This window comes from Celeribacter sp. (assembly GCF_048266405.1).
Taxonomy (GTDB): Bacteria; Pseudomonadota; Alphaproteobacteria; order Rhodobacterales; family Rhodobacteraceae; genus Celeribacter.
In genome coordinates this window covers 1-108,923 of record NZ_JBLWZO010000001.1, presented here as the reverse complement: position 1 = coordinate 108,923, position 108,923 = coordinate 1, and the positions used below count along the sequence as shown (strand labels likewise).

Annotated in this window: 126 protein-coding genes, 2 tRNA genes and 1 other RNA gene (1 of these 129 running past the window's edge); 75 read left to right on the top strand and 54 right to left on the bottom strand. The window is 57.1% G+C overall.

Annotated elements, in window-relative coordinates:
- A protein-coding gene (locus tag ACN0TS_RS00645; protein WP_417257390.1) for an ATP-binding protein crosses the window boundary here: on the top strand, window positions 1-104 show its 3' portion. 1,237 nt of this gene lie to the left of the window's left edge; the window shows 104 of its 1,341 coding nt (coding positions 1,238-1,341); the start codon falls outside the window, past its left edge; the stop codon is at window positions 102-104.
- A 23-nt stretch (window positions 105-127) separates the two neighbouring features.
- On the opposite strand, the gene ACN0TS_RS00640 is transcribed toward ACN0TS_RS00645, so the two are convergent.
- The 15 genes from ACN0TS_RS00640 to ACN0TS_RS00570 all read right to left on the bottom strand — a co-directional run bounded on the left by ACN0TS_RS00640 (window position 128) and on the right by ACN0TS_RS00570 (window position 8,579).
- A complete protein-coding gene (locus ACN0TS_RS00640; RefSeq protein ID WP_417257389.1) occupies window positions 128-1,138 on the bottom strand; it encodes a GDP-mannose 4,6-dehydratase in 1,011 nt (336 codons plus the stop codon).
- A 29-nt stretch (window positions 1,139-1,167) separates the two neighbouring features.
- The gene (locus ACN0TS_RS00635) at window positions 1,168-2,334 is read right to left on the bottom strand and encodes a nucleotide sugar dehydrogenase (RefSeq protein WP_417257388.1); all 1,167 of its coding nucleotides are present in this window, start codon (window positions 2,332-2,334) and stop codon (window positions 1,168-1,170) included.
- Between the two features lie 340 nt (window positions 2,335-2,674).
- Window positions 2,675-3,730, bottom strand: coding sequence for a tyrosine-type recombinase/integrase (locus ACN0TS_RS00630; RefSeq protein WP_417257387.1), 1,056 nt, complete (start codon window positions 3,728-3,730; stop codon window positions 2,675-2,677).
- A 502-nt stretch (window positions 3,731-4,232) separates the two neighbouring features.
- The gene (locus ACN0TS_RS00625; protein WP_417257386.1) at window positions 4,233-4,469 is read right to left on the bottom strand and encodes a hypothetical protein; all 237 of its coding nucleotides are present in this window, start codon (window positions 4,467-4,469) and stop codon (window positions 4,233-4,235) included.
- Window positions 4,470-4,485: 16 nt separating this feature from the next.
- Entirely contained in the window at window positions 4,486-4,809 is a 324-nt protein-coding gene (locus tag ACN0TS_RS00620) for a hypothetical protein (RefSeq protein WP_417257385.1), read from the bottom strand.
- Between the two features lie 48 nt (window positions 4,810-4,857).
- Window positions 4,858-5,094 carry a hypothetical protein gene (locus ACN0TS_RS00615; protein ID WP_417257384.1) on the bottom strand — a complete coding sequence of 79 codons (237 nt, stop codon included), beginning with the start codon at window positions 5,092-5,094 and terminating at the stop codon, window positions 4,858-4,860.
- A gap of 27 nt (window positions 5,095-5,121) precedes the next feature.
- Window positions 5,122-6,078, bottom strand: a complete 957-nt coding sequence (locus ACN0TS_RS00610) for a DUF2303 family protein (RefSeq protein ID WP_417257383.1) — start codon at window positions 6,076-6,078, stop codon at window positions 5,122-5,124.
- A gap of 27 nt (window positions 6,079-6,105) precedes the next feature.
- Window positions 6,106-6,468 (bottom strand): hypothetical protein, encoded by a 363-nt coding sequence (locus tag ACN0TS_RS00605; protein WP_417257382.1) that lies wholly within the window; start codon window positions 6,466-6,468, stop codon window positions 6,106-6,108.
- 10 nt (window positions 6,469-6,478) lie between these two features.
- Window positions 6,479-6,745, bottom strand: a complete 267-nt coding sequence (locus ACN0TS_RS00600) for a hypothetical protein (protein WP_417257381.1) — start codon at window positions 6,743-6,745, stop codon at window positions 6,479-6,481.
- On the bottom strand, window positions 6,742-7,044 hold the full coding sequence (locus ACN0TS_RS00595; RefSeq protein ID WP_417257380.1) for a hypothetical protein: 303 nt from the start codon (window positions 7,042-7,044) through the stop codon (window positions 6,742-6,744). Before ACN0TS_RS00595 ends, ACN0TS_RS00600 begins: the two co-directional genes overlap by 4 nt.
- A 3-nt stretch (window positions 7,045-7,047) precedes the next feature.
- Window positions 7,048-7,191: a hypothetical protein gene (locus ACN0TS_RS00590; RefSeq protein WP_417257379.1), complete on the bottom strand. Its 144-nt coding sequence runs from the start codon at window positions 7,189-7,191 to the stop codon at window positions 7,048-7,050.
- A gap of 145 nt (window positions 7,192-7,336) precedes the next feature.
- The gene (locus tag ACN0TS_RS00585) at window positions 7,337-7,603 is read right to left on the bottom strand and encodes a hypothetical protein (protein ID WP_417257378.1); all 267 of its coding nucleotides are present in this window, start codon (window positions 7,601-7,603) and stop codon (window positions 7,337-7,339) included.
- 28 nt (window positions 7,604-7,631) lie between these two features.
- Complete coding sequence (locus ACN0TS_RS00580; RefSeq protein ID WP_417257377.1) at window positions 7,632-7,808, bottom strand: hypothetical protein; 177 nt, start codon at window positions 7,806-7,808, stop codon at window positions 7,632-7,634.
- Window positions 7,805-8,038: a hypothetical protein gene (locus tag ACN0TS_RS00575; RefSeq protein WP_417257376.1), complete on the bottom strand. Its 234-nt coding sequence runs from the start codon at window positions 8,036-8,038 to the stop codon at window positions 7,805-7,807. The genes ACN0TS_RS00580 and ACN0TS_RS00575 overlap by 4 nt, the downstream gene beginning before the upstream one ends.
- 244 nt (window positions 8,039-8,282) lie before the next feature.
- Complete coding sequence (locus tag ACN0TS_RS00570; RefSeq protein ID WP_417257375.1) at window positions 8,283-8,579, bottom strand: helix-turn-helix domain-containing protein; 297 nt, start codon at window positions 8,577-8,579, stop codon at window positions 8,283-8,285.
- A 96-nt stretch (window positions 8,580-8,675) separates the two neighbouring features.
- On the opposite strand from ACN0TS_RS00570, the gene ACN0TS_RS00565 reads away from it, so the two are divergent.
- The 24 genes from ACN0TS_RS00565 to ACN0TS_RS00450 all read left to right on the top strand — a co-directional run bounded on the left by ACN0TS_RS00565 (window position 8,676) and on the right by ACN0TS_RS00450 (window position 23,598).
- Window positions 8,676-8,918: a helix-turn-helix transcriptional regulator gene (locus ACN0TS_RS00565; protein WP_417257374.1), complete on the top strand. Its 243-nt coding sequence runs from the start codon at window positions 8,676-8,678 to the stop codon at window positions 8,916-8,918.
- 105 nt (window positions 8,919-9,023) lie between these two features.
- Window positions 9,024-9,491, top strand: a complete 468-nt coding sequence (locus tag ACN0TS_RS00560; RefSeq protein ID WP_417257373.1) for a hypothetical protein — start codon at window positions 9,024-9,026, stop codon at window positions 9,489-9,491.
- A 382-nt stretch (window positions 9,492-9,873) separates the two neighbouring features.
- On the top strand, window positions 9,874-10,140 hold the full coding sequence (locus ACN0TS_RS00555; RefSeq protein ID WP_417257372.1) for a hypothetical protein: 267 nt from the start codon (window positions 9,874-9,876) through the stop codon (window positions 10,138-10,140).
- Window positions 10,140-10,343, top strand: a complete 204-nt coding sequence (locus ACN0TS_RS00550; RefSeq protein WP_417257371.1) for a hypothetical protein — start codon at window positions 10,140-10,142, stop codon at window positions 10,341-10,343. Before ACN0TS_RS00555 ends, ACN0TS_RS00550 begins: the two co-directional genes overlap by 1 nt.
- 5 nt (window positions 10,344-10,348) lie before the next feature.
- The gene (locus tag ACN0TS_RS00545) at window positions 10,349-10,861 is read left to right on the top strand and encodes a DUF1937 family protein (RefSeq protein WP_417258154.1); all 513 of its coding nucleotides are present in this window, start codon (window positions 10,349-10,351) and stop codon (window positions 10,859-10,861) included.
- Window positions 10,854-11,501 (top strand): NUMOD1 domain-containing DNA-binding protein, encoded by a 648-nt coding sequence (locus ACN0TS_RS00540; RefSeq protein WP_417257370.1) that lies wholly within the window; start codon window positions 10,854-10,856, stop codon window positions 11,499-11,501. The genes ACN0TS_RS00545 and ACN0TS_RS00540 overlap by 8 nt, the downstream gene beginning before the upstream one ends.
- Window positions 11,494-11,817 (top strand): hypothetical protein, encoded by a 324-nt coding sequence (locus ACN0TS_RS00535; RefSeq protein WP_417257369.1) that lies wholly within the window; start codon window positions 11,494-11,496, stop codon window positions 11,815-11,817. The genes ACN0TS_RS00540 and ACN0TS_RS00535 overlap by 8 nt, the downstream gene beginning before the upstream one ends.
- A complete protein-coding gene (locus ACN0TS_RS00530; protein WP_417257368.1) occupies window positions 11,817-12,452 on the top strand; it encodes a hypothetical protein in 636 nt (211 codons plus the stop codon). Before ACN0TS_RS00535 ends, ACN0TS_RS00530 begins: the two co-directional genes overlap by 1 nt.
- Before the next feature lie 174 nt (window positions 12,453-12,626).
- Window positions 12,627-13,205 (top strand): hypothetical protein, encoded by a 579-nt coding sequence (locus tag ACN0TS_RS00525; RefSeq protein ID WP_417257367.1) that lies wholly within the window; start codon window positions 12,627-12,629, stop codon window positions 13,203-13,205.
- The gene (locus tag ACN0TS_RS00520) at window positions 13,202-13,900 is read left to right on the top strand and encodes a hypothetical protein (RefSeq protein ID WP_417257366.1); all 699 of its coding nucleotides are present in this window, start codon (window positions 13,202-13,204) and stop codon (window positions 13,898-13,900) included. The genes ACN0TS_RS00525 and ACN0TS_RS00520 overlap by 4 nt, the downstream gene beginning before the upstream one ends.
- Before the next feature lie 140 nt (window positions 13,901-14,040).
- Entirely contained in the window at window positions 14,041-14,427 is a 387-nt protein-coding gene (locus ACN0TS_RS00515; protein WP_417257365.1) for an HNH endonuclease signature motif containing protein, read from the top strand.
- A gap of 124 nt (window positions 14,428-14,551) precedes the next feature.
- Window positions 14,552-14,992 (top strand): P27 family phage terminase small subunit, encoded by a 441-nt coding sequence (locus tag ACN0TS_RS00510; protein WP_417257364.1) that lies wholly within the window; start codon window positions 14,552-14,554, stop codon window positions 14,990-14,992.
- Complete coding sequence (locus ACN0TS_RS00505) at window positions 14,979-16,646, top strand: terminase large subunit (RefSeq protein ID WP_417257363.1); 1,668 nt, start codon at window positions 14,979-14,981, stop codon at window positions 16,644-16,646. The genes ACN0TS_RS00510 and ACN0TS_RS00505 overlap by 14 nt, the downstream gene beginning before the upstream one ends.
- A complete protein-coding gene (locus ACN0TS_RS00500; protein ID WP_417257362.1) occupies window positions 16,643-17,935 on the top strand; it encodes a phage portal protein in 1,293 nt (430 codons plus the stop codon). The genes ACN0TS_RS00505 and ACN0TS_RS00500 overlap by 4 nt, the downstream gene beginning before the upstream one ends.
- The gene (locus tag ACN0TS_RS00495; RefSeq protein WP_417257361.1) at window positions 17,932-18,843 is read left to right on the top strand and encodes a S49 family peptidase; all 912 of its coding nucleotides are present in this window, start codon (window positions 17,932-17,934) and stop codon (window positions 18,841-18,843) included. The genes ACN0TS_RS00500 and ACN0TS_RS00495 overlap by 4 nt, the downstream gene beginning before the upstream one ends.
- Before the next feature lie 96 nt (window positions 18,844-18,939).
- Window positions 18,940-20,253 (top strand): phage major capsid protein, encoded by a 1,314-nt coding sequence (locus ACN0TS_RS00490; protein ID WP_417257360.1) that lies wholly within the window; start codon window positions 18,940-18,942, stop codon window positions 20,251-20,253.
- A 74-nt stretch (window positions 20,254-20,327) separates the two neighbouring features.
- The gene (locus ACN0TS_RS00485; protein ID WP_417257359.1) at window positions 20,328-20,759 is read left to right on the top strand and encodes a hypothetical protein; all 432 of its coding nucleotides are present in this window, start codon (window positions 20,328-20,330) and stop codon (window positions 20,757-20,759) included.
- 12 nt (window positions 20,760-20,771) lie between these two features.
- Complete coding sequence (locus ACN0TS_RS00480; protein ID WP_417257358.1) at window positions 20,772-21,353, top strand: hypothetical protein; 582 nt, start codon at window positions 20,772-20,774, stop codon at window positions 21,351-21,353.
- A 1-nt stretch (window position 21,354) separates the two neighbouring features.
- Window positions 21,355-21,687, top strand: coding sequence for a phage head closure protein (locus ACN0TS_RS00475; protein ID WP_417257357.1), 333 nt, complete (start codon window positions 21,355-21,357; stop codon window positions 21,685-21,687).
- On the top strand, window positions 21,684-22,154 hold the full coding sequence (locus tag ACN0TS_RS00470; RefSeq protein WP_417257356.1) for an HK97 gp10 family phage protein: 471 nt from the start codon (window positions 21,684-21,686) through the stop codon (window positions 22,152-22,154). The genes ACN0TS_RS00475 and ACN0TS_RS00470 overlap by 4 nt, the downstream gene beginning before the upstream one ends.
- Window positions 22,144-22,533: a tail completion protein gp17 gene (gene gp17 / locus ACN0TS_RS00465; RefSeq protein WP_417257355.1), complete on the top strand. Its 390-nt coding sequence runs from the start codon at window positions 22,144-22,146 to the stop codon at window positions 22,531-22,533. Before ACN0TS_RS00470 ends, gp17 begins: the two co-directional genes overlap by 11 nt.
- Window positions 22,526-22,987, top strand: coding sequence for a hypothetical protein (locus ACN0TS_RS00460; RefSeq protein WP_417257354.1), 462 nt, complete (start codon window positions 22,526-22,528; stop codon window positions 22,985-22,987). Before gp17 ends, ACN0TS_RS00460 begins: the two co-directional genes overlap by 8 nt.
- 3 nt (window positions 22,988-22,990) lie before the next feature.
- Window positions 22,991-23,320, top strand: a complete 330-nt coding sequence (locus ACN0TS_RS00455) for a GTA-gp10 family protein (RefSeq protein WP_417257353.1) — start codon at window positions 22,991-22,993, stop codon at window positions 23,318-23,320.
- A 146-nt stretch (window positions 23,321-23,466) separates the two neighbouring features.
- Window positions 23,467-23,598, top strand: a complete 132-nt coding sequence (locus ACN0TS_RS00450) for a hypothetical protein (RefSeq protein ID WP_417257352.1) — start codon at window positions 23,467-23,469, stop codon at window positions 23,596-23,598.
- Here the strand turns inward: ACN0TS_RS00450 and ACN0TS_RS00445 are convergent.
- On the bottom strand, window positions 23,595-23,987 hold the full coding sequence (locus ACN0TS_RS00445; protein WP_417257351.1) for a hypothetical protein: 393 nt from the start codon (window positions 23,985-23,987) through the stop codon (window positions 23,595-23,597). The genes ACN0TS_RS00450 and ACN0TS_RS00445 overlap by 4 nt on opposite strands.
- A gap of 129 nt (window positions 23,988-24,116) precedes the next feature.
- Between ACN0TS_RS00445 and ACN0TS_RS00440 the strand changes: the two genes are divergently transcribed.
- The 12 genes from ACN0TS_RS00440 to ACN0TS_RS00385 all read left to right on the top strand — a co-directional run bounded on the left by ACN0TS_RS00440 (window position 24,117) and on the right by ACN0TS_RS00385 (window position 36,421).
- Complete coding sequence (locus ACN0TS_RS00440; RefSeq protein WP_417257350.1) at window positions 24,117-26,486, top strand: hypothetical protein; 2,370 nt, start codon at window positions 24,117-24,119, stop codon at window positions 26,484-26,486.
- A complete protein-coding gene (locus ACN0TS_RS00435; protein ID WP_417257349.1) occupies window positions 26,483-27,121 on the top strand; it encodes a hypothetical protein in 639 nt (212 codons plus the stop codon). Before ACN0TS_RS00440 ends, ACN0TS_RS00435 begins: the two co-directional genes overlap by 4 nt.
- Entirely contained in the window at window positions 27,121-27,738 is a 618-nt protein-coding gene (locus ACN0TS_RS00430) for a hypothetical protein (RefSeq protein WP_417257348.1), read from the top strand. The genes ACN0TS_RS00435 and ACN0TS_RS00430 overlap by 1 nt, the downstream gene beginning before the upstream one ends.
- On the top strand, window positions 27,723-28,154 hold the full coding sequence (locus ACN0TS_RS00425) for a DUF6950 family protein (protein ID WP_417257347.1): 432 nt from the start codon (window positions 27,723-27,725) through the stop codon (window positions 28,152-28,154). The genes ACN0TS_RS00430 and ACN0TS_RS00425 overlap by 16 nt, the downstream gene beginning before the upstream one ends.
- Before the next feature lie 5 nt (window positions 28,155-28,159).
- Window positions 28,160-30,937 carry a hypothetical protein gene (locus tag ACN0TS_RS00420; protein ID WP_417257346.1) on the top strand — a complete coding sequence of 926 codons (2,778 nt, stop codon included), beginning with the start codon at window positions 28,160-28,162 and terminating at the stop codon, window positions 30,935-30,937.
- On the top strand, window positions 30,934-31,365 hold the full coding sequence (locus ACN0TS_RS00415; protein WP_417257345.1) for a hypothetical protein: 432 nt from the start codon (window positions 30,934-30,936) through the stop codon (window positions 31,363-31,365). The genes ACN0TS_RS00420 and ACN0TS_RS00415 overlap by 4 nt, the downstream gene beginning before the upstream one ends.
- Window positions 31,366-31,377: 12 nt before the next feature.
- Window positions 31,378-32,286 (top strand): hypothetical protein, encoded by a 909-nt coding sequence (locus ACN0TS_RS00410; protein ID WP_417257344.1) that lies wholly within the window; start codon window positions 31,378-31,380, stop codon window positions 32,284-32,286.
- 80 nt (window positions 32,287-32,366) lie between these two features.
- A complete protein-coding gene (locus ACN0TS_RS00405) occupies window positions 32,367-34,571 on the top strand; it encodes a LamG-like jellyroll fold domain-containing protein (protein WP_417257343.1) in 2,205 nt (734 codons plus the stop codon).
- Entirely contained in the window at window positions 34,568-34,861 is a 294-nt protein-coding gene (locus ACN0TS_RS00400) for a hypothetical protein (RefSeq protein ID WP_417257342.1), read from the top strand. The genes ACN0TS_RS00405 and ACN0TS_RS00400 overlap by 4 nt, the downstream gene beginning before the upstream one ends.
- Complete coding sequence (locus tag ACN0TS_RS00395) at window positions 34,861-35,364, top strand: hypothetical protein (protein ID WP_417257341.1); 504 nt, start codon at window positions 34,861-34,863, stop codon at window positions 35,362-35,364. Before ACN0TS_RS00400 ends, ACN0TS_RS00395 begins: the two co-directional genes overlap by 1 nt.
- 83 nt (window positions 35,365-35,447) lie before the next feature.
- Window positions 35,448-36,155 (top strand): lysozyme, encoded by a 708-nt coding sequence (locus tag ACN0TS_RS00390; protein WP_417257340.1) that lies wholly within the window; start codon window positions 35,448-35,450, stop codon window positions 36,153-36,155.
- Window positions 36,155-36,421: a hypothetical protein gene (locus ACN0TS_RS00385; RefSeq protein WP_417257339.1), complete on the top strand. Its 267-nt coding sequence runs from the start codon at window positions 36,155-36,157 to the stop codon at window positions 36,419-36,421. Before ACN0TS_RS00390 ends, ACN0TS_RS00385 begins: the two co-directional genes overlap by 1 nt.
- A gap of 454 nt (window positions 36,422-36,875) precedes the next feature.
- Here ACN0TS_RS00385 and ACN0TS_RS00380 read toward each other — a convergent pair.
- Window positions 36,876-36,952: transfer RNA gene (locus tag ACN0TS_RS00380), tRNA-Ile, on the bottom strand.
- Between the two features lie 233 nt (window positions 36,953-37,185).
- Between ACN0TS_RS00380 and ACN0TS_RS00375 the strand changes: the two genes are divergently transcribed.
- The gene (locus ACN0TS_RS00375; protein ID WP_417257338.1) at window positions 37,186-37,431 is read left to right on the top strand and encodes a hypothetical protein; all 246 of its coding nucleotides are present in this window, start codon (window positions 37,186-37,188) and stop codon (window positions 37,429-37,431) included.
- Window positions 37,432-37,531: 100 nt separating this feature from the next.
- Here ACN0TS_RS00375 and ACN0TS_RS00370 read toward each other — a convergent pair whose 3' ends face one another.
- Entirely contained in the window at window positions 37,532-38,452 is a 921-nt protein-coding gene (locus ACN0TS_RS00370) for a sterol desaturase family protein (RefSeq protein ID WP_417257337.1), read from the bottom strand.
- A gap of 99 nt (window positions 38,453-38,551) precedes the next feature.
- On the opposite strand from ACN0TS_RS00370, the gene purM reads away from it, so the two are divergent.
- The 3 genes from purM to rnd all read left to right on the top strand — a co-directional run bounded on the left by purM (window position 38,552) and on the right by rnd (window position 41,450).
- Window positions 38,552-39,595 carry a phosphoribosylformylglycinamidine cyclo-ligase gene (purM, locus tag ACN0TS_RS00365; protein WP_417257336.1) on the top strand — a complete coding sequence of 348 codons (1,044 nt, stop codon included), beginning with the start codon at window positions 38,552-38,554 and terminating at the stop codon, window positions 39,593-39,595.
- Window positions 39,592-40,182: a phosphoribosylglycinamide formyltransferase gene (purN, locus tag ACN0TS_RS00360; protein ID WP_417257335.1), complete on the top strand. Its 591-nt coding sequence runs from the start codon at window positions 39,592-39,594 to the stop codon at window positions 40,180-40,182. The genes purM and purN overlap by 4 nt, the downstream gene beginning before the upstream one ends.
- Window positions 40,183-40,292: 110 nt before the next feature.
- Entirely contained in the window at window positions 40,293-41,450 is a 1,158-nt protein-coding gene (rnd, locus tag ACN0TS_RS00355; protein ID WP_417257334.1) for a ribonuclease D, read from the top strand.
- An 83-nt stretch (window positions 41,451-41,533) separates the two neighbouring features.
- On the opposite strand, the gene ACN0TS_RS00350 is transcribed toward rnd, so the two are convergent.
- The 3 genes from ACN0TS_RS00350 to mazG form a co-directional block, all read right to left on the bottom strand.
- A complete protein-coding gene (locus ACN0TS_RS00350; protein ID WP_417257333.1) occupies window positions 41,534-42,031 on the bottom strand; it encodes a GNAT family N-acetyltransferase in 498 nt (165 codons plus the stop codon).
- Between the two features lie 345 nt (window positions 42,032-42,376).
- The gene (locus ACN0TS_RS00345; protein ID WP_417257332.1) at window positions 42,377-43,393 is read right to left on the bottom strand and encodes a Fe(3+) ABC transporter substrate-binding protein; all 1,017 of its coding nucleotides are present in this window, start codon (window positions 43,391-43,393) and stop codon (window positions 42,377-42,379) included.
- A gap of 97 nt (window positions 43,394-43,490) precedes the next feature.
- The gene (mazG, locus tag ACN0TS_RS00340; protein ID WP_417257331.1) at window positions 43,491-44,336 is read right to left on the bottom strand and encodes a nucleoside triphosphate pyrophosphohydrolase; all 846 of its coding nucleotides are present in this window, start codon (window positions 44,334-44,336) and stop codon (window positions 43,491-43,493) included.
- Between the two features lie 199 nt (window positions 44,337-44,535).
- On the opposite strand from mazG, the gene cysS reads away from it, so the two are divergent.
- The 3 genes from cysS to ACN0TS_RS00325 are packed head-to-tail and all read left to right on the top strand — an operon-like array spanning window position 44,536 to window position 48,388.
- On the top strand, window positions 44,536-45,975 hold the full coding sequence (cysS, locus tag ACN0TS_RS00335) for a cysteine--tRNA ligase (RefSeq protein WP_417257330.1): 1,440 nt from the start codon (window positions 44,536-44,538) through the stop codon (window positions 45,973-45,975).
- 2 nt (window positions 45,976-45,977) lie between these two features.
- A complete protein-coding gene (cimA, locus tag ACN0TS_RS00330) occupies window positions 45,978-47,612 on the top strand; it encodes a citramalate synthase (protein WP_417257329.1) in 1,635 nt (544 codons plus the stop codon).
- Window positions 47,609-48,388 (top strand): squalene/phytoene synthase family protein, encoded by a 780-nt coding sequence (locus ACN0TS_RS00325; RefSeq protein WP_417257328.1) that lies wholly within the window; start codon window positions 47,609-47,611, stop codon window positions 48,386-48,388. Before cimA ends, ACN0TS_RS00325 begins: the two co-directional genes overlap by 4 nt.
- Here the strand turns inward: ACN0TS_RS00325 and ACN0TS_RS00320 are convergent.
- The 7 genes from ACN0TS_RS00320 to ACN0TS_RS00290 all read right to left on the bottom strand — a co-directional run bounded on the left by ACN0TS_RS00320 (window position 48,361) and on the right by ACN0TS_RS00290 (window position 52,828).
- Window positions 48,361-48,594: a ribbon-helix-helix domain-containing protein gene (locus ACN0TS_RS00320; protein ID WP_417257327.1), complete on the bottom strand. Its 234-nt coding sequence runs from the start codon at window positions 48,592-48,594 to the stop codon at window positions 48,361-48,363. The genes ACN0TS_RS00325 and ACN0TS_RS00320 overlap by 28 nt on opposite strands.
- A complete protein-coding gene (locus ACN0TS_RS00315; RefSeq protein ID WP_417257326.1) occupies window positions 48,575-48,868 on the bottom strand; it encodes a DUF4169 family protein in 294 nt (97 codons plus the stop codon). The genes ACN0TS_RS00320 and ACN0TS_RS00315 overlap by 20 nt, the downstream gene beginning before the upstream one ends.
- A 105-nt stretch (window positions 48,869-48,973) precedes the next feature.
- Window positions 48,974-50,368 (bottom strand): class II fumarate hydratase, encoded by a 1,395-nt coding sequence (gene fumC, locus ACN0TS_RS00310; RefSeq protein ID WP_417257325.1) that lies wholly within the window; start codon window positions 50,366-50,368, stop codon window positions 48,974-48,976.
- Window positions 50,369-50,558: 190 nt separating this feature from the next.
- On the bottom strand, window positions 50,559-51,068 hold the full coding sequence (locus ACN0TS_RS00305; protein ID WP_417257324.1) for an SspB family protein: 510 nt from the start codon (window positions 51,066-51,068) through the stop codon (window positions 50,559-50,561).
- Between the two features lie 121 nt (window positions 51,069-51,189).
- Window positions 51,190-51,618: a hypothetical protein gene (locus ACN0TS_RS00300; RefSeq protein ID WP_417257323.1), complete on the bottom strand. Its 429-nt coding sequence runs from the start codon at window positions 51,616-51,618 to the stop codon at window positions 51,190-51,192.
- A gap of 102 nt (window positions 51,619-51,720) precedes the next feature.
- Window positions 51,721-52,093: a transfer-messenger RNA gene (ssrA, locus tag ACN0TS_RS00295) on the bottom strand.
- Window positions 52,064-52,828, bottom strand: coding sequence for a FadR/GntR family transcriptional regulator (locus ACN0TS_RS00290; protein WP_417257322.1), 765 nt, complete (start codon window positions 52,826-52,828; stop codon window positions 52,064-52,066). The genes ssrA and ACN0TS_RS00290 overlap by 30 nt, the downstream gene beginning before the upstream one ends.
- A 128-nt stretch (window positions 52,829-52,956) precedes the next feature.
- Here ACN0TS_RS00290 and ACN0TS_RS00285 point away from each other — a divergent pair, with 128 nt between their 5' ends.
- Window positions 52,957-53,946 (top strand): MDR family oxidoreductase, encoded by a 990-nt coding sequence (locus ACN0TS_RS00285; RefSeq protein ID WP_417257321.1) that lies wholly within the window; start codon window positions 52,957-52,959, stop codon window positions 53,944-53,946.
- 21 nt (window positions 53,947-53,967) lie between these two features.
- Here the strand turns inward: ACN0TS_RS00285 and ACN0TS_RS00280 are convergent, their stop codons facing one another.
- A complete protein-coding gene (locus tag ACN0TS_RS00280; RefSeq protein WP_417257320.1) occupies window positions 53,968-55,164 on the bottom strand; it encodes a multidrug effflux MFS transporter in 1,197 nt (398 codons plus the stop codon).
- Window positions 55,165-55,310: 146 nt separating this feature from the next.
- On the opposite strand from ACN0TS_RS00280, the gene ACN0TS_RS00275 reads away from it, so the two are divergent.
- Window positions 55,311-56,132, top strand: coding sequence for a sulfite exporter TauE/SafE family protein (locus tag ACN0TS_RS00275; RefSeq protein ID WP_417257319.1), 822 nt, complete (start codon window positions 55,311-55,313; stop codon window positions 56,130-56,132).
- A 3-nt stretch (window positions 56,133-56,135) separates the two neighbouring features.
- On the opposite strand, the gene ACN0TS_RS00270 is transcribed toward ACN0TS_RS00275, so the two are convergent.
- From ACN0TS_RS00270 to ccmI, 3 genes are read right to left on the bottom strand one after another with little or no spacing between them, the layout of a single operon-like run.
- Complete coding sequence (locus ACN0TS_RS00270; protein WP_417257318.1) at window positions 56,136-56,387, bottom strand: DUF1289 domain-containing protein; 252 nt, start codon at window positions 56,385-56,387, stop codon at window positions 56,136-56,138.
- Window positions 56,387-56,860, bottom strand: coding sequence for a Holliday junction resolvase RuvX (gene ruvX / locus ACN0TS_RS00265; protein WP_417257317.1), 474 nt, complete (start codon window positions 56,858-56,860; stop codon window positions 56,387-56,389). Before ruvX ends, ACN0TS_RS00270 begins: the two co-directional genes overlap by 1 nt.
- Entirely contained in the window at window positions 56,857-58,092 is a 1,236-nt protein-coding gene (gene ccmI, locus ACN0TS_RS00260) for a c-type cytochrome biogenesis protein CcmI (protein WP_417257316.1), read from the bottom strand. The genes ruvX and ccmI overlap by 4 nt, the downstream gene beginning before the upstream one ends.
- Window positions 58,093-58,350: 258 nt before the next feature.
- On the opposite strand from ccmI, the gene ACN0TS_RS00255 reads away from it, so the two are divergent.
- From ACN0TS_RS00255 to ACN0TS_RS00235, 5 genes are all read left to right on the top strand, one after another.
- The gene (locus tag ACN0TS_RS00255) at window positions 58,351-58,542 is read left to right on the top strand and encodes a hypothetical protein (protein ID WP_417257315.1); all 192 of its coding nucleotides are present in this window, start codon (window positions 58,351-58,353) and stop codon (window positions 58,540-58,542) included.
- A 146-nt stretch (window positions 58,543-58,688) separates the two neighbouring features.
- Window positions 58,689-59,291: a superoxide dismutase gene (locus tag ACN0TS_RS00250; protein WP_417257314.1), complete on the top strand. Its 603-nt coding sequence runs from the start codon at window positions 58,689-58,691 to the stop codon at window positions 59,289-59,291.
- A 5-nt stretch (window positions 59,292-59,296) separates the two neighbouring features.
- Window positions 59,297-60,172, top strand: a complete 876-nt coding sequence (locus tag ACN0TS_RS00245) for a metallophosphoesterase (RefSeq protein ID WP_417257313.1) — start codon at window positions 59,297-59,299, stop codon at window positions 60,170-60,172.
- A 56-nt stretch (window positions 60,173-60,228) separates the two neighbouring features.
- Window positions 60,229-60,693 carry an EamA family transporter gene (locus ACN0TS_RS00240; protein ID WP_417257312.1) on the top strand — a complete coding sequence of 155 codons (465 nt, stop codon included), beginning with the start codon at window positions 60,229-60,231 and terminating at the stop codon, window positions 60,691-60,693.
- A 6-nt stretch (window positions 60,694-60,699) separates the two neighbouring features.
- Complete coding sequence (locus tag ACN0TS_RS00235) at window positions 60,700-61,185, top strand: hypothetical protein (protein WP_417257311.1); 486 nt, start codon at window positions 60,700-60,702, stop codon at window positions 61,183-61,185.
- Here ACN0TS_RS00235 and ACN0TS_RS00230 read toward each other — a convergent pair.
- The gene (locus tag ACN0TS_RS00230) at window positions 61,128-61,694 is read right to left on the bottom strand and encodes a TIGR00730 family Rossman fold protein (RefSeq protein ID WP_417257310.1); all 567 of its coding nucleotides are present in this window, start codon (window positions 61,692-61,694) and stop codon (window positions 61,128-61,130) included. The genes ACN0TS_RS00235 and ACN0TS_RS00230 overlap by 58 nt on opposite strands.
- 122 nt (window positions 61,695-61,816) lie before the next feature.
- Between ACN0TS_RS00230 and ACN0TS_RS00225 the strand changes: the two genes are divergently transcribed.
- From ACN0TS_RS00225 to ACN0TS_RS00200, 6 genes are all read left to right on the top strand, one after another.
- On the top strand, window positions 61,817-63,436 hold the full coding sequence (locus ACN0TS_RS00225; protein WP_417257309.1) for a LysM peptidoglycan-binding domain-containing protein: 1,620 nt from the start codon (window positions 61,817-61,819) through the stop codon (window positions 63,434-63,436).
- A gap of 172 nt (window positions 63,437-63,608) precedes the next feature.
- On the top strand, window positions 63,609-65,429 hold the full coding sequence (locus tag ACN0TS_RS00220) for an ABCB family ABC transporter ATP-binding protein/permease (RefSeq protein ID WP_417257308.1): 1,821 nt from the start codon (window positions 63,609-63,611) through the stop codon (window positions 65,427-65,429).
- A 116-nt stretch (window positions 65,430-65,545) separates the two neighbouring features.
- On the top strand, window positions 65,546-66,946 hold the full coding sequence (locus tag ACN0TS_RS00215) for a cryptochrome/photolyase family protein (protein WP_417257307.1): 1,401 nt from the start codon (window positions 65,546-65,548) through the stop codon (window positions 66,944-66,946).
- Window positions 66,947-67,023: 77 nt separating this feature from the next.
- Window positions 67,024-68,268, top strand: coding sequence for a class I SAM-dependent methyltransferase (locus ACN0TS_RS00210; protein WP_417257306.1), 1,245 nt, complete (start codon window positions 67,024-67,026; stop codon window positions 68,266-68,268).
- 195 nt (window positions 68,269-68,463) lie between these two features.
- Window positions 68,464-68,904: a TrgA family protein gene (locus ACN0TS_RS00205; protein WP_417257305.1), complete on the top strand. Its 441-nt coding sequence runs from the start codon at window positions 68,464-68,466 to the stop codon at window positions 68,902-68,904.
- Window positions 68,901-69,758 (top strand): NUDIX domain-containing protein, encoded by an 858-nt coding sequence (locus ACN0TS_RS00200; RefSeq protein ID WP_417257304.1) that lies wholly within the window; start codon window positions 68,901-68,903, stop codon window positions 69,756-69,758. The genes ACN0TS_RS00205 and ACN0TS_RS00200 overlap by 4 nt, the downstream gene beginning before the upstream one ends.
- 9 nt (window positions 69,759-69,767) lie before the next feature.
- On the opposite strand, the gene ACN0TS_RS00195 is transcribed toward ACN0TS_RS00200, so the two are convergent.
- From ACN0TS_RS00195 to cobA, 3 genes are all read right to left on the bottom strand, one after another.
- Window positions 69,768-70,985 carry an MFS transporter gene (locus tag ACN0TS_RS00195; RefSeq protein WP_417257303.1) on the bottom strand — a complete coding sequence of 406 codons (1,218 nt, stop codon included), beginning with the start codon at window positions 70,983-70,985 and terminating at the stop codon, window positions 69,768-69,770.
- A gap of 144 nt (window positions 70,986-71,129) precedes the next feature.
- Entirely contained in the window at window positions 71,130-72,434 is a 1,305-nt protein-coding gene (locus ACN0TS_RS00190) for a cobyrinate a,c-diamide synthase (RefSeq protein WP_417257302.1), read from the bottom strand.
- 1 nt (window position 72,435) lies between these two features.
- Entirely contained in the window at window positions 72,436-73,296 is an 861-nt protein-coding gene (gene cobA / locus ACN0TS_RS00185) for a uroporphyrinogen-III C-methyltransferase (RefSeq protein ID WP_417257301.1), read from the bottom strand.
- A gap of 103 nt (window positions 73,297-73,399) precedes the next feature.
- Between cobA and ACN0TS_RS00180 the strand changes: the two genes are divergently transcribed.
- Genes ACN0TS_RS00180 through ACN0TS_RS00165 form a run of 4 tightly spaced genes read left to right on the top strand, consistent with a single transcriptional unit; the run spans window position 73,400 to window position 76,468 of the window.
- Window positions 73,400-74,458: a cobalt-precorrin-5B (C(1))-methyltransferase gene (locus ACN0TS_RS00180; protein WP_417257300.1), complete on the top strand. Its 1,059-nt coding sequence runs from the start codon at window positions 73,400-73,402 to the stop codon at window positions 74,456-74,458.
- Window positions 74,455-75,183 carry a cobalt-precorrin-6A reductase gene (locus tag ACN0TS_RS00175; protein ID WP_417257299.1) on the top strand — a complete coding sequence of 243 codons (729 nt, stop codon included), beginning with the start codon at window positions 74,455-74,457 and terminating at the stop codon, window positions 75,181-75,183. The genes ACN0TS_RS00180 and ACN0TS_RS00175 overlap by 4 nt, the downstream gene beginning before the upstream one ends.
- Window positions 75,165-75,803, top strand: coding sequence for a DNA-3-methyladenine glycosylase family protein (locus tag ACN0TS_RS00170; protein WP_417257298.1), 639 nt, complete (start codon window positions 75,165-75,167; stop codon window positions 75,801-75,803). The genes ACN0TS_RS00175 and ACN0TS_RS00170 overlap by 19 nt, the downstream gene beginning before the upstream one ends.
- A complete protein-coding gene (locus ACN0TS_RS00165; protein ID WP_417257297.1) occupies window positions 75,803-76,468 on the top strand; it encodes an alpha/beta hydrolase in 666 nt (221 codons plus the stop codon). The genes ACN0TS_RS00170 and ACN0TS_RS00165 overlap by 1 nt, the downstream gene beginning before the upstream one ends.
- Before the next feature lie 376 nt (window positions 76,469-76,844).
- Here the strand turns inward: ACN0TS_RS00165 and ACN0TS_RS00160 are convergent, their stop codons facing one another.
- Window positions 76,845-77,810, bottom strand: coding sequence for a radical SAM protein (locus tag ACN0TS_RS00160; protein ID WP_417257296.1), 966 nt, complete (start codon window positions 77,808-77,810; stop codon window positions 76,845-76,847).
- A gap of 272 nt (window positions 77,811-78,082) precedes the next feature.
- On the opposite strand from ACN0TS_RS00160, the gene zwf reads away from it, so the two are divergent.
- The 3 genes from zwf to pgi all read left to right on the top strand — a co-directional run bounded on the left by zwf (window position 78,083) and on the right by pgi (window position 81,925).
- Window positions 78,083-79,537, top strand: a complete 1,455-nt coding sequence (gene zwf / locus ACN0TS_RS00155; protein WP_417257295.1) for a glucose-6-phosphate dehydrogenase — start codon at window positions 78,083-78,085, stop codon at window positions 79,535-79,537.
- Complete coding sequence (gene pgl, locus ACN0TS_RS00150) at window positions 79,534-80,205, top strand: 6-phosphogluconolactonase (RefSeq protein ID WP_417257294.1); 672 nt, start codon at window positions 79,534-79,536, stop codon at window positions 80,203-80,205. Before zwf ends, pgl begins: the two co-directional genes overlap by 4 nt.
- A gap of 103 nt (window positions 80,206-80,308) precedes the next feature.
- Window positions 80,309-81,925: a glucose-6-phosphate isomerase gene (pgi, locus tag ACN0TS_RS00145; protein ID WP_417257293.1), complete on the top strand. Its 1,617-nt coding sequence runs from the start codon at window positions 80,309-80,311 to the stop codon at window positions 81,923-81,925.
- A gap of 87 nt (window positions 81,926-82,012) precedes the next feature.
- Here pgi and ACN0TS_RS00140 read toward each other — a convergent pair whose 3' ends face one another.
- From ACN0TS_RS00140 to ACN0TS_RS00115, 6 genes are all read right to left on the bottom strand, one after another.
- Window positions 82,013-82,306 (bottom strand): SCP2 sterol-binding domain-containing protein, encoded by a 294-nt coding sequence (locus tag ACN0TS_RS00140; protein WP_417257292.1) that lies wholly within the window; start codon window positions 82,304-82,306, stop codon window positions 82,013-82,015.
- A gap of 116 nt (window positions 82,307-82,422) precedes the next feature.
- Window positions 82,423-82,496, bottom strand: a tRNA-Gly gene (locus ACN0TS_RS00135).
- A gap of 87 nt (window positions 82,497-82,583) precedes the next feature.
- Entirely contained in the window at window positions 82,584-84,623 is a 2,040-nt protein-coding gene (locus ACN0TS_RS00130; protein WP_417257291.1) for an ASKHA domain-containing protein, read from the bottom strand.
- Window positions 84,620-85,195, bottom strand: a complete 576-nt coding sequence (locus ACN0TS_RS00125; RefSeq protein ID WP_417257290.1) for an rRNA large subunit pseudouridine synthase E — start codon at window positions 85,193-85,195, stop codon at window positions 84,620-84,622. The genes ACN0TS_RS00130 and ACN0TS_RS00125 overlap by 4 nt, the downstream gene beginning before the upstream one ends.
- 44 nt (window positions 85,196-85,239) lie before the next feature.
- Window positions 85,240-86,226 (bottom strand): methyltetrahydrofolate cobalamin methyltransferase, encoded by a 987-nt coding sequence (locus ACN0TS_RS00120; protein ID WP_417257289.1) that lies wholly within the window; start codon window positions 86,224-86,226, stop codon window positions 85,240-85,242.
- Between the two features lie 41 nt (window positions 86,227-86,267).
- Window positions 86,268-86,567 (bottom strand): virulence factor, encoded by a 300-nt coding sequence (locus ACN0TS_RS00115; protein WP_417257288.1) that lies wholly within the window; start codon window positions 86,565-86,567, stop codon window positions 86,268-86,270.
- 169 nt (window positions 86,568-86,736) lie between these two features.
- On the opposite strand from ACN0TS_RS00115, the gene ACN0TS_RS00110 reads away from it, so the two are divergent.
- Window positions 86,737-87,852 carry a Ppx/GppA phosphatase family protein gene (locus tag ACN0TS_RS00110; RefSeq protein ID WP_417257287.1) on the top strand — a complete coding sequence of 372 codons (1,116 nt, stop codon included), beginning with the start codon at window positions 86,737-86,739 and terminating at the stop codon, window positions 87,850-87,852.
- An 81-nt stretch (window positions 87,853-87,933) separates the two neighbouring features.
- On the opposite strand, the gene ACN0TS_RS00105 is transcribed toward ACN0TS_RS00110, so the two are convergent.
- Both ACN0TS_RS00105 and hemB read right to left on the bottom strand, forming a co-directional pair.
- On the bottom strand, window positions 87,934-88,491 hold the full coding sequence (locus ACN0TS_RS00105) for a YSC84-related protein (protein ID WP_417257286.1): 558 nt from the start codon (window positions 88,489-88,491) through the stop codon (window positions 87,934-87,936).
- A 146-nt stretch (window positions 88,492-88,637) separates the two neighbouring features.
- The gene (gene hemB / locus ACN0TS_RS00100) at window positions 88,638-89,639 is read right to left on the bottom strand and encodes a porphobilinogen synthase (RefSeq protein ID WP_417257285.1); all 1,002 of its coding nucleotides are present in this window, start codon (window positions 89,637-89,639) and stop codon (window positions 88,638-88,640) included.
- Window positions 89,640-89,788: 149 nt separating this feature from the next.
- On the opposite strand from hemB, the gene ACN0TS_RS00095 reads away from it, so the two are divergent.
- Together ACN0TS_RS00095 and mfd are read left to right on the top strand one after the other, a co-directional pair.
- Window positions 89,789-90,316, top strand: a complete 528-nt coding sequence (locus tag ACN0TS_RS00095) for a component of SufBCD complex (RefSeq protein ID WP_417257284.1) — start codon at window positions 89,789-89,791, stop codon at window positions 90,314-90,316.
- 5 nt (window positions 90,317-90,321) lie between these two features.
- Window positions 90,322-93,819 (top strand): transcription-repair coupling factor, encoded by a 3,498-nt coding sequence (mfd, locus tag ACN0TS_RS00090; RefSeq protein ID WP_417257283.1) that lies wholly within the window; start codon window positions 90,322-90,324, stop codon window positions 93,817-93,819.
- Between the two features lie 10 nt (window positions 93,820-93,829).
- On the opposite strand, the gene ACN0TS_RS00085 is transcribed toward mfd, so the two are convergent.
- Window positions 93,830-95,029 carry a multidrug effflux MFS transporter gene (locus tag ACN0TS_RS00085; RefSeq protein WP_417257282.1) on the bottom strand — a complete coding sequence of 400 codons (1,200 nt, stop codon included), beginning with the start codon at window positions 95,027-95,029 and terminating at the stop codon, window positions 93,830-93,832.
- Between the two features lie 70 nt (window positions 95,030-95,099).
- Window positions 95,100-95,735, bottom strand: a complete 636-nt coding sequence (locus tag ACN0TS_RS00080) for a DsbA family oxidoreductase (protein ID WP_417257281.1) — start codon at window positions 95,733-95,735, stop codon at window positions 95,100-95,102.
- A gap of 278 nt (window positions 95,736-96,013) precedes the next feature.
- Here ACN0TS_RS00080 and ACN0TS_RS00075 point away from each other — a divergent pair, with 278 nt between their 5' ends.
- Together ACN0TS_RS00075 and ACN0TS_RS00070 are read left to right on the top strand one after the other, a co-directional pair.
- Window positions 96,014-96,238 carry a hypothetical protein gene (locus tag ACN0TS_RS00075; RefSeq protein ID WP_417257280.1) on the top strand — a complete coding sequence of 75 codons (225 nt, stop codon included), beginning with the start codon at window positions 96,014-96,016 and terminating at the stop codon, window positions 96,236-96,238.
- A 150-nt stretch (window positions 96,239-96,388) separates the two neighbouring features.
- Window positions 96,389-97,054: a helix-turn-helix domain-containing protein gene (locus ACN0TS_RS00070; protein WP_417258153.1), complete on the top strand. Its 666-nt coding sequence runs from the start codon at window positions 96,389-96,391 to the stop codon at window positions 97,052-97,054.
- 52 nt (window positions 97,055-97,106) lie between these two features.
- Here the strand turns inward: ACN0TS_RS00070 and ACN0TS_RS00065 are convergent, their stop codons facing one another.
- Window positions 97,107-97,583, bottom strand: a complete 477-nt coding sequence (locus tag ACN0TS_RS00065) for an arsenate reductase ArsC (RefSeq protein ID WP_417257279.1) — start codon at window positions 97,581-97,583, stop codon at window positions 97,107-97,109.
- A gap of 184 nt (window positions 97,584-97,767) precedes the next feature.
- On the bottom strand, window positions 97,768-99,582 hold the full coding sequence (locus tag ACN0TS_RS00060; RefSeq protein ID WP_417257278.1) for an extracellular solute-binding protein: 1,815 nt from the start codon (window positions 99,580-99,582) through the stop codon (window positions 97,768-97,770).
- A 389-nt stretch (window positions 99,583-99,971) separates the two neighbouring features.
- Here ACN0TS_RS00060 and ACN0TS_RS00055 point away from each other — a divergent pair, with 389 nt between their 5' ends.
- The 3 genes from ACN0TS_RS00055 to ACN0TS_RS00045 are packed head-to-tail and all read left to right on the top strand — an operon-like array spanning window position 99,972 to window position 102,179.
- Entirely contained in the window at window positions 99,972-100,745 is a 774-nt protein-coding gene (locus ACN0TS_RS00055) for a 3-hydroxybutyrate dehydrogenase (protein ID WP_417257277.1), read from the top strand.
- Complete coding sequence (locus ACN0TS_RS00050) at window positions 100,742-101,098, top strand: pentapeptide repeat-containing protein (RefSeq protein ID WP_417257276.1); 357 nt, start codon at window positions 100,742-100,744, stop codon at window positions 101,096-101,098. Before ACN0TS_RS00055 ends, ACN0TS_RS00050 begins: the two co-directional genes overlap by 4 nt.
- Before the next feature lies 1 nt (window position 101,099).
- Window positions 101,100-102,179: a patatin-like phospholipase family protein gene (locus tag ACN0TS_RS00045; protein WP_417257275.1), complete on the top strand. Its 1,080-nt coding sequence runs from the start codon at window positions 101,100-101,102 to the stop codon at window positions 102,177-102,179.
- A 107-nt stretch (window positions 102,180-102,286) separates the two neighbouring features.
- Here ACN0TS_RS00045 and ACN0TS_RS00040 read toward each other — a convergent pair whose 3' ends face one another.
- The 4 genes from ACN0TS_RS00040 to ACN0TS_RS00025 all read right to left on the bottom strand — a co-directional run bounded on the left by ACN0TS_RS00040 (window position 102,287) and on the right by ACN0TS_RS00025 (window position 105,221).
- Entirely contained in the window at window positions 102,287-102,499 is a 213-nt protein-coding gene (locus ACN0TS_RS00040) for a hypothetical protein (protein ID WP_417257274.1), read from the bottom strand.
- An 80-nt stretch (window positions 102,500-102,579) separates the two neighbouring features.
- Window positions 102,580-103,287, bottom strand: coding sequence for a DUF502 domain-containing protein (locus ACN0TS_RS00035; protein ID WP_417257273.1), 708 nt, complete (start codon window positions 103,285-103,287; stop codon window positions 102,580-102,582).
- Window positions 103,288-103,419: 132 nt separating this feature from the next.
- Complete coding sequence (locus tag ACN0TS_RS00030; protein ID WP_417257272.1) at window positions 103,420-104,331, bottom strand: pseudouridine-5'-phosphate glycosidase; 912 nt, start codon at window positions 104,329-104,331, stop codon at window positions 103,420-103,422.
- On the bottom strand, window positions 104,328-105,221 hold the full coding sequence (locus ACN0TS_RS00025) for a PfkB family carbohydrate kinase (RefSeq protein WP_417257271.1): 894 nt from the start codon (window positions 105,219-105,221) through the stop codon (window positions 104,328-104,330). The genes ACN0TS_RS00030 and ACN0TS_RS00025 overlap by 4 nt, the downstream gene beginning before the upstream one ends.
- 280 nt (window positions 105,222-105,501) lie before the next feature.
- On the opposite strand from ACN0TS_RS00025, the gene rpsB reads away from it, so the two are divergent.
- Complete coding sequence (gene rpsB / locus ACN0TS_RS00020; RefSeq protein ID WP_417257270.1) at window positions 105,502-106,257, top strand: 30S ribosomal protein S2; 756 nt, start codon at window positions 105,502-105,504, stop codon at window positions 106,255-106,257.
- A gap of 96 nt (window positions 106,258-106,353) precedes the next feature.
- Window positions 106,354-107,226, top strand: coding sequence for a translation elongation factor Ts (gene tsf, locus ACN0TS_RS00015; RefSeq protein ID WP_417257269.1), 873 nt, complete (start codon window positions 106,354-106,356; stop codon window positions 107,224-107,226).
- Window positions 107,227-107,651: 425 nt separating this feature from the next.
- Here the strand turns inward: tsf and ACN0TS_RS00010 are convergent, their stop codons facing one another.
- Window positions 107,652-108,404, bottom strand: a complete 753-nt coding sequence (locus ACN0TS_RS00010) for an autoinducer binding domain-containing protein (RefSeq protein ID WP_417257268.1) — start codon at window positions 108,402-108,404, stop codon at window positions 107,652-107,654.
- 392 nt (window positions 108,405-108,796) lie between these two features.
- Between ACN0TS_RS00010 and ACN0TS_RS00005 the strand changes: the two genes are divergently transcribed.
- The coding region (locus ACN0TS_RS00005) for a helix-turn-helix domain-containing protein (RefSeq protein ID WP_417258152.1) at window positions 108,797-108,923 on the top strand (127 nt) is incomplete at its 3' end.

The following is a 108,923-nucleotide window of genomic DNA, read 5'->3' as shown; positions in this document are numbered from 1 at the left end:
TTGCGGTTGATATCGCCCGCCGCCACGGCGGGTCCTTGCGCCTGAGCGACAGTGAAGATCACGGCGGGCTGCGGGCCGATATCGTTTTGCCGCGTCGTTCCTAAGGCACGACAGCAGACTATAAGTCTTAGATTTGGTAGAAGTCGCGGTACCAATCGACAAAGGCTTTCACCCCGTCTTTTACATCCGTTTTGGGCGCGTAACCCGTGAGTGAGGTCAACAGGGAGGCGTCGGCCCATGTGGCGGGCACGTCACCGGCTTGCATTGGCATGTGGTTGCGCTCGGCTGTTTTACCGGTTGCGTCTTCAATGGCTTCGATAAAGGCTGTGAGCTGCACGGCATTCGAGTTGCCGATATTGACCACGCGAAACGGCGCTACGGGTGAGAGGCTATCGCCCTGCGCTACTTTGCCGTCTTCAGGACGCACAGGGGCCGCGTCGATGAGCAAGCGGATGGCGTGGACCAGATCCTCGACATAGGTGAAATCCCGCTTCATATCGCCGTGGTTGTAGACGTCGATCGGCGTGCCTTCCAAAATAGCTTTGGTGAATTTGAACAGCGCCATGTCGGGGCGTCCCCACGGGCCGTAAACGGTGAAGAAACGGAACATCGTGATGGGCAGCCCGAACAGGTGGGCGTAGGAATGCGCCATGCTTTCCGTTGATTTCTTTGTCGCGGCATAGAAGGACATTTGGTGGTCGGCCTTGTCCGTTTCCGCGTAGGGCATGTCCTCGTTTGCGCCGTAAGCCGACGAGGTCGAGGCGAGCAACATATGTGCGGGCGGATAGGCGCGCGCGGCTTCTAGCAACTCGAATGTCCCAACGATGTTACTTTCCAGATAGGCCCGCGGGTTTTCGATGGAGTAGCGCACGCCCGCTTGGGCGGCGAGGTGGATCACAACATCGGGTTTTTCCTCTGCAAACAATGACATCAACAAGCCGGGCGTCTCGACCATATCATGCACCGAGCGGTAGTTTTCCGACTGGTTCAGCATTGCCTCACGGCGCTCTTTGAGGGTCACGTCGTAATAGTCGGACATGCAGTCCAACCCGATCACACGCCATCCCTCGTCAAGCAATTTGCGGCAGACGAATGATCCGATGAATCCGGCCGCGCCGGTGACAAGTGCTGTGGGCATAAGGAGGCTCCTTTGAACGCGAGTGGGGATCAATCCGCGCCGAACAGATCGCGGGTAAAGACTTTGTCCACCACATCGGATATATCGTCGGTGATGCGGTTGGCGATGATCAGATCGGCCTCGGCCTTGAACGCGTCGAGATCGCGGATCACGCGGGAGTTGAAGAAATGGTCTTCGTCCATCACGGGTTCATAGACGATCACTTCGACGCCCTTCGCCTTGATCCGTTTCATGATGCCTTGGATCGAGGATTGGCGGAAATTGTCCGAGCCCGCTTTCATCACCAGACGGTAGACGCCGACAATTTTCGGGCGTTTGGCGATGATCTGATCTGCGAGAAAATCCTTGCGAGTGTGGTTGGCGTCAACGATGGCACGGATCAGGTTTTGCGGCACTTCGGAGTAGTTGGCCAAGAGTTGTTTGGTGTCTTTGGGCAGGCAATAGCCGCCGTAGCCAAAACTCGGGTTGTTGTAATGTCCACCGATGCGCGGGTCGAGCGAAATACCGTCGATGATTTGACGCGTGTCCATGCCGCCCGCCATCGCATAGCTGTCCAATTCGTTAAAGAACGCGACCCGCATGGCGAGATAGGTGTTGGCAAACAGCTTGATCGCCTCGGCTTCGCGGGCATCTGTGAAGAGCACATCGACGTCAGTTTTTATTGCGCCTTGCAGCAACAATTCCGCAAAGACTTCGGCTCGTTTCGAGCGTTCACCCACGATGATGCGCGACGGGTGCAGGTTGTCATAAAGCGCACGGCCTTCGCGTAGAAATTCGGGAGAAAACACAATGTTGTTCGATCCAGTGCGACCGCGCAGATCGTCGATATAGCCAACGGGGATGGTCGATTTGATCACGATCATCGCCTCGGCGTTGACGGCGAGAACCTGATCGACAACGGCCTCAACCGAAGAGGTGTCGAAATAGTTGCTTTGAGGATCGTAATTTGTCGGCGTCGCTACGATGACGATCTCGGCGTCTTTATAGGCGCTCGCGGCCTGCGTGGTCGCGGTGAGGTCGAGGTCTTTATGGGCGAGGAAATCTTCCAGTTCGGGATCAATGATCGGGCTTTGGCGGGCATTGACCTGTGCCACGCGCTCTGCCGAAACATCGACTGCTGTGACCGTGTTGTGCTGCGCCAAAAGAACTGCGTTCGACAGTCCAACGTATCCGATACCTGCAACGGCTATTTTCATTGAAAAACTCGCACTTAAAGATGAACAAATGTTGTGGCGAACTTATGAGAGTTTGCGGTCCGCTTGCAATGCCCTCGCGGGCGAAAGCCGTGAAATTGCTCAAGTTTTTGTTTTATCACTTTGTTGGTGATGTCTTGTCGATGGCACAAACAGGACAAAGTTAAAGTGCAAACCCCTCGCGCAATATGGCGTTTCTGGACAAAGAGATTCTGTCACGCATGTGCGCCACAGGGTGGGCTTTGCATCCCGTTGTGGCGATATGTATTTGATTTTACGGAGGTTTGGTAGGCCCGGCAGGACTTTTACTTTGCTGTAAAGCCTTTGTTTCAAAAGGAAAAAACTATCCCACTTTCCCACCGTTCCAAAAGTGGGCAATTTCTGCCTCGAATTTCTCCATGCCTTCCATTGCGAGGGCGCGATTGTTTGCGTCCTGGACGTATGTCTGTGCTTGTCTCGGATCGGTGTGTGCGAGGACGGCCATGATCGTGCGTTCTGATAGCCCGAGATTGGCGAGGATCGTGGCTACTGATTTGCGCAGGCCGTGCGATGACAGTCCTTCGAGGCCCGCATCGCTGGCCCACGATGAGAAGCGTTGCGACAGGCTTTTCTCGCTGTAGTATCCGCCGTGGCTCGCTCTCAGCCAAATCAGGTCGTTGTAGTCCTCTCCCAATTCGTCTTTGAGGATTCCGAGCATGGGGGTGGTCGCGTCTGTCCAGGTCTTTTTGCGGCGACCTCTTATCTTTCCATCACGCACATCGCCTCGGCCGAGTTCTCTCACTCCTGAAATCTCTCTTGCTGTGAAGAGAAGCAGGGCAAGGCATTTCCGCGCGTTGTGGCCTTTTGGGTAATGGTTCTTGAACTGCATCACGTCATCGATCGACCACTTGCGATAGCCCAGTGTTTTTTGACGGGGGCGCTTCACGCCTTTGGCGGGGTTGTGGTCGAGGATATTCACTTCGTCAGAACAGGCCCACTCGAACGCGCCTGACATCGAGTTCAGGAAGTTCCGGCCTGCTCCTGGTCCAAGGGTGTCTCGAACGCTTGCGAGGTCTTTTGCGGTGAGGTCTGCGTATGGGACGCGACCGTAAACCTTGCTGAACCTCAAGTAGAAATTGCGTCTTTGAATCTGAGTGTTGTGAGCCAATGCTTTGAAGGCGGATGAGCTTTGATATTTGCGCAAAATCCATTCGCATGACGCGCGATCGATGACGCGCTCTGCGTCCATGTTCTCGCCTGAAAGATACATTTTGAGAAGGCGGGTGTATTCGTCTCGCGCCTCTTTTGTGCCAGCTGCGGCGCGGATGCGAATTTTTTTGTATCCGGGCGGCTTGAAATACTGGCGCTGATTGCCGTGGCGATCTGTGTCAGAGTAGAGATATTTTGTGCGTTTTGTCATATTTTTTGGGTGAAATCGTGCTGTTTGGCGGCTTCGCCTCCGACCATGGCCCTCTCAAGATCGTTGCGCAACCAAAACCTGCCGCCTATGGTTTTGGTGCCCCTGGGGAATGATCCTTCTTCGACAGCACGCAAGAAGGCGCTCTGAGACATGCCGCAATAGTATGCGGCCTGCGCAGCCTTCATCCGAAATGGCGGATATGCAGGTGTGAGGCCTTGTAGATCGTCAGATATGCTTGCGTTGTGGATCATAAAGATTTTCAGGTTGAGGTTGTAGATGGCCGCGTGGTGTGCTGTGACCTTGCGTTATTTGGATTTAGTAAGTGTCGTCATCATAGGAGGGGTCGAGCCATCCCGTTTCGTTGCAGTTTTCACAGTCCTCTTCGTCCTGACCGCACAAGCAGTCGGCGGGCCAGCATGGGCACTTGTGATAGCCGCGCCCTTTGCAGCCTGGGCATGGCCTCAATTCATCTTCATCGCATGGCATATCGACCTCCTTTGCGTTAGTTGGGCTGGTGAAATTCTGGGACACGCGGCCCCCAGATGAACGCGTCGATCAATTGCCCCTGCTCTATGCCAGGAACATATACGCGCCATTTATCCTCACCTTTCCCGTTGTTGTCTCCAACTTGCACGACCTCCCACTCAACGGATTCCCAATCCTCTCCGACTGGTTCTTGATGAGGGTGTACCAGCTTGGCCCAATAGTGCCCTTCTTTGTTTGGGGTGGGGTGCATCATGCTGGCCTCCTTTGCGTTAGGTGGATTGTATCGTTTCGAGGTATTTGCGGCCCGCATCGGTGATCCGGTATCCGGCCCCTGCGGGTTCGCCGTCTTCTGTCCATAGGCCGCGACAGTATTCCGCAAACCCTCGATCCGTCAGGCTCCGGCAGATCGCTCGCGCCATGTCTTTCGTGATCCATTCGTTTGTGAAGCAACGCAGGTGATATGCGACCCAATCAAATTCACTACGGCCTGTGTTTTCTTCCATGTATTGCAGGACGTGCCTATCGAGAAACGCTTGAACGGCTTGGAGTGTCGCGTCCATCTGTGGGTGGTCGGGTTTCGAATGGTCAAGCATATCGGCCTCTTTGTGTTAGTTGGGCTGGAAAAGACCCGGCCCATTTGGTTACGCTGTGATGTGCCGGACGGCCCGCATCACGCCGTCCTCGATGTGATCAATGGCCAGCTGAATGTCGCGTGTCCGACCTTGTGGTGAAATTTTGTCAAGGTATTCGATGAATTCTGCACCGCGATCCTTGATCGCCTGCATCTGCGCTTTCTCTTCGTCGGTCAGAGTGCGGTATTTGTGTCGCACCGCGTTGTTCGCTGTGCGGTCGTCAGATGCGCTATCTACAGTGTTCATGAGTATTTCCTTTTCGAGTTAGGGTGATCAGTTCATGCCGTAGAAGAGCGGCAGGGCGGTTGCCTCTTTGGCTTTCTCCGCACCTTCGCGGATGGCATCGCGGCGGGCCTTGTCGGCATCGTGCAGCGTCAGTCGGAATTTGACATCGCCGCTATTGGGCCGATAGGCGAGGCGGACGGGCAGAGTGTAGGCTGCTCCGTTTTCAAAGACCGGAATTGCGATCAGCGCGAGGTTGGGGATTTCGAGCTTGCCTCCGTCCTGTCCTGCCTGCGTGGCTTCGAAGAAAATTTGGCCTTCGCCCGTGTCGGGGTTGCGTCTGAATTTCGCGGTCTGGCTTTCGTGGATTTCGAGGCCGCGCGAGAGTTCGAGCAGGCGGCGGTAGGTGGCAAATCGTCCGCTCAAGCGTGCGGCGACATCGGCCAGTTTTTTCTCCCAGTCCTGCGCAGAGTCTTGCCCTGTGCCGTTGGCGAGATATGGCGTTGGGTCATAAAAGTCGGCAGAGCGCTCCTCGATGAATTCGCCGAATTCGCCCGGACTTTTCCACTCGCCAGAGAATTCCGTCCATGCGTTCCATTCTTCTGAATGCGGGAATTTGTAGACGCCACGATGGTCGCAGTGGTTGGCGAGGGGGTCGCGGCCATCATAGGTGGCTTCCCCTTCGCCGTGGTAGTTGGTGATGCATGTCAGGGAGGGCAGGTTTGCATCGCAGAACAGCACCGAGTTGCTTCCTTTAAATCGGTTGGCCCATTCGATCAGGCTGTCGATTTCGTGCAGGTGGTCGGTGCCGCTGCGGCGTGCGGGTTGGAATTTGTCCAGAGTGCTAGATATTTTATCGGTAATGTCTGTCACAACTTGATTTTTGTGATGTGAGAGAAGGGTCGGGGTCTCACATTTGGGTTCGCCTATGAAGATCGCTTCGGCGTGGGTGTGTTCCTCCACGATCTTCGCGACGGTTTCCGCAATGTTTTCTTTCGTGAATTCCATGATTGTGGCTCCTTCTTCGTTTGGTGATTAGCTGGTGGTGCGGATCTCGGGGTCTTCGCTTACGGTGCGCAGCTCCATCCGCATTTGGCGTGGGTTTGTTGGGGTGATCCCGCCTTCCTGTGTGGTCCATGCAACGCCTTTGGCTTTCGGGGCGTCTGGCGTTTTTGTCTTGATCTCGCCGACGAGTTCGAGCGTTCCCTGCTCGTCCAGGGTCATGTCGATCTTGAGGGTGAGGGAGCCTTTGGCCTTTTTCATGTAGGCGTTGCGGTGGTCCTGAAGGTCCGCGATCAGCTCTTTCTGTGTGGCGAGGACTTCGCCCAAAAAGTCTCCGTTGTTCATCAGCGATAGGAGCTGATCGAGGCTTGAAAGTTTCGGGTCTGTGACGGGCATGGCGTTCTCCTTAGCGTTGGTTGGGGATTTTTCCTGTCCATGCGTCGAAGTCGGTGCGCATGGCTTGGAAGCGGGTTTGTGCGACTGCATCGGTGGCGAGTTCGCGGCGGCTTTTGATCTGGCAGACCGTGCGCAGGTATTCTGCTGCGGCGCTTGTCGTGAGGGACTGGTCGGGCAGTCCTGAGCGGATCGCGGCAAATCTCTGAAAGCGCGGATCGTTGCAGATGATCCCTGCCTGTTGAGGCACGGGCAGCGTGTCGAAGGGTTGTTTGCTCATGATTGAACCCCTGTGACTGCCTTCTCATATGCGATGAGAGCCTTGGCGGCGTTTTCTGGGTGAACTTTCAGTACAGGAAGTATGATTCTGCCATATGACGGGCTAAGCCAATCCTCTTTTGAAGGCCGCACGATGTTAAAGGACCAATGGCATGGATTAACAAAGTCAACCCATGGTGTGATCGTTCCGCCGTGTTTTGCATAACAAAACTTAACCTCATCAAGCCAATTCTCAGCTAGGTCTTTGTGGGATATTTCTCTGTCATCAAATTGACTCTTTGCTAGTTCATAGGCGGTCATTTTTCATCTCCTGATCTTCTGGTTGCGGGTCTCTTGAACTGCTTGCTCGACCTTTGCGATTGCCATGAGTGTTGGCTTCACTTCGTCGGGTGCCGCGTCGTAGTTCCTGCCGTGGCGGTTGTTCAGGTCGGTCATGCTGTTTTTCATGTGGGGTCTCCTTGGTTCTGTTTGGCGATTTACCGCAGCAGTCCTTCGCGGCGTCCACAGCGGCGGCATACGCGCTCTGGCATGCGGCGGCTGTCGCGCCAGTCGTGGCGACCGAAGCGGCACAGGAGGCGGCGAAAAACGCGTCTCATGCCGATGCCTCTGTGCGGATGGCGCGGCGGGTCTGTTGAATCCAGTTGCTGATTGCTTCCTCTTCGGTCATGCCGAATGCCGACACGCCGTGAAGGGAAATCTCGACCAGGTGCGACCCCTTCCAGGTCTCATTGTCAGGGGTGGTGTAGGTTCCGCCTGTTTCGATTACCTCGTTGAAGAAGGCGTCCGGTTGGTCGTTTGCGTCGAGCTGGATCACGCGGTCATAGAAGCGGGCTCGGCGGTTTTCGATGTTAGAGAGCATGTTCGCCTCCGTTTGGTGTCTGATTAGGTCAATCGGATGAAATTTGATCATCGAGGCGGGCATTGATGTGCGCGGCGATGTGATCGGTCATGGCGGCGTAGCTCACTGCGCCGATCGCGAGGCCTGCGGCGATTGCAAAGATGACGGCGATGACGTCGCTGCGCTCGATGGCGATGGCCATGTGGTCGCGGTCGTGGGTGATCATTGCGCGACCTCCGACTGCAGGCGCAGGCCGAAGGCTTGGCGCAGTTTGTCGCCATCGAGGCGTGTGCCGTTCGCTTCCATGATTGTGCGCCACGCAACAGCAACACGCCCGCGCGGTTGCTCGGTGCCGTTTTGAACAATGATTTTGGCGTGATCGATGTTGAGTGGATCAAGGCCAAAGATCAGGGGCGCGTCGGGTCCGAGGCGCGTGTGAGTGCGGTGTGTTTGCATGGTAGCCTCCATTTCTCTTGGAGGCTTTGTCCGCTATTTGCGACTCTTAGTCAACACAAAATGCCGCCATTTGCGAACAGACGGGATTGCGTTGGTCATATCCTTGGGGCAGGATTGGAGCTGGGGTGCAACGTTATGCCTAGTAAAAAAGGGAGGGTTTTAGTGGAAGATTTAAAGCAAGAGGCCGAAATTGTGGCGTGTCTCTCTGCCATGAGTGGGGCAGACCTCGTGCGTGTTTTGGTGTTTAGTCGCGATCTGCAAGTGACCGTGCGAGGTTCAATACAAGGGCGCGATTCTCGGGGCTCATCGCGCGAAAAGTCTCAATAATCTCTTTAAATTCTGGTGATTCGTCGGTGTTTTCTATTAGATCGGCGGGTCGCACACTTAGCGCTCTGGCGATAGTTTCGAGCCTGCGGGCGTTGATCGTCTTTTTGCCGTTTTCAATTTCATTCAAATAGCTGCGCGAAAGGCCCGCTTTGTCAGCGAGGGCTTGCACAGACAATCCTGCGGCGGTCCGGAGTTCTTTAATGCGTAGTTTCATGTCGCTGATACTACCTCAAAGGACTTTCTGCCGCTGACGCAAATAGCGGATAAATCGGGCTTGCCTTTTTGTTCGCTATTTGCGACAAAGCAAAGCATGGAGCATTTGAAGGAATATTTGGCCCGCGAAAAAATCGGGCAATCCGAGTTCGCCGTAAGGGTGGAGATTTCGCGTGGTGCGCTGTGTGACATTCTGTCTGGGCGGCGTGATCCAAGTTTTGAGGTTGCTATGAGGATCGAGATGGAGACGGGTGGCGCAGTTCGATTGGAGGGCTGGCGGCGTTTTGAGGTGTTGCGCGAGCGCAAGACTTTCGACGGTGGGGAGATGGGGGCGGTATGATGCATGCTATCTGTCTTTCTCATCGTTCTGATGTCCTTTCGCCCCAGTTGCACCATCGGGCAAGTGCGGACGTTTGTCATGTGAACTCGTTAGGGAGATTTTAACATGCGGGGCGTTCGGGCAGGTTCAATCCAGAGTGCGGTGCGCGATGCGATGACGGCGGCAGGCGGGCTTGAGTGTACGTCGATCGATCTCGGCGTGTCTGTGGCCACATTGTCATATGGAACGTCTGTTGATGAGGCGCGTCCTGGCGGGTTGGGGGTGAATTATCTCGATCGGCTCGGGCGGATGCATTGCGCCGCGGCTTTGCCATTGGCGCAGCACTTCGCGATGCTTGCGGGTGGGGTTTATCAGCCACTGCAAATTTCTGGCGATACTGCAACCGACATTCACACAGTAACGCGTGAGTTCTCGGACGTATTGGCGAGCCATGCGGAGGCGCACTCGTCGGCATCGGATAACCCTGACGACTATACCGTTCAAGAGGCCAGCGCGATGATCAAAGAGGTCGATGAGCTGATCGCGGCGGCTGCGCGTCTAAAGGCGGCGCTGTTGCCAAAGGCGGGTGCGTGATGTTGATCCGCTCCCAAATGACACAAGTTCCATCAATCGTTTTTGGCGTGGCGGTTGGTGGTTGCGCGGGCGAGGCCTTCTCCTCCCGTCTCGCTCGCGCGGATTGTTTTACCGTTTCGAGGTTGTCGACGGAGATGGCGGGTTGTGCATCTGTGCGCCCGTCATTCGTCGCAAGATGTTTGCGCCGCGTTCGTGATGCGTGGGCGCATGGCGTTGCTTTCTGCTCGGGTGGCGTCAGCACTGGTCGGGGGTGCTTAGGCGTCTCCGGCCATTTTTTTGAAAAGCGGCGGGCGGCGCTTGGGTTGCGCTCGTGTGGAGTCCCTATGGAGGCGTGGGGATGCCCGTCTGTGAGCGCCTCCGAGCATTCTTCGGGGTGCCTTGCATGAGCACTCATTCTGTCAAAGCCAAGGCGCGGCATCCCGATCCGTCTGATTTCGACCGCGAGTTGTTTGAGGTCGCGCATATCACGTTCGAGGTGGTTGATCATCCCGAGTATGGCCAGACCTTTGCCTTGATCGCGGGTCATGCGCTTCACGCCAAAGATCGGCGCCCATTGTTTTCGGGTCATGTCGAGCAGGGCATGGGGACGCAGCTGCGTCGTTTGGCGCATCGCATCGATGAACTTGAAGCAAAGCAAAGAGGGCGTTGATGGTCGTTGTTCGGGATGTTCCGCGAGACAAAGATTTGCGGCTTTTGGAGATGCTTGCGCGGCGTCGGGCGGGTGAGAGCCTTGTCTCGATCGCGCGCGACATGGGGCTTCATAGCGGCAATGTTTCGGCGCAGACCTGCAAAATCCGTGATGCAGATCAGGCGCATGATCCTGATGATTTTGACCAGGAGGGCTACTGGTGAGCGTTATGATCGGACTTTTGGACGGCACGATTGATTGGGACTTGTTGGCAGAGTCCTATGGCGGTCCTGGCGGATTGCTTAACGTCGATGTGTCTGCGGATGATGTTGCTCGTGAGCTCAGTGGCCGTCTTGTCTATCTCGCGACGCCATACACGAAGCAGGTGCGAGATGCGGAGACCGGGAAGTTCGTGCTGTGGATGGGTGAGGGCATGGCGCAAGAGGCTGCCCGATGGTCGGCAATTCTTGCGGCGAGCGGGATCACGGCGATCTCGCCGATTGTGGCTGCGCAGGCCATTATCGAGACCGATGCGAGTGGCGGCATAGATCCTTTCGATCACAAATTCTGGACTGATTGGTGTTGGCCGCTTTTGACGCGATCGCAAGCTGTTGTTGTCCCTCCCATCGTCGGGTGGGAACGCAGTTCCGGCGTGTTCTGTGAGGCGGCTCATGCATTGCGGGCGGTGAAGCGCGTGATGGTTATCAAGGATGATATGAAGCGGAGGCGTTGTCGTGGCTGATCGGTGTAAATATCGGAACATTACCATTCGCGGTGTCGTCTACGCGACCGCCCGCGAGGCATCGGAGGCGCTTGGCGTCGGGCCGAAGGCGATCCGTATGGCCATCGCGCGAGGCACTTTGGAGACCGTTGGTCTGCCAAAAGCGAAGCCTGTCACTATTCAGGGCAAACGCTATGAGAGTATTGCGGCTGCGGCGCGGGCCTTTGGCGTGACGGATGCCGCGGTGCGTATAGCGATCAAAAAGGGCACTGAGCATCGGCTTGGAACTGGTGCTGTTGGTTGGGAGCCAAACCCGATCCGCATTCGCGGTGTGGTCTATGCGTCCGCTGCCGAGGCGGCTGAGGCTCTTGGGGTGAAGCGATCCACGATTTATGCGGCGCGCGAACGTGGGACGCTTGATCGTGTTGGGTTGGGGCTTCGCAGGCCTTTCCTGTTGCGGTCTCAGCCCGTGGTGATCGGTGGTCTTTCGTTTGAGAGTAAGGCTGCTGCCTCACGCGCGATAGGGCGGCATGACGCCTATGTCGCGCGGGTGATGCGCATGGGTTCAGCTGCCGAGCGCGAGCGCATGATCGCGGCCTTTATGGCGCTGAAAGCCAAGAAGGACAGTGCTGCCATGAGACGGAGGGATCGCTGTGCGTGAGGGAAGCATTACACGCGATGTTGGTGCAGGCCTGACGGCAAATGATGCCGAGTCTGTTTTCGTTTGCGACGATGACTTTGTGACGCCAGAGCGCTGTGAGGCGCTTTGGCTTCACGTCTTGCGCGAGGGGGTCAACAGCTTGCTAGGGCGGTCGTGGCGTCTTGATGCTGCGGGTCGGGCAGAGGCTGAGGCGTGGTTTGCCTCATCTGAATTTGATGTGGTTTGCCAGTTCGCAGCCGTTGACCCTGAGCGGGCGCGGGCGGCTGTCAAGGAATTGAGAGAACAAGGCGTAAAGCGTCTTTCGGAGGTAAGGTGATGGCTGAGTTACAAATTGTGTCATCCGAGGGTGGTGCGGGCGATCTGCCCGAGTACCCGTTCGGTGTCGAGGATCGGCTGGACAGTCACTTCTTTGTGCCTTGGGAGCGGCGGCGCTGGCTCAATTCAGGAATGCGGCTGCGCGGCACGGCGGAGTGTCGGGCGTTGTATCTCGATCTGATCTGGATCAGCTATGATCAGTCGCCAGTCGGAACTTTGCCCGATGATACTGCGATGTTGGCCAAGCTGTTGATGGTCGATCATGAGCACTTCTGTGGTCTGATCCGTCTTGACTTCGGGCCTTTGCACAACTGGAACCGCTGCGCCACCAAGGACGGAGAGGTGCGTCTCTTTCATCCGATGGTGTTGCGCACGCTCACCGAGGCATTGGCGCGGCGCGAGGATCATCGGGCAAGGTCAGAGGCGGCATCGATGCAGAAGCGGTTGCAGCGGCTTCGGATCATGTTGGCCAACTACAACAAAGAACTCGCCGAGAATGACGCGGCTGTGTCGTGGATCGATGAGTGGTTGCAGCGTCAGGGTATCGCGAAGCGCACGGCCTATCAGGTCGAGCGGGCGCTCGGGGCGTGGTCGAACCACATGTTCGATCTTGGGCAAAAGGGGCGTCACTCATGAGTTTCTTACGGAAGTGTCCACAAACTGTCCGAAAGACAGATTGGACTGTCCTGAAGTGTCCTCCACGACAGAGACAGAGACAAAGAAATTGAAAAGAAAAACACAGTGACTGGTCGCGCCACATAGCGGTCGAATTGTGGATAAGTGTGGAATTGCTGAGAAAGGGTAGGGGCGATGAGTGATGAGCCATTGATGGGTCGGGCCCGTGTTCGGGCGTTGTTGATTGATCCTTTAGAAGAGGGCGGAATGCGCAAGGGGCCGCGTGTGTCTGTTGGTGATCATAAGGATGCGATGACCAAACTGGCTGACCGCGTTGGATATATGAGCGATGCGGGTTTGCGAGGGCTTGGCGAGTATTTGATCAAGTTCGCGGGTGAGCGTCAGGTCTGGCCTGCCATGAATGTGATCTTGGCGCAGGCGTGGGGGATGGAGATGCCGCCGAGCAAAGAGAGTGATTATGTGCAAAGCGTGTTGTCCTCGCGTCTTGGTGAGGAGGCGCTCAGGGGTGGGTGGCACGCGGAGTTGCTCACGGACATGCGTAAAAAGCGGCCTGTTCCAACTGGTGTCTACGCGAAGAAATTGCTTGCGGAGCGTGCGCAGGGAAATCGGGATAGGGCGGCGGTTTATGCTGACCGGATCAAGCGTGGTGTCGGGACTGATGAGGCTCGGGCATTCGTTGATGGTTATGCGGCGATGAAGGCCGAGGCGGCGGCGATCATCGAATTGGGGATCAAGAAGAGGGCAGAGGCATGAAAATAGATCGGTTGGACCAGATATTGGCGGGCGCAAAGTTGAGCGAGGCTGAGAGGATCGAGCGGGTAAAGAGGGCGGGTGACTTCCCGGAAGGGTGTGGTCCTGCTCCGGTAGTTGCTCCTGCACGTGGGGCGTTGCGGCTGAGTTCCATGAAGGCTGTTTATCCGAAGGGCGAAGGCGAGTTTGAAGTGAAGGACGCGGGCTTTCAGGGTCGGCGGACCGCGATGATTGCTGACGTGTTTGATCTCATGGCTGCGCGCGGTCGTCAGCGGTTCACGCCTTCGCAGATTTCCGTGGCGCGGTACTACAAGTTCTTAGTTGAGCGCCACGCTGCGGGAGGGATGCGTTGTGCGTCATTGGAGGCGCTGCCTTCTGGTGGCGGTGTTGGTGGGGTCGAATGGATCGATGCCTATGTCGATGAGGGTCGGAAGATCAAGGCAATGCATCGGCGCATTGGGTCGGGTGTGGTTGTTGTTCCAGGTTGCGATCGGGTGGCGATCCGTGAGGACTGGCTTGTTCATCAGGTTTGCATCGGCGGGCTGTCGTTGTCTCGTGTCCTGTCAGAGCGTGGTGTTGCGTTGAAAGGTCGGGCGTTGAGCAAGGCTGTTGATGAGTTGGCGCGGGCGCTTGGCGACTGTTTGGACCGGATGGGTTGCACGATTGGGGTTAATCGCATTCTGTCTACCAAGGGCTAGGTCGGGACAAAGATAAAAAAATCGCGGCTGATGTTTGACAGATCGCGGAACCTGACCTTATGACTATATCCATCATCAAGAATAGCGCCCACCGGAAACGGTCGGGCGTTTTTCTTTTGGTTCAACGTTTGGGGGCAACTATGGCGCGGCGATTGATCTGTGTGGTTGCTGGCTGTGAAGACTTGGCAGAGCAGGGCGGCAATCGTTGTTCTGCTCATGCCGAGGCCCATGCACGCAAGGTTGCCGAGAGCAAGGCGCGGGTTCGTCGTAGTGATGAGGCGGTGAAGTGGCACAAGCTTTACAGTGATCCGAGATGGGATCGGTTGCGTCGAGCGTTCCTCGCTTCTCATCCGCTCTGTGCTGATTGCGCTGAACTTGGCGCGATCGTTGAGGCGACTGAGGTTGACCACATCGAGCGGCACATGGGTGATCTGCGTAAGTTTCTGGATCGAAACAATCTGCAAGGTCTGTGCAAGCGGTGCCACAGCCGCAAGACAGCGAAGGAAGTTTTTCACGGAGCCAAATAGGGGGGGTATCCCGAAAATCAGGGTCGGCAACACCGGACCGGAGAGGGGACAACACTTTTTGTGGCTCTGTAATTGAGGAAAAAAGCCCACTGATCAGGAGGGTAAGAAGAGCAAGGGGATTGGAATGAAGGGGCCTAAGCCAAAGCCAAACAACGTCATCCCCATGAAGGGGGATGCGAAAAAGCCTGTGCCGGAACCTTTGGCCTTCTTGTCTGATGAGGGCAAGGAGGTCTGGAAGCGCCTCGCGCCTGAGATGGTGAAACTCGATCGGCTCAAGCCGCAGTATCATGATCTCTTTGCTGCCTATTGCGAGGCGGCGGCTGACCTGATGCGCTTCACAATCCAGTTGGTTGATGGTCGCTACAACTACACGTCTCAGACCCGAAACGGGGTTCAGGAAAAGAAAGCTGCAGCTTGGGGGCAGCGTCAGGAGGCTATTTCAAACTTGCGCCAGATCGGCGCCCTGTTCGGTATGTCTCCTGTGGATGAGCAGCGGCTGTCTGATGGTGGGCAGGGTAGCTTGCTTGACGAACTAACGCGGGCGGTGCGCGGTGAACCCGCTTGACCATCCGGTCACGCAATATGCCATTTCTGTTGTCGAGGGACGTGAGATCGCGGGTGAGTTGGTCAAACTCCAATGCGAGCGGCATTTGCGTGATTTAGAAACCGCAGAGGATCGGGGCTTGTTCTTCGATTGTGACGCGGCGAGCGCCATCGTGAACTTCGCAGGTATCCTGCAGCACACGGTCGGGCCAAAGGCGGGCGAGCCGCTCAAGCTAGAGCCTTGGCAGGTGTTCCGGCATGGCTCTGTCTTTGGTTGGAAACATCGCGACACTGGCCTGCGCCGGTTTCGCTCGACCTATCATCAGGTCGGAAAGAAGAACGGAAAGACCACGGACACCTCGGTGCCCTTGCTCTATTCGCAAATCCTCGACGGTGAGGCAGCGCCGCAAGCTTATATCGCCGCGACCACGCGCGATCAGGCGGGCATCCTCTTCAAAGAGGTAAAGCGGATCATCAAGCGCAATCGAGTGCTCCGGAGCCTGATGGTTCCAGGCGTGTCGGTGATCGAGACGCCAGAGGTGGACGGGCTTATTACCTGTCTGTCGCGCGACGGGAACAGTGCTGATGGTATCAACCCGAGCTTTGTTGCACGGGACGAAATGCACCGCTGGACGGATCGGGAGCTGGCCGAGACGATCACGCAATCGATGATTGCACGGTCTCAGCCGATCGATTGGGTGATCACGACTGCGGGCCATGATCGTCAGTCCCTTTGCGGTGAGCTGCGCGGGTATTCGGAAAGCGTTCTCACGGGGCAAGTCGAGGATGACAGGTTCTTCGGATACGTGGCCGAGCCGCCAAAAGATTGCGATCCAATGGACCCGCGATTCTGGAAAATGGGAAATCCGAACCTTGGTGTCTCAAAGCCAATGGAGGCCATGGAGGCGGCAGGTAAGCGGGCTCAGATCATTCAGGCTGAAATGCCGAACTTTCGCCGGTTCCACCTCAATATGTGGACCGAGGGCGCTCAAACTTGGATCGCCAGTGAGGTTTGGAACAGGGGGGATGCAGACAAGAGTTTCGACATCGATATGCTCTTTGGTCGCGAGGCTTGGGTCGGTCTCGATCTGTCGAACAAGGTCGACACAACGGCCATTGTGGTCGCGGTGCCTGTTGATGGTCTGATCCATCTGGTCTGCTACACCTTCCTGCCTGCGGGTCAGGATGGGTTCATTGCGCGGGCGCAAAAAGAAAAGCGCGAATATGTAGGGTGGCGCGATCAAGGGTGGCTCGAGGTTCACCATGGCGGCACCATCGATGAGGAACTGATCGAGGCGCGTCTTGATTGGATCAAAGCCAAGTTTGACGTGCAGGAAGTGGCTTATGACCCGTGGGGGATGAAATATCTCGCGGATCGGCTCGACAAGAAGGGATTCCCGTTGGTCGAGCATCGGCAGGGTTTCGCATCCATGTCCAACCCGATGAAACGGGTCGAGGAGCTGGTTGCCCAAAACCGCCTGCGACACGGCGGAAATCCGGTCCTGTCCTGGCAAGTTGGCAACGTTCACCGTGATGAAGATCCGGCTGAGAACATTAAGCCGAACAAGAAACGATCGACGGGCCGGATTGATGCGGCTGTCGCTGCGATCATGGCAATCGGGCGGGCCGAAGCTGGCCACCGAAAACGTAAAACGAGGGGGTTTGACTCGATATGAAACTGTTGTCCGGCTCCATGTTTGGTGAGCGGCGCGTGCAGGAGCGGGCAACGCCCATTCCTCCAGTGAAGCGATCGGCGTCAGGGGCGCAAGCTTCTGTGTCTGTGTCCAACCCTGTCTCTGCTTCGGTTTTCGAAGATTTGGGGTTTGGTAACTATAGTCGCAGCAATGTCGCTACATTGCCGCGAGTGTCTCCAGAATTGGCGCAGAAACATGCCACGGTAACGGCTGCTTGCGGTGTTATCGCAGGTGATCTCTCTAAGCTGCCTTTGCATGTCTATGAGCGCGGCAAAGATGGCAAAGAGCGCCGTGTGCGTGATCATCCGGCTGAGTATCTGCTCAATGTCGAGAGTTCCCCTGGGGTGCCTGCGAAGTTTTCTCGCTTCGGTCTGACCTATTCTTTCTGTCTGCGCGGTCGCGGGTTCTCATATGCGCCGCGTGATGCAGGCGGCGATCTGGAGCTGATCGAGGCAATCCGTCCTGATCGCATGATGGTTTTGCGGTCAGGACGTGCGCGGTTCTATGAATTCGAGGATGGTGCAGGCGTTCTTCGTCGTGTGTCCGGACGCGTTGTAGCTCATTTGCGCTACATGGCGGAGGATGGCTGGACTTCACGCTCTCCGATAGAGGTCGCAGCCGAGAGCCTCGGTATAGCATTGGCGGGACAAGAGGCTGCGGCGCGTCAGGCCAGTGGTGACAGCTTCAAACAGGTCGCGAAGATTTCCGCATTTGATGCGGATGATGAAGCATACGAGCGCGCCCGTTCGCGGCTCAAGGATCACATGCGGCGGGATCGGGATAGTGGTGTTCTGATCGTCGGGTCTGAGGATGATTTTAAAACGCTTGGTGTGTCGGCGGCAGATTTGCAGTTGCTCGAAAGCCGCAAATTTGATCGCGAGCAGATCATTGCGCTCTATCGGGTTCCCCCGTCGAAGGTGCAGATGCTGGAACATGGCGTAAAGGCCAATGGGGAGCAGCAGGCGATCGACTATAAGACCGACTGCCTGACCCACTGGGGAAGCTTCATTGAGAGTGGGCTGACCTTAGGCCTGTTGAGTGAGGGGGAGCGGCGGAGAGGTCTGTTCTTCCGTCACAACTATGATGCGCTTTTGGCGGCAACCACGAAGGAGCGCTATGACGCGCTGACCAAAGCTGTGGGTGGTCCGTTTATGACCTGGAAGGAAGCGCGCCGGATTGAGGGGATGGAGGATTTGCCAGAGGGGCAAAGCCCGTACCCGCCGTCGAACATGACGCGCGATGATGACAGCAAGAAGGAAGGTGACGAATGACGCGAACTGTTGAACAGGTGATAGCGGGCGGGGGGCTGTTGGCGCTCGATCGTGCGTTGTCGTTGGACCACATCGCGCGGGAGTGGCCAGATGTCGCCGCAGATCAGGCGCAGGGGCGCGGCGAAAAGATTGCAGCCAAGCCTGAGCGGTTCCATGTTGAACGGGGTGTTGCGGTCGTGCCTATCCAGGGCGTTCTGACCGCAAACTCAGTGATCCTCGAAAAATATTACGGGTGGACCACATATCGAGGTCTTGAAGAGACCTGCGAGACGCTACTTGCGGATGATAGTGTTCAAACGGTGATCCTGTCGGTGAACAGTGGTGGCGGTATGGTTGTGGGTCTCAAGAGTGCAGCAAATGCGTTGGCCCGTTTGGCAAAGGCCAAGCCGGTTCATGCATTGGTCGACACTGTGGGCGCATCTGCCGCTTATTGGCTGACGTCGCAGGCGGGTGAGATTTCTATGACTGCCGGTGCTGTTGTTGGCTCCATCGGTGTCGGAGTTTCTGTAGGGGCTTATGCGCAGCCAAGCGGTTCTGGTGTGCAGTGGTATGAGTTCACCTCGACGCATGCTCGCGCCAAATGGCCAGACCCGAGCACTGATGAGGGGCGCGCGGAAATCCAGCGCGACCTCGATGCCACCGAGACGGAATTCCATGACGCGGTTGCTTCGGCGCGAGGGATCGATCGTGACGATCTGTCCGCGCGGCTCTCTGTGACGGATGACCCGCGCGATGGCGGGGCCGTATTTGGTCCTGCGGAGGCTATGGACCGCGGTTTGGCGGATCGTATGGAGACCCGTGCCGAATTTTTCGCACGCTTGGTCGGTGAGGCGATGCCTTCGCCAAAGTCGAAATCTCGTGCCAGCATGGCGCGAGCTCGCGCGGCTCAGGCCGCTGCGAAAACCTGACCACGGACTGACGCGCGGTCTTTCTGCCCTGCCTTTCGGCGGGGTTTTTTATTGCCGCCTCGGCGGTGTGACAATCCTAAGAAAAGGGGAAATTCGATGGCTAAAAACATCGACGATCTGCGCCGCGACCGCAAAGCGGCAGCGGACAAAATGACAGAGCTTGCCGATCAGCTCGCGGCTCTGGAAGGCGCTGATGCGCCAGATGAGGATGCGCTGTCTGCAGCTCAGGCTGAATTCGACGCGGCGCAGGCTGCATTCGACAAGGCGAACAAGTCGGTTGGCCGCGCCGAGGCAGCCGAGGCTGCGCAAGCTGCTGCTGCGGGGGTTGGTGATGAGGGTGGCTCATCGTCATCTGTCCCTGCGCAGCCGGTCGATCCTGAGCACAAAGGGGCGGAAGTTGCGCTCATGGTGCATGCGCTCGCCGCGACTGGTGGTGACAAGGATAAGGCCGTGACGCGTCTCGAAAACACTGGCTACGGTGCTGTTGCGGCGACGTTGGTGGGTGCAGATGAAAACTCTGGCGGGGTGCTCATCCCTCGTGCGCAGGTTTCTAAGGTAATCCCGATGCTGCGCGCCAAGACGGTCCTCGACAAGTGCGGTGCGCGTTCTGTTCCTGTGTCTGCGGGTGAGATGCGCAATGCGAAGCAGACTGGCCGTGCAACTGCAGCTTACACGGACGAAGTGGGCGAGGCTGCTGAAAGCAATCCAACCTATGAGCCAGTCTCCGAAACGCTCAAGGATCTCAAGGCGCTGGTTCCTGTTTCGAACCGCCTGATCGAGCGTTCTGACATCGCTGTCGCTATGATGGTGCTTGATGACATGCTGTCTGCCATGGCGCTCAAGCGCGACATTGCCGGTTTGCGCTATGACGGGACTGGCAATCTGCCGAAAGGTGTCCGCTACTGGATTCCTGGCGCCAACTGGATGAGCGCGGTGGATAACTCATCTGTGGCGGCAATTGACATTGCACTGCGTAAGCTGGTGGACAAGGTCGAGGATGCGGACGTGCCGATGCTCAAGCCCGGATGGGTGATGCGTTCCAGCGCCAAGAACTTCCTCGCTTCTCTCAAGGATAACTACGGCCAGCCGTATTATCCCGAGATTGACGCGAAAGGCATGCTGAAAGGCTATCCGATCTACACCACATCGCAGGTTCCTAAAGATCTCGGCGTTGGCGGTGATGAAACCGAGATTACCTTTGGCGACTGGGCCGAGCTGATGATCGGTGAAGAGGATCGCATCCAGATCGCGCAATCGCGCGAAGCTGCTTATCGCGATACGAATGGCGAAATGCAGTCCGCATTCCAGCAAGGGAAAACCTTGCTTCTCGCTGTGACGGCGAACGATTTCGCGCCGGATCACGAAGAGGCCTTCGCGGGCTTCAATGCGCAAGGTTGGACTTTGGTCTGATCGCATCAGTGCTGATGCCTGACAGGCGCGCGGCGTGATGGTCGCGCGTCTCTTTCAAACATGAGGGTATGGATATGAAAAAAGTTCCTGTCGAGTTCCTGCGGGTGCGGGGTTCGTTTGTAAAAGGCAACCGCGCGGCGTTTTCCGAGACTAAGGTTGCTGATCTGGAAAAAGCGGGCGTTGTGCGTCGTCTGACTGATGACGAAGTGGCAAAGGCGCGGGCTGAGTCTGTGAAGGCTGTGGTTCAAGATGCAGATGCCGACATCAAGGTGCGCCTGGCCGAGGTCGAGGGCAAACTTGCTGCGGCGTTGGACGCGGAGGCAAAAGCTTTGAGCCAGGTTGATGCGCTGACGCGTGAGCGTGACGATGCTCTGGCCGAGCTCAAAAAGGCCAAAGGTGTGATCGATGCGCAGGATGATCAGGAGAGCGAAGAAAAGGCGTCGAAGTCTAAATCGTCTTCTTCTGACGCAGGTGCGCCGCCCAAGCAAGGTGGCGGAAACAAGTAAAGGGGCAGTTTCATGCGGGTGATTGGCGGCGGGGTGCCGGAAGCTGTGTCGGTTAGCGATTTCAAGCGTGCGACGCATTTCTCTGGCGGGGATCAAGACGACGATCTGTCTCTCGCCGCCTATCTTGCGGCGGCGCAGGAGGTTGTTGAAACCGCGAGCAGGCGGCCCATTGGTGCGCGCTCGGTTCGCTTCGAGGTTCCTCTACATATTGAGGGGGCACAAGCTCTGCGTTGGTGGTTTCCGATCGCGCCAGTTGAGGCTCTGACGAAGGTTCAGGGATTGGTTGGCGGGGTGTGGCAGGACTTGGATTTGTCTTCGGCGCGTCTTGAGTTCGGCTATGATGAGCCACAATTCGTCATGCCTTCGGGTTTTCTGACTGCGGGCGAAACGGCGTTGGCCGTGGAGGCGACTGTGGGGGCCGATGGAGATGCGCGCACGGCGGCTTTGAAGCAGGCGGTTATTTTGATCGCGAAAAGCTGGTTCGAGGCGGGTATCGCGGTGGATGAGTTTTCCGAAGCAAAGATGAGTTTCGGTGCGAGGGCTTTGATCCGTCAGGCGCGATACAAGCGTCCGTGTGTTTGGAGGGGTGCGTGATATGGCGACGGGTTCGTTTGATAAGCGCATCTTATTCCTGCGCTCCATAGAGGTGGATGACGGCTATCAAGTGACGGAAAAATTTGAAGCCCACGGTTCGCCTATTTGGGCTCAAAAGACGGATGCGTCAGATAGTGAGAAGCGTCAGGCGGCGCAGCTTGAGGCGAGTGTAACCTCTCGCTTTGTGGTGCGTTGGTCGACCTTCACTCGGGGTATTACACCTATGGATCGTCTCACCTGTGATGGTGTTGAATATCGGATCACGGGTGTCAAAGAGGCTGAGGGTCGGCGGCGGTGGCTTGAAATCACAGCGGACGCGAGGATTGATCAATGAAGGTCAAAGTCGAGGGTCTTTCTGACATTGAAAAAGCCTTGTCGCAGATTGAAAAGGCGGCGACCAGAAAGGCATCGATGCGCCGTGCTCTCAAAAAGGCCGGGCAGCCGATGGCGGATAAGATGCGGGTTCTTGCTCCAAGAGGAGAGACCGCAACGGACGATCTCGCGGACTCGGTGATCATTGGTACGAAGTTGAGTAATCGCCAAAAGGCGCAGCATAAAAAGATGTTCAAGGATGATCGGGCTGCGGTCGAAATGTTCGTTGGTCCTGGTCCTGATCCTGCGGCATGGAACCAAGAGTTTGGCAACGTGAACCACGGGGCGCAGCCGTTCGCACGGCCTGCGTGGGATGCTGAAGCAATGCCGACGCTTGAGCGTCTGAGCGATGAAATGTGGGCGGATATTAAGGCTACAGCAGAACGCCAAGCGCGCAAGAACGCGAAGGGGTATCAGAATGGAGCATGAGTTTCGCGCCTTGCTCACAGGCTCCGCGTCGATCTCGGCGCTCCTGTCGGCATCGCAAATCAACTGGATTAAGCACCCGCAAGGGCGGCCATATCCAGCGATCGTGTTGTCTGTTGTTGGTAATGCTGACGGCCTGACGCAGCAGGGGCCAGACGGCCTTTGGCGAGGGCGTGTGCAAGTGGATTGCTATGCGCGGGACTATCTCGGCGCAGTGCAGCTCAAGGACGCTGTGGTTGGTGTTTTGAGTGGGTATCGTGGAGGGGGCTTTCAGCTCATCTCATTAGACAGCCAGCGTGATGGCGACGAAACGGGCGGGGTTGATGATCTCGCCCGTTTTTCTTTGGATTTCCTGACAAATTGGAGTGAAGCAAATGGTTGAGGCAGTCTCTCAAGCAACGGTGTCCTATCAGGACGAACTGTGGATCGGTCGCACCGTATCCGAAATCGAAACATTTACGCAGGTTCTTGGTGTTGAAGAAGTGTCGATGCCGGAAAACGTGCCGGACGATGTGGACGTGACGCATCAGCAATCGCCGGGTCGCACGAAAGAGACGATTCCCGGAATGTTGCCCTCTGCGGACTACTCGCAAGACTTGCAATTCTGGCCCAATGATGCTGGGCAGACAATCATCGATGAGCTTGCGGCTCTGACAGAGGCGGGCACTCCTGAGTATGTGTCTCTCGTCTTCGTGGTTGGCAGCAAGCAGCGCGTCTATCGTGGTTACGTGAACAGTTACACGCCAACTGGAACTGTCGGCGACAAGCGTATGGCGTCTATGTCTGCTAAGATTTTCAACCGCCTTGAGGCGGTCACTCTACCTTCGGGGGAATAAGATATGGCGAACGGCTTTAAGGGTGAGATTTCGCTGAAATATGAGGGAGAGGACTACACGATGGTCCTCGACTTCAACGCGCTGTGCGACTTCGAGGGCGAGACGGGCAAGAATGCCCTGACTGCTTTGGATGGTATGGAGAGCGGCAACGTTTCGGCGTCTGACCTGCGTGCGCTGATGTGGGCTGGCTTGCGCCAGAATCACCCCGACATGACACTTGCGCTAGCAGGGTCGATCCTGAGTGAAAATGCAGACGCTATCCAGCGTGCATCCGAGGCTGCGAATAAGCCTGCGGGAAAGCGCAAGGCCCCGGCGAAAAAGGCCCCCAAGTAACGATTGAGGGCCTTCTGGTCGACTATGTGGCGGCGGGGTTTGATCCGTCCGGTTTCTGGACCCTTACCCCCCGCCTGTATCTCGCTCACATGGAGGGCGCGGCGAAGCGCCTAGCGCGTGAGCGTGAACTTGTATGGTTCGGGGCTATGCTTCCACATCTGAAAGAGCCTGTGACGCTCGAAAAGTTCGTCGGCATGAAGCCCGACAATCGCGAACGTGTTCGGCGCTTTCACCAGGCGTGGGACAAGATCGACCGTGCGCTCCAGAGAAAGGGTTAAATGTCCAATTTCACGCCGTAGTGGCCTTGGTCTTGGCTGTCTCTTAGCCAGCCGCCAACGATAATGGCTGAGGCGATAACGGGTGATCGTGATTTACCTTTTGCCTTCAGGTCAGCATTCCAGCTTTTTGCATCGGCGCGTGAGAGATACCCAACTTTTTTCCGATCAATGAAAACAGCAACCGCATTCTTGTCGTGCTTGTTTAGGGGTTCTGGAATGATCACAGCTTGGCACTTGTGTCGCGCGCCATCTTCGGTTCGTGGCCCTGCAATTGCATGTAACGCTTTTTGGTAATTGGACTCCCCAACGATATCGAATTCGTACTTTCCGTTCCCGTCGATATATAATGGTGGGTCTTGCTTGCTAAACAGCCATGAAAATATGCCCATGAATCCCTCCTTTAAATGAGGGGATCATCTGAAAGTTAGGTGGTTAGAGTCTACCCTGAACATTTGAGAACATTGCGTCAGGGTTGGTCGTCAGCGTCTAAGAGCGTTTTTAAATCTGAGGAAATTGAAATGGCTTCATCTTCTGTGATCGGCGCACTGCGCGTCAACCTTGGTCTTGATTCTGCGCAGTTTTCCAAGGGTGTGAAAAGCGCCCGCTCGGATATGACTGCCTTTTCCAGCAAGATCGTTAAGGTAGCGGCGGGTCTCGCCACGACATTTGCAGCGTCTATGTCGGCAATGGGTGTGGGTGCGATTAATGCTGCGGCTGATGTCAAACAGCTTTCGCAGATGGCAAATACGCTGCCCGCTCAATTCCAAGGGTGGTCGGCGGGCGCGAGGTCTGTCGGTATTGAGCAGGGAAAGCTCGCTGATATCCTTAAGGATATGAGCGACCGCGTAGGTGACTTCACGCAGACGGGCGGCGGTCCTATGGCCGATTTCTTCGAGAACATTGCGCCCAAGGTCGGCATCACGGCAGAGGCATTTCGCGGACTGTCTGGCGCAGATGCTTTGCAGCTTTACGTTGATAGTCTCGAAAAGGCCAATCTGAGCCAGGCAGATATGACCTTCTACATGGAGGCCATTGCCTCTGACAGCACGGCATTGCTCCCGCTCCTGCAAAACGGCGGCGCGGCTATGGCGGAATATGCGCAACGAGCCAAGGATGTCGGCTATTCTATGAGCGATGAGATGCGGGCGGGCTTGGATGAAGGCAAGGTCGCGCTGCTCGACATGAATATGGCTGTGACAGGTATGCGCAACACACTAGGGGCTATGGCTGTCCCAGCCATTCAGGCGCTTGCCGCTGCTGTTACTTCGGTCGCGATTGTGTTCCACGAACATGCAGGCATTATCTCGGACGCTCTGCGCACGGTGGCGGGGACAGCCGCCGTTGTGGCGACTTTCTTCACTGCGAAATACGCGGTCGCGGTTGGCGCAACGGCTGTGCGGGCCATGGCGACGGCGGTTTCACAATCTGTCGCTCTTGAGATGGCTCTTGGGGCGCAATCTCGCGCTGCGGCGGTTGCGAGCCTTGCGGTGAAAGGTCTTGGCGTGGCTTGGCGGGCTATGTGGGCAGCGGCCACTATTGGTGTGAGCGTTGTTCTTGGCTACCTCCTCGGGCAGTTCTCAAAGCTGGTCACGGCTGCTGGCGGGTTTGGTGAGGCAATGGGTCTGCTCAAGGATGCCGCTGCGGAGGCTTTCGACCGGATCAAGTTGAAGGCCGCGATTATGAGCGCGAATATCGAGGCAGGATGGAAGGACATTCAATCCAGCGCATATTCCGCTATGGCGTCTATCGTGTCCGGCGGTGTCGAGTTTGCGAACCGATATGTCGGGATTTATCGCGGCGCGTTCGAGGCAATCAAGGCCGTGTGGAGTGCGCTTCCATCATCGATGGGTGATGTGGTCTATGGCGCGGCCAACATCACGGTCAAGGGTGTCGAGGCTATGGTCAAGAAGGCTGCGGGCCTGATCGACAGCCTGACGCAAGGGGCGGCTGATAGCTGGCTAGGCGAAAAGCTCGGCCTTAAGGGCACGGCGCTTGCGGATTCGATCAGCTTTGCGGGTGTGGATAATCCTTTTGCGGGTGAGGCTAAAGGCCTCGCGGAGCAGGCCAAGGCGGCTTTTTTAGAGGGGTTCCAGACAGACACGTTCAATCAGCCCGAGGGGCTTCTGTCATCGCTCACTGGCACATCTGACGAGTTGGCTGCGCAGGCTGACGCATACCGCGAGGCGGGCACCATGCTCGCTCGCGCGGCTGACCGCCCTATGACGGCGTGGAAAAAGCTCAAAGAGGTTGTCACTGGCTCGAAAGAAGAGATTGCAGAAATACCACCTGTGGCTGCGCCTGCTGCGGCGGCAATGGATCAGCTCGGAAGTGCGGGTGGAAAAGCGGCTGATGGCGTGAAAAAGGTCGAGACTGCTGCGGACAGCATGAAGGACACCGTTGGAGGTGCTTTCAAAGACCTGCTTACTGGCGTCAAGAGCTTTGGCGAGGCTGCTGCGTCCGTGCTGAACAAGGTCGCGGATATGCTGCTTGATAGCGCGTTTAATACTCTTTGGAGTGGCGGTAGCGGTGGCGGGGGTGGTCTTGGCGGCATCGTTGGTTCCATTCTTGGTGGACTCGGTATCGGAGCGAATGCCAACGGCACGAGCAACTGGCGCGGCGGCTTGACCTCGATCAACGAGCGCGGCGGTGAAATCGTAGACCTGCCAAGTGGCACTCGGATCATCCCGCATGACGTGTCCAACCGCATGGCTGACCGCATGGGTGGTGGCGTTAGCAGAACGCAGGTCGAGGTTGTGCCAAGCGATTATTTCGATGTTCACGTGAAAGAGATTTCCGACAAATCCGCATCTGACATGGGGAAAGCGGTTATCAAGTCAATCCCAGGCCAAATTGAGCAATACAGCAACTATCCGAGGAAGCGATCATGACCACATTTCCTTTGTCGTATCTCTCCGACGTTCTCAAGGTCACAACGCCAACCGCAACCCTGCGGCGCTATGATGAGGCATCTGGATCAGGTGATGGCCGTATGTGGAGCGCGGAGCTTTCCAAGCCTTTGTGGGCCTTCAATGTCCCGTTGCGCAAATATCTTTCGCAAGAGACTCGCTCGGTGAGGGCGAAGGTGGGGGCTTTGCAGGGGCAAAAGCACGATTTTCTTTTTGCCGATCCTGCCTACAAGGGGCCTGCTGCCGATGAGGGCGGGGCTGTTCTCGGTGCGAGCGCGGTCAAGGTTGGCTCCATTTCGTCAGATCGGACGCAGGTGTCTTTCTCTGGCCTGCCATCGGGTTACACGCTTTCAGCGGGGGATCGTTTCTCTGTCGCCTTCGGGTCCGGGCATTACTACCTCGGAGAGATCGCGGAGGATGCGGTCGCTGATGGCAATGGGGACACGGAGGCGGTGATGGTGGCGCCGTGGGTCTCGCTCGGGGTGGAAGTCGGGGATGATGTCGAGCTTGTCGCGCCTGTTTTGAAAGTCATCGTGGAGAGCTTCACGCCTGCGACTGACCAGCTCGGCGGGTTTTCATCTGGATCATCACTGTCACTCTTGCAAAGGCCTTTCTGATGCAGACGCTCGATCCTAATTTCATCACCAGTCTGGCGCAGGCACGGGACGGGGCGATTGCGCCTGTTTACTTCCTGTGGTTGGTCGGTCGGGACATCGTTACAGATGGGGTCAAGAGCATAGGTTTTTGGACTGGCGACGAGGATTTGACGATTTCTGTCGTTTCTCCTGACGGGCTTTCGACTGTTTCGCGGTCATACTATGGCGGGTGCAATCTGTCGGTCGATGGGATTCAGTATGTCTCTGATCTGACTGACAACGCGGTGAGTGTGAGCCTGAGCCAGATCACAGTGGCGGCACAAGAGGCGGCGCGGAATACCAACCTTCGCCTTGCTCATGCGGAAATTCACGCGACAACAATGAACGGCGGAGCGTTTGTCTCTGCCCCACAATTGCAGTGGGTTGGGATCGTGGATGAGGGGAACTTAAACACCCCGGCTGCGGGAGGTGGCGGTGAGTATACGCTGTCGATCCGCTCGGAAATCATGCACCAACTCACGGCCACGAACCCCGCGAAAAGCTCGGACGCACATCAAAAGCGGCGATCCGCTGGTGATCGCTTCTGCGAGTATTCGTCAACAATCGAAGGGTGGGATATTCAATGGTACAAGAGCTAAAGCGCCGCCACGATTGGCGTGGTCGCCTGTCTGCCTTTCTGGATGAGACGCGCCGCGATGGTTTTGCCTGGGGGAAGCATGATTGTGCTCTTGGTCTGGCTTGTGGTGCGGTCGAGGCAATCACAGGGGCGGACCTTCGTAAGGGGTGGCGCGGCAAATACAAGACGAACAAGGGGGCGCTTCGGGCGCTGAAAAAGCGCGGGTTCGATAACGTTGGCGATGCCTTCGCTGCAGAGCTTCCTGAGTACGACAATCTTCTCATGGCAGGGGTTGGCGATATAGCGGTGGTCCAGTCCGATGATGAATTTCTTGAAGCTATGGCGGTGGTCGATGTGTCGTCTCTGATCATCCTTACGAGTGAAGGGCAGGGACGCATTCCGCGCTCTCGAATGGTTCGGGCTTTTAAGGTCGGTTGATACTCATGAAAAAGTTACTCCTGACAACCTCGGCGCTGATCGCGTTCGGGGCCTCGCCTGCTTTTGCGGGTCCATTGGCCGGCGTGTTTACGTGGATCAGCAGCACCATTGCGGCTGGCGGTGTGGCTGGCGCTCTTGTGCAGGCTGCTATTGGTGTGGGGTTCAATCTTCTCGCTACCGCGCTGGCGGGAAAGAAGAAGGGGCCGTCAACATCAGTCCAGTCTGACGTTGAGTTTGGAGACGATACGTCGCTGAATTTCATCGTGGGGAAGTATGCGACTGCGGGTAAGTTGAAATATCGCGGATCGTGGGGGAAAAATACGCGCTTCATCACCGAAGTTTTCGAGGTGTCCAGCTTGCCGCAAGGGTTTAGCGATGTCTGGATCAACGATGAGCGGGGAGACTTTACGGGCGATATTGGTTATGTGTCTGGCAGTCCCGGTGGTGTCTCTTCCATATCCAAGGCAGGAAGCGCGCCGAGCGGAAAGGTTATTGTTGGTGATGTTCTCGATAACAACAATGATGGTGGTAATCGTCTTTGGATCAAATGGGTGGATGGAACGCAGTCCGCGGCCGATCCTTTCCTGAAGTGGGCCTTCGGGTCGGGTGATTATCCGTGGACATCGGCGCATATCGGCACAGGAAAGACCTATGCGATTGTAACTTCGCAGTATGACAAGGACACGCAGACCTCTTTGCCATCGTGTATGTTCGAGCCTGAGCCTCTGCCTATGTATGATCCGCGCCTGGACAGCTCTGTTGGTGGCGTGGGGTCGCATAGATGGGGTGATCGCGATACATACGAGCCAACGACGAACCCCGCTGTGATTGCCTACAATGTTGCGCGCGGAATCTATTTCGGGTCCGAGTGGGTTTACGGGGGCAGGAACCTCGACGCATGGCGGCTGCCTTTGGCCGAATGGGTTGCGGCAATGAATGCTGATGATGCGTCCGTCGCTCGATCAGGGGGCGGATCGGAGGCGGCATACCGCTGCGGCGCAAACGTCACTGTGGATACGACACCTGCCGATCTGTTGGAAGAAATTGGACTCGCGTCGAATATGCGCTTTGCCGAGGTTGGTGGTAAGCTCAAGCCGATTGTCGATGTGCCAACGGCTGCGGTGCTTGGCATCACGGACGCTGACATCATCACGACAGAAAGCCAAAGTCTCACGCCATTCCTGCCGATCTCGTCCACCTTCAACTCGATCTCTGCAACATATCCTGAGCCTGATGAAAAGTGGTCGAGCAAGGATGCGCCAGAATACATCGATGATGACGCGACAGACGAGGATGGTGGGCGCTACATGCCCACGTCTCTCAGCTATGCGGCTTGTCCATATGCGTACCAGGTGCAGCGTCTCATGCGGTCGCAGATGCGAGATTATCGCCGGATGCGTCAGCACCAGTTCTATCTGCCGCCTGATGCATACGCACTGGAGCCTCTGGTTGATTGTGTGTCCTGGACCAGTGAGCGCAACGGCTACGCGAACAAGCTGTTCCTCGTCACGAATGTCAGCAAAACGCCCGGCATGAATGTTCTCGTAACTTTGAGTGAGATCGATCCGAGCGATTACGACTGGGATGCGAATTACGAGAAAGAGGTCACGATCATCGATCCTCGTCCAAGTGAGGTGCCGACGCAGGCCATCACGAATTTCGCAGCCGTTGGTATCGCCATTGAGGATGCGGACAGCGTGTCACGTCGATCGGCGATCAAAGTTTCCTGCGATACAGATGAGATTGGCGTTACGAACATTCGCATTCAGGCGCGGCTCAATGGCGTGATTGTATATGACGAGACTGCGCCCTTCGGTGATGGTGGTCCGTGGTTTGTGCACAATGTCATCGGCGGCCAGTCCTATGATGTGCGTGCTGAATTGCTGTCTGCCATCACGCCTCTCTCTGCGTGGTCGGCATGGGTGAATGTCACTCCGCCAAATGTCGGTGTGGGTTCCGAGGATTTGGCGCAGTACATCAAAGATCAGATCGCAGCAGGGGTGGCTGCTGCTGATGCTGCAAGTGAGATCGAGAACCAGGTCAGGATCGCTTTCGATGAGCTTGAAAAGCACGCCGAAGACGCGACGCTCGGACTGCTCGACGGTTATCGCAAGGATCAAAAGAACAAGGGAGACATTGCGCGGGCCGAGAGCGAATTGACCGCGAAGCTGATCGAGGGGCAGGAGGCACTGGCCGAGGCCAAGCTCGAACTTCAAGCGAGCATTGGTGAGACGAATTCCCTTGTCCTTGCGGAGCAACAGGCGCGGGCTGATGGCGACGTAGCTCTTGCGAATTCTCTCAATGCGATTGCGACTTTGGTTGGTGACAATGGGGCGGCGATCACTGCGGAGCAACAGGCTCGCAGCGACGCGGACACGGCTCTTGCGGGGCAGATTTCGACGGCTGTGGCAACGGCGGGAACCGCACAGGCCACCGCCACAGCGGCACAAACGGCGGTTGCTGATGTTAACGGAAAGCTCGGCGCTTCGATCACCTTTCGGACGAAGGCGGGCTCGTCAGGGGCGGAATTGGAGCTTGTCGCGGCCAATGATCCCACGGGAGAGTCGGTGTCGGCTGCGCGGATTTCTGCGGAATACATCTTGCTCGACGGCACGGTGACGGCCCCCATGATGAACGTGACGAGGTTGTCTGCGATTACTGCCACGCTCGGTCACTTCAAATCAGCGGAGAGCGGGGAGCGCGTCGAAATCAAGGACGACTTCATCAAGGTTTTTGACGATACGGGCGCGTTGCGCGTTCACATCGGAGATTTGACGGCATGATGGGCATTCGGATCACCAAGCGGGACGGGCAGGTGCGGTTGCGGGAGGACGAGATTTTCCCGCAACTCATCTGGTCGCAAAAGTTCGCCTACAACTTCGCGGGCACCGTCTCGATACCAGAGTTCGATGATACGAAGATGATGTTCTACGTGGTGCCGTGTGTGTTTCTGGCTAGTGGATCAAATCGCTACGATGATGACTCCGACCCAACCGACCCAACTGATCCAATTTACAGCTATAACATCAACCTAAGCACCATTGCCAATACTACGGGGCTTCCATCTATCACATGGGACAACAGCACGAAGGTGATGACTATTGCGATCCAGTCAATGCCTGCGGGGTGGCCCTTGGACTTGGACCACGCTGATATGCGTAACGACTATTATATCAATATCGTAACGACAAATAGACGGGTGGATGTTTAAATGTCTTATGGAATGAAGTTGATAAATTCACTTGGCGCTCAAGTTGTCGATCAGGATAGCCGCGTCCTGATGGTGGCTGAAACGGGCATGACGACAAAGTATCTCAATGCTCTGAAAGCAGGTTCTCCAACTGCGCGATCCAATGATGAATGGACATTGGAGGCTTTAGGTGATCTGCGGCAATTTATTTCGCAACGTCTGGGGGCAAACACATATCCCGCGATCCATTCTCCCCAAATCCCGCCCATCTCGTTCACGTATTTCAATGTCATGCCATCCCATTATTCATGGGCGCAGTATCTATCCATGCCAGTGCTAACGGGAGCGTTCGCGTCGAAGGAAAGCCTTTGTTTCTATCAGACCTATGGTCACGCCAACATCACGCTCTCGATGGAGACCGTTTGGGAACTGGATAACATCGCGACGGGTTCCCTTCCTCACGTCTGGACGGTTGGAAATGTATCTGTCCCATATATGCTTGTGACCCCGTTTTCTCCCGATGTGATGGTTGAGGAGCAAGCGGGCGAAAACTACGGAATGCGAATTTTGAACGGTGACGGCGATGTGGTCTATGACAGTCGTTATCAAGCGCCGCCAATCGCCATGACCATACTGCTCGATCAAGACACGATTGAAGACATTATGGACAACAACACCCATGTTGATGTGACGCTGCCAGAGTCCATGCCGAATTGTTGGATCGCCGCACCTGCGCTGCACACATATCGCGACGATTGGTACCGGACTGGTGGGCACTGGTATTGGCGACGTCGCACCTTGAGTATCGGGCAGATCAATAACACCACAATACGGATTTCGAGAAACTCTGTTGTGGTGAAGACCACGAACAACAACCCGCGAAACAACACCGACTATATCCAAAACGACGTGATGATCTTCGTGTCACGGGACATTTCGTAGGTCGCATCACTCAACGGAAACTCACAACCGCCCGCCATCGAGCGGGCTTTTTCATGCCCAATCGCTAGGAGAAAACACGCATGTCATGGTATCGCACAGGCACCGCCACGGTCACGTCAGGATCGGCCACGGTCACGGGGAGCGGCACAAATTGGGGCGGCACACCTGTCAAAGTGGGCCACGGCTTCATCGGTCCTGACGGTGAGATTTACGAGATCGCGACCGTCAATTCGAGCGCCGAAATCACCCTTGCAACGCCCTACGCGGGCGATACCGCATCGGGCGCAGCCTATGCGATTGTGCCTACGGCGGGCGTCAACGTCGAACTTCACGCGGCGGTGCAAGCGCTTATCGAGCGCGCAAACAATGACCTCGACACGCTCGATCAGTGGAAATCTGACCTGCAAACCGAGATTGACGACGAGTTCGCGGCGGCATTGGCGGGCTATCAGGCGAGCATCGACGCTGCGGTGGCCTCGATTGACTTGGCCGCAATCGCGGAAACCAAGAACGTCACCGCCGTTGCGGGCTTTATCTACGACACGTCGAAGGACAGCGACGGGGGCGCGTGGCGTCACCGCTGCCAACACACCTCTTGGTATGACGAGGTAGGGCCGTTCCCAAGTTTGGCGATCCTTATCTTAGAGGAGACAGCTATCTGGATTTTTGACGGTGACGACCCTGATATGCCGTTGTGGATGGGGCTTCCAAGCGGGCCGAACAGGTTCCCCACGAACACTAACATGACGAGTATAAGCGCGAAGAATGGGTGTGTGTTTTTCGGTCACACTTCCTATCTAGGGCGTTTGAATTTCCCCTTAGATGAATGCGGCGTTACAAACACCACGGGATACCGACCATTTTTGGGTTCGATTTCAGAGCGCGGAGACGCGAAGGGCTACAGTGATGCGGTTAACTCTCTTGGATTGATCAACGGTTATGTCCGCGATGTTGCCATGACCGTCCTGCCGACCGCGCCAGTAGACCCCGCAACAGGCTTACAGGTGCCGACGATTGCCGTGGCAACGGATGGCGGCGTGAGCATCATCGACGGTCCTGCGGGCGTTGGCACGGTGGTTGATCAAACTTACTCTGGGCTTCCTGCTGTGTCCTTGTCCATCCATGACGGGGACGTGGTTTCTTTTTGGTCAAACAATGCCGTGTTCGTATCCTCTATTTCTGCATTTGTAGCAGATTACTCTGGGTCAGGGATGGGTTTCCACGAAGCGCATTATCAGGGGCGGGCCTACTATGCACTGCCATCAGAGAAAACTATCCCAACTATAAGTGGCGGAATTCCCGTGTTACGTGGTCAGTGCGGTAGTCGAGCCAACTTGGTCCTATCGAAGTCGGATGGACTGGCATTTGTTCACGAAGACCCTGATGAAAAAGGTAGAGGTATGGTCGCCTACACCGCTGCTGATTACGCGACAGGTTGGATGGTCGGTGACATTAAGGGCGCTTGGTTGGCCGACACGGACGCGAGCGACTTGGTGGGTGGCACAGATCCCGACCGCTCCCACAATGGCAACGGCCTGACAGTCAACGGCACAATTACACGCACCCCCGTCGCGACAGGTGCGGAACTGGTCGCTTATTCGGGGTTCAGCGCATCGAATTACCTTTCGCAGCCCCTCAATCCAGATCTGGACTTCGGCACGGGCGATTTCTGTGTGATGGGGTGGGTGAAGGGGGCCACTATCCTTTCTACCGCCGTAATTCTGTCTCGCGGGGCAACGGCTGCGACAGGTTTCCATCTATACAAAGGGTCCACAAGTTCCACGCCAATGATAATTTTTCGTGTCGGTGGCACTACCCTTTATGGGGTTTCTGGAATTTATGATGATTGGGTCCATGTGGCTGCCGTCCGCAAGGATGGGGTGGTTTACGTCTACTTCAACGGTGTCGTTGAGGCACAAATTGCGGCCCCCGCTGATGTATCTGGTGCGTATACAACTGAAATCGGACACTCCACCTCTCTAGGCGCTAATGCATTTATGAAGGGTATTTCCCTCATTCGCATATCCGCCACGGCCCCGTCAGCGGACCAAATCCGCAAAATCTACGAGGATGAAAAGCACCTCTTTGCAGAGGGCGCGGCTTGCACCCTCTACGGGGCGTCTAGCGACGTGAAAGCCATTGCCGCAGACCCCGACACGGGCTTGCTCCATGTTGGCACTTCGGACGGGCGGTCGGTGTTCCAAGGGCTGCGGCGTGTGGACAACACCGAAGACGCGGTGACGACATTCATTGACGCAAAAAATGGGATGGTGATTGAGCAATGACGGTCAAAGTTTCAAAGGAAGAAATGAACCTGCGCGAAGAGTTGAACAAACTTCGAGCGCAGGTTGCGCGACGCCAAGAGCCGTTTTGGTTCGATGGCAATGGGGCGGACACGTCTTTTGCCTTACCGCACGGATGGAAGCCGAAGTTCGTCTACGTTGACGGGGCGCTCTACCGCGAGGGCGCGAGCGAGGACTACACCGTCACCTTCGACGGGTTCGTCTACACGGTCGAATTTGCGGTCGCTCCGTCAACCGTTGACGTGGGGATCATATGCGAAGGGGGGGTGTGATGACGGTCTTCATCCAAAAGGGCGATCCTCCAATGACCAAGCGCCAAGCGATCAAGCGCGGGCTGCGGCACTTCGACGCCGAGAAGGCCCAATATGAGCGTGAGGCGGGCTTGCTGACGGGATCACAGGCATATGCCGAGTGGGCAAATCAATGGCTCAACGACAACGTGGTGAATGAGGCAAACAACATCTTCAACATCCAACTGGCCGCATACCGCGCGGCGGTCGAGCGCCTTGCCAAGTACCGCCTCGCTGATGGGCGGCCAGAAACGTCGCGCGAGGTTCCCACGGGTCTCTTCGACGAAGAGGGCGCGGAGATTGTCGAGACGGTCATAACGCCCGCAATCGAGCCGCTAGAGCCGACCGTCGAGCGCATGAATGAGGAAGGTGAGGCCGAGCAGGTTCCCAATCCCCTGATTGTAGCCGACGACGCCGAGCGTGACGCCGCGCAAGCGGTGATCGACGCCACGCCCGAAGACGTGAAGGCGTTCGCGCAAGCGTAGCGAACGCCCCACCAACTCCCACGACCGAACGGCCCGCCATCGAGCGGGTCTTTTTTATGCCGAACGAAAAGGATTACAGGCAGATGAGCAAAATCGAACAGGCACTCACGGCACCGAAAGCACTTGGCATCGCGGGGGGGTCAGTGGCGTGGCCTATTTTCGTCCCGTCGCCCGACACCTACGCGACGATACTTAACCAGGTTCTCATTCCGACACTCGGTCTTTTGATTGCGCTGTTTACGCTTTTGATCAAAGGGCGGGAATGGTGGCGCGGGTCGCGGTGGTCGAGCTACCGCAAAGACGAAAGCGGGGGGATCGGGCGGCGCGGCGCGTTCGGTATTTTGTCGGCTGCGGCGTTGGCTGCGGCGATTCCTGTCGTGTCACAGTTCGAGGGGCGCAGTTTGAAGGCCTATCGGGATATTGTCGGGGTCGCGACGATCTGCGACGGCGTGACGCTTGGCGTGGAAATGGGGGACACGGCGACAAATGAGGAATGCGACACACTATTGGCCCGAGAGCTTTTGGCTCACGCTTCGGGGCTGTCTGCGTGTATCTCTGACGATGTAGAGGCGACAATCCCGCGTGATATGTCGGTGGCGCTGATTTCGTGGACGTACAACGTCGGGGTGGGGGCTTCATGCGGCTCTACGCTTGTGCGCAAGCTGAATGCGGGCGATCTGGTCGGGGCTTGTAATGAGCTGCCACGGTGGAACCGAGCGGGCGAGCGCGTTGTGCGCGGCCTGACGAACCGACGCGCCGCCGAGCGCGATCTTTGCTTAGGGGCGCTGTGATGCTGTCCCGCCTCCTATCCTACATCACGGGCCCGCTCGCAGTGGCGGGCCTCGTGGCCTCATTGGGGCTTTTGGCGTGGGTGAATGCCCTGAAAGCCGACAAGGCCGCTCTTGAGGTGAAAAACGCGGCTCTGGCCGCCACTGTCGCCGCGTGTGAGGCGCGGCAATCCGACATAACCGAACATGAGGACCGATCCGATGAAATTGATATGCTTGGCCCCGATGATCTGCGCGACCGTGCTTTTGAGTGGGTGCTTCCGTTCTGACGAAGCTCCGTCCTATCAGGGGCCGCTGTTCTGCGATCTCTACGATGTTCGGCGGTTCTCCCAGGAGGAAATCGATTGGCGCGCGGCGAATGCGCCGTGGAACCTGCGTAAAGACCTCACGAACAATGAGGACCATAAGGCCGAGTGTGTTGCTACTGGCGCAACCTGATCCGGGCTTATGTCGGATTGTGGCAGCGCCGCTTACGCATTCGCTGGACGCCACCGTGCGACACCGAGGGTAGGTCTTAGGTTTGTGCCAATATCCCCGTGTCGCCTTATCCTCCTTTGTTAGTCTAAATCATTTGCCAGAACAACTGGCCAAGCCATCGCTTCTGCGCTGCCGTTCGATGGTATGTTCTCGCAAAAAGTGGGAAAGATTCCCTGAATGTTCATGGTGTTTTGTGGGTTTCTCGGTTTCCCACTTTGGCGGTAAGTGTTTGATTTTTATGAATTTTGGTAGGCCCGGCAGGACTTGAACCCGCAACCAAAGCGTTATGAGCGCTCTGCTCTAACCAGTTGAGCTACAGGCCCGCCGAAGCCTTGACTATTGTGGAGGTGCGGCGGGGTCAAGAGGGTTTGAGGCGTGAGGTACGTATTGTTCGACTTCGGCCGCGTACAGGTATTTGTTGACAGTCTGGTAACTTTGCCCTCACGCTCGACACAGTGGGGCGGAATGCTCGTTTGTTTGTCAACGCCGAAGATGTCGGGTTTGGCGTACGAAGCCACTTTCAAAGATATATTTGTGAAAAAACAGGACATAAATGATGAAAAAGACACTTCTTGGCGCAGCGGGCTTTCTCGTTGTCGCAGTACAGCCTCTGTTGGCGGGCGAAAGAATTATGATTGAGCCATCCACGTCGTCGGGTGACAAAGTTGGCGCCGTTATTTTGGGTCTGTTTGTGGCCTATGTGATTGGCTCGACCATAGGCAAGGGCGGAACAACCATGTCCACCAAAGACACGGATGCAGCATTTGAAAAGCCCAAAGGCAAATTGCTTAAAAAGTTCTAGAGCAAGGCTTGATAGGCGATTTCTATGTATAGATCATGAGGGGCGCGCATTTGGCGGGCCCCTTTTTCGTGAGCGCGTTCTGTAGCTAAGGCGCAGGGATTTATTTCCCGAGACTGACAATCCGTTTGAGAGGGTACAAAAACGTAGACGCTAGATCATGCTGCATCAGTGGAGCGTCCTCGGGGTCGGTGAGGCCAATGGGGGGCTGTTCATGGCCTGCGGAACGGATCAACGTTCCGAACGCCCAATCCCATAGAGCGAGGGTCTGACCATAATTGCTATTGTAGTGAGCGGGAAGGGTGGAGTGGTGGATTTGGTGTTGCGCGGGTGAGATGACCACCCGTTCGAGCCACGCGGGATAGCGCATCCAGATATGACTGTGGTGCAGGTTGGCCATTGCGAAATTGGCAGCCATTGCAAAGAGATTCACGCCCGCGAATGTGGCGGCCGCTGTGTCGGGGGCAAGAAAGGCAGCGATCAAGCCCTGCACGAGGCCGAGGGCAGCGGTTTGAATGACTGCGGACAGAACCAACGCCAATGGATGTTGGCGGTATGCCGTGATTGGCGTCATGACTTCGGCGCTATGATGGACCGCATGGAGCGGCCAGATCATGCGCAACTGGTGAAAGGCGCGGTGCATCCAGTAGCTGGTCATATCCGAGGCCAACCACATCAGAAAGGCCACAGCCACCGGACCGATCAATGCGCCGGAGTTTGTTGGCGACAGGGCTCGTGAGACCGCGACGGCTATCACCGTGATGAGAGACAGTCGCCCGAAGATGCCAAGGGCAACCATTCCGCGGCCGATCACAAAAAGCTGCATATCCAGACGAGTTGAGGCGTGGCGCCAGATGCGTGCGGGGGTGGCCCATGCCCAAAAACCGCACGTCGCACGCCCGCGCCGCAGTTCCAGCCTATAGTATAGCCAAACAATGATGAGGGTGGCCACGATATACTCGGGCGCAATTAAGACATGCGCCGAAAAGAGAGCTTGATACAGGTAATCGAGAGTGTCCCACATACAAGTATAGGCGAGGCGGGTGGCGATTTTGTCAAGGGGAGGAGTTGTCAAAAGCCCAAGGGTGGGCTATCGGAAGCCAACCAAATAAGGAGCGACGTGATGAGTGGCAAAAAAGGTCTCACCTACGCCGACGCAGGCGTGGATATTGACGCAGGCAACGCGCTCGTCGAGCGCATCAAACCCGCTGCGAAAGCGACCAAGCGGGCAGGCGTTATGTCGGGCCTTGGCGGGTTCGGCGCTATGTTTGACCTCAAGGGTGCAGGCTATGACGATCCGATCCTCGTGGCTGCCACTGATGGGGTTGGTACCAAGTTGCGCATCGCCATCGACACCGACAACGTCTCCACTGTTGGAATCGACCTTGTCGCTATGTGCGTCAACGATCTGGTCTGTCAGGGGGCCGAGCCGCTCTTCTTCCTCGACTATTTCGCTACGGGCAAGCTCAAGCTCGATAATGCAGCCTCTATCATTGAAGGCATCGCCAAGGGCTGCGAGCTGTCAGGCTGTGCGCTGATTGGTGGCGAGACGGCGGAAATGCCGGGCATGTACGAAGATGGTGATTTCGATCTCGCGGGCTTTGCTGTTGGAGCAATGGAACGTGGCTCCGATCTGCCTTCTGGCGTCAAAGTGGGTGATGTTCTGCTCGGTCTTGCGTCGGATGGCGTGCATTCCAACGGCTATTCGCTCGTGCGTAAAACGGTTGATATATCCGGCTTTCGCTGGACCGACATCGCGCCGTTCTCCGACGACACGCTCGGCAACGAATTGCTCAAACCCACACGTCTTTATGTGAAATCCGTCTTGGCCGCGATCCGCTCTGGTGGCGTTCACGCGCTGGCCCATATCACTGGCGGCGGCCTGACCGAGAACCTGCCACGCGTTTTGCCTGAGGGACTTGGGGCCGACATTGACCTGACTGCATGGACCCTGCCACCCGTTTTCAAATGGCTTAGCGAGACGGCGCAACTGTCACAACATGAGTTGCTCAAGACTTTCAACTCCGGCATTGGCATGATTGCCGTGGTGGATGCGGACAAGGCACAGGCGCTCACCGCATTGCTCGAATCCGAAGGTGAAACGGTGTACACGCTCGGGACCGTGACCACGGGCGGCGGCGTGACCTATGAGGGCACATTGGTGTGACCAAGCGCGTTGCGATCCTGATCTCGGGCGGTGGCTCCAATATGGTGAGCTTGGCCCAGTCTATGGTCGGGGATCACCCTGCGCGCCCCTGTTTGGTACTGTCTAACGTGCCTGATGCGGGCGGGTTGGCCCGTGCTGCCGAGATGGGCATTCCTACGGCGGTGGTGGACCACAAAGAGTTCAAGGGCGACCGCGACGCGTTTGACGCGGCAGTGATCCGCGCCATTGATGCCCATGCGCCCGACTATATTGCGCTTGCGGGCTTTATGCGGATTTTGACGCCTGCCTTTATCAGTCATTATGCGGGTCGGATGCTCAACATTCATCCCTCGCTTTTGCCGAAATATAAAGGCCTGCATACCCATGCGCGCGCCATTGAGGCAGGGGACGCAGAGGCGGGGTGCACGGTGCATGAGGTGACGGCCGAACTTGATGGTGGCCCGATCCTGACACAGGCGCGGGTTCCGATCCTTGAGGGTGATACACCTGACGATCTGGCGGCGCGTGTCCTGCCCAAAGAGCATCTGATTTACCCTGCAACCCTGCGCCGCTTCATCGAAGGCGATCGCGCGCGGGTTGATCTTTAGGGCTGCTGCGCACCGAGAAGGGGCAACCTGCTTTCCTTTTCTGCAAAAACTGCGTAAGAGGCTTCCACGACGCGCGGGATGACCCCGCACCGCAGTATAAAGAAGTCAGCATGATCACAGTAAAAACGACCGAAGGGCTACAAGCCTTTTGCGACCGCGCCAAGGCGCATGATTACGTTACCGTAGATACCGAATTTTTACGTGAGCGGACCTACTATTCCAAACTTTGCCTCATTCAACTCGCCGTTCCCGGTGACGAAGAAGAAGATGCGGTGCTTGTCGATCCCTTGGCCAATGGCCTCGATCTCGCCCCTCTTTATGAGTTGTTTAAAGACGAAAGCGTGGTCAAAGTGTTCCACGCCGCACGTCAGGATCTCGAAATTTTCTACATTCAGGGTCAGGTCATCCCCAAACCCTTGTTCGACACCCAAGTGGCCGCGATGGTCTGCGGGTTTGGCGAGCAGGTAGGTTATGAGACGCTTGTGCGCAAGATTGCCAAGGAAAGCCTTGATAAGACCTCGCGCTTTACCGACTGGTCGCGCCGTCCATTGACTCCCGCACAGGAAACCTATGCACTGGCCGATGTGACGCATTTGCGGGTGATTTACGAATATCTCGACAAGGAGATCAAACGCACAGGTCGCCAGAAATGGGTCGAAGAGGAAGAAGAAATCCTCACGTCGCCATCGACCTATGTCATTCACCCCGACGAGGCATGGCAGCGTGTGAAAACCCGCACCAATTCGGGTAAATTCCTTGCCGCTGTTAAAGAATTGGCAGCCTTTCGCGAGAGCTACGCCCAGTCGCGCAACATCCCACGTAGTCGCGTATATAAAGACGACGCTCTGTTGGAGCTGGCCTCGACCAAGCCGCAGTCCTTTGAGGATTTGTCGCGCTCGCGCCTGTTGTTGCGTGAGGCTCGCAAGGGCGACATCGCCAACGGTATTCTCGCCGCGATAAAGGCCGCAGCGGCCTATGGGCCAAAGGATATGCCTGTCGCGGATCGCAGCAAGGAAAAGCTCCAGATTAATCCAGCGCTTGCCGATATGTTGCGGGTACTCTTGAAGGCGAAATCAGACAATTATAACGTCGCGGCCAAGATGATCGCGTCGGCGTCCGATTTGGACCGCATTGCTGCGGGCGAGCGTGATGTGAATGCGCTGCGCGGATGGCGGGCCGAGGTGTTCGGCAATGATGCACTGCGTCTGTGTGAGGGCAAAGTGGGCCTCGCTGTCAAAGGTCAAAAGGTTGATGTGATCGCGCTCTAAGTGAGTATGCGATCACATTGGGGCGGTGGAGAGGGAGGAGCTCCGCCGCCCCTTTTTTGTGGCCTGTGCTCTGAGGAGAGAGATCAGGCCACCGCCATTGAAAACCGTTTTCCGGTCATTGGGACGGGATCAAATCCACAGGCAAGGTAGGCTTTTTGCGCCGCAACATTGGTGGTCATAGTGCCCACGGTTATGCGACCGCAGCCCATATTCTTGGCAAGGTCGCGCGAGGCTTCGATCAAGGCGCGTCCCACGCCCATGCCGCGGTGCGCCTCATCGACAAAGAGATGGTGCAGGTCCATGACGCGCTCGCCAAATTGCAGCCGCATCCCGCCGGTGAGACCGGCGTAGCCGATCACACGCCCGTCTTTCTCGGCTACGATCAGTTTTAACCACGGCATGTCGGCCTTTAGCAAATGCACGAGCGCGGGCAGGTCGAGTGTCGCGGCCTCGCCGTGATGCTGCGCAAGGGCGGCGATCATGGTCAGAAGGGCAGATTTATCGGCCCATTGCGCGGGTCGGATGGTGAGGCCCGCAGGCGTGGTATGTCGGGTGTGGGGCAGGGTTGTATCGTGTTTCATCTTAACTCTCCTATGTGCGCCACAGGGAGTTCGAAAAACAAAAAAGCCGCCCTGCGGCGACCTTTCATTTTTCCATGACGACAGGCCGCTCTCTATATGAGATCGGACCAATAATAAGCAGTCATGGGCATTGCGTGTTTCATGCCTGTGAAGGTGGCGCAGAGGCGCTGCACTGTCAATTGATAAAATGCAGTGTTTCTGAAAATAGTATTTTCCCAAGTCAATATGACGTGAAGTGACACATTGCCTGCGTGATGTTTCCTGTTGTTTTCAAATAAAAAACTCCCGCCTCAGTTGGGTTTGAGGCGGGAGCGTATGGTGGGTCTTGTGTTTGGTCTTACGACATTAGCCGTCGTAATCGACCTCTTCGGTCAGGCGAAGCGCGTCGCCACGGTGGGTGGCGATTTCCATCAGGTTGAGCTCGTCTGGTTCGAATGTGCCCCAGCTCGCAACCAGATCAGTGGCTTTCGTGCCTGGCGCAATCGGATATTCCGAGTTGGCCTCGGCGTAGATTTCCTGTGCCTCTGGCGAGGTCAGATATTCGATGAACTGCACGGCCTCGTCATAGTTCTTGGCCGCTTTGGTCAGCGCTACGCCAGAGATGTTGACGTGTGTGCCGCCCCCTTCGAATGTGGGGAAGTCGAGGCGAACGCTATTGGCCCATTCGATTTGTTCCGGATCGGCGAGCATTTTGCCCATGTAGTAAGTGTTGCCAAGCGAGATATCGCATTCGCCTGCCCAGATCGCCTTAACCTGAGCGCGGTCGTTGCCTTGGGGTTTGCGCGCAAGGTTGGCTTTGACGCCTTCAAGCCACGCTTTTGTGTCCTCTTCGCCGTGGTGGGCGAGATAAGCGGAGGTGAGGCCGATCATATAGGTGTGCGTGCCTGAGCGGGTGCAAATGCGGCCTTTCCATTTGGGGTCTGCGAGGTCTTCGTAGGTGGTCACTTCACCCTCGGCGACGCGGTCGCGAGACGCGTAAACGATACGGGCACGGGTGGTCAGGCCCCACCATTGGCCCTCAGGATCGTGATATTTGGCGGGCACATTGGCTTGCAATTTGTCGGTCACAACGGGCTGCGTCACACCCGCATCCACGGCTTCGGCCAGACGAGAAATATCGACGGTCAGGATCACATCGGCAGGGGAGCGGTCGCCCTCGGCCTTTAGGCGTTCAACCATGCCTTTTTCGAGATAGGCAACATTGACGTTGATTCCTGTGGCTTCGGTGAATGCCTCTGTCAGGGGAGCGATCAGCTCGGGCTGACGGTAGGAATAGACGTTCACGTCTGCGGCCATTGCCGTAACGGCTGGCAGGGACATAAGGACGGTGGTCGTGGCGAGAATGGTGTGTTTGATGTGCATGGAGTGCCTCCTTGGTTGAGGCGCTTTTAATCTGACAAAAATGCTTGGTCAATAGCTGACTGAAAATATCAGGATTACAATTTTATGACGGGAGAACTCAGAGCTTTCCCGCTTTATCCTCGACCTTCACCGCATCCCAGAGCGCGTCCATTTCGGCCAGATCGCTGTCGCTTGGCGCTTTTCCCTTTGCTGCAAGCCTATCTTCTACAGCATTGAAGCGACGTATGAATTTAGCATTGGTTGCGCGCAGAGCTTCCTCGGCATCGACACCCAAGTGACGGCCAAGATTGGCAACGACGAACAGCAGATCTCCGAACTCCTCGAACACCTCCGCCTGCGTGAGCGTGTCGCGGGCCTCTTCCAATTCGGCGGCTTCTTCGCGGATTTTGTCGAGGACATGCGAAGCATCGGGCCAGTCAAAGCCCACCCGCGCCGCGCGTGTTTGCAGCTTTTGCGCCCGCATCAGGGCAGGCAAGCCCATCGCCACTCCGTCAAGCACCCGTGTTTCGCCGCGCCGCTTGCGCTCGGCGGCTTTCTCGCGCTCCCAGTCAATCGTCTGTTGCTCTGGCGACTTCTGGTTGCTCTCGTCGCCAAAGACATGTGGATGGCGCGAAATCATTTTGGCCGCGATACTCTTGGCCACGTCATCAAAATCAAACAGCCCCTTATCGGCGGCAATCTGCGCCTGAAATACCGATTGGAACAACAGATCGCCCAACTCGGATTTCAAGTCCTCCATATCGCCCCGCGCAATCGCATCATCGACCTCATAGGCCTCTTCAATCGTGTAGGGGGAGATCGTCGCGAAATCCTGCTTGATATCCCACGGGCAGCCGCCCTCGGGATCGCGCAAGCGGCGCATGATCTCAAGCAACTGTTCGATGCCCTCGGGCACGTCGTGGATCGGGTCGGTTTGGGGCGGTGTTTTGGGCGTATCTGTCATAGGGCGCACCGTGGCCGCGCATAAAAGGGTTTGCAAGGGGCAAAAGCGCCGTTAGTGTCGCGGGCATGACGAACCGTGCATCCATCATTACCATCTGCATTATCCGCTGAACAACGTTCTGCGGGTCCTCGTCTCTTTCATCTGAATTGTGAAGCTGATAAGCCCGCGGGGACACCCGACGAGAGGCTTTTGAGCGCTTATGACTGACCGCCAGACACAGATCAAACTGACCAACACAAAGACCCGTCACAAGGACGTCTTTGTGCCTATAGATCCCGACAATGTCCGCATGTATGTCTGTGGCCCGACGGTCTATGATCGCGCCCATATCGGCAATGCGCGGCCTGTCATTGTGTTTGACGTGCTCTATCGGCTCTTGCGTCATGTCTATGGCGCGGATCACGTCACTTACGTGCGCAATTTCACCGACGTGGACGACAAAATCAACGCCAAGGCCGCAGAGACGGGGCGCTCCATTCGCGAGATCACCGATGAGACGATGCAGTGGTATCTCGACGACATGCGGGCCGTGGGCGCGCTTGATCCTGACAAGATGCCACGGGCGACGGAATATATCGGCGCGATGATCACGATGATCGAGGGATTGGTCGAGAGCGGTCATGCCTATGTCGCCGAGGGGCATGTGCTCTTCGCGGTGGAAAGCTACAAGGACTACGGCAAGCTGTCGGGGCGCAGCATCGACGACATGATCGCAGGCGCACGGGTCGAGGTCGCCCCTTACAAACGCAACCCGATGGATTTCGTGCTGTGGAAGCCATCCTCGGAGGGTCAACCCGGATGGGACAGCCCGTGGGGCTATGGTCGCCCCGGATGGCATATCGAATGCTCGGCCATGTCCTATGAATTGCTTGGCGAGACCTTCGATATTCACGGCGGCGGCAACGATTTGATGTTCCCGCACCACGAAAACGAGATCGCCCAAAGCTGCTGCGCCCATGACGGGGCAGGGTTCGCGAACTACTGGCTCCACAACGAGATGTTGCAGGTCGAGGGCAAGAAAATGTCCAAGTCGCTTGGCAATTTCTTTACTGTCCGCGATTTGCTCGATGGCCATGATGGCCAAGCCCCCGTTCCGGGAGAAGTGATCCGCTTTGTGTTTCTAAGCACGCACTACCGCAAGCCGATGGACTGGACGGCGGAGAAGGCTAAAGAAGCAGAGAATACTCTCAGATATTGGATGGATCTGACGTGGGAACTTGAGCCTACCGCTGAAGAAAGTTTTACCCCAGAGACTAAATTGGTTGATGCGCTTTCGGCTGACCTGAATACCCACTTGGCGCTCACGTATCTTCGTTCACTGCATAACCAACCCCAGAAACTTCTGGATAACGCACGTTTTATGGGATTTTTGTCGGACGAAGCACGGCAAAAACGCCGCGAGATTGAATCCGCAATTCCGCATGGCTCAGGGAGGGGGGGCAGCGAAGTGTTGGCAAAGTTGGCTGTTGAACTAGATGCGCTTCGGAATGCCGCAAAACTCTCCAAAGACTTCGCGCCCGTGGACGCTCTCAAAACCGCGCTCTTGGAAGCGGGCGTCGAGGTTCGCATGTCCAAAACGGGTGTTGAACTTGAGGCCGGTCCGAAGTTTGACGCTTCCAAACTGGAGGGCTTGCTGTGACCATGTCCGTAAATAAAGACCGCCTCTACATCTTCGACACCACTTTGCGCGACGGGCAGCAGACCCAAGGCGTGCAGTTCTCCACCGAGGAAAAGCACCAGATTGCCCATGCGCTCGACGCGCTTGGGGTGGATTACATCGAGGGTGGTTGGCCCGGTGCCAACCCGACCGACACCGAATTTTTCGACGCGCCACCGAAAGTCGATGCGACATTCCTTGCCTTCGGCATGACCAAACGCGCGGGCCGTTCGGCGGAGAACGACGATGTGCTTGCGGGCGTGTTGAACGCAGGGACGAAGGCCGTGTGTCTGGTCGGCAAAACCCATGATTTCCACGTCACCACGGCGCTCGGGTTTACCCTCGACGAGAACCTCGACAACATCGCGCGGTCGTTTGAATATATCGTGGCGCAGGGGCGCGAGGCGCTGTTTGACGCCGAGCATTTCTTTGACGGGTACAAGGCCAATCCCGACTACGCGCTCAAATGCCTGCACGCCGCTTACAATGCGGGCGCGCGGTGGATCGTGCTGTGCGACACCAATGGCGGCGCCTTGCCCCAAGAGGTCCATGACATCACCCGTAAGGTGATCGAAAGCGGTATCCCCGGCGATCATCTGGGTATCCATACCCATGACGATACGGGCAATGCCGTGGCCAATTCACTGGCCGCGATTGATGCGGGCGCACGTCAGGTGCAGGGCACGCTCAACGGCTTGGGCGAACGCTGTGGCAATGCCAACCTGATCACCCTGATCCCGACGCTCCTGCTCAAAGAGCCGTATCGGTCGACGCTGCAAACGGGCGTGACGGAACAGGCTTTGTCGGGGTTGGTCAAAACCTCGCGCACGCTCGACGATATCCTCAACCGCGTGCCGCAGCGCGCCGCTCCCTATGTGGGGGCATCGGCCTTTGCGCACAAAGCGGGCCTGCATGCCTCGGCCATTCTCAAAGACCCGACCACCTATGAACACATCGTGCCTGAGGTCGTGGGCAACGCGCGGATCGTGCCGATGTCGAACCAAGCGGGGCAAAGCAACCTGCGCAGGCGGCTCTCGGATATGGGTTTGGAGATTTCGGATAAAACCGATCTGGGCCGCATTCTCGACCGTATTAAGGATCGCGAGAGCGAAGGCTATGCCTACGACAGCGCACAGGCGTCATTCGAGTTGGAGGCGCGGCGCGAATTGGGGCTGTTGCCGAACTACTTCGAGGTCAAACGCTACCGCGTCACCGTCGAGCGCCGCAAGAACAAGCGCAACAAAATGGTGTCGCTCTCCGAGGCTGTTGTGGTCACAAAGATCGGCGGCGAAAAGACCCTCGCGGTCTCCGACAGTCTTGATTCCCACGGCAAGGACGCAGGGCCCGTGAACGCGCTCGCCCGTGCCCTGATGAAGGATCTCGGACCCTATCAGGCGCTGATCGACGACATCGAATTGGTGGACTACAAGGTGCGCATCACCCAAGGCGGCACCGCCGCGCAAACCCGTGTCATCATCGACCATGAGGACGGGCAGGGGCGACGCTGGTCGACCGTCGGGGTCTCGTCCAACATCATAGATGCCTCTTTCGAGGCTCTGCTTGATGCCATTTTGTGGAAATTGGTGCGCGACGGGGCAACGCCCGTGGGGGCCGCATGAGTGTGACTGCCTGTGCCGAATTGGTCGAGAAAACCGATCCGCAGCGGTTTCGCACCACGATGGCCGCACCTGTGGAGGCGCGTGCCGTGTTGTTCCCGATCCATGCCTTTTGTCTTGAGGTGGCCAAGGCCCCGTGGGTGACGAAAGAGAGCATGATCGCGGAGATGCGATTGCAGTTCTGGCGTGATGTCCTAACCGAAATCAGGGAACGCAAAGCCCCGCGGGCCCATGAAGTTGCGGCACCTTTGGCTGCTGTGCTGGATGATGCGGCTGCCTTGGCGCTCGACGAGGCCGTGACTGCGCGTCAGTGGGATATTTATAGCGATCCGCATGAGGATGAGGCGGAGTTCCACCGCTATCTCCATGCCACTTATGTGATCCCGATGCATGTGGCTGCGCGATTGCTCGGTGCGGACGAAACTCATGCTAAGGCTCTGAATAGATTAGGATTCGCAGGGGCTTTGGCGCGGTATTTTGCCGCGATCCCTGCGTTGCAAGAACACGGTCGCACACCGTTGATCGACGGGCGTCCCGAGGCTGTTGCGGCCTTGGCGAAAGAGACTGTGGAGAAGGCCCGTTGGGGGGCGCAAAACCTGCGTGGCCTGAGCAAAGCCGCCCGCGCGCCCATGTTGGACGCGATGATGCAAATGCCGCTGTTGCGTCAAGCCGCGAAAGATCCGATGGCGGTGATTGAGGGGCGTTTGGGGCAGGGCGCGATTAAAGCGTCCCTACGCTTAGCGGGCGTGTCTCAGCTCTCCAATTGGGCGGCGTTCTGATAATAATCCAAGACGTAAACACGGATCGCTGAGGCCAGTCCTGCGTCAACACCACGGGTCTCGTCGATCTGCGCCGCAAGCACGTTGATTGGCTTGTTCTGTCTCTCCGCGATCTCGCGAAAGGCCCGCCAAAACGGGTCTTCGAGCGACACAGATGTGCGGTGGCCATGCAGCGTGAGAGAGCGCTTAACGGGGCGGGCTGTCATGGTCGTCGTTTGCCTCATCGGTGGGAGTATCGTCTGTCTTATCCGCTTTGGCGTCGCGCATTGCGGTGGGTTTTGTGTCGTTGCAGGCGTCCGTCTTTGCGCCATCCAAAACGGATTTGGCTTTGGCCGCTTCAAAGGCCTCGACGTGCTTTTGAACTTTGGACAGTCCGAATTTGACTGCGTTTCTATCCGCCGCGGCGCGTTTTTCCGCGAGGGCCTTTTTTTTGCGAAATTGATTGAGATTTGTAACGTTTGACGATGATGATGTACTCATGGGGTAGAATATTACCACGAAGGCTCTTGTTAATAAAGTGTCAAATAAAAGGGCGACCCGAAGGCCGCCCTGTTGTCGTTTCTTTCATAGCGCACCGAACACCCGTTAGGACTTCGGCCCGATCATTTTTTCGGGCCGGACAACCGCGTCAAAAGTGGCCTCGTCGACAAAGCCGAGTGCGATGGCTTCTTGTTTGAGTGTGGTGCCGTTTTTATGCGCCGTCTTGGCCACCTTGGTGGCGTTGTCGTAGCCGATGGTAGGCGCAAGGGCCGTAACGAGCATCAAGGACTCGTGCAGCAATTTCTCGATACGGGGCTCATTGGCCTCGATCCCAGCCACCATGTTGTCAGTGAACGCCGAGGCACTGTCGCCCAAAAGCTGCATAGATTGCAAGACGTTATAGGACATCATCGGGTTGTAGACGTTCAACTCGAAATGACCTTGGCTGCCTGCGATGCCAACGGCGGCGTTGTTGCCCATGACATGAGCGCAGACCATTGTGAGCGCCTCGGCCTGTGTCGGGTTCACTTTGCCCGGCATGATTGAGGAGCCCGGCTCGTTTTCGGGCAAGATCAGTTCGCCCAAGCCACAGCGCGGGCCGGAGCCGAGCAAGCGGATGTCGTTGGCGATCTTGAACAATGAGGCGGCGACCGTGTTGAGAGCGCCGGAGAACATCACCATTGCGTCGTGTGCCGCGAGGGCTTCAAATTTGTTCGGAGCGGTCACAAAGGGCAGGTCGGTGATCTCGGCCATATTGGCGGCGACCATCTCGGCCCAGCCTTTTTGCGTGTTCAGCCCCGTACCGACAGCCGTGCCGCCTTGAGCCAATTCGTAAATATCCCCGAGGCAGGCCTCGACGCGGGCGATGCCCTTGCGCACCTGATGGGCGTAGCCGGAGAATTCCTGTCCGAGTGTGAGCGGCGTTGCATCCTGCGTATGGGTGCGACCGATCTTGATGATATCTTTGAACTTTTCGGACTTCTCTTCGAGAGCTGAGGCCAGTTTGTTCAGGCCGGGAAGCAAGACATCGCGGGCCTGCAACCCGATGGCGACGTGCATCGCGGTCGGGAAGGTGTCGTTTGACGACTGGCCCATGTTGCAGTGGTCGTTGGGGTGGACGGGCGTTTTGGACGCCATTTCGCCGCCGAGCATTTCAATCGCGCGGTTGGAGATTACCTCGTTGGCGTTCATGTTGGACTGGGTGCCCGATCCTGTCTGCCAGACCACGAGGGGGAAGTTGTCGTCGAATTTGCCGTCGATCACTTCGCCTGCCGCTGCGATGATGGCATCTGCGAGTTCGGGCTTCAATGTGCCGAGCGTCTTGTTGGCCATTGCACAGGCTTTTTTGACCACACCGAGGGCGCGGATGATCGGGACGGGCTGTTTTTCCCATCCAATCGGGAAGTTCTGGATCGAGCGCTGCGTTTGCGCGCCCCAATACTTGTCTGCGGGAACCTCAAGCGGACCAAAGCTGTCGGTTTCTGTACGGGTATTCGTCATCGGGGCTCTCTCCCTTGATGGTGCCAAAATCTTGGGTCTGGCTATACGCGGTCAGGGGTGCCAATGCAATGTATACCAACGCATACACCTGAGTGTTTGCGCTAAAGCTGTGTTTGATTTGAAGGAACTAAGCGTCGCGGGGCGTGAGAGCGCTTGAAAACGCGTCTATGTGCCTCGCCGCGCTCTCGTGTTATTTGCGAAATTTGTCCAGAGAGACGATTTCGGCCTCTTTGTTGGGTTTGGGGCCACCCTCAGGTTTATCCGCACCAGCTTTTTCGAGCGGGGTAATCTCGGCTTCAGTGGGAGAGAGGGCGTCATCGTCCTCCTCCATCTCGTCGGCGTCGATCTCTTGTGTCTCGAACCGCAGGCCAAATTCCACCGACGGGTCCACAAAGGTGCGGATTGCATCATAGGGAATATACAACGGTTCAGGATTGTCGCCAAAGTTGAGGGTGATGGCAAATCCGTCATCGGTCACGTCGAGGTTGTCGAACCAGTGCTGGATGACGACGGTCATTTCTTCGGGATAGCGATCAGATAGCCAGTCCGCCAGTTCGACATCGGGGTGCATGGTGTCGAATGTAATGAAGAAATGGTGATCTCCCGGCAATCCATTGGCTTTAACTCCGTCAAGAACTTTACGGATTAGTCCACGCATCGCGTCGTGCATCAGATTGCCGTAATCGATGCTTTTTCCCATTTCATGTCGTCCTCTGTGAAACCGTCTGGTTGCAGCATAGGGGATTCTAGAGTGAAGGGAAGAGGTTAGACGCGCGAAAGCGGATGTTGCATGTCTGCGGACAATAGTTTGAGGCCGCCCGCTAATTGAATTTCGTGCCTGACAGCATAAGGGCGGTGGCATTTTCAGGTAGCGATCCCAAACTTTCAAAAAAGCTCAATAGGTCGAACGTATTATAGACTTCGACGAGGGCTCCATTGTCCATGCGGCCCATGACTTGGCCCGAGATCGAGATCGTGCGCATGGTGGTTGCGTCGCGACCTGTGATGGTCACATGGGCCCAATACCACGGATCAGCATCCACCGAGACATCAATCGCGCATTCGATTCCAACCAGAAGCGCCCGCGCGGCAAAGACCAGTTCTTTGACGTCTTGGGCGTTTGCGGAAAAGTCGGTCAACAGGCCTTTGGATGAGGTGTCTTTTGCCAGAAATTCGTCGATGGCCTCAATGTCGCCATTGACCCAAACGCGGTCATAGAAGGCTTGATATAATTCGGCTGCACTTGCCATGTCGATTGTCCCAAATGAGTGATCTCTGGGGCAGTTGTAGCGATGTTGCGTAAACGAGTGGTGAACGCAGCTGCGACAGGTGAGCATGTGTGGGGAATGTGAAGTGCAGGTTTCTGTTGCCAGGTACCTGCGAACCCCGCCTTAAGTCGCTAAACCTAAGGAGTTAGGTTTCAATGTTTCGCACAGCTTACGCTGCGAGAGCCATTGGAGCTTTGTTGTCATTTGCAACTAGCTTTTGTGTACCGATAACGGTGGTAACTCACCGAAACAAAGCAAACCCCTTTAGACGTCCGTCGATCCTATTTCGTCCCCATGTGCCCCGCATCGGCCCCAAATGAGAGCCCAGACGGGAATGATTGGTGGAGACGCCGGGTACCGCCCCCGGGTCCGATCCGCTTATTACGAGCGCGTTTATGTTCATAGTCGGTTGCCCGACACCGATTATTTAGGTGCTCTGCGCGCGGTTTACAAGGGTGTGATGGTCGCGTTTGGCTCGTTGAGCGGCTTTGGCATGGGCAATCGTTTGCGCGCACAATGCGTTGATAGTTGCCTCAGCGCGCCTACCGTCGCGATTTTCGACAGCATTAAGAAGTGCGGTATGCAGTTCAACAATCGCCTCGCGGTCTCGCTGACGGTAGGTGATCATGTTCATCAGTGGCTGCATACCTTCAACGGCGGCCGCCAGCGTCCATGACAGGACAGGGTTTTGTGCAGCATCGACAAAGGCGCGGTGAAAGGCGACGTCGGAGGCACAGAAGTCCTCGTCACTCAAATTGGCCTGTTGTTGGCGCATGATTTGCGCACGCATCTCGTCCAACTGTGCGGGTGTGTGGTTTTGGGCGCTTAACTGTGCGCAGCCGCGCTCCAAGGCAAACCGCGCTTGGCAGGCGGTGGTGAAATCCACGTCGTTGAGGCTCAACAACATTGTCGCTCGGCCTGCGATCTCGCCGTAGGCCTGCTCAAAACTGATACGGTTCACAAAGGCCCCGCCAGTCGCCCCGCGTCGTGTGCGGATCAGGTTTTGCGCGGCCAAGCGTTTGAGCGCCTCGCGTACGGTGGAGCGGGACACGCCATGCTTGTCACACAGCTCTGCCTCTGAAGGCAGGCGGTCATCATCGGTGAACTGTCCCGCCAAAATATCGGCGCGCAGGGCGTCGGCAATTCGGGTGGACAGATCGGGGTTTGAGGCCGATTTTGAATTGTCAGACATTTAGGCTTGATCCCTGAATTTAATTGTCAGACATTTATGAAGAGAATCGTCGCTCCGCGCAAGTAGGGGGCGATCCCTGTCATTTGCGGCGTTGAAGAATCGCGCCGCCATAGCATTGGAGAGCAAGTATGCGGGCATTGGTCATGGAGCAAAACGCCGAGGGTTTGGCCGAGGCGCAGATCAAAGATGTCGACGAGGCATTGATGCCTGAGGGCGATGTGACGGTCGCGGTGGAGTATTCCACGCTCAACTACAAAGACGGGCTGTGCCTGTCGCCAAAGGGCGGCGGACTTGTGCGCAATTACCCGCATGTGCCGGGCATTGATTTTGCAGGTACGGTTGAGGCGTCGGACGATCCGCGGTTCGCGGCGGGCGATAAGGTCGTGCTGACGGGATGGCGTGTCGGCGAGAACCGTTGGGGCGGATATGCTGAAAAGGCCCGCGTCAAGGCGGAATGGCTTGTTCCGCTGCCCGACGGATTGAGCCCACGCGATGCAATGGCGGTGGGCACCGCAGGGTTTACCGCCATGCTCGCGGTCATGGCGCTCGAGGATCACGGTCTGACCCCCGACAAAGGCCCCGTTCTGGTGACGGGCGCTGCGGGTGGTGTTGGCTCTGTGGCGACTGCGATCCTTGCCAATCTCGGATATGAGGTCGCCGCTGTGACAGGGCGCCCCGAACAGGGGGATTACCTCAAATCCCTAGGGGCCGCGACCATCGTGCCTCGTGATGAGATCAACGAGACCGTCAAGCGTCCTTTGGAGAGTGAGACATGGGCGGGCTGCGTCGATGCTGTAGGCGGCGCAATGCTTGCGCGTGTGTTGGGGCAGATGAAATACGGTGCGTCTGTTTCTGCTGTCGGTTTGGCGGGCGGGGCAGCATTGCCCGCGACTGTTGTGCCGTTTTTGCTGCGCGGTGTGAACCTGCTCGGCATTGATTCCGTGATGCAGCCGATCGAAAATCGCAAACGGGCTTGGGCGCGGATTGCCAAAGATCTTCCGCTCGCCAAATTGCACGACATGGTCCAAGACGCCACCCTGAGCGATCTGCCCGATTTGGGGGCTGCGATCCTCAAAGGTGGCGTAAAGGGCCGTGTGGTGGTCGATGTGAGCGCCTAACGCTTGACGACGAACCCGCGCCTAGCCCGCAGCCATAATGCGGCGGGCGCGGGGCAAAATCACCAAAAGCAGCCCAAGCGTGATAAGTGAACAGACGGTCATTGCGCCGATCATTGGGGTCGGCGTGCCGTCAAAGAACGGACCAGAGGCCGCAACCATAATGCCGCCTGCCACCATTTGAAGCGTCCCGCCCAGCGACGAGGCCAATCCTGCGATCTCTCCATGCGGATCAAGGGCGGCGACCATCGTGGTCGGGATCACCAGACCCATAAAGCCAAAGCCTGCGATCAGTCCGACGAGGATCACGGGAAAACTTGCAAGCCCCATCAGCGCCAGCGCCATCAGCGCGCACATCGAGACGGCAAACCCGCCGACGCCCAGCAGGATGATCTTAAGCGCGCCGTGTTTTTGCATCAGGGGAGCGGCGGCTTGGGATGCGCCGATAAAGCCCATTGCATTGACGGTAAAGGCCAAGGAAAACTGGGTTGGCGTGAGGCCGAAGGTTTCGACATAGACAAAGGATGCGGAGGCGATAAAAATAAAGAACGCCGACATGCCAAACCCGCCCACAAAGGTCAGCCCCATAAACACAGGGTCGCGCATCAAGGTGCGGATGCCACGCCCCATGGTTTTGAGATGCACAGGCACGCGGTGTTCTTTGGGTAGAGTTTCGGCCTGCCAAATCGCGGTGACGAGCATGGCAACCACGGCAGCCACGGCCATGCCCGCGAAAATGCCGCGCCATCCTGTAACGGTGATGAGGGCAGCCCCCGAGAGCGGCGCAAACATTGGCGAGACGGAGAAGACGAGCATGATCAGCCCCATCAGCTTTGTGGCCTCATAGCCCGTGTATTGATCGCGGATGATCGCTCGTGTGACCACCATGAGCGAGGCGGCGCCAAGCCCCTGACCGACACGCGCCAAGATCAGCATGTTGATGTTGGGGGCCATTGCCGCCAACACCGAGGCCACAAAAAACAACGACAGACCGACATAAAGCGGACGTTTGCGGCCCACTTGGTCCGACCACGGCCCGTAAATCATTTGCGTGAGACCAAAGGCGATGAAGTAGAAGGTAATCGTGCCTTGTGTGCTTGCCACGGTCGCATTCAGATCGGCGGCAATCGCGGGCAGGGCGGGCAAGAACATATCGATGGCAAAGGGACCAACGGCGGACAAAAGCCCAAGCACGATGGCGCTGCGCATTAGTGGGGTCATTGCGTTTCTCCGAAAGCTGCTGCGCGTGTCACTTTAGTGATCTTTGGCAGCATGTGCATTTTGTCCCCTTGGACCTGCATTTGTCTATCTGGTCAAGACCGAGATGTGCCTTTATGGAAGAGGGAAGTGAACAAGGGGTGTGCGGGATGGACATTGCAACAATTTTGCCCTTTGCGGCGATGATCGCGGCAATCGGCGCCTTTGCAGGCGTGCTTGCGGGGCTTTTGGGCGTCGGCGGTGGCATCGTGCTTGTACCTGCGTTCTACTACGCCTTTTCGGGGCTTGGGTATGACAGCCCGCAGTTGATGCAGATTTGCTTGGCCACCTCATTGGCCACGATCATCGTCACCTCGATCCGTTCTGTGTCCTCGCACCACAAAAAGGGTGCGGTCGAGTGGCCAATCCTCAAGAGTTTCGCGCCCGGTATTGTGCTTGGCGCAATTGTCGGTGTGCTCGTCGCCTCAAGCCTGCGGTCCGACACGCTGATCATGATCTTTGGCAGCGTCGGTATTTTCATCGGGCTTTACATGGCCTTTGGCAATGCAGCATGGCGGTTGGGCACCGAGATGCCCAAGGGCGTGATGCGAGCCTTGGTGGCTCCGTTCATCGGGTTTATGTCGGTACTCATGGGCATTGGTGGCGGCTCTTTCGGGGTGCCGACCATGACGCTTTACGGCGTGCCGATCCACCGTGCCGTGGCCACTGCGGCGGGCTTCGGGGCCATTATTGCCGTGCCCTCCGTGATCGGCTTTTTGTTCGCGGATCTGCCCGCTGACATCACGCCACCCTTTACCGTCGGCGCGGTGAATGTTGCGGCGTTTCTGGTGGTGGTCTCTATGACGCTGATCACAGCCCCCATCGGGGCGAAAATTGCCCATGCGATGGACCCCAAGCCGCTTAAGCGCGTCTTTGGCGGGTTCTTGATCCTCGTCGCCCTCAATATGCTGCGCAAGGCGTTGATGGGCTGAGGCTTAGGGGGCTTTGCGTTTGAGGCGGGCTGCGCGGCCGCCTTTGCGTTTGCCTGTGCTGACCTGACGGTTGGGTAGATCATCCATGATCAAACGGCGGGCTTCAGGGCTCAGACTGCCCCATGCGCCGATTTCATCTATCGAGCGGGCGCAGCCCAGACACAGGCGGGTGTCGGGATCAATCTGACAGACATTGGTGCAGGGGCTTTCCACTTCGTCACGCGTCCAGACTGTGCGGCTGTCATCCTCGCTCATCACACGTTCCTGAGGCGATCAAGCGCGCCCTGAAGGATCACGCCTGCGGCCACTTGGTCGATTTTCTCGGCCCGTTTGCTGCGCGACATATCGGCTTCCAACATGGCTCGTTCGGCGGCAACGGAGGACAGGCGTTCATCCCAGAAGGTGATCGGCAATGTGGTGAGTTGTGCCAGATTGCGGGCAAAGGCGCGGGTCTTTTGACAGCGTGGGCCCTCAGAACCGTCCATATTGCGCGGCAGGCCGAGGACAATGCCGCCCACCTCACGCGCGTTTAACAGTTTGAGCAGGCTTTCCGCATCGACGCCAAATTTCTTGCGACGAATGGTGTCGGTCGGAGAGGAGACGGTCAGCAAACGATCCGAGATCGCCACGCCGATGGTTTTGTCGCCAAAATCCAATCCCGCAAGGGCACGCATCGGCGGCAGGACCGCTTTGAACGCGGCGATGTCATCGAAGATTTCCGCACTCATTTGACGATGCCTGCTTTGACGGCTCCATCGCGCACAATGGCCATGGCTTCGGGTGTGGCTCCGAAAATCACTTGCGCTTCTTTCCAGATGGCCGTCGCGCGGTCGGTTTCGCCCAACATGGCAAGCGAGGAGATCAGACGCGACCATTCCTCGGCGGTGCCGCCCTCATTGGCCAGACGTGCGGACAGGCCGTCGACCATGCCGCGGATCATCTCTTGGCGTTCTTCAGGTGTCATGTCTGCGGCGTTTTCCACATCGGCGGCACTTGGGCCTTTGAGCGTTGAACCATCAGAGAGCGGGGGCAGGGTGTAGCGCACACCTGCGGCTTGTGCCACGGCTTCGATCTGGCCGCGAATGGCGGGAACCCACGGCGCATCGGGCGCGGACGATGACAGCAAGCCGTTCCACAGGCGGAAGGTCATGTCAGGTCGCCCCGTTTGGGCGAACATCAATCCCGTGTAGTAAATAGCCGGACCATTTTGCGGATCGCGTGATAGAGCTTTGCTCAGAGCGGTTTCCGCTTCGGGCGATACAAATCCGCCCGCTGCCAAAATCATCATATCGGCGAGGTCGGCGTAATCGTCGGCGGTGGCGGCGTCGCCTTTGATGCGGATTACCTCTTGTTGCGCGGTATAGGCTTCGCGGTAGTTGCCTACCACGGCCTCGTTGCGCGCCAGAAGTTTGTAGCCTTGCAGATCATCAGGGCGCTCGGTCAAGGCCTCGCGCAGTTGTGTCAGCAATTCCATATGGCGCGGATCGGGCTCTTGGAGAGCGGCGATCGGGCGGGCTTGGGCCTCTGCCTCGACCTGCGGCATTCGATTGGCGCGATTTTCGGCGGCGATGTCATAGCGGCGCTCGATTGGCAGGTCTTCGTAGGAGGGGGCGCCGAGATCACTATACAGCCACAGACCACCACCAATGATCACGGCCCCAAGCGCGATGGCACCAATCAGAGAGGCTTGGCCCTTGGTTGTGTCGGCCTTGCCGCGCGCGGTATCGGCGTCAAGCAAGCGACGCGAGATTTCGAGCTTTGCGCGCTTGGCGTCTTCGGGCGACATCACACCCCGTTCCAAATCGCGGTCCACTTCGGACAACTGGTCGCGGTAGACCCCGATTTCGACCTCGGCCTTGGTGGTGTCGAGACGCCCCAGCCCACGGGCACGGCGAAAGGCCAACACCAACGGGGCGGTGGCCAGTAGGGCGATAACGAGGGCGATAATCCAGAAAACCATGAGGTCCATCCATCTTTGTGTTGGCCGAAGGTTTAGCGGGACGGTGGGGCGCGGGAAACCCCAAATGACGTAGGTGTGACCGTATGGCCAATTCGAAGAGCTATCGCCGCGCCTTTCGGAATTCGCGCAGGGAGATTGTGATGGAACCGAATGTCTCTCTATGGCGTTTGATCTGTGTGACGGGGCAGGGCGCCAGACCGTCCGGTCGTGATCCGCGCCCTCAAACAGATGTCCCGATACAAAGAAAGTGAGGTTGGCATGTCAGACAATGGACAGGAAAAATGCGGTTTTGGCAGCCTTGCTGCGCTGATCCTTGCCTTGGCAATCATCATTGCGGGCCTGTTTTGGTATGGGTTCAATGCGACAGATATTCCGCTGTGGCGTGATGCAAATAAAATATCTGACATCGGGCCTGAACCCGCGTTGATCCAAGCCGCCGCACAACGTTAAAAAGGACGCTGCGGCACAAACCTGCCCAACAGGTCGGATTTTCCGACAAATTTTGTCCCGAAAGGGCTGGCCTGCACTTGACCAATGCGCCGCAACACAACAGGTATAGACCAGAACGCATTTGAAACTCATAGGAGGCCTGACACATGGCATTCACACTCCCCGATCTCCCTTACGCACACGACGCCCTTGCCGATCTCGGCATGTCCGCCGAGACGCTTGAGTATCACCACGACCTGCACCACAACGCCTATGTGACCAACGGCAACGCCGCGATCAAAGGCACCGAGTGGGAAAACAAGTCGCTCGAAGAGATCATCGTCGGCACCTATGACAAATCATCGGTCGCACAAAACGGTATCTTCAACAACATTTCGCAGCTGTGGAACCACAACCAGTTCTGGGAAATGATGGGCCCAAAAGGCAACGCGATCCCAACTGAGCTTGAAAAAGCCCTCGTTGAGAGCTTTGGCTCCGTTGACGAGTTCAAATCCCAGTTCGCAGCCGCCGGCGCAGGCCAGTTCGGCTCTGGTTGGGCATGGCTCGTCAAAGACACCGATGGTTCGCTCAAAGTGACCAAGACCGAAAACGGCGTGAACCCGCTGTGCTTTGGTCAAACCGCGCTTCTTGGTTGTGATGTCTGGGAACACTCCTACTACATCGACTTCCGCAACAAACGTCCCGCCTACTTGACCAACTTCCTCGAGAAGCTTGTGGACTGGGAAAACGTTGCTTCGCGTCTCGGCTAAGCTTCGTGCTTACGATCCTTTACATCGGGCTGGGGGCGTTGCTCCTGGCCCTTTTTTACGCTCTGTGGATTGAACCCGCATGGCGTCTCAAAATTGTCCGCTACCGAGTTGAGGTGCCTCAATGGGGCGCACGGGCGCCGTTGCGGATCGTCATCATTTCCGACCTGCACGCAGGTGCGCCACATATCCCCTTGTCGCGGGTGCGCCGGATCACGCGAAAGGCCAACCGCCTTGAGCCCGATCTGGCCGTCCTTTTGGGGGATTACACCGCCGCGCACAGTTGGACATGGGGGCAGACGGGGAAGCACGAGATCATCGGAGCGCTCAAGGCGTTCAAGGGCAAGCTCGGCACCTTTGCTGTTTTGGGCAATCACGATTGGTGGCAGGACTGGGACGCGGCAAAGGAGCTGCGTCCGTGCGAGGCGCAATTGGCGCTGCACGAACATGGCATTCCGCTTTTGGACAATGAAGCGGCGCGACTGTCCCATACTGGCGGCGACGTCTGGGTTGTGGGCCTTGCCGATCAACGCCCCTTTGATGAGGGCCCCGAAGGCGAGGGGTTCGATGACATTGATCAGGCGATGGCCTCCGTCACGGATGATGCGCCGGTGATCTTGCTGGCGCATGAGCCGGATCTCTTTCCCAACGTTCCCGCGCAATGCGTGGTCACGCTTTCGGGTCATACACATGGCGGGCAAATCCGCATCGGAAACCGCTCCCCGATTATTATGGCCGCTGAACAAGAGACCTTTTCCTACGGGCGCTATGACGCCGATGATCGGGTTTTGATCGTTTCCGGTGGGATCGGCTGTTCCGAAATCCCTGTCCGGTTCAACATGCCACCCGAAATCACGGTCGTGACCATCTGTGCGCCTGATTGAGCAGGTGGAGCCGTTTTTACGCTTGCCCGCCGCCAAAATTTCGCGTTTGTGACCTTATGAGCGAACGCACAATTGGAATTCTATCATTGGTCGGCGCCTACACGATTTGGGGGCTGTCCGCACTTTATTACCGCGAGGTAAGTCATGTGCCCGCCCTTGAGGTGTTGGCGCATCGCACTGTCTGGTCCTTTGTCGCGTTCTTTTCCATCATCGTGTTTCAAGGTCGCTTGGGTGAACTTTGGGCGGTTCTGAGCCCGCAGTCGAAATGGGACGGGTTGTACCGCATTGCGCCCGCAGCTTTCTTTGTGTCCGTGAACTGGTTTTTATTCGTCTTTGCAATCCAGAACGGGCAGACGCTGGAAGCATCTCTTGCCTATTATATCTCGCCGATCATGGCCGCAGCCGTCGGATGGGCGGTGTTTTCCGAGCCGCTCAAGGGGTTTCAATGGCCGGCGATGGCTCTCGCAGTTGTCGCTGTCGGTGTGCTGACCGTCGGGCTTGGTCATGCGCCGTGGTTGTAACTTGCGATGTCGGCCAGTTTCATCGGCTATAGCGGCTTCAAAAAGGGGCTCAAAGCAGGACCGACATTGGCGATGGCCGCCGAGACGACAATTCTTGTGCCGCTGTCGTTGACCTATTTGATCGGCGCACAGTTTTGGGGATGGGGTAGCAGCGAGACACAGGCCGCGGGCGCGTTCGGATCGTCGTGGCTCGATAGCCTTTTGTTGGCCTTCTCAGGCGTGATGACAGGGGTGCCATTGGTGTTGTTTGCAATGGCGGCCAACCGTGTGGCGTTGTCCACTTTGGGGCTTGGGCATTACTATAACGCCACGCTTCAACTCATTGTGTCTGTTGTGATTTTTGGTCAGATCATCACCACATTCCACATCGTCGCGCTCCCGATGGTCTGGATTGCTGTGACGCTGTTCTCGCTTCAGGCTATCCGCGCGGATCGTCAGGCCCGCAAAGCGCGTAAAGCTGCCTTGAGTTCTCCAATCGAAGAGATGGTTTGAAACGACGTTTTGAGGTCGGCGGCGGCAAAGCCTTCGGCAATCACATGGTCAATGAGGCCTTCGAGCGGGGCCCAGTAATCGTCGATGGACAGCAAAAAGATCGGCTTGTCGTGCAGCCCGATCTGTTTCCATGTCAGCACCTCGAAAAACTCGTCGAGCGACCCCGCACCACCAGGGAGAACCACAATCGCATGGGCGTTCATGAACATGACCTTTTTGCGCTCGTGCATGGTTTCGGTGACGATGAAGGACGTCAGATCGCGTTTGCCCACTTCCATGTCCAACAGATGCACGGGGATCACGCCAAAGGTGTCTCCGCGTGCGGCCTGTGCCGCTCTTGCAACCGCGCCCATTAGGCCGACATCTCCCGCGCCGTAGACCAATTGCCAGCCTTCATCGGCGATCAACTGTCCCAGATCTGTTGCCGCCGCCATGTAGGAGGGTTTGGCGCCCTCTCGCGCCCCGCAATAAACACAGACGGACAGGGCAGGGTGCGTGGAACGGGTCATGGGAGTGCCTCACTTGCAAGGGATTGAAACTCAGGAAGTCTTTGACCCTTGTTAGACCCGTTGCTAGGTTGCCTCAACCCGTCAAAGAACGGGTGGGCTAACGATGGGACGGAACAGGGTATATGTCAGACAAAAATGCATTCAGTGGCGCCACGGTCCCGATCGCGGCCGCTTCGGTGATCGCGATTGCCGCCGTAATTGGCATCGGTCTTTGGGTTGCCTCTCCAGATCAGGACGCCACCAGCGAGGCCGCGCAGCCGCTTGTCTCTGAGACGGGAAATGCCACACCTGCCACGGAAATCGCCACAACTCAGCCTGAAACGCCCAGTGTCGAACCCAGGGCAGATACAGAGCAACACTCCGCCGAGATGGCCGATGAACCCGCCGCCGAACAAACGGGTGAGGCCACGGCCCAGAACTCCGCTCCTGTGGTGAGTGAGGACGCGTTGCCTCTTGATATCATTGAGGAACAAGGTGACATCGTGGCTGCTCCAAGTGGCGCGGAACTGGACGGCCCACTTGTAATTGTTGATATCGTGCGCATCCCTCCCGAAGGGATCACCACGGTGGCAGGACATGCCCCTGCGAATACCGATGTGGTGATCTATGTTGATGGGGCCGAGGTCAGCCGTGCGACAACCAATGCTCGCGGCGAATTTGTCGCCTTGTTTGATCTCATGGCCTCCGATGCTGTGCGTGAGATGACAGTTGGTGTGGTCGAGGGGAGTAAAACCACCTTTGCCGACACGAGTATTATTGTTGCTCCCGCCGCAAAACCCGTCGTTGCCGCTTCAGCGGATGAGACGATGACCGATGCTGTCACGGAGGAGGACGCCGAGACCGTAACGCCGGAGCCTGAAGTTGCCGCCGCAACGCCAGAAGATCAGGCAACGCCAAACGAACAGGCTGAACCTGAGGAGCAGCCAGAGGCATCAGAAATGGCGACAGCAGAGACGCCCGTCGCACCTGCTCCAACTGTGTCTGAAAACGCGGCAAAAGACGTCACACCAGAGTCTACAGACGTTGCGACGAAACCTGCGCCCGTAGACCAAACGCCAACCGTTCTCAAAGCCGACGATGAGGGCGTAAAGGTTATTCAACAGGCAGGCACAAATGCGGCCACTGTGCGCATCGACGCGCTGACCTATGATCCCGAAGGGCGTGTGTTTGCCTCAGGACGTGCGCCAAGTGGCGCGGCGATCCGTCTGTATCTTGATACAGTTCTGACGGCCCAAACCCGCGCGGGTGAGGACGGACAATGGCGTGTCGAGCTTAAAGATGTGGCGGCAGGCGTTTATACCTTGCGGGCGGATCAAATTGGCCCAGATGGCACCGTTGTGACCCGCGCCGAAACCCCGTTCAAACGCGAAGATGTGGCCGTTTTGGCGCAAATTGCGGGCCAAGTGGAGCAAGAGGGCGCGGCCATCGCCGCTAAAGCAAAAGCGGACAGTACGAACGCAGAAACTGCGGTTTCAGCGACGGGTCAGAACAGCGCTCAGACATCTGAGGCAGCCATGCAAGCGACTGCCGATCCGGTCGGCGCATCGGAACAAGCAGCCACGCCAAAACCGCCGTCACGCATTGCCTCTGTCACGGTTCAGCCGGGTAATACGCTTTGGGGGATCGCCACGGAAAGCTATGGGTCCGGTTTCTTGTACGCGCGGGTGTTTGATGCCAATAAAAGCCAGATCCGCGATCCCGATTTGATTTATCCTGGTCAAGTGTTCGTGCTGCCCGAATAGGACGCGTCGTGACCGATAGACCTACCAATGCTGTGATCCCTCGCAGGCAATTTGCGCTGCGCACACCCCGCTTGCGACAGCTTGTACCTTGCGTCTGACGCTCAGATCACTAAGTCTGACATATTCTTAGCCCAATCCTCTTCAGCTCCCTTCCCAAAAGAGTATTTACCCCATGCGCGGACGTCCAAGTGTAACCACGACCAATGGCCCTTCTGACGGGATGATGGTGATCCGTCGTGTGGTTCCCTATTTCTGGCCCAAGGATAACAACGCGGTGCGGGGGCGGGTGGTCATTGCCCTCACATTTCTGGCGATTGCCAAGGTGCTGACGGCGGTGACGCCGCTGTTTTACGGGTGGACCGTTGATCGGTTAGCGGGAGAAGGCGACAGTGCGGCGTGGTATATGGCACTGAGCGCGATTGGTCTTACCGTGGCCTACGGTGGCGCGCGCGTCATGTCGAACGGCTTCCAACAGCTGCGCAACGTGGTCTTTGCCCCCGTGTCCAATGCGGCGCTCCGTGCGCTTGCCCTAGAGACCTTTAACCACATCCACGCGCTGTCCATGCGCTACCACATCACGCGCAAAACGGGTGGGTTGAGCCGTATTATGGAACGGGGGGTCAAAGGCGTGGCCTTCTTGTTGCAGTTCCTTGTGTTCTCCATCGGACCGCTTGTCTTGGAATTGCTGATGGTTTTGGTCATCGTCGGCACCAAACTCGGGTGGCCCTATATGGTGATCTTGTTGTTTACCTTTATCGGCTACATCATTTTCACGCTCAAAGTCACCGAATGGCGGGTGAAAATCCGCAAGGAAATGAACGATCTGGATACCGATGCCAACCAAAAGGCCATCGACAGTCTGCTCAACTTTGAAACGGTAAAATACTTTGTCGCCGAACGCCGCGAGGCCGAGCGCTATGATGTGGCGATGGCGGGCTATGAAAAGGCCTCGATCAAAACCGAAAACTCCTTGGCCTTTCTCAATTTCGGTCAGTCGTTCATCATTACCTGTGGTCTGATCGGGTCGATGGTTCTGGCGGCGGTGGGTGTTCAGAACGGGACGATTACCGTCGGTGATTTCGTGATGGTGAATGCCTTCGTTATCCAGATCACCATGCCGCTCAATTTCCTCGGATCGATGTATCGCAATATCCGTCAGGCGCTCGTTGATATGGAAGAGATGTTTACCCTCTTGCACCAACCCGCTGAAATCACGGACAAAGAGGACGCCGCACCGATTGATATCAAGGGCGGGACTGTGCATCTGGATAAGGTCGCTTTTGGCTACGACCCTGCGCGTGAAATTCTGCACGGGGTGTCGATAGAGGTGCCTGCGGGGAAAACACTTGCCATTGTCGGCCCATCTGGTTCGGGCAAATCGACCATCGGGCGTTTGCTGTTCCGCTTTTACGATGTCACGGGTGGCGCTCTTAAAATCGACGGACAAGATGTGCGCGACGTGACCCAAGAGAGCCTGCACCGCGCCATTGGTGTGGTGCCGCAGGATACGGTGCTGTTCAATGACACCATCCGCTATAACATCGCTTACGGGCGTGGTGGCGCGACGTTTGAGGAGGTCGTGGCCGCGGCGAAAAAGGCGCGCATCCATGACTTCGTGCAAAGCCTGCCCGAAGGGTACGAGACCCAAGTGGGCGAGCGTGGTTTGAAACTGTCGGGCGGGGAGAAACAGCGCGTCGGCATTGCGCGGACCTTGCTCAAAGACCCGCCAATTTTGCTGTTGGACGAGGCGACATCCGCGCTCGATACCCAGACGGAGCGCGACATTTTGGATGCGCTCAAAGAGGCCGGCAAGGGCCGCACGGTCATCACCATCGCTCACCGCCTGTCAACGGTGGCGGATGCCGACGAGATTGTGGTTCTGGAAGCCGGGCACATGGTGGAACGCGGCACCCATGAGGAGCTTTTGAACCGTCATGGCAAGTATTCCGCTATGTGGGCGGCGCAAGCCGAGGACCGCGATCAAGTCGCCTAAATCCCCGCTATTTCCGTCATATCGTTAGATAACCGCGCCTTTTTATGAGGGCGCGGTTTTTGTTTGAACCAAATGCATCTGCGTTGCGTAATACTTTCAAACAAAAGGAGAATGGCGTGACAGCAATCTGGTGGATCCGCCGCGATTTCAGGCTTTCGGACAATCCCGCCTTGGTCGCCGCCGCCACGGCGGGCGAAGTCCTGCCCGTGTTCGTGTGTGATGCAACCGTCGAAACCCTTGGCGCCGCGCCCAAATGGCGCATGGGGCTTGGTTTGGCGCATTTGATTGCCACCATAGAGGCCAAAGGCGGCCGTGTGTTGCTGCGCAAAGGCGACGCGCGGGTGATCATTCCCGCCATTGCGCGTGAGGTCGGTGCCACGTCCGTGCATTGGGGGCGGCTCTACGACAAGGACGCGATAGAGCGCGATACGGATGTGAAATCCACTTTGAAAACGATGGGGATCATAGCGCAAAGTCATGCGGGGCATCTGTTGTTCGAGCCGTGGACCGTGGCCACGAAAACAGGCGGATATTACAAGGTCTATTCGCCGTTTTGGCGCACCGTGAAAGATACCGAAATTGCGGCCGCGTTGCCAGAGCCCGACCTGACGTGGGCGGCCTGTCCCGATAGCGATGTCCTTGCGGATTGGGCGCTTGGCGCACAGATGCAGCGCGGGGCTGCTGTGGTGGGTCCCTATTGCCATGTGGGCGAGCCGGCGGCTTTGGCGCGGTTGGAGGCGTTCATCGCCAACAGTGTCGATCAGTATAAGGCCAAGCGGGATTTCCCGTCGGAACCTGTCTGTTCTGGTCTGTCCGAAAACCTGACCTACGGCGAGATTTCCCCGCGCACCATTTGGCACTCAGGCACACAAGCCGCACAGGTAGGGGCCGCAGGAGCCGAGCATTTCCTCAAAGAACTGACATGGCGCGAGTTTGCCTATCATCTGTTGTATCACGAGCCCGATCTGGCAACTCGAAACCACCGTGATGGCTGGGATGACTTTGCGTGGCGTGAGGATAAAACCCTGCCCGAGATCACCGCGTGGAAACAGGGGCGCACAGGGATCAGGTTTGTCGATGCCGCCATGCGGGAGCTTTATGTGACGGGCACAATGCACAACCGCGCGCGGATGATTGTCGCCTCTTACCTGACCAAACATCTGATGGTGCATTGGCGTGTCGGGCGGGCGTGGTTCGAGGAGTGTCTGATTGATTGGGACCCCGCGTCCAACGCAATGGGATGGCAATGGGTGGCGGGCTGTGGCCCTGATGCGTCGCCCTATTTTCGCATATTCAATCCCGATGGGCAGGCTGAAAAATTCGACAAGGACGGCACCTATTTACATGCGTGGATTGCCGAGGGTGAGCGCGATCCATCCGCCACCTCACTGTCGTATTTTGATGCGATTCCAAAGGCGTGGTGCCTGTCGCCAGAGACTCCCTATCCCGCTCCTGTCGTAGGGCTCAAAGAGGGACGTGAAAGGGCGCTAGAGGCCTATGCACAGCGAAATGCGTGACGAAATCGGATTTTGCGGTACACTGAATGATGAAAACGCCCGTTTGAAACAGATGGCTACGAACAGACGAGGGAGCCATGATGCTCGATAAGAATGCAGAGTCCAAACCCGAAATCCTAACCTCGGTGGAGGGGCAGGATAATCTGCCGCGTTACTTTTCCAACGTGTTTGCCGTGGCCAATGATATGGCGCGCGGGCAGCTCGATTTCGTGTTGCCCGACGGGCGGGTGTTTCGCGCAACGGGCCAAGCGGAAGGGCCGGAAGCCGAACTTCACATCGCCTCGAATGATGTTTTCGCCCGCCTGATCCGAGAGGGAGATTTGGGGTTTTGCGAGGATTACCTCGACGGCGGATGGAGCACGCCCGACCTGATGGCCTTTATGGACCTGATCCATGCCGACAATGACGACCTTTATGACGGGTTCCCCGGCATGGGTGTCGTTCGTATTTACGAGCGGATGCGCCATTGGATGAACAACAATTCCAAACGCCAAGCCAAGAAGAACATTTCCTATCATTACGATTTAGGTAATGAATTCTATGCCTTATGGCTCGACGAGACGATGACCTATTCCTCGGCCAAATATGAGGGCGCGGGGCAGACACTGGCGCAGGCGCAGACCACCAAATACCGCTCCATGGTGGATGAGATGGGCGCAAATGCGGGCGATCATGTGTTGGAAATCGGCTGTGGTTGGGGCGGCTTTGCGGAATATGCGGCGGGCGAGCGGGGCTTGCGCGTCACGGGGTTAACCATCAGCCAAGAGCAATACGATTACGCCACCGCACGCATTGCCCGCGCGGGCCTGTCGGATCGTGTGACGTTCAAACTTCAGGACTACCGCGACGAGACGGGCCAATACGACGGGATTGCCTCAATCGAGATGTTCGAAGCGGTGGGTGAAAAATACTGGCCGACCTATTTCGCCAAAGTTCGCGACTGTCTCAAACCCGAGGCCTCCGCCACGTTACAGATCATCACCGTGCAAGATCGCAGGTTCGAGATTTATCGAAAGAATGTGGATTTCATTCAAAAATATATCTTCCCGGGTGGCATGTTGCCGTCGCCGAGCGTGCTGCGGGAACAGATTGCCAATGCGGGGCTGACGTTTAAAAACAGCGTCGAGTTCGGCGAAAGCTATTCCAAGACCCTGCGTTTGTGGTTTGAGGATTTCAACGCGAAGTGGCCGAAAATCGAGGCCATGGGGTTTGACACGCGGTTTCGGCGGATGTGGAATTTCTATCTCACCTCCTGTGCTGCGACCTTTCATTCGGGCAACTGTGATGTGACGCAAATCACCATGACGCGCCCTCGTGATTGACGTCCTGTCGGGGCGGCAAGCGGGTTAAGGCGTTGATTGCGGGACAAATTGGCACCTAAGGGCGAAATTACGCGGTGATTTCATCAAAATTTCTTGAAATTGCTCCTTTTGCGCGATGATCTTGGCGCAACGGTCGATGGCCTTTGGGTGTCGGCTAATGATGCACCATCACGTTCACAACCGCACAGGCCCGCTATGCCCACAGCTCCAAAACTTGTCGCTGCTCTTTGGTTCGCCCTTTTGGCGTGGTTCGCCGCAGAAGTGTCAAAGGCACACTTTCCCGAAGGCACACAGTTCGGGTGGTACACCTATATGACCGGAGCAATCGGGTTTCTGGTGGGGTGGATTTTTGTCGGGAAGCGTGCGGGGGACACGATGGCCGCGGCCTATGCCTATGGTTTTACGGCGATCATCATTCTGGTGTTTTGGGCGCTGTTCTATTTTTCCTTCGAGGAAATGCTCCATCGGGCTTGGGATACGCGCTATCGTGGGCCGATGCATGCGTTGGTAGGGATGGTCGACTTGTTTAAGGACTACGCGATTCTGGTGCTGCGCTTTGATGTCGTGGTGACGCTTTTGATTGGCGGGTTTTTCGGCGGATGGCTGACTGAACAAGCGGCGCGGCGGTGGTCATGAGTGCGGACCCTTTTGACGGCCTCGCTGAGACCTATTCCACAGACGAAGTTGCTTATGTGCATAAGGTTTTGCGTGGGCAGGGTGGCCTGACGCCAGAACTTGTTCGCGCTGCTGCCGTGGAGCTGACGGCACATATGGCGCAGGGGCGCAGCGTTGAGGCGGTTGTGCCACATCTGGATCAACTTCTCACCCGCGCATGGTCCCGTGTTCGGGCGCAAACGGCGCCGCGGGCTTTGGATGCTGGTCGCCAGAGCCAGACGCGCGATAATGTGACCGAGGTACGGCGCGTTATGCCCTATCTCAATTATTTCGCTTTGGAAGATAGCCACTATCGCCATGCCCGCTTTGATGGGTCGCAAAGCGAGGAGATGCAGCGGTGCGTGTTTCTGATGGCGGATGCTGCAACGGTGCTGCCCTATGACCCTGTGCGCGACCGTGTACTGCTGGTGGAACAGTTGCGCTTTGGCCCGTTCGGGCGCGGCGATGCCTATCCGTGGGTCTATGAGCCTGTCGCGGGGCGCGTTGACGCGGGCGAGGGACCAGAGACCACCGCGCGGCGCGAAGCGGTCGAGGAGGCAAATGTGGTCTTAGGCGCGCTGCACAAAGCGGCTGAGTATTATGTCAGCCCCGGTGCCGTGACCGAATTTATCGTTTCCTACGTTGGTATCGCTGATCTGCCCGACGATGTGACGGGCACGGCTGGTTTGGACGAGGAGGGAGAGGACATCCGTTCGCATTTGGTCTCGTTCGACGATCTGATGGCGATGTGTGATGCGCATCAGCTGGACACGGGTCCACTCTATCTCACGGCCCTATGGCTCGCACGTCACCGCGACAGGCTCCGCGCCGCGTAACGCCTTTTCCTACTTCTCTTTGGGTTGCATCCAAAGCCAGATCAATGCCGCGCCCGCAAGGGTGAGGAAGGGGATCATGGCGAGGTTGACGGCTGTCCATCCGTCCTGTGCCGAGCCGCCCGAGCAATTCATCAACCCGCCCGAGGCCAGTGAGGCAACGGTTACACCGCCGAACACCAACAGGTCATTGATCCCTTGGATACGGCCGCGCTCGGATGGCTCGTGAGCGGAGGCGAGCATGGCGGTTGCGCCAATAAATCCGAAGTTCCAGCCAATGCCGAGCAGGACGAGAGCGACAAAGAAGTTTTCGACATTGACGCCCGACATGCCGACGATTCCTGCTGTGCCGAGGATGACCAGACCCGTCGCCATGATTTTCTGAACACCAAACCGTGCGATCAAAGCCCCTGTGAAAAATGATGGGACAAACATCGCCAAAACGTGGGCGGAGACGATATCGGCGGCGGTGTTCTGCTCGAAGCCACATCCGACTACGGCCAAGGGGGTCGAGGTCATCACGAGGTTCATCAGTGCGTAGGACACCATCGCCACGATGATCGCGACGGCCACGCGCGGCGTGCGCAGCAGTTCCATCGTCGAGCGGCCAAGGTGTTCGCCGTGTTTTGCCACGGGCGGCTTGGGGATGCGCAGGAACAGGAATAGGCCAGAGCCAATGACGTTGATTGCGATCACGGCCAAATAGGAGCCAAGGAACGGGACTACCATCGCCTGTGACGTGGCTTTGACAAGCTGTGGCCCGATGATGGCCGAAGCCAGACCACCCGCCATCACCCATGAAATGGCTTTCGGTTTAAACGCATCGTCGGCGGTGTCCGTGGCGGCAAAGCGAAAAAACCCTTGGCTCGATTGATATAGACCCGTGAACAAGCCCCCCAAGACGAACAGCCAGAAGTTTTGTTGTAACAAGGCAATCGCGCCAATGGAGGCCCCAACCGCGCCTGCGGTTGTTCCGATCCAAAACCCGACGCGCCGCCCGTAGTGTTGCATCACCCACGATAGCGGCGTGGCCGACATCATCGAACCGAGCACAATGGCGGAAATGGGCAGGGTGGCAAAGCACAGGTTGGTGGCTAGCGATTGTCCCGCAAGGCCCGCGATGATGAATATCATCGACATCTGCGCACCGAGGAAAGCCTGAGCGCCGACGAGAATATATACATTTCGGCGGGCAACGGCAGGCGAAACAGTGGGCTGTGTGTGGCTCATGGGACAAATTCCAAATTGCGTATCTGTCTGCTTTACCCGTCCCGAATAGGCTTGGAAAGGGACAGCTCGTCGCGTCCCCCATACGCATTTTCGCGCAGGTGCAAACGCACATTCAAATGTTAGCGCAAACCGAACGCGTCGCGCCTAAGCGCGGTCAATCAGGTGGAGGAAAGATCCGCTCACAGCGCCTTGGACCAAGCCCTGAGGATCGAGATCCGTGCCTTCGGCGTCGGTGGCGGTCAAAAGCGGAGTACCTTCGGCTTTGAGCGTTGTGGCATAGTGAAACTCATGTGCGGTCCAATCGCCTTTGAATGGGCCATGATTGAGCGTCGCATTGCGATAACCGAGATGTAGTTTTCGGGTGGCAAAGGAGGTCTCGAGGTTGAGCAGACCCGCCATGCGGTGACGCACCCCGTCGCGATCGGTGAGACCATCGCCCAACACCATGTAGCCGCCGCACTCGCCATAGACGCTGCGCCGTGCTGCGGCCTCGCGCAGGGATTGTAAAAAGCGGTGATTGGCGGCCAATGTGCCGGCGTGTAATTCGGGATATCCACCGGGAAGGTAGATCAGGTCGCAGGGTGGTGCGGGTTGGTCATCAAGCGGTGAAAATGTCGATATTTCTGCGCCTTGCGCGTGCCAATCAGCCAAAAGATGCGGATAGGCAAAGGCAAAAGCGGCATCTTGCGCCACGGCGATGCTTTGCGCGGGGGGCGCTGTGCGTGGGCCTGTGTCGCGGCTGTGAAAGTCCCCTGCGAGGGTGAGAATGGCCGCAACATCAAGCGACGCTTCTACCGCATCGGCCGCACGGTCCAAAAACGCGTCCAAATCGGGCCGCTCGCCTGCCTGAACCAAGCCAAGATGACGTGAGGGCGTTGCAAGCGTTGCATCACGGGGCAGGGTGCCGAGGACGGGAATTCCCAGTGGCGACAGGGCGCGGGTCAACATCGCCTCATGGCGCAGACTGCCCACTTTGTTGAGGATTACCCCAGCGATGCGCACGCGCGGATCATGGGCGGCAAAGCCCGCGACCACGGCGGCGATGGATTGCGCCATGTGGGAGGCGTCGACCACGAGGATCACGGGCAGATCGAACAGTTTGGCGAGATCCGCGCAGGCGCCGTTGCCGTCGCGGGCGGGATCGGTGGTGTGCGGGGCTCCGTCGAATAGCCCCATCGCGCCTTCAATGATGAGTAATTCCTCGGCCCCGTGGGCCCCAGATCCGTGAGCAAGCGCGGCAAGGCGATCGGTGCTCATCGCCCATGCGTCGAGGTTCACACAGGGCGCACCACTGGCGGCCTCATGGAAGCGGGGATCAATGTAATCAGGGCCGGATTTGGCCGAGCGCACCGCATGGCCGCGCCGTTTGAGCGCGCGCAAGAGGCCAAGCGTGATGGTGGTTTTGCCCGCACCCGATGCAGGTGCTGCGATCAAAAAGCCACGGGCCATATCAGCGGTCTTCGGCGGGTTTGCCGCGCCCCAAGGGGTCAAGGTTGCGCGGTGCTTCGCCGCGCATCAATGCCTGCCAATCCAACACCTGACGCATCAAGACATTGCGTCCGACGCAGATAATCGCGGGGGGCTCCATCTTGGTCGCCGCGATGTCGTCGAGCATGGTGCCAAGCGTGGTTTCCAATACTTTTTGCTCGGGCGTGGTCGCTTGCGTCACAATGGCCACAGGCTCGTCCATGCTGCGCTTTCCTGCTTCAAGCAGGCCTTTGCGGATAGCGGGGGCGTGTTTCATACCCATGTAGATGACCAAGACACCCGAGGCACGCGATAGCGCCTCCCAATCGAGACTGTCGGGGGTCTCGCCGCGTTGGTCGTGGCCGGTGACAAAGGTCACGGACTGGTTCACATCGCGGTGGGTGACGGGAATGCCCGCATAGGCCAAGCCGCCGATACCTGCGGAAATGCCAGGGATGATGCGGACGGGAACCCCGTGCTGAATGAGGGTTTGGGCTTCTTCGCCGCCCCGTCCGAATACGAACGGGTCGCCGCCCTTCAGGCGTAATACGCGTTTGCCCGCGCGGGCCAGATCAACAAGGCGCAGGGAAATATCAGCCTGTTTGGCCGAAGGTTTTCCACCGCGTTTGCCTGCGTAGATTTTCTCGGCCTCGGGCCGCGCCCATTCAAGGATCACAGGGGCCACAAGCGCGTCATAGACAATGACATCGGCCTGACGCAGGGCGTGAACAGCATGGAGGGTCAACAACCCCGGATCCCCAGGGCCTGCACCGCAGAGCCATACCCATCCGGGCATCAATTCGGGCCAGTCACCAGACGGCAGTGTTAATGTCGATTCGGTCATAGTGCCTTTATGGCGTGAGGGTCGCGATGTGGAAAGTGGTGGCAGGCGCGTTGCGGTAAAAACAACGTGGTCATTTGTGTAAACGGCGCGATATAGTCGCGTTATGACGCAAAAGACCCCTGACTCTTCTAAAGTGCTGCGCCGTGGTTGGACCACGGGAGCCTGTGCCACTGCGGCGACACGGGCGGCGCTACATGCGCTTTGGGGGGCAGGGTTTCCTGATACGGTGCGCATCACCTTACCCAAAGGCGAGCGGCCGCAGTTTGCGCTGTCCTATACGGCGCAGGGCGACGGATGGGCCGAGGTCGGCATAATCAAGGATGCAGGCGACGACCCCGATGTCACGCATGGCGCCGAGATTCGCGCACGTGTGGCGCAGTCCACAGGCGGAGTGACGTTCAAAGCGGGCGCAGGTGTCGGCACTGTGACCAAGGCGGGCCTGCCCATCGGCGTAGGCGAACCTGCGATCAATCCTGTTCCGCGTGAGATGATGACGCGCGAAGTCGTGGATATGGCGACGCGCTTTGATCGGCCGGCGGATGTCGAGATCACCATCTCCATCCCCGACGGTGACAAAATGGCGCAGAAAACATGGAACCCGCGCCTCGGGATCAAGGGCGGGTTGAGCGTGCTTGGCACCACGGGTGTTGTGCGGCCGTTTTCGTGTGCTGCGTGGATTGCTTCTATTCATCGTGGCATTGATGTCGCCCGCGCCGAGGGCCTGACCCATGTGGCAGGCTGCACGGGTGCGACCTCCGAGCGCGTGGTGCAGGCGCATTACGGGCTGAGCACAGGCGCGATGCTCGATATGGGCGATTTTGCGGGCGGTATGCTCAAATATCTTGTTAAACATCCTGTGCCCCGAGTCACCATCGGCGGTGGTCTGGGAAAACTGGCCAAACTGGCGCAGGGCGCGATTGATCTGCATTCCAAACGGTCTCAAGTGGATATGGCGCTTTGGGCCGAGCGCTTGGGCGATCCTGCGTTGGCGGATTGCAACACGGCTCTTGAAATCTATGAGGCCAAGGGAGCGGTCTTTGCCGATCTCGTCGCCGAACACGCCCTAAAGGCGGTCGAGGCGCGGTTCGGAGGTCACGGGATGGACTTTGATATCGTGGTTATTGACCGTAAGGGCACAATTATAGGCACGGCGGGCGCATGATCCTACTTTTAGCGGGCACGACAGAGGCACGAAATCTGGCGGGGTATCTCGCCGATCATGGAGTAGGGTGCGTGGCCTCGCTTGCGGGGGTGACGCGCGATCCTGTGGCCTATCCCGTTGAGACCCGCGTGGGCGGGTTTGGCGGTGCGGACGGGTTTCGCGCCTATTTGGACGCCGCGGGGATCACCGCCGTCATTGATGCCACCCATCCGTTTGCCAGTGCGATCACTGAACGGACTGCGCGTATCTGTGCTGAGCGCGGCCTGCCGTATTTGCGCTATGAGCGGCCAATGTGGCGCTCGCGTCAGGGCGATGCGTGGCATGAGGCCGCCGATGTGGTCGATCTGGCGCGGATCATTCCCCGTGGCCAGCGGATTTTTCTGGCGACGGGTCGTCAAAGCGTGAGTGAGATGACCCATCTGGACCACAGTGCGATCTGGGCGCGGGTCATTGATGCGCCGCGCGATCCGTTCCCCTTGCCGCGTGGGGAATGGATCATCGGGCGTCCGCCGTTTTCACACGCCGCAGAGCAGGCGCTTTTTACCGACCTCAAACCCGATTGGCTCGTGGTCAAAAACGCCGGCGGGGCCGCAGGGCGGGCCAAGCTGGACGCCGCGCGGGCTTGTGGCATGTCGGTGGCGATGATTGCCCGTCCCAAAGGCCCTGAGGGCATCACACGGCGCGAACAGCTTTTGGACGCGCTCGAATGGGCGTTGGCGCTATGAGGATCATTGAAACAGACGCCTGTGTTGCCGAGGGGGCCGCATATCTGGCCGATATCGAGCCGCGCTTTGCCTATGCGTTGAGCCAGACAGGGCCTTTGCCGCTGCGTCGCAGAAAGGACGGGTTTGAACAGCTCTTGTCCGCGATTGTCAGCCAACAAATCTCGGTGGCCGCAGCCAATGGCATTTGGAAACGGCTCAAAGCCGCCAAACTCACTGGACCGCGCAAGATCATGTGGGCCAGCGAGGAAGAGTTGCGGGCTTGCGGGTTGTCGCGTCAGAAAATCCGCTATGCCAAGGCGCTCGCCGAGGCGCGGATTGATTTCGCCGCCCTGCGCGATGCCCCATCCGATGAGGTGATCGCGACGCTGACGCAAGTGTCGGGCATTGGCGTGTGGACGGGGGAGATCTATGCAATGTTCTCGCTTGGCCACGCTGATGTCTTTGCCTCGGGCGATTTGGCGTTGCAAGAAAGCGCGCGGCTGCTGTTTGAGCTGCCCGAGCGACCCAAAGAGCGGGCCATGCGCGAAATGGCAGCGGCATGGTCGCCGTGGAGAGCGGTTGCAGCGCGGCTTTTGTGGGCCTACTACCATGTCGAGAAATCACGTGAGGGAATTCGTTAATGGCAAATCTAGACAGCAAAACACGCGACAGCCATTCGGGCCGTGTATCCAATGTGGTTGTGTTCCTGCACGGCTATGGTGCCGACGGGGCCGACCTGTTGGGATTGGCAGACCCAATGGCCGAACACTTGCCTGATACCGTCTTTCTTGCGCCTGATGCGCCTGAGATCTGTCCCGGCAATCCGATGGGGTTTCAATGGTTCCCTATCCCGTGGATTGATGGCTCCTCCGAGGAGGAAAGCCGCGCGGGCATGTTGCGGGCCGTTGATGAATTGAATGACTATCTCGACAACATCTTGGTTGATTACAATCTGGAGCCCGATCAAATGGCGCTTGTCGGGTTCAGCCAAGGGACAATGATGGCGCTGCATGTGGCGCCGCGCCGTGAGGATGCTGTGGCGGCTGTCGTTGGCTTTTCGGGGCGTCTTTTGGAGCCTGAGCTGCTTGTTGATGAAAAGCGCGTCACGTTCCCTGTTCTGTTGCTCCACGGCGACGAGGACGATGTGGTGCCGCCGCAATCGCTGCCAGAGGCCGCCGAGGCGCTGCAAGCCGCAGGGTTTGAAGACGTCTTTGCCCATATCGAGCGTGGCACGGCACATGGAATCGCTCCAGACGGTCTTTCGGTTGCTTTGGCGTTTTTGCGCGACAAACTGGGCTATGAGTGACGCGGTTTGGGCGTGTTTCCGCTTGGAATTGCGGCGCTGCGGCGAAGTTTGGTCAAATTTTAGCTTAAATCAAAAGATCGCCTTGACCCCGTTGTTAGGAGTGTTACCGTTTCGTTACATCAACTGGAGGGTTCCCTATGGAAATTATCGCACTGTCAGCACTCGCACTCGTTGCAATGGCCGTCGTGTCCTATGTTCTCTCTCCTGTTGAGGAACGCGCTCCGGTCCGTGTCCGGACGGATGATCGTCGCCGCTAAGTCCGCAGGTCTTTTTCGGATGTGATCGGTAAAACCGCTAAAAGAGCGCATCCTTCGGGTGCGCTTTTGTCGTTTTAGGTCGCTCTATTCGGGCCTGTCTGAATTGGGAGCGGGGCGGATTACACCGAACAGGAGGCTCCGCCAAGGACGCAGAATTTCGCACAATGGGGATGGTTGAGCGCCACATCGCGCGTCGCCCCGTCAAGCGTTGGTCCAAGGTCGAATTCGCGGTCATAGGGCAGCAGCGTGCAAGCCACCACCGAAGGCGCTTCGCCTTTGCGCTTCACCACCATACGGCTGGAAGCACACATCACGTTTTGAGGGGATTTGCCCAGAATGTCCCAACACGCCGTGGTGATTTCAGGCACCTCGATACTTTCATCCATTTCTGGGAAAATCACCGTCGTTGCAGGGTTTTGCGCGTCGATATCAAAGTCGTGTTCGGCAAAGAGTGCAGCAAATCCTGCCCGTGTTTGCGCATCGGTTTCGTTCCACAAAGAGCGGGCCGCGACGGCCATGCGCAAACCGTTATCGCGCAGCCATTCCATGCCTGTAATGGTGCGTTTGAAACTGCCCTTGCCCCGCATCTCGTCATGGGCGGATTCGGACCAGTGATCGAGCGATATACGCAGGGTGAGTTTATCGCCAAACTCTGCGTACAACGCCTGTAGCTCTGTGCGCACCGCAGGGCGCATCATCGGCAGCATGGCGTTGGTGAGGATCAAGACTTCATATCCACGCTCCAGTGCCGCGCGGGCCATCGCGCACATGTCGGGGTTCATGAACGGCTCGCCGCCTGTAAAGGCAATCTCGCGCACCGACCAAGACAGACCGTCGAGTTCATCCAGATAGGCGGTGACTTCATCTGTGGTGAGATAGACCAGCGCGTCATTGGTGGGTGAGCTGTCAATGTAGCAATTCACACAGGTGATGTTGCACAGGGTGCCTGTATTGAACCAGATTGTTTGCGGATCGCTAAAGGCCACGCGGGCGCGCGGGCTGCCATCGGCGGTGATGTCGGGGTTCTGGAATTTTCCGACATTGGCCACGATGGGGTGGGCGGTCGCTACATCTGTGTCTTTCATCGGTCCCTCATGCGTTTTGGGAGACGCTAAAAGAAACCGCATGCGAAGAAAAGGCGGGAGAGCCATTCCCACGACAACGTGAAAACAGGTTTTATTTGGTCACGGGCTTGTGAGAGGACGCTCAGGTGCTAGACTTTGTTCTGCCACGGGGGTAAACGGCTCTCGTTAGCGCTAACTAAGTCGCCATGCGGCGGGGTTTGAGGCGTGATAGAGATAAAACGCATAAGCGGCGGGACATTGGCGCCGTGCGCACCGCAAATGGGAGATGAACGATGGCTTCACGTGTCATTCCGGTTGACGATTTCGACCTAGTGATTTTTGGCGGTACGGGCGATCTCGCGCGACGCAAAATCCTTCCCGGCTTGTATCGTCGGTTCTGTGCAGGGCAAATGCCCGAAGAGGCTCGCGTCATTGGCGCGGCGCGTTCGGATATGGACGATGATGGCTATCGCGACATGATCCGTGATGCGATCAAGGAATTTGCCAAAAAGAACGAGTGCGACGACGAGAAGATCGGCGCATTTTTGCAACGACTTCATTATGTTGCGATTGACGCCAAAGGTGAAGGTGGATGGTCCGCTCTTAGCGCACTGATGCGTGACGATGTGGTTAAGGCCTTCTATTTTTCCGTTGCGCCTAGCCTGTTTGGCGATTTGGCAAAACGTCTGCACGATTTCAAGATTGCCGATAGCGAGAGTCGTATCGTTGTCGAGAAACCCTTTGGTCGCGATCTGGAGAGTGCCAAGGTGCTTAACGGTGTGTTGGCCGAGCATTTTGACGAGACGCAGATTTACCGCATCGACCATTATCTGGGCAAAGAGACCGTTCAGAACCTGATGGCCGTGCGCTTTGGCAATATCCTGTTCGAGCCGCTGTGGAATTCGCAATACGTCGATCACATCCAGATTACCGTAGCAGAGACCGTCGGTGTTGGCGGGCGTGGCGAATATTACGACCGTTCTGGCGCAATGCGCGATATGGTGCAAAACCACCTGATGCAGCTGTTGTGCCTCATTGCGATGGAGCCGCCGAGCAAGTTTGACCCCGATGCCGTGCGCGATGAGAAGCTCAAGGTGATCCGAGCATTGGAACCTATTGACCATCACCACATCGTGCGCGGTCAATATGATGCGACGGACGATGAGGCGAGCTACCGCGAGGATGCGGGCGACCCTAAATCCCGCACAGAAAGCTATATCGCGCTGCGGTGTCTCATTTCCAACTGGCGGTGGGCGGGTACACCGTTCTACCTGCGCACAGGTAAAAAGCTCAAGGCACGCACCTCCGAAATTGCGGTGGTATTCAAAGACGCGCCACACTCGATCTTTGGTGAGGATGCAGGGCGCCACGCCAACGTGCTGACCATCCGGTTGCAGCCCAATGAGGGCATGACGCTCAAAGTGACGATCAAAGAACCTGGTCCGGGGGGGATGCGTCTGATTGATGTGCCGCTCGACATGACCTTTGCCGATGCTTTGGGGGATGAGGCCGATGACATTCCAGACGCCTACGAGCGCCTGATCATGGACGTGATCCGCGGCAACCAAACGCTGTTTATGCGCGGGGATGAGGTCGAGGCGGCATGGGCATGGACCGATCCGTTGATTAACGGATGGGAAGCGCGCAATGATGTGCCCAAACTCTATGACGCCTATTCCAACGGTCCAGAAGACGCAGCGATGATGCTGCACCGAGAGGGGCGTCGCTGGCGGGAGATCAAGGAATGACCTTCGTAGAATACCCTGACAGAGAGGCCCTGTTGCTTGGTCTTGCGAATAAAATCGCAGGCGAGTTGCGGGCCGCATTGGAAAGCAAAGCCCGTGCCTCGCTCTGTGTGCCGGGTGGGACCACACCGGGGCCGGTGTTTGATACGCTTTCGGGTGTGTCGCTCGATTGGGACCGTGTTGACGTGTTGCTCAATGACGAACGTTGGGTGCCTGAAACCTCGGATCGTTCCAACACAACGCTACTCAAACAACGTCTTTTGGTCGGCGAAGCGGCACGCGCCACGCTTGTCCCGCTCTATGCGGACACGCCAACACCCGAAGAGGGTTTGGACGGGTTGATGGCTGCGGTTGAGGCGACTTTGCCGCTTGATGTTTTGCTCTTGGGCATGGGCGCGGATATGCATACCGCGAGCCTGTTTCCCGGAGCCGACCAATTGGAGTTGGGCCTGTCGGATGAGGCGCCGACGCTCTTGGCCATGCGGGCACCTAATGCGCCAGAGCCGCGCATTACCCTGTCGGCCAAGGCTCTCAAAACTGCCATGGCTACCCATATCCTGATCACGGGTGACGAAAAACGTGCCGCAATCGAGCGGGCCGAAACCTTGTCGGCCAGTGAGGCGCCTGTGTCGGTGTTCTTGCCACAAGCGACGGTGCATTGGGCACCATAATTTAGGGGCCGTGCAGTTAGATTAGACTTTGAGCCGTTTGGCTCATCGTAACGTTTTTGCTGTACGGCTGTGACCACATTTCAATGAACGTAAGGACTGCTCTATGCCCGTTGATTTCTCCGCTTTGAAAGCCCTCCACACCTCGGTTGGATCGCGTCAAATGCTTGATCTGTTTGAGGCGGATGAAACGCGGGCGACGTCCTATTCGATTTCTGCGGATGGGTTGTTGTTTGATTACGCCAAAACCAACATCGACGACGCGGTGCGTGAGGCGCTTTTGGCGCTGATTGATGAGGCGGGCGTTACCGAGAAGCGCGATGCGATGTTCACGGGCGAAAAGATCAACGATACCGAGGGCCGCGCAGTCTTGCACACCGCCTTGCGCAATCTGGACGGTGATCCCGTGCTTGTGGATGGCAAGGATGTTATGCCCGAGGTGTTGAACACTTTGGCGCGTATGGATGATTTTGCCGATCGCATTCGGCGCGGTGATATTACCTCCGTATCAGGATCGCCCTTTGAGGATATCGTGAACATCGGGATCGGCGGCTCCGATCTTGGCCCCGTGATGGCCTATGAGGCGTTGCAGCCCTATGTCGATGGTCCGCGCTGTCATTTCGTCTCTAACGTCGATGGTGCGCATATCCATGATATTCTGGACGGGCTGAACCCGCAGACCACGCTGATCATTGTGGCATCGAAAACCTTCACCACCATTGAGACAATGACCAACGCGCAAACCGCGCGGGACTGGCTTGTGCCTCATATCGGCGAAGAGGGCGTGTCAAAACATTTCGCGGCGCTCTCCACCGCGAAGGACAAAACCGCCGAGTTTGGCATTGATCCCGATCTGGTCTTTGGATTTGAGGATTGGGTCGGTGGCCGTTACTCCGTTTGGGGGCCGATTGGACTGTCGCTGATGATCGCCATTGGTCCGCAACGGTTTGCCGAATTCCTGCGCGGGGCTCAGGCGATGGACACCCATTTCAGGACCGCCGCCCCCAAAGACAACCTGCCGATGATGCTCGCGCTTGTCGGACTGTGGCACAACCAGATTTGCGGCTATGCCACCCGTGCGGTGCTGCCCTATGAGCAACGCCTCGTGCGCCTGCCTGCCTATTTCCAACAGTTGGAAATGGAAAGCAACGGCAAGCGAGTCTCGATGGATGGCACAGAATTGCCCTATAATAGTGGCCCCGTTGTGTGGGGCGAGCCGGGAACCAATGGGCAGCACGCCTTTTACCAGTTGATCCACCAAGGCACGCGGGTGATCCCGTGTGAATTTATGGTTGGCAAATATGGCCATGAGGATGATCTCGCTCATCAGCACGAGCTGCTCGTCTCCAACTGTCTGGCACAATCCGAGGCGCTGATGCGTGGACGCTCGATGGACGAGGCCCGCGCGTTGATGGCCGCCAAAGGGTTCGAGGGGGCCGAGTTGGATCGCCAAGCTGCCCACCGTGTGTTCCCGGGCAACCGTCCCTCGACCACCTTGGCCTATGAGCTTCTGACGCCGTTTGTGTTGGGTCAGATTATCGCGCTCTATGAACATCGTGTGTTTGTTGAGGGTGTGATCCTCGGGATCAACTCGTTCGATCAATGGGGTGTGGAGCTTGGCAAAGAATTGGCACTTGCGTTGCAGCCCGTTCTGTCGGGCGACAAAAGCGGCGCTGACAAAGATGGATCCACCCGTCAGTTGGTTGACTTCCTAAAGGTCTAAGTCAAAGACATCTCAATGTAATTTTAGGGCAGGGTCCACGCGCCTCTGCCCTTTTTTGCGATCAATTGGTTTGGCAATTTGGATGTGTCAGCCGAACAGGCTGCCGAATTTCATCGCGGTTTTCGCATCGCCTGCGATTTTAAGTTTTCCGAACATTACTGCCTTCATCGGGTGCAATGTACCGTGCAGGATTTTGGTGAACGTCTCCTGTGAGGCAATCACCGCAGCATCGGCGCGGTCGTCCGAGATTGTCGCGTCATGGCCCAGAATGAAAATATTGCCCACATCTTTGATCCGCATGGACACGGATGTCTCGAAATTCACCTCTTTGAGGCGGGCCAAAAGTTCTGTTTTGGCCATGTCTAAAAACGGGTCTGACATCCTGCATTCTCCCTTATGCGGTTGACCCACTGTGTCTGTCTCGCGGGCAAAGGGACAGCGAGACGTTGCGTCGCGCCGCCGCAAGGATGATTGGGATTTGCGCAGAGGAAGGAGACTGGAGCGGGTAACGGGAATTGAACCCGTAACTAAAGCTTGGGAAGCTGCCGTGATACCTTTTCACCATACCCGCTCGTGTGCAGACAGGTAGTCAAACCCCGCGAAAGGGTCAAGGGATATGCGGCGTGGCGCGTCAAAAAAAGCGTCACACCGCGCATTTTCACGAACGCCTTGAACGACGACGCGGGCGCCCGCCGCCACCGCCTGCGTTGAAATCGGGATTGGGCAGATCCACCACTGTGCGAAGCTGTGCGAAGGGCGCCGTGGCATGGGGAATGCCGTTGGCGTTGACGAAGTGTTCTTGGAACTTCGGTTCAATCGCTGTCTCGACTTTGGTGATTTGGTGGACCAGGGCCTCGACCTCGCGTCGCGCGGCGACATTCAACAGCGCGATCTGTGCGCCTGTGCCCGCCGCATTGCCTGCGGATGTGACATGTTCAAGAGGGCAGTCGGGGATCATGCCCAGAACCATTGCGTGTTTGGGGGAGATATGCGCTCCGAAGGCCCCTGCAAGCACCACGCGCTCGACCTCATCGGTGCCAAATTCGTCCATCAACAAGCGTGCGCCCGCATAGAGTGCCGATTTGGCCAGTTGAATGGCGCGAATGTCGCCTTGGGTGACTTCGATGACGCTGCCTCCCTCGGCGCTGCCGTCATGGAGCAAGTAGGAATGGGTACGACCTGACGGGCGCAACCGCGGTGTGCCCGTGGCCTCCGCCGATCCGATCAAACCGTTCGCATCAACCAATCCCGCCATGCGCATTTCGGCCACGGCCTCGATAATGCCAGAGCCACAGATGCCGGAGACGCCCGACACGGCGGTTTGCGTGGCGAATTCGGGATCGTCCGACCACAGATCACAGCCGATCACTTTGAACCGTGGCTCTTTGGTGGTGGCGTCAATTTCGACGCGCTCGATCGCCCCCGGTGCAGCACGCTGGCCGCTTGAGATTTGCGCGCCCTCAAAGGCGGGGCCCGTGGGCGAGGAACAGGCCAAGACACGGGATTTATTGCCCAAAAGGATCTCGGCATTGGTGCCCACATCGACGATCAGCGTGAGCGGATCGACGTTTTGCGGTGCCTCGGATAGGGCTACGGCGGCGGCATCGGCGCCTACGTGACCCGCGATTAACGGCAGGATATAGACCTGCGCCTGATCGGCAAAATTCAGGCCGATGTCCTGCGCTGGCAGGTCCAGAGCCGCGTTGGTCGCAAGGGCAAAGGGTGCCATTCCCAAGGGCGTCGGATCAAGGCCCAACAACAGGTGGTGCATGACGGGGTTCATCACGAACACCGCCTCATAAATGTCGGAGGTGGTGATTTCGGCTTCCTTTGACAGCTCCACTGCCAGTTCGTTCATCGCCTCGCGCACGGCTTGGGTCATCTCCCCCGCGCCGCCCTCGTTCATCATCGCATAGGAGACGCGGCTCATCAGGTCTTCGCCAAAGCGGATTTGCGGGTTCATCACGCCGCCAGACGCCACGACCTCACCCGTCACCAGATTGGTGAGGTGGGCGGCAATGGTGGTCGAGCCAAGGTCCACGGCCAAGCCATAGAGCGCAGGCTCGGCAAACCCCGCCCAAACGCCGATCACCTGTGCGGCACCTTCGCGGGCGGTGTGAATGGCCAGTGTGGCTTTGTCCTCGCCAGCGATCAGCGCGGCTTGCAGTTTGGAGAGCATGGGCAGGGCGAGAGACACCTTTTCGATGTCCCATTGCGCCGCAAGGGCGGCCTGCGTGCGTTCCCAGTCGCCTGTTGGCGTGTGCATATTGGCGGGTTCGACCTCGACGTAATACAGCCGCGTGGCGGGGTCCATTTCGATGTGGCGCGTCGTGGCAGCCTTGCGCACGACTTGTTTATGGACTTGGCTTTCAGGTGGCACGTCAAGCACCACATCGCCCTGAATACAGGCCTGACAGCCCAAACGCCGTCCCGCTTTGAGGCCGCGCACACGGTCATAGCGTTCCTCAACCGCGTTGAATTCGCTCAGCGCAGTCTCGGATGAGGTAATCCCGTGTTTGGAGTGATCACCATAGGCGGGCTGGACCTGACATTTGGAACAAATACCTCGGCCTCCACAGACGCTATCAAGGTCCACACCCATCGAGCGCGCGGCGTCCAAGACGGAGGTGCCAGCAGGAACGCGAGCGCGTTTGCCTGACGGTGTGAAAATCACCAATGGATCTTGTGCGTTGCTCATAGCGTTTCCCATGCTGTACGTGGATCGGCGTCGCGCCATGCGCCACTGTTGAGGCCGTCGAGTGTATAGGGGCCGATGGCCACACGGATCAGGCGCAGGGTCGGAAATCCGACATGTGCGGTCATACGCCGTACTTGTCGGTTTCTGCCCTCGGTGATGGTCAATTCCACCCAACTGTCGGGCACCGATTTGCGGTAACGCACGGGTGGGGTGCGCGGCCAGAGCCAGTCGGGTTCGTCGACACGGCGCGCGCGGGCAGGGCGGGTTGGCCCGTCTTTGAGCGTCACACCTGCGCGAAGCGCTGCTATCGCCGCATCATCAATATCGCCTTCAACCTGCGCCAGATAGGTTTTCGGCATTTTCGATTTCGGATTGGCGATGCGGGCCTGTAGGCGGCCATCGTCGGTGAGCAGCAACAAGCCCTCGCTGTCGCGGTCCAAACGTCCTGCGGGGTAGACTTTGGGCACGTCGACAAAATCCGAGAGCGTGCGGCGTTTGCTGCCTTCCAATCCCTTGTCGGTGAATTGGGAGAGCACATCGAACGGTTTGTTCAAAGCGATAAGCCGTGTCATCTGTGCGCTCCCTTCTGATTTAAACGTGTTGCCCGAGATCGGGATTAGCGGCGACGGCGTCCACCACCGCGACGCCCGCCACCCGAACCTGCGGTTGCTGCTGCCGTGGAGGCCTCGGCAAATGTCGCGCCTTCGGCCACGGCATCGGCAATGCGGCTAAAGCCGATCCATTTTGCGCCGTCAGGGTCGTGGTTCATCAAGAGGTTGGCCGCGCGGATGGCTTCCATCTCTTGCAGACGCACAGGGTTCATGATCGCCGACGTCATGCCCGCGCCAATGGCCATGGGCAAGAACGCCGCGTTGATCCCGTGACGATGAGGCAAGCCGAACGACACGTTGGATGCGCCGCAGGTGGTATTGACACCCAACTCGTCGCGCAAGCGGCGCACGAGGGTGAACACTTGTTGGCCGGCCGTGCGCATCGCGCCGATGGGCATGACGAGCGGATCGACCACGATGTCATGGGCGGGAATGCCGTAATCGGCGGCGCGCTCCACGATGCGTTTGGCCACGGCAAAGCGCACTTCGGGGTCTTCGGAAATCCCCGTGTCATCATTGGCAATGGCCACAACAGGGACGTTGTATTTCTTAACGAGGGGCAAAACCCGCTCAAGGCGTTCTTCTTCGCCCGTCACGGAGTTCAACAAAGGGCGCCCCTCGGCCATTTCCAAACCCGCTTCAAGCGCGTCAGGCACGGAACTGTCGATGCACAGAGGCACGTCAACAATGGCCTGTACGCGGGCGATCAGGTCGCGCATCAGCGGCGGCTCGACGAAGTTGTTGTCGGCGTAACGGGGGTCTTCGGCCATCTTGTTGGAGAACACAGCACCCGAGTTGATATCGAGGACATTGGCACCACAGGCGACCTGTTCAATCGCATCGCGCTCGACGGTGGAGAAATCACCAAGCTCCAGTTCGGCGGCGAGCTTCTTGCGCCCTGTAGGGTTGATGCGCTCACCGATAACGCAAAACGGCTCGTCAAAGCCGATGACGACGGTCTTGGTCTTGCTCTCGATCACTGTGCGGGTCATGTCATGTATCCTCTAAACGCCAAGGGATGTCCTTGCGAAATTTATGTGGGCGCGTGCCCGTCATTCTGTATCAGCGCAATCAGGCGCTCTTTATCATAGGCGGCATCAAGCTCGGCCACTTTGGCGTCAATGGCCTCTTGGCCCTCGCCGTCAACGGAGATCACCTCATCGCGCCATTCGGCGATATAGGCGTCCTGATCGGTGGCTCCGATCCGCATGGCCACACGGTCGATGGCCTGCTCGAACCGCTCGGGCAGGACGGCGCGCAACGCACGGCGGCCTCGTCCCATGCGCACTTGGGCAGGGATGTCACGCCAGTAGATGATGGTCATATCAGTCATATGTCTCGGCCCTTATTGTCGAGGCACAGACTTAGGCCAAGCAGGCATTGGGGGGAAGGGTCTGCTATCGGAAAAATCTTCATCACGTTTATGAAGGGGAGCATCTGATCTCTTGCGAGGGAGCAAAAGCACGCGTAGGGTGAAGACAACTCGAAATGGAGGGCGTAAAATGGCGCCCAAGCGTCCCACAGGTGCGGGCGCGTTCCCGAAACCGGTTGAGCCACCCGTGCCTCAAACCGCAGATCGCGAAGAGCTCTATGCAGCTCTCGATCTCGGCACTAATTCGTGCCGCATGCTGATTGCCCAGCCAAAGGGTAGTCAGTTTCATGTGGTCGACAGTTTTTCCAAATCCGTCCAATTGGGGAACGGATTGGAGGCCTCTGGCCGTTTGTCGCGCGGGTCTATTACCCGCACGATCCAAGCGTTGCGGGTCTGTCGCAAGAAACTCGATAAGCATAACGTGACGCGAATGCGGCTCGTGGCGACCGAAGCCTGTCGCCGCGCCAAAAACTCGCGCGATTTTCTGCGCCGTGTGCAGCGTGAGACAGGGCTCACGCTAGAAATCATCAAGCCAGAGGAAGAAGCGCGTCTGGCGGTGATTTCCTGCGCACCGCTTGTCTCGACCATGACAGAGCAACTGTTGGTGGTGGATATCGGCGGCGGCTCGACCGAGCTTGTCTGGATCGACCTGAGTGCTGTGCCAAAGGTGGACCGCCCGCGGGCGATCATGCGGTTACACACAGGGTTCAAACCGACCGAGCGCAGTATTTTCCCCCACGCCAAAGTGGTCGACTGGATTTCGGTGCCATTGGGTGTGGCCACCTTGATGGAGCAGTTTTCCGACGTGGATGACGACAGTGCGCGGTTTGCGTTGATGTCGTGGTTCTTTGAGGAAAAGCTCGCTGATTTCACGCCTTATGCCAATGAGCCTGCACGCGACGGGTTTCAGATCATCGGAACATCGGGAACTGTCACAACCGTGGCGGCCTCGCATCTTGGCTTGCGGCGCTATGACCGCAATAAGGTGGATGGTCTGCGGATGTCCTCCGAACAGATCGACAGCGTGATCCGTGACTATCTGCAGCTTGGCCCCGTGGGGCGGCGTAACGATCCTCGGATCGGGCGGGATCGTCAGGCGTTGATCATGTCGGGATCGGCGATCCTTCAGGCACTGTTGCGTGTCTGGCCAACAGATCGTTTGTCTGTCGCGGATCGTGGGTTGCGCGAGGGTTTGCTTTACGCGCAGATGACTGCGGATGGGGTGCTTGAGGAAGCCTTGCCCTAGTGGCTGCTCTTGATTGATCTTTTGACATGAAAAAGCCCGCCGGATTGGCGGGCTTTTGTTTTAGGCTGAATTACCAGTCCCTTATGGGATGATCCTCGTGTATTTTGTGCCTTCGATGGTTGCGCCCGCACGCAGGCCCGCTTGGCCAAAGACAACACCGATGACAGGAGACAGCTGCGTAGTCGTCTCTGCCGACATTTCTTCGCCGCGGTTGACGATGGCGTATTCGATATCTGCGCCTGCCGCCCAACCGGGGGAGTTGCGGAAATCCTGCAAGGCTTGCTGCGTCATAAAGAACAAGACGTGCGCATATTGCTGTGCGCCGATCTGGATGCCGATGGAGGCCTGTGCTGCGGAGTAGTAATCCACTGTCGCACCGCCAACGCGCAGGGCACCGCGACCGTATGAGCCACCAATGCCGAATCCCGCCTCGGTGACGAGCGGCATAACAAGTTGGGCGACGGATTTGTCACGCAGACTGCTTGTGCCGGGATAGCTGGAATACAATTCGCTCAGTGTCCGGTCGACACGTGCATCGATAACCGCACCGCCGTTTGACGTCATGCCATTGCCGCAAGCGGTCAAAAGACCTGCGCTACCGAGACCGATCATGAAGGATCGGCGTTGAATCTGTGTCATAAGACTGCCCTTTATCTACTGCCGTTTTGAGCTCTCATGGCTCTTTAGAGGACACTATGACGCAATTTTCTCGCGCTGTCATCGTCTTATCGGCATGACAACGGTCTTCGGTGGAGGATCGCCGAGCGACCTTTGTGCGCGGGTGACTATTCGCCGTTCATCAGCCGTGCCGCATCACAGGCGAAATAGGTCAGGATTCCGTTGCACCCCGCGCGTTTGAACGCCATCAGGCTTTCCATCATGACCTTCTCGCGGTCCAGCCAGCCGTTGGCGGCTGCGGCGTTGAGCATCGCGTATTCGCCCGACACTTGGTAGGCAAAGGTTGGCACGCCAAAGGTGTCTTTAACGCGGCGGCAAATGTCGAGGTAAGGCATGCCAGGTTTGACCATCACCATATCCGCGCCTTCCATGAGATCACGTTCGATCAGGCGAATGGCTTCGTCGGAGTTGGCAGGGTCCATTTGATAGGTGTTTTTGTCCCCTTTGAGGGCACCCGATGCGCCCACGGCATCACGAAACGGCCCATAAAAGGCGGACGCATATTTGGCCGCGTAGGACATGATCGTGACCTTGTCGTAGCCGTCGGTTTCCAAGGCGCGGCGAATGGCACCGATGCGCCCGTCCATCATATCGGATGGGCCGATAATGTCCGCGCCTGCTTCGGCCTGTGCGACAGCCATTTTGACGAGGGCTTCGACAGTCATATCGTTGACGATTTCGCCGTCCACAACGAATCCGTCATGGCCGTTGATATTGTAAGGGTCCAGCGCCACATCGGTCATGATCGCCAGCTCCGGCACTTCAGCCTTGATCGCGCGGATGGCGCGGTTCACGAGGTTGTTGGGGTCCCATGCGCCTGCACAGTCTTCGGTCTTCAACTCAGGCTCGATATAGGGAAACAGGCAGATCGCGGGAATGCCAAGCGCATAGGCCTCGGCTGCGGCTTTCACAAGGCGGTCGATCGTCAGGCGCTCGACTCCGGGCATCGAGGGGATGGGCGTGGCCTCATCGACCCCTTCGCGCACAAATACGGGCCAAATGAGGTCCGTGACCTGCAACGCATTTTCGCGTACCAAGCCGCGAATGGCATCCATTTTGCGTGTGCGGCGCAGGCGGGTCAGAGGGAAGGGGGCGGTAGAGCGGGGCATGGCGGATCTCGATACGTGATTGTTTAACTCTCGCAATGGGGTGACATGGTTTTTGCCGCTCATCAAGGGTAGGAATCGTCGCGCCGCCGCGCTAGTGTCGCCGCAATCGGCAAAAGCCGACCTTTGATCCGTCCAAAAGAGCAGCAATCGTGAATATCTGGCAAACCGTTTTAGAAGTGATCGATATGCGATCCTTTTCCAATTTGTGGTATTGGATCGCCTTGGCGGTACTTTGGTCCACTGCCTCGCATTTTGTGCTTGGTGTGCCGTTTGATTTGGCACAGAAGGCACAAAAACTAGGCGGCGAGCGGATGCAAGATCTCGAAGATCTTGTCCGTATCAACGTAAACCGTTTGGGCAGTATAGCGGAGATTTCGGGCCTTGTAATCGTTGCGATAGCCTCCGCAACGCTGACGATGTTGTTTGGCCTTGGCGTCTTTTATGATGTGGAGTTCGCACAAGCTGTCTTTCTCATGGCCTTTCCCATGACGATTATCTTCTATCTTAATGTACGCACCGCACAACGTATTCAGGCAGAGGCTCCACGCGGGAATGACCTTGTGGATACGCTGCGCCGCCACCGCTTCAAAACACAGCTTATCGGGATGTTGTTCATCTTTATCACTGCGATGTGGGGCATGTATCAAAACATCGTCACTGGGCCGCTCGGCGGCTAATTGCGATGGCATCTGCATCCAAATCCAACACCGCACATGTGCAGATAGGAGGCGCGCCTGAAGGGTTCGACGCCTATTTGCTTGTCCGCGAAGTCACCAAATCCGACGCACCTGTTGTCCATGTGGCCCGTGACGACAAACGTCTTGCGGCCCTCAAATCCGCATTAGCTTTTTTTGCGCCTGATCTGCCTGTGATTGACTTTCCCGCTTGGGATTGCCTGCCGTATGATCGTATCTCGCCCAACGCTGATGTCTCTGCCGCGCGTATGGCGACATTGGCTGCATTGGCGCACGGAGCCTTGCCCAAACGCTATGTGCTGCTGACAACTCTGGCCGCGGCTACGCAACGGGTGCCACCCAAAGAGACGCTTGAAGGTGCTGCTTTTGCCTTGCGCAAAGGTCAGCGGGTCAATGAGGAGGCGCTGCGCGGGTTCTTTGTGCGCAACGGGTTCACACAGGCCCCGACAGTGGTCGAGCCCGGTGATTACGCCATTCGGGGCGGTATCATTGATGTCTTTCCACCCGGCCATGAGATGCCTGTGCGGCTTGATTTCTTTGGCGATGAGTTGGACGGCCTGCGCCGTTTCGATCCCGCGTCGCAACGCACCACCGAGATGTTGGACGAGATCACTTTCACTCCAGTGTGCGAGGTCATTCTCGATGAGGCCGCCATTACGCGGTTCCGCCAGACCTACCGCATTGAGTTTGGAGCAGCGGGCACAGATGATCCGCTCTATGAGGCGGTGTCAGCGGGAAAAAAACACGCAGGATTAGAGCATTGGCTGCCGTTCTTTAACGACCGTCTTGAGACTTTGTTCGACTATACACCCGAGGCAACGATCTCCCTCGACGATCAAACCACTGCCGCCCGTCTGGCGCGGTGGGAGGGGATCGCAGATCAATATGACAGCCGCCGTGAGGCGATGACGTCGAAAAAGCGCCTTGATAGCGTGTATAAGCCGTGCCCGCCCGCGTTGCTTTATCTCGATGATGCGGCGTGGGAGGCCGAAATTGCGGGGCGCCGCGTGCTGCATTTCCATCCGTCGGCACAGGCCACAGGGCCGAATGTGATTGATGCGGGAGGGCGTGTGGGGCGCAATTTCGCCCCTGAGCGCCAACAGGAAAAACTCAATCTTTTCGAATCTTTGTCGGATCATATTGCAGCAAAACGTGAGGTCGGTCACGTTGTTATGGCCTCATGGTCGGAGGGCGCGCGCGAGCGATTGCAAGCCCTGCTTGAGGACCAAGACCTCATTGATACCACGCTGATCTCCGATTGGCGTGATGTGCCTGCGGGTAAGGGCGGCGTGTTCCTTGCGATCTGGCCACTCGACGAAGGGTTTGAGGCCCCAACGGGCACAGATGAGCGCGTCACCGTCATCTCGGAACAAGATGTGTTGGGCGACCGCCTGATCCGACGCACGAGCCGCAAAAAGCGCGCCGATAATTTTCTGACCGAACATTCGGCGCTTACGGCGGGTGATCTCATTGTCCACGTTGATCACGGCGTCGGGATCTTCCGAGGGCTTGAAGTCGTCACGGCCTTGGGTGCCGCGCATGAGTGCTTGTTGCTCGAATATGCTGGCGGCGACCGCCTTTACCTGCCCGTTGAAAACATCGAACTTCTGAGCCGCTATGGCCATGACGAGGGATTGCTCGACAAGTTGGGCGGTGGCGCGTGGCAGTCTAAAAAGGCCAAGCTCAAAGAGCGCATTCGAGAAGTGGCCGAAAAGCTCATCCGCATCGCTGCCGAACGTCAGTTGCGTAAAGCCGACATTCTTGTGCCGCCGGACGACATGTGGGAGGCTTTTTGCGCCCGTTTCCCCTATGACGAAACCGACGACCAACTCAAAGCCATCGAGGATGTGCTCGACGATTTGGAAGCCGGCATTCCGATGGATCGCCTCATTTGTGGTGATGTCGGATTTGGCAAAACCGAAGTGGCGATGCGCGCGGCCTTTGTGGCTTCCCTGTGCGGTCAACAAGTGGCGGTGATTGCGCCGACGACATTGCTCGCGCGTCAGCATTACCGTTCCTTCGCTGACCGGTTCCGAGGTTTCCCGATCAACGTGAGGCCGATGTCGCGGTTTGTCAGTCAGAAAGAAATGGCCAAAACCCGCGAAGGCTTGGCCTCGGGCGAAGTTGATGTCGTCGTCGGCACCCATGCCTTGCTCGCGAAAAACGTGCGATTTCATAACCTTGGGCTGTTGATCGTTGACGAAGAACAACGCTTTGGCGTGACGCATAAAGAGCGGTTGAAGGCGATTAAATCCAATATTCACGTGTTGACCCTCTCGGCCACGCCGATCCCGCGGACTTTACAGATGTCCATGACGGGGGTGCGCGACCTGTCGATTATCGGCACGCCGCCTGTCGACCGCCTCTCCATTCGCACCTATGTCAGCGAGTTTGATACGGTGACGATCCGCGAGGCGCTCTTGCGTGAACATTATCGCGGAGGTCAGAGCTTCTTTGTCGTTCCGCGTATCAAGGATATCCCCGAGATTGAGCAATTCCTTAAGGACCACGTTCCAGAGGTGAGTGTCGTCGTCGGTCACGGTCAAATGGCGGCGGGCGAGTTGGATGACCGCATGAACGCCTTTTACGACGGGAAATATGACGTACTTCTGGCCACCACGATTGTGGAAAGCGGTATCGACATTCCGACCGCGAACACGATGGTGATCCACCGCGCCGATATGTTTGGCCTGTCGCAGCTTTACCAAATCCGTGGCCGTGTCGGTCGCGCGAAAACCCGTGCCTATGCCTATCTGACGACAAAGCCGCGTGCGCCACTCACCGAGACCGCTCGAAAACGTCTGCGGGTTTTGGGGTCTTTGGACACGCTCGGCGCGGGCTTTACGCTTGCCAGTCAGGATCTCGATATTCGTGGGGCAGGGAATTTGGTGGGCGAGGAGCAATCCGGCCACGTCAAAGAGGTCGGGTTCGAGCTGTATCAATCCATGCTTGAAGAGGCGATTGCCAAGATCAAGTCGGGCCAAGAGGGTGTGACCCTCGATGATGATGGCGCATGGGCGCCACAGATCAATCTCGGCGTTCCTGTTTTGATTCCAGAGACTTACGTCACCGATCTTGATGTGCGTTTGGGGCTGTATCGTCGCCTGTCCGGACTGCATACCAAAGTGGAGCTTGAGGGCTTTGCGGCTGAACTGATTGACCGGTTCGGGAAATTACCCAAAGAGGTCAATACCTTGCTGCTCGTTGTTCGCATAAAAGAGAAATGTCGCGAGGCGGGTATTGCCCGTCTGGATGGCGGACCGAAAGGGGCAACCATCCAGTTCCACAATGACAAATTTGCCAACCCTGTGGGGTTGGTGGATTTCATTCAGGATCAACGCGGACAGGCCAAGGTGAAAGATAACAAGATCATTGTGCGTCGCGACTGGAAGAATGATCGCGACAAGATCAAAGGGGCCTTTGCCATCGCGCAAGACCTCGCAAGACACGCAAAGGCCGCGTCACAAACTCCTAAAAAGAAATAGTTCTTTGCGTTTAAGATTCGGCGTCTACGGTTCGTTTCAGCAAAAGATAAGCTGCGGCGGAACAGATCAATGTGCCCACAGTTAACGGCAAGATTGTCCCGTTAAAGGCCAAGCCGATCGGGGCGGCAATCAGCACTGCGCCGATGGTGGACAGTCCTTGGACCAAGGATGAGGCAATGCCCGCAACATGGCCCAACCGTTCCAGTGACAGTGCGATGATATTGCCAAAGGTGACGCCCGCCATAAAGAACACCGACACCGACCAGATAAAGAATACGGGGAACTGAAGGGCGTTGGGCAAAAGACCAGAGCCAAACAGCAACAGCACAACCGTGGAGATGACGATCTGGCCGAGATAGGCCGATAGCGCGATGCGGCGCATCCCGAGGCGCACCACGAATTTCGCGTTCATCAGGGTGCCGACACCCGAAATCATGGCTTGGACAGCGAACCACATCGGGAAGCTGTCCGCTTTGTCAAAGACCTCTCCGTAAATTTGTTGGATCGACGACAAGAGGCCGAACATTTGGCCAAAGCCAAGGGTTAGCACGAGCGTGTAAATCTGAACGGAGCGATGCGAGAATGTTTCTTTGGTACCTGCAATTAGCGCCTTCACTGAAAAGGCGCGGCGCTCGGATTTAGGCAGTGTTTCCTCTTGGCGGATGAGGAGCCAGAGGCCTGAAACTGAAGCAAAAACCACAAAAGACCCGAAAATGCCACGCCATCCGAAGCCAAGCATGATCAAAGATCCAAGAGCGGGGGCGACGGCAGGCACCAGAATGAAAATCATCATAATAAAAGAGGAAATCCGCGCCATTTCGCGCCCCTTATAGAGATCGCGGATCAGAGCCATTGCCACAACGCGCGGGGCGGCGGCGCCCAGCCCTTGGATCACGCGCGAGGCCAGTAGGGTTTCCAATGTGGGCGCGGAGGCCGCGAGCAATGCGGCAGCGGCATAGATCATCAAGCCGCCGATAATCACGGGTTTGCGCCCGAAGCGGTCCGACAATGGCCCGTTGATCAAGGTGCCCACGCCGAGCCCCAAAACAAACGCCGTCAGAACAAGCTGTGCCCGATTTACATCTTCGGGCGTCAAGTCCGCCGCGATCATCGGGATGCCTGGCAGCATGGCATCAATCGACAGGGCAACGGTGGCGGTGAGCATTGCGAGAAGGGCGATAAATTCCGGTTGGGCTAATCTGCGCGGCATGTGCAATCTCTATAGATTACGCGACCGATGGCGTGGTTGCTCACAATGGGCGGCCATCGGCGCGAGTGGTTTACAGGTCTTTTTCGGCCAATTCATCAATGACTGAAATCCAAAGATCGCTTGATTGCGCTCCGGACACGGCGTGTTGGTTGGCGACAACGTAGAGCGGCACGCCTGTCACGCCGCGCTCGCGGGCGTGGGCGTCGCGGGCGCGGATCAGATCGACGTCCTCATCGGTGGCCAGTAGGCGGGACACCAGACTCGCGTCCATGCTCATGCTGTCGGCAACGTCGCACAGCACCTCGTGGTCGCCAATGTCGCGGCCATCATGGAAATAGGCGCGATAAAGCGCGGCGACAATTGGCGTTTGCATGCACTCAAGGCCCGCCCAATGGATCAGGCGGTGCGCGTCGAGCGTGTTTGGCGTGCGGGTGATTTTGCCCAAGTCGACCTTTGGAGCCTCTGCGGCGGCGGTTTCGACAATAGGGCGGTAGGCGTCAATCGCGCCCTGAACGCCACCGAATTTGGCTTCGAGATAGGCGCGCCGTTCCATGCCCTCGGCGGGCATGTCGGGATTCAATTGAAAGGGGTGCCATTCCACAACAAATTTGTGGTCCGGGCGGGCTTCCATTGCGCGGTCGAGACGGGCTTTGCCCAAGTAACACCACGGGCAAATCGGGTCGTGAAAGATGTCGAGTTTTATCATGCGTCAGGACATAGCGCGGCGCGGCGCGAATGGCGAGCAATATCACAAAAGGAAAATATTCTCCCGCATCACAATTTGCGTGAGCGCGGATGTTCTCCTTGCCCTATATCTTGCGCTTGGGGCGGGTTTGCAACTTTGCAAACTGCGCATATTCGCGCTTTGTTCGCGTAGCGTTCTGGTGTTTTTGGCGGGGTATTTGTAACAAATGCGGCGCTTTGTGGAATCGCGTTTTCGTGTTTAACTTCTTGTAACACATCAGTTTTTACGAGGGTTTCCACATGGCATATGTTTCTGACAACCGCTTCTCCACGGTTCAAGGTCGCGCACTTCAGGCAGACTCTTTCAAGTCATTCAAACTTCCTGCTGTGACGCTCGTTCTTGGCGCGGTTGCTGCCCTCGCTATCGCCGCAGGGGCCTTTAACTGGATCCCCGTTCAAACAGGAATGAGCGATGAGTTGAGCAATATCGAGTTCCTCACGGGCGTTATCGAAGGTGGCAAATAATCGCGCCATGCGCACATAGGTATAGGGCAGGCAAGACCTCACGAGCAGTGTGTCCCCCCAGCTTCTCGTCTGCCCCAAAGAGCCCCCGAAGATGCGGTAAACAGCATCCGGGGGTTTTCTTTTTACCCACAGACCGCCTAAATGCTCCCCATGACAGATGATCGCGCACAGACTTCCTCAAACCTCTCTGATGACACCGTTAATGACAGCCCGAGCCTGATCCGTTTGGCGCGGTCCCTTGATGGTCAGGATGAGGCGCATCCGCTTGACCTTGGGGCGCGGGTGCGGGAACTGCGCAAATCACATGGCTGGACCTTGGAGCAGGCTGCAGGGCAGGCGGGGTTGGCACGGTCTACATTGTCAAAGATCGAGAACGGTCAGATGTCACCAACCTATGAGGCGCTCAAGAAACTGGCCACGGGGTTGGAAATCTCTGTGCCGCAACTGTTTACGCCGCCGCGCAAGCAGCAGATTTCAGGTCGACTGACTACGACAAAGGCGGGTGAAGGTGCCGCACATGCGACCGCTACCTATGAGCATGAAATGTTGGCAGGGGCGCTGACCAAGAAACAAATGTTGCCCTATCGCGCAACCATCCGCGCCCGCAGCTTTGAGGAATTCGACGGGTGGGTGCGCCATGATGGCGAGGAATTTCTCTACGTTCTGACAGGGCAAATCTGTTTGATTACAGAGTTCTATGAGCCGATTGACATGCGGCGCGGAGATAGCGCCTATTACGACGCTTCAATGGGTCACAACGTGATTTCTCTGTCTCCCGAAGATGCGACAATCCTCTGGGTGACATCGCTCGATTAGAATGGCCTCAGCCCCACCAAGGGCAAAGGCCAAGCTAATTTACACTCGTTGCTTACGGCAGATTGCCGATCCGGTCGAGTTCGGCCTTGAGCGTGGCGGTGTCCATATCCTCGAACGGCAAGGCCAGCAGGGCAGCGGCGCGGCGTGACAGGATGTCATAGGCGGTCTGGAAGGCCGTTTCCCATTCATGCTGTGGAGCGGCTGCGGGATCTTCGACACCCCAATGGCTGCGCACAGGAGCGCCAGGCCAGTAGGGGCAGGTCTCGGCAGCAGCCGATCCGCAAACGGTGATCACAGCGTCCATTTGTGGCGCGTCATCGCCAGCGAACTCGTCCCAGCTTTTTGAGCGGGCGGTGGACATGTCGCGGCCTAACCCCTCAAGCAGGGTGATGGATTGCGGATGCACTTTGCCGCTCGGTTGTGAACCTGCGGAAAACGCGGTGATGCGACCTCCTGAGGCGGCATTAAGCTCGCTTTCAAGAAGGATCGAGCGGGCGGAGTTGCCCGTGCATAAGACAAGTATATTCATGGCGATGCATCTACGACGTTAACGTAACGGTTTTGCGACAGGTGTGAGCAGGGCGCGGATCAAAAGACCGCACCAACTGCTTTTGAGGTGGCTTTTACACCCGTTTTTACTGTTTTTCCCGCGACATAGGCGGGTGCGCAGGCCGTTAGGCCCGCACATAATAGGGCTGCCAGAACAAGCTTCATCATTCTTCCCAATACCACACATCCGGCTGCCAACCGATCCAGTCGCCGTAAATCGGTAGCGTTTCTGGGTAGGTCAGCTCTTTGGCATGGGCCATTCGTGAGATGTTCCACTGATAGACTGGAATCACGTAGCGCCCCGCAGTCAGAACGCGGTCGAGCGCGCGTGTAGCGGCGATGAAGTCTTCTTTGCTTTCAGAGGACAGCATGGTGTCGATCAGCCCGTCAACGGCGGCGGATTGCACGCCCATCAGATTGCGCGATCCTTCGGTATTGGCGGCTTCCGATCCCCAATAGGCCTTTTGCTCATTGCCCGGAGAGAGTGACAAGCCGCGACGGAAGGTGGTCATGCCGAAATCAAAGGTATCACTACGCTCGCGGTATTGCGGACGGTCGACCACGGTGATTTTCGGCGTGATGCCAATTTGGATGAGAGATTGCGTATAAGTATCTATAATGGATTGATTTTCATCATCACCGGTTTGCAGAAGGATCTCAAAGGTAAAGGGCTCACCTGCGGCATCTTTCATCACACCATCTTGGATCGTGTAGCCCGCTTGCTCGAATAGAGCCAAAGCGCGGCGCGTCGATTTGCGGTCGTTTAGTGAACCGGACGTGACGGGGAAGGTGTACCCCTCAAGCGTGTCGGGCGGTAGGTCGTCGGCATAGGGGGCAAGGAGTTCGGCCACACGTCCCTCTGCCGGACCGGGCCGCATCCCGAGAACAGAGTTGGAATAATACGAGGTGATCCGCTCCTGTTTCGATCCCGTCTGTACCTCGTTGATATATTCAAAGTTGAACGCCTCAATCAGGGCCTGACGGACGCGCCAGTCGGAGAACTGGGGCAGGCGGGTATTCATGACAAAGCCGGTCATGCCCGAGGGGCGTTCATGTGGGATGATGGATTTGACCACATCGCCGCGCTCTATGGCGGGGAAATCATATTGATCGTCCCATGTCTGGACGTTGAATTCACGGTTGAAGTTCAACTCTCCTGCCTTGAAGGCCTCAATGACCAATGACGAGTCGGCAAAGAATTCCCAGCGGATCGTGTCGAGATTGGCTTGGCCGCGCATGAACGGCACGTCTTTGCCCCAATAATCAGGGTTGCGGGTCAGCTCGACAAAGGTGCCAGGATCAAAGTCGGTGATTTGATAGGGAGCGGAGCCGATCGGGATCTGGTCGAAACCCGATTTGGTGAAGTCCTTGCCCTCCCATTGCGCCTTTTTCAAAATTGGACGCATCCCGACCAAAAGCGCCAGTTCGCGGTTGTCGGTGTTGAAGGTAAACTTGACCGAGCGGTCTCCCGTTTTCTCGATGCTTTCGATCTGGTTCCACAATGACACGTAGCGACCGTGGCCTTCGGTGCCGAGTTTTTCATAGGACCAAATCACATCCTCGACGGTCACGGGGCTGCCATCAGAGAATCGGGCTTCCGGACGAAGGGTAAATTCGGCCCATGTGCGGTCCTTATCCGTGTCGATTGTCTCGCACAGCAGGCAATAAAGTGTGAAAGGTTCGCTGTAGGCGCGGCCCATCAGACTTTCTGCCAACATGTAGCGCAACTGCCACGGTGAGGTGCCTTTTTGGATGAACGGGTTCAAACTGTCGAAGGTTCCGCCCTCGCCAGTGACGATCTTACCCCCTTTAGGGGCGTCGGGGTTGGCGTAGGGGAGGGACACGAAATCTTGTGGTAGATCGGGTGAACCATACATAGCTATGCCATGCATCGGCTCGGCCTGTGCGAGGCTCGCGCCCGCAAGGAGCGCCAGACTGGCGCTAGAAATGCGTAGCTTTTGGAAAATGTGAGTTGCCATATCGGACACAATGCCTCCGTCCCGTTTCTTCGTTGTGTGTGAGCCTAAGGCCCCGAGCATATGAATTCAAACTTTTAGCTTGGAGTGCCGCCACGAACGGCGTATAAAGACCTCACTGCTCGATAGGTTTCTTGCCTGTATGAAACCTGCCTCAATAACTTTGCGCCGGCCTTGTGCCGGCGTTTTTTTTGGCAAAATTTTGAGCGTTGACCCTAGGTCGCAGCCAACTATGCAAGGGTTTTAGAGGGTGTATCAATTCTCCCCCTGATTGCAGAGACCCGTCACGATCCGCACGCAATATTCAACGTTTCTTTGACGTTGACCGATTCTCTTTTTCCTATATGCGTTGTATAACTACATTAGTTCTAAATCGGATGAAGGGGACGCACATGGACGTCAAAGGGAAAACCGCGATTATTACCGGTTCCAATTCGGGGATCGGTCTCGGCGTTGCGCGTGAGCTTGCCAAGGCGGGCGTGAATGTTGTTCTCAACTCCTTTTCCGACACGGATGAAGATCACGCTTTGGCGAAAGATATTGCCGACGAATTCGGTGTCACGGCGCGCTATATCAAGGCCGATATGTCCAAAGCGTCCGAGTGCCGCGCCCTGATCGAGACGGCAGGCGTGTGTGATATTCTGGTGAATAACGCAGGTATTCAGCATGTAGCGGGGATCGACGAGTTCCCTGTCGAAAAATGGGATGCGATCATCGCCATCAATATGTCCTCAGCTTTCCACACTACTGCGGCGGCGCTGCCGCTTATGCGTAAGGCAGGGTGGGGACGCGTGATAAATATCGCTTCTGCCCACGGTCTGACCGCATCTCCGTACAAGTCAGCCTATGTCGCGGCCAAACACGGTGTGGTTGGTCTGACCAAAGTAACGGCTCTCGAAACCGCCCGTGAACCGATTACTGCCAATGCTATTTGCCCTGGCTATGTTCTAACTCCTTTGGTTGAAAAACAGATTCCTGATACAATGAAAAAATACGATATGGACCGCGAGACCGTTATCCGCGATGTGCTATTAGAGCGCCAACCCTCGAAAGAATTTGCCACAGTTGAACAACTGGGCGGCACCTGTCTGTTCCTTGCCTCCGATGCGGCGGCACAGATTACAGGCACGACAATATCCGTAGACGGGGGTTGGACGGCGCTATGATCGATAAGGCAAGCAAAGCGAATTTGGATCAACCGCCTCGTCAGAATAGGGCGCCTCTGGTGCTTGAGAATGCGGCCCTAGAAGGGTCGAAGTTCAGGCGCTGCAATCTTACCCACACGTTGATTATCAACTGTAATTTGATGGGGGTGGTGATTGACGATTGCAACCTGAGCAATATGTCGGTGCATAACGCTAATCTCACAGACGCACGGATTGAAAACGTCAATTACGCGGGCTCCACCGTGACCAACGCGAATTTGGCCGGAGTGAAAATCGAGAATTGTTCGTTGGAAGGCATGACCATCAACGGCATTCTGGTCGAAGACCTCCTGCGTAAATGGCAGGATGGATAGTTTGGGTAATGCGCACGCAGCGACGGGCGGGCCTAAACCGACCACATCGCCCAAGAAAATCAACCTCGCGCTTCAGGGCGGCGGGGCTCATGGTGCCTTCACTTGGGGTGTTCTGGATCGCCTGATTGACGATGACCGCATTGAGATAGCCGCGATTTCAGGAACGTCCGCAGGGGCGCTGAATGCGGCGGCCTATTGTTCCGGCTTGGTCAAAGGTGGAGCGGAAGGGGCGCGGGAGAGCCTTGATTGGGTTTGGGAGCAAATGGGCGCGATCTCGGATATGCGCTTGTCCTCATGGTTGACCCAATTCGGTCCAACAACCGCGATGATGACGCGTCTGGCCGAGACAGCTGTACCGTTTTCTTTCATTGAGAGTTTCGCGACTGTGATGTCGCCCTATGCCTACGGGCCATTTTATCAGAACCCCTTGGAGCGCATTGTCGACCGTCTGGATTTAAAGGCGTTGAGCAAAGAGGTTGGCCCTGCGCTATTCATCTCGACGACCAATGTGCGGACGGGAAAAATCCGGGTTTTCACCGATGATGAGGTGACAACAGAGGTGATCCTTGCCTCTGCTTGCCTGCCCGAGATGTTCAAAGCGGTTGAGATAACCGACCCGGAAACGGGTATCACCGATCCCTATTGGGACGGCGGCTACACGGGAAACCCCGCGCTGTTTCCCTTGTTTGAACCACAGTATCCCGATGATGTGGTGATCGTGAATATCAATCCGCTAGAGCGCCCTGGCACACCCACGACGCCAGAAGAAATTCAGAACAGAATCAATGAAATAAGCTTCAATTCTTCTCTGTTGCGTGAATTGCGCGCGGTGCAGTTCGTCAAGGATTTGCTTGGGGAACATCTGATGGCTAAAGGTAGTATGAAGGACGTGTTGGTGCATATGATTGGCGATGATGATCTGATGCGTGATCTGTCAGCGCGCACCAAACTTGCACCGTCGCCTGTCTTGCTAGGACGGATGAAAGAGGCGGGTAGGGTAGCCTGTTCGGCCTTTCTCGATGCTCATTTTGATGATTTGGGGGAGCGGGCGACCGTCGACCTTGAGGCGATGTTCTCCTAGCGGCATGCTACTAGCGGCTTTGATTCTGCGATATCACATATGAAAAAGGGCTCCGCGCACGGAGCCCTTTGTTTTGTGGAGACTTGCCGAGGTGCGGCAGAGTCGTCTTAGTGTGGTCCCATTACGGGAGCAGCAGGAGTGCTTGCGGCGCTTGCTAGTGCGGCGATGACCAGAGCGGTCATAAGGATCATGGGGACAATCTCCGCGCCCTGATGTTGAACGGACATTTCGATTTCCCCAGCTGGCATGTTCGTATCTTGAGCAAAGCTCGGGGTAGCAGCAAATAGACCGAGCGCGGCAGCAGCGACCAAATTCTTCATATTTTCTCTCCAAATAAAATATTTTGTGGAAAGAGCTTAGGAGGGTTTAGAACGCGCCGCAATAACATAGAGCCGGGTGCTTACACGTTTTCGGTGAGTGCCGTATTTTTAGGCTCACTCGGGTTTTTGGGGTTGGGGTAGACCAGACCTGCCGAGATCACCAGTTTCGCGGCATCTTCAACCGTCATGTCGAGTGTTATCAACTCGGAGCGTGGGAAAAACAGCAAGAAGCCAGAGGTCGGGTTCGGCGTTGTCGGGACAAAGACCGACACCATTTCATGTTCCTGCGGCGTGCGACTTGCGATTTCACCCTTGGCGTTGGTGGACACAAAGCCGATGGCCCAGACACCCTTGCGGGGATATTCGATCAAACAGGCCTCATCAAAGGAGGTCTCGGTCTGGGCAAACACAGTCTCGGCGATTTGCTTGGCGCCATTGTAGATCGAGCGCACAACAGGGGTGCGATCCACAAGCCCCTCGGCGAAGCGCAACAGCGAGCGTCCGACGAGGCCTTTGGCGATCCATCCGACAAAGATGGTGAACAGCAAAAAGATGATGACGCCCACACCGCGTAGGTTGATGCCGATATATTGCTCAGGCTGGAATTTTTGCGGCACAAAGGTCAGCGCCCATCCGTCGACCCAGCCAATCACGGTCCAGATGACATAGGCCGTCAGCCCGATCGGGGCCACAACAACGAGACCCGTCAAGAACGACGAGCGCAACCATCCCAAAAAGCCGCTGCGACGGTGTTTAGGGTGAATATCCTCATCGAATGGGTTGCTCATATGTGTCTGCCGTTCACTACCTAGTGGCCATGCGCGGTATCGCGGGCCAGTTCAACTGAACTTAGGCAGCCCTGTGTCGATGCACAAGTAAACCTCCCGCGATTTTATCTGTCTTTGGCGCCCTTTACGCCTTTATTTTGCGTAAGCGACCGCAATTTGTGCAGCGAGGCGAGCATTATTGCGCACGAGAGCGATATTGGCGACGAGAGAGCGGCCTTCGGTCAATTCGAACAGACGTTGCAACAAGAACGGCGTGACGGCTTTGGCGGCGATCCCTTGGCTTTCGGCTTCGGCGAGGGCTGTCTCGACAAAAGGCATGATCACATCGCGCGAAATTTCGTCCTCTTGCGGGATCGGGTTGGCCACCAGTTGGCCGCCCTTGAGTCCCATGGCTGCGCGGGTTTTGGCAGCTTTGGCGATCAGAGCAGGATCATCAAGGCGCAGCGGCGCGGTAATGCCCGAGGCACGGGACCAAAAGGCAGGCAGCTCGTCTTGTCCGACCGCAATCACAGGCACGCCGTGGGTTTCGAGGACTTCGAGCGTCTTCGGGATATCAAGGATGGCTTTGGGGCCTGCCGCAACCACTGTCACAGGGGTTTCTCCCAGTTCCAACAGGTCGGCGGAGATATCGAATGTTTCCTCCGCGCCGCGGTGAACACCACCGATCCCGCCCGTGGCAAAGACTGAAATCCCTGCGATATGTGCGGCAATCATGGTGGCGGCGACCGTAGTGGCCCCTGTGGCGCCCTTGGCGATGCACACGGGCATATCGGCGCGCGAGACCTTCATCACGTCTTTGGCCTGTGCCAACTCGGTGAGTTGATCGTCTGTCAGACCGATGTGCAACACGCCATTCAAAACGGCGATGGTTGCGGGGGTTGCCCCTGCATCCCGAATATCGGCCTCAACCATTTGCGCGGTTTCGACGTTTTGCGGGTATGGCATCCCGTGGGTGATGATTGTGCTTTCGAGAGCGACCACGGGCTCACCCGCTTTGAGCGCTTTGGCAACATCGGGGGCATAGGACAGGGGCAGGGTGGTCATAGGGGAGTGTCTCCAGAAACATAATGAGCGGCGGCTTGAAGCGCCTGATCTAGCGCGGCGTCGTCATCTGCGCCACGCAATTCGGCGGCAATATGCGCCGCCATAAACGTATCCCCCGCGCCCGTGACACGCGCCACAAGAACATCGGGTGGGGTTTTGGTGTAGATGTGCCCTGCGCGCGCCAGCGAGGCCTCTTCGCCGCCGTTGGTGACAAGCACACGGTGCGCACCTTTCTCAACAAGGGCGGTCGCAGCAGTGGTGGAGCTGTCAAATTCGCAATGCGCCAACAAGCCCGCTTCCTCAAGGTTCACGTAAAGTGTTGCCCGTGGATGGGTCAAAAGCGGCATCAACCGCTCGGCCTTCCCCGGAGAGGCAGGGGCGACCCGTAGATCGGCCTGAGCAAAGAGCGGCGAGCGCGCAATGTCTCGCAGCAATTCGGTCGTCAGGTTGCCATCAAGCGCCACAGGGCCCGCATAGGGCGAATCTTCCGAACCGAGACGCCCGTCCTTGAGGGGGCGCAAGATCTTGTCACCTGCCGCCTCAAGTGAATGGGCGTCGGCAATCGCGGCAATCAATCCGTTCGCGCCCTCAATGGCCATATAGCTATCCGTGGGCAGATCATCGGAGCGGTAGACATGCTGTGTATCGATGCCACGAACAGTGGCCGCTGCGATCAACTCGTCGCCCTCGGCATCGCGGCCCACCGTTGTAAGGAGCGAGGGCGAGAGGCCAAAACGCGACAGGGCCATAGCGATATTCATCGCCACACCACCAGGGACGCGCACGATCCGACCTGGGACGTCCGAACCCACGCGCATGGAGCGGTCAGAACGACCAATCACGTCCCAAAGGACCGAGCCGATACAAAGAATGTCATGTTGTGTTGTCATGGCCGTAAATGCCCCGTTTTTTGACCAAATGGCAAGAGATCGTAATGCAGATCAGGATGATAGCGCAAAAGAGCGCAATTTATGGGGAAAATGGCCGAAAAACCGTATGAAAGGTGCAGCAGGGCTTGCGCAGGGCGAAAAACGCTTCTATATGCGCGATCACTTCACAGGCGGAGGCGGGCTTTCAAGGGAGACATCCTTGCAAGTCCACCGGTTGGGGAGGCGGATTAGCCGTCACCCTGAGACCCTCCGCTAAGGCGTAAACCGGAAAGGACATTTCATGGCGCTTCCTGATTTCACCATGCGTCAGCTCTTGGAAGCTGGCGTTCACTATGGTCACCAGACCCAACGTTGGAACCCCCGTATGGGCGAGTTCATTTATGGCTCGCGTAACGGCATCCACATCTTCGACCTGACACAGACGGTTCCAATGCTGGACCAAGCGTTGCAGGTTGTTCGCGACACAGCCGCTAAAGGCGGCCGTATCCTCTTCGTCGGCACCAAACGTCAGGCCGCTGGCCCCGTTGCGGAAGCCGCAGAGAAATGCGCACAGTATTACATGAACCACCGCTGGCTCGGTGGCACGCTGACCAACTGGAAAACCGTTTCCCAGTCGATCCAGCGCCTCAACAAAATTGACGAGACACTCGGTGGCGGCGCAGAAGGCCTCACCAAGAAAGAGCGCCTCAACATGGAACGTGACCAAGCCAAATTGCAGGCGTCGCTCGGCGGCATCCGCGAAATGGGCGGTGTTCCTGATCTTCTCTTCGTCATCGACGTGAAAAAAGAGACCCTCGCAATTGCTGAAGCCAACAAACTGGGTATCCCTGTTGTGGCTGTTGTCGACTCCAACTGCCCACCAGATGGCATCGACTACATCATCCCAGGCAACGATGACGCTTCGCGCGCTATTGGCCTGTATACCGATCTTGTCGCTCGTGCCGCTCTTGACGGTATGACCGAACAGATGGGTGCCGCAGGCATCGATATCGGCGCGATGGAAGAAGCTCCCGCTGAAGAAGCTGCAACCGAGTAATCTCGACCGCGCTTTACACGATCAAACGGGGGCAGGGCAGTCCCGCCCCCGTTTCCAATCAATGTATCCGACCAAAGATTTTACAGGAGAGCCGACATGGCAATCACTGCTGCAATGGTGAAAGAACTGCGCGAAGCAACCTCCGCAGGCATGATGGACGCTAAAAAAGCGCTGACCGAAACTGATGGCGATTTCGACGCCGCGGTTGACTGGCTGCGCACCAAGGGTCTGGCGAAAGCCGCAAAGAAATCTGGCCGTACCGCCGCCGAGGGCCTCGTGGCCGTCGCCGTTGATGGTGGCAAAGGTGTTGCTGTTGAAGTGAACTCCGAGACCGATTTCGTTGCGAAAAACGCTGAATTCCAGAGCATGGTTAACTCTATCGCTCAGGCCGCTCTTAAGGTCTCCGACGTCGAAGCCCTCGCGTCGGCTGATGTCGATGGCAAAACCGTAGCGGAAACGATCACCGCCAAAATCGCCACTATCGGTGAAAACATGGGTTTGCGTCGCATGGCCTCTGTCGAAGGCGATACTGTTGTGTCCTACGTACACAACGCGGCTGCCGACGGCCTTGGCAAAATCGGTGTTCTTGTTGCCCTTAAAGGCGACGATGCGGCATTCGGCAAACAGGTTGCTATGCACATCGCTGCTGCCAATCCCGCTGCCCTTGGCGAAGCTGATCTCGATCCTGCTGTTGTCGAGAAAGAAAAGCAGGTCCAGATGGACATCGCTCGTGAGTCCGGCAAGCCCGAGAACATCATCGAGAACATGATCAAAGGTCGCATGAAGAAATTCATCGCCGAAAGCACGCTTTTGGGTCAGGCCTTTGTGATCAACCCCGATCTCACCGTGGAAAAAGCTGCGGCTGAAGCCGGTGTCGAGATTGTCGGTTTTGTGCGTCTCGAAGTGGGCGAAGGCATCGAAAAAGAAGAAGACAACTTCGCCGCTGAAGTTGCTGCAATGCAGGGCTAAGCTATATTTTTCAAATTGCTTTGAGGCCGGTGCGTTCTGCGCGTCGGCCTTTTTTTGTGGCCTGGGTTTTGGTGTGTTGCGCGGTGCGTTTTGACGTCTCCCAAACGGAAAACGGTGCCGAATAAATCGACACCGTTTCCTTTATCCGAGCATCGCAATTTCGGGATGAGATCACGCGATGGCCAGAATTTGAGATCGAGGGCAACGACCCGAAAAATAAGAGCGTCCCCCTCAGGGTTAAAGTTACCCAAAGATACAAAGGTCGCCCGAAAAGAGTGGACGTCACCTCGCATCCAGTTCCAAGGCTAAGCCTATGTCGACGGAACAGGTGCAATTTGCCTGACGTAACGTCCATTGAAAAGTAGGGAAAACCCTACCTTTGGCCAGAAGTTGGTTTTTTGTCGTAATATCAATGAGAAACGCAGCTAGGCTGTGTAGATCTGATTGTAAACGGACGCTTTGTGAATCGCTTGAGCTGTCGTCTCCACGTTCAAGGCCTCACGGGCGAGTCGTAGATGTTTCTCAACCGTGCCTGGAGTGAGCCCCATAATCTGAGCCGTGTCGACCACAGATTTTCCGCTGCCAACCCATTCAAGCACTTGAACCTGACGCTCGGTGAGAACCTTGCGGGGCAGGGGCAGGGACATGATTTTGAGGTGGGCAACCTCTGAAATCATCATGAGATGGTCCCCATGTTCATCCCACAATGCATCGGCCTTGGCTTGGTCGCCGTCATGTGGCGCCAGAGCATAGCCGACACCAGCTTTCTCGTGGCTGCGAGTTGTGCGGAAACCGAGTGTGTAACCCGCCATCATGCCGTGACGTTGGTTGTAGGCTAAGACTTCCTTTTGGGCCTCGTCCAAATTGTCGTAGTTTTCCGTTACCCAAGACCAAGACCGAGCGCCGACGTTTTCTAGCGCCCATTTGGCCATCGGTGCGTTTTTGTAGCGTTCCTCGCGGAGTATGAAGCCTTCGAGGTAATCGCTCGGGTAGTTGGTCAACACCAGATGATCGCTTTCATTTCCCATCCCGTTGGATGTCCGAAAGCGTGTAAAGGCATACATTGCCAGAGGATAACCGCAGTCCTGAATTGCGCTCAAAAGGACAAGCCACACTGTCTCTACAGATTCCGCGTCGATAATCGACCGCAGAATAAATTGAATACTCTTATGTTCCACATCGCCCCCCAATGGCTCGTGAGGTTGCAGAATGTTCAGGTTTGCATTTGTCTGTCAATTCCAAGCCTTAGAGTTTTTTCGCTTTGGTGTGAGCGCAGAGCGTCGCGTTTTAAAGATATCACATGTGTTGAATTGGAAAGGAAAGGTATAATTAGGTGATGAGCTGTGAGCCATGTTTGGCGGTAGTTCGGGCTTCCCTTGTATTTTCAATGCTCAATGAAGACAGTTTAATCTACATTTTTAACGATGAGCACTACAATGTGGCTCGGAAATATACGTCATAAATTTACATAATACTGATTATAAGTTTATTGCGACAGATGAGGTGCGCGCTACTTTGAAGTGCGACTCCTATTAGAAAACAATGAGTTATCTAATGAGGAGTCTATCGCATGGGAACGGTTTACACGCAACTTTCACTTCAAGAACGCCGTAGGATCGAAGATTGGTGGCTGGCAAAGGTCCCTGTTGCAGAGATGGCGCGCGTTTTGAAGCGCCACAAATCGACGATCTTCCGAG

Coding starts and splice junctions, on each gene's coding strand:
- ACN0TS_RS00640 (WP_417257389.1), bottom strand. CDS start 1,138: ATGCCCACAGCACTTGTCACCGGCGCGGCCGGATTCATCGGATCATTC.
- ACN0TS_RS00635 (WP_417257388.1), bottom strand. CDS start 2,334: ATGAAAATAGCCGTTGCAGGTATCGGATACGTTGGACTGTCGAACGCA.
- ACN0TS_RS00630 (WP_417257387.1), bottom strand. CDS start 3,730: ATGACAAAACGCACAAAATATCTCTACTCTGACACAGATCGCCACGGC.
- ACN0TS_RS00625 (WP_417257386.1), bottom strand. CDS start 4,469: ATGATGCACCCCACCCCAAACAAAGAAGGGCACTATTGGGCCAAGCTG.
- ACN0TS_RS00620 (WP_417257385.1), bottom strand. CDS start 4,809: ATGCTTGACCATTCGAAACCCGACCACCCACAGATGGACGCGACACTC.
- ACN0TS_RS00615 (WP_417257384.1), bottom strand. CDS start 5,094: ATGAACACTGTAGATAGCGCATCTGACGACCGCACAGCGAACAACGCG.
- ACN0TS_RS00610 (WP_417257383.1), bottom strand. CDS start 6,078: ATGGAATTCACGAAAGAAAACATTGCGGAAACCGTCGCGAAGATCGTG.
- ACN0TS_RS00605 (WP_417257382.1), bottom strand. CDS start 6,468: ATGCCCGTCACAGACCCGAAACTTTCAAGCCTCGATCAGCTCCTATCG.
- ACN0TS_RS00600 (WP_417257381.1), bottom strand. CDS start 6,745: ATGAGCAAACAACCCTTCGACACGCTGCCCGTGCCTCAACAGGCAGGG.
- ACN0TS_RS00595 (WP_417257380.1), bottom strand. CDS start 7,044: ATGACCGCCTATGAACTAGCAAAGAGTCAATTTGATGACAGAGAAATA.
- ACN0TS_RS00590 (WP_417257379.1), bottom strand. CDS start 7,191: ATGAAAAACAGCATGACCGACCTGAACAACCGCCACGGCAGGAACTAC.
- ACN0TS_RS00585 (WP_417257378.1), bottom strand. CDS start 7,603: ATGCTCTCTAACATCGAAAACCGCCGAGCCCGCTTCTATGACCGCGTG.
- ACN0TS_RS00580 (WP_417257377.1), bottom strand. CDS start 7,808: ATGATCACCCACGACCGCGACCACATGGCCATCGCCATCGAGCGCAGC.
- ACN0TS_RS00575 (WP_417257376.1), bottom strand. CDS start 8,038: ATGCAAACACACCGCACTCACACGCGCCTCGGACCCGACGCGCCCCTG.
- ACN0TS_RS00570 (WP_417257375.1), bottom strand. CDS start 8,579: ATGAAACTACGCATTAAAGAACTCCGGACCGCCGCAGGATTGTCTGTG.
- ACN0TS_RS00565 (WP_417257374.1), top strand. CDS start 8,676: ATGGAGCATTTGAAGGAATATTTGGCCCGCGAAAAAATCGGGCAATCC.
- ACN0TS_RS00560 (WP_417257373.1), top strand. CDS start 9,024: ATGCGGGGCGTTCGGGCAGGTTCAATCCAGAGTGCGGTGCGCGATGCG.
- ACN0TS_RS00555 (WP_417257372.1), top strand. CDS start 9,874: ATGAGCACTCATTCTGTCAAAGCCAAGGCGCGGCATCCCGATCCGTCT.
- ACN0TS_RS00550 (WP_417257371.1), top strand. CDS start 10,140: ATGGTCGTTGTTCGGGATGTTCCGCGAGACAAAGATTTGCGGCTTTTG.
- ACN0TS_RS00545 (WP_417258154.1), top strand. CDS start 10,349: ATGATCGGACTTTTGGACGGCACGATTGATTGGGACTTGTTGGCAGAG.
- ACN0TS_RS00530 (WP_417257368.1), top strand. CDS start 11,817: ATGGCTGAGTTACAAATTGTGTCATCCGAGGGTGGTGCGGGCGATCTG.
- ACN0TS_RS00525 (WP_417257367.1), top strand. CDS start 12,627: ATGAGTGATGAGCCATTGATGGGTCGGGCCCGTGTTCGGGCGTTGTTG.
- ACN0TS_RS00520 (WP_417257366.1), top strand. CDS start 13,202: ATGAAAATAGATCGGTTGGACCAGATATTGGCGGGCGCAAAGTTGAGC.
- ACN0TS_RS00515 (WP_417257365.1), top strand. CDS start 14,041: ATGGCGCGGCGATTGATCTGTGTGGTTGCTGGCTGTGAAGACTTGGCA.
- ACN0TS_RS00510 (WP_417257364.1), top strand. CDS start 14,552: ATGAAGGGGCCTAAGCCAAAGCCAAACAACGTCATCCCCATGAAGGGG.
- ACN0TS_RS00500 (WP_417257362.1), top strand. CDS start 16,643: ATGAAACTGTTGTCCGGCTCCATGTTTGGTGAGCGGCGCGTGCAGGAG.
- ACN0TS_RS00495 (WP_417257361.1), top strand. CDS start 17,932: ATGACGCGAACTGTTGAACAGGTGATAGCGGGCGGGGGGCTGTTGGCG.
- ACN0TS_RS00490 (WP_417257360.1), top strand. CDS start 18,940: ATGGCTAAAAACATCGACGATCTGCGCCGCGACCGCAAAGCGGCAGCG.
- ACN0TS_RS00485 (WP_417257359.1), top strand. CDS start 20,328: ATGAAAAAAGTTCCTGTCGAGTTCCTGCGGGTGCGGGGTTCGTTTGTA.
- ACN0TS_RS00480 (WP_417257358.1), top strand. CDS start 20,772: ATGCGGGTGATTGGCGGCGGGGTGCCGGAAGCTGTGTCGGTTAGCGAT.
- ACN0TS_RS00475 (WP_417257357.1), top strand. CDS start 21,355: ATGGCGACGGGTTCGTTTGATAAGCGCATCTTATTCCTGCGCTCCATA.
- ACN0TS_RS00470 (WP_417257356.1), top strand. CDS start 21,684: ATGAAGGTCAAAGTCGAGGGTCTTTCTGACATTGAAAAAGCCTTGTCG.
- gp17 (WP_417257355.1), top strand. CDS start 22,144: ATGGAGCATGAGTTTCGCGCCTTGCTCACAGGCTCCGCGTCGATCTCG.
- ACN0TS_RS00460 (WP_417257354.1), top strand. CDS start 22,526: ATGGTTGAGGCAGTCTCTCAAGCAACGGTGTCCTATCAGGACGAACTG.
- ACN0TS_RS00455 (WP_417257353.1), top strand. CDS start 22,991: ATGGCGAACGGCTTTAAGGGTGAGATTTCGCTGAAATATGAGGGAGAG.
- ACN0TS_RS00450 (WP_417257352.1), top strand. CDS start 23,467: ATGCTTCCACATCTGAAAGAGCCTGTGACGCTCGAAAAGTTCGTCGGC.
- ACN0TS_RS00445 (WP_417257351.1), bottom strand. CDS start 23,987: ATGGGCATATTTTCATGGCTGTTTAGCAAGCAAGACCCACCATTATAT.
- ACN0TS_RS00440 (WP_417257350.1), top strand. CDS start 24,117: ATGGCTTCATCTTCTGTGATCGGCGCACTGCGCGTCAACCTTGGTCTT.
- ACN0TS_RS00435 (WP_417257349.1), top strand. CDS start 26,483: ATGACCACATTTCCTTTGTCGTATCTCTCCGACGTTCTCAAGGTCACA.
- ACN0TS_RS00430 (WP_417257348.1), top strand. CDS start 27,121: ATGCAGACGCTCGATCCTAATTTCATCACCAGTCTGGCGCAGGCACGG.
- ACN0TS_RS00425 (WP_417257347.1), top strand. CDS start 27,723: ATGGTACAAGAGCTAAAGCGCCGCCACGATTGGCGTGGTCGCCTGTCT.
- ACN0TS_RS00420 (WP_417257346.1), top strand. CDS start 28,160: ATGAAAAAGTTACTCCTGACAACCTCGGCGCTGATCGCGTTCGGGGCC.
- ACN0TS_RS00415 (WP_417257345.1), top strand. CDS start 30,934: ATGATGGGCATTCGGATCACCAAGCGGGACGGGCAGGTGCGGTTGCGG.
- ACN0TS_RS00410 (WP_417257344.1), top strand. CDS start 31,378: ATGAAGTTGATAAATTCACTTGGCGCTCAAGTTGTCGATCAGGATAGC.
- ACN0TS_RS00405 (WP_417257343.1), top strand. CDS start 32,367: ATGTCATGGTATCGCACAGGCACCGCCACGGTCACGTCAGGATCGGCC.
- ACN0TS_RS00400 (WP_417257342.1), top strand. CDS start 34,568: ATGACGGTCAAAGTTTCAAAGGAAGAAATGAACCTGCGCGAAGAGTTG.
- ACN0TS_RS00395 (WP_417257341.1), top strand. CDS start 34,861: ATGACGGTCTTCATCCAAAAGGGCGATCCTCCAATGACCAAGCGCCAA.
- ACN0TS_RS00390 (WP_417257340.1), top strand. CDS start 35,448: ATGAGCAAAATCGAACAGGCACTCACGGCACCGAAAGCACTTGGCATC.
- ACN0TS_RS00385 (WP_417257339.1), top strand. CDS start 36,155: ATGCTGTCCCGCCTCCTATCCTACATCACGGGCCCGCTCGCAGTGGCG.
- ACN0TS_RS00375 (WP_417257338.1), top strand. CDS start 37,186: ATGAAAAAGACACTTCTTGGCGCAGCGGGCTTTCTCGTTGTCGCAGTA.
- ACN0TS_RS00370 (WP_417257337.1), bottom strand. CDS start 38,452: ATGTGGGACACTCTCGATTACCTGTATCAAGCTCTCTTTTCGGCGCAT.
- purM (WP_417257336.1), top strand. CDS start 38,552: ATGAGTGGCAAAAAAGGTCTCACCTACGCCGACGCAGGCGTGGATATT.
- rnd (WP_417257334.1), top strand. CDS start 40,293: ATGATCACAGTAAAAACGACCGAAGGGCTACAAGCCTTTTGCGACCGC.
- ACN0TS_RS00350 (WP_417257333.1), bottom strand. CDS start 42,031: ATGAAACACGATACAACCCTGCCCCACACCCGACATACCACGCCTGCG.
- ACN0TS_RS00345 (WP_417257332.1), bottom strand. CDS start 43,393: ATGCACATCAAACACACCATTCTCGCCACGACCACCGTCCTTATGTCC.
- mazG (WP_417257331.1), bottom strand. CDS start 44,336: ATGACAGATACGCCCAAAACACCGCCCCAAACCGACCCGATCCACGAC.
- cysS (WP_417257330.1), top strand. CDS start 44,536: ATGACTGACCGCCAGACACAGATCAAACTGACCAACACAAAGACCCGT.
- cimA (WP_417257329.1), top strand. CDS start 45,978: ATGTCCGTAAATAAAGACCGCCTCTACATCTTCGACACCACTTTGCGC.
- ACN0TS_RS00325 (WP_417257328.1), top strand. CDS start 47,609: ATGAGTGTGACTGCCTGTGCCGAATTGGTCGAGAAAACCGATCCGCAG.
- ACN0TS_RS00320 (WP_417257327.1), bottom strand. CDS start 48,594: ATGACAGCCCGCCCCGTTAAGCGCTCTCTCACGCTGCATGGCCACCGC.
- ACN0TS_RS00315 (WP_417257326.1), bottom strand. CDS start 48,868: ATGAGTACATCATCATCGTCAAACGTTACAAATCTCAATCAATTTCGC.
- fumC (WP_417257325.1), bottom strand. CDS start 50,368: ATGACGAATACCCGTACAGAAACCGACAGCTTTGGTCCGCTTGAGGTT.
- ACN0TS_RS00305 (WP_417257324.1), bottom strand. CDS start 51,068: ATGGGAAAAAGCATCGATTACGGCAATCTGATGCACGACGCGATGCGT.
- ACN0TS_RS00300 (WP_417257323.1), bottom strand. CDS start 51,618: ATGGCAAGTGCAGCCGAATTATATCAAGCCTTCTATGACCGCGTTTGG.
- ACN0TS_RS00290 (WP_417257322.1), bottom strand. CDS start 52,828: ATGTCTGACAATTCAAAATCGGCCTCAAACCCCGATCTGTCCACCCGA.
- ACN0TS_RS00285 (WP_417257321.1), top strand. CDS start 52,957: ATGCGGGCATTGGTCATGGAGCAAAACGCCGAGGGTTTGGCCGAGGCG.
- ACN0TS_RS00280 (WP_417257320.1), bottom strand. CDS start 55,164: ATGACCCCACTAATGCGCAGCGCCATCGTGCTTGGGCTTTTGTCCGCC.
- ACN0TS_RS00275 (WP_417257319.1), top strand. CDS start 55,311: ATGGACATTGCAACAATTTTGCCCTTTGCGGCGATGATCGCGGCAATC.
- ACN0TS_RS00270 (WP_417257318.1), bottom strand. CDS start 56,387: ATGAGCGAGGATGACAGCCGCACAGTCTGGACGCGTGACGAAGTGGAA.
- ruvX (WP_417257317.1), bottom strand. CDS start 56,860: ATGAGTGCGGAAATCTTCGATGACATCGCCGCGTTCAAAGCGGTCCTG.
- ccmI (WP_417257316.1), bottom strand. CDS start 58,092: ATGGTTTTCTGGATTATCGCCCTCGTTATCGCCCTACTGGCCACCGCC.
- ACN0TS_RS00255 (WP_417257315.1), top strand. CDS start 58,351: ATGTCAGACAATGGACAGGAAAAATGCGGTTTTGGCAGCCTTGCTGCG.
- ACN0TS_RS00250 (WP_417257314.1), top strand. CDS start 58,689: ATGGCATTCACACTCCCCGATCTCCCTTACGCACACGACGCCCTTGCC.
- ACN0TS_RS00240 (WP_417257312.1), top strand. CDS start 60,229: ATGAGCGAACGCACAATTGGAATTCTATCATTGGTCGGCGCCTACACG.
- ACN0TS_RS00235 (WP_417257311.1), top strand. CDS start 60,700: ATGTCGGCCAGTTTCATCGGCTATAGCGGCTTCAAAAAGGGGCTCAAA.
- ACN0TS_RS00230 (WP_417257310.1), bottom strand. CDS start 61,694: ATGACCCGTTCCACGCACCCTGCCCTGTCCGTCTGTGTTTATTGCGGG.
- ACN0TS_RS00225 (WP_417257309.1), top strand. CDS start 61,817: ATGTCAGACAAAAATGCATTCAGTGGCGCCACGGTCCCGATCGCGGCC.
- ACN0TS_RS00220 (WP_417257308.1), top strand. CDS start 63,609: ATGCGCGGACGTCCAAGTGTAACCACGACCAATGGCCCTTCTGACGGG.
- ACN0TS_RS00210 (WP_417257306.1), top strand. CDS start 67,024: ATGATGCTCGATAAGAATGCAGAGTCCAAACCCGAAATCCTAACCTCG.
- ACN0TS_RS00205 (WP_417257305.1), top strand. CDS start 68,464: ATGCCCACAGCTCCAAAACTTGTCGCTGCTCTTTGGTTCGCCCTTTTG.
- ACN0TS_RS00200 (WP_417257304.1), top strand. CDS start 68,901: ATGAGTGCGGACCCTTTTGACGGCCTCGCTGAGACCTATTCCACAGAC.
- ACN0TS_RS00195 (WP_417257303.1), bottom strand. CDS start 70,985: ATGAGCCACACACAGCCCACTGTTTCGCCTGCCGTTGCCCGCCGAAAT.
- ACN0TS_RS00190 (WP_417257302.1), bottom strand. CDS start 72,434: ATGGCCCGTGGCTTTTTGATCGCAGCACCTGCATCGGGTGCGGGCAAA.
- cobA (WP_417257301.1), bottom strand. CDS start 73,296: ATGACCGAATCGACATTAACACTGCCGTCTGGTGACTGGCCCGAATTG.
- ACN0TS_RS00180 (WP_417257300.1), top strand. CDS start 73,400: ATGACGCAAAAGACCCCTGACTCTTCTAAAGTGCTGCGCCGTGGTTGG.
- ACN0TS_RS00175 (WP_417257299.1), top strand. CDS start 74,455: ATGATCCTACTTTTAGCGGGCACGACAGAGGCACGAAATCTGGCGGGG.
- ACN0TS_RS00170 (WP_417257298.1), top strand. CDS start 75,165: ATGGGCGTTGGCGCTATGAGGATCATTGAAACAGACGCCTGTGTTGCC.
- ACN0TS_RS00165 (WP_417257297.1), top strand. CDS start 75,803: ATGGCAAATCTAGACAGCAAAACACGCGACAGCCATTCGGGCCGTGTA.
- ACN0TS_RS00160 (WP_417257296.1), bottom strand. CDS start 77,810: ATGAAAGACACAGATGTAGCGACCGCCCACCCCATCGTGGCCAATGTC.
- zwf (WP_417257295.1), top strand. CDS start 78,083: ATGGCTTCACGTGTCATTCCGGTTGACGATTTCGACCTAGTGATTTTT.
- pgl (WP_417257294.1), top strand. CDS start 79,534: ATGACCTTCGTAGAATACCCTGACAGAGAGGCCCTGTTGCTTGGTCTT.
- pgi (WP_417257293.1), top strand. CDS start 80,309: ATGCCCGTTGATTTCTCCGCTTTGAAAGCCCTCCACACCTCGGTTGGA.
- ACN0TS_RS00140 (WP_417257292.1), bottom strand. CDS start 82,306: ATGTCAGACCCGTTTTTAGACATGGCCAAAACAGAACTTTTGGCCCGC.
- ACN0TS_RS00130 (WP_417257291.1), bottom strand. CDS start 84,623: ATGAGCAACGCACAAGATCCATTGGTGATTTTCACACCGTCAGGCAAA.
- ACN0TS_RS00125 (WP_417257290.1), bottom strand. CDS start 85,195: ATGACACGGCTTATCGCTTTGAACAAACCGTTCGATGTGCTCTCCCAA.
- ACN0TS_RS00120 (WP_417257289.1), bottom strand. CDS start 86,226: ATGACCCGCACAGTGATCGAGAGCAAGACCAAGACCGTCGTCATCGGC.
- ACN0TS_RS00115 (WP_417257288.1), bottom strand. CDS start 86,567: ATGACTGATATGACCATCATCTACTGGCGTGACATCCCTGCCCAAGTG.
- ACN0TS_RS00110 (WP_417257287.1), top strand. CDS start 86,737: ATGGCGCCCAAGCGTCCCACAGGTGCGGGCGCGTTCCCGAAACCGGTT.
- ACN0TS_RS00105 (WP_417257286.1), bottom strand. CDS start 88,491: ATGACACAGATTCAACGCCGATCCTTCATGATCGGTCTCGGTAGCGCA.
- hemB (WP_417257285.1), bottom strand. CDS start 89,639: ATGCCCCGCTCTACCGCCCCCTTCCCTCTGACCCGCCTGCGCCGCACA.
- mfd (WP_417257283.1), top strand. CDS start 90,322: ATGGCATCTGCATCCAAATCCAACACCGCACATGTGCAGATAGGAGGC.
- ACN0TS_RS00085 (WP_417257282.1), bottom strand. CDS start 95,029: ATGCCGCGCAGATTAGCCCAACCGGAATTTATCGCCCTTCTCGCAATG.
- ACN0TS_RS00080 (WP_417257281.1), bottom strand. CDS start 95,735: ATGATAAAACTCGACATCTTTCACGACCCGATTTGCCCGTGGTGTTAC.
- ACN0TS_RS00075 (WP_417257280.1), top strand. CDS start 96,014: ATGGCATATGTTTCTGACAACCGCTTCTCCACGGTTCAAGGTCGCGCA.
- ACN0TS_RS00070 (WP_417258153.1), top strand. CDS start 96,389: ATGACAGATGATCGCGCACAGACTTCCTCAAACCTCTCTGATGACACC.
- ACN0TS_RS00065 (WP_417257279.1), bottom strand. CDS start 97,583: ATGAATATACTTGTCTTATGCACGGGCAACTCCGCCCGCTCGATCCTT.
- ACN0TS_RS00060 (WP_417257278.1), bottom strand. CDS start 99,582: ATGGCAACTCACATTTTCCAAAAGCTACGCATTTCTAGCGCCAGTCTG.
- ACN0TS_RS00055 (WP_417257277.1), top strand. CDS start 99,972: ATGGACGTCAAAGGGAAAACCGCGATTATTACCGGTTCCAATTCGGGG.
- ACN0TS_RS00050 (WP_417257276.1), top strand. CDS start 100,742: ATGATCGATAAGGCAAGCAAAGCGAATTTGGATCAACCGCCTCGTCAG.
- ACN0TS_RS00040 (WP_417257274.1), bottom strand. CDS start 102,499: ATGAAGAATTTGGTCGCTGCTGCCGCGCTCGGTCTATTTGCTGCTACC.
- ACN0TS_RS00035 (WP_417257273.1), bottom strand. CDS start 103,287: ATGAGCAACCCATTCGATGAGGATATTCACCCTAAACACCGTCGCAGC.
- ACN0TS_RS00030 (WP_417257272.1), bottom strand. CDS start 104,331: ATGACCACCCTGCCCCTGTCCTATGCCCCCGATGTTGCCAAAGCGCTC.
- ACN0TS_RS00025 (WP_417257271.1), bottom strand. CDS start 105,221: ATGACAACACAACATGACATTCTTTGTATCGGCTCGGTCCTTTGGGAC.
- rpsB (WP_417257270.1), top strand. CDS start 105,502: ATGGCGCTTCCTGATTTCACCATGCGTCAGCTCTTGGAAGCTGGCGTT.
- tsf (WP_417257269.1), top strand. CDS start 106,354: ATGGCAATCACTGCTGCAATGGTGAAAGAACTGCGCGAAGCAACCTCC.